Origin of the sequence: Metabacillus crassostreae, assembly GCF_016908395.1 — a bacterium.
Classification (GTDB): domain Bacteria; phylum Bacillota; class Bacilli; order Bacillales; family Bacillaceae; genus Metabacillus; species Metabacillus crassostreae.
Map to the genome: position 1 here is coordinate 346,029 of NZ_JAFBDU010000001.1, position 115,343 is coordinate 461,371.

The following is a 115,343-nucleotide window of genomic DNA, read 5'->3' on the forward strand; positions in this document are numbered from 1 at the left end:
AAAGAATGGTGTTGGCAAATCAACGTTATTAAACATGATAGTAAGTGGTCATGAGGGAATTTCTATTGCCAAACCAGTTGCAATAGGATATTTTCATCAACAGTTAGAAAATCTAGATGAACATAAATCGATACTAGAAAATGTTAAAGAAGCCAGTCAATATACGGAACAATTTATTCGAACAGTATTATCTAGATTACAATTCAAACGAGAAGATGTTCATAAAAAGGTGGCTATGTTAAGTGGAGGAGAAAGAGTTAAAACAGCTTTAATAAAAGTATTGTTAGGAAACTACAATGTTTTATTACTTGATGAACCAACAAATTATTTAGACATCCATACTAAAGAAGCTCTTCAAATGGTATTAAATGATTATCCTGGGACAATTATTTTTGTTAGTCATGACAGATATTTTGTTAAAGCAATGGCGTCTCATATTATTTCTATTGAAAACAAAATGGCTTCTTTTAGAGAAATTGACAACTCAAATGATGCAAGTGAAATTGAGATGAAACATGAAAGAGAAGTAAATTTGATTGCCGTTGATATGGACTTAACAGAGATTATAAGTAAATTGTCTATTACAAGTAATATAGTAGAAAAGAACCTTTTAGAAGAAAAATACTTAGAATTGCTTAGAATAAAGAATGAGTTAAGCAAAAAGAAATAAATGTAACAAAGCAGGAAATTCGGATATTGGTATATAATACTAATTTGATGATAGAAAAAATTGAAACTGGAGTGGTTTTATGGAAATAAAGGTAGATGATTTATCTGGAAATGAAATTGCGTCTTTAATTAGCGAACACCTTCATGGTATGACAGAGCATTCTCCACCAGAAAGTATACATGCATTAGATTTATCCCAATTAAAAAAACCAGACATCACATTCTGGAGTGCTTGGGAAGGTGAGACATTATTAGGTTGTGGAGCTCTTAAAGAACTTGATCTTAAACATGCAGAAATCAAATCAATGCGCACTGCTTCATCACATTTGAGAAAAGGAGTAGCAAAAAGAATTCTTCAACACATTATTGAAGAAGCCAAAGAACGAGGCTATAAAAGGTTAAGCTTAGAAACGGGATCAATGGATGCATTCGAGCCTGCTAAGAGATTATACAAAAATTTTGGATTTGTTTATTGCGAGCCTTTTTCAGATTATGTTGAGGACCCAAACAGTGTGTTCATGAAGTTAGAATTATGATTTTTTTGTAATGTCAGATAACATACTCTTTGGATACGATTAAGCAGGTAATGACAGAAAGCTAGCTTATAAATAAAGTTTGTTTGAAAATTATTCCAAAAACACTCGCTAATTCCAATTGGAGGCGAGTGTTTTGGTTATAAATTAATCTATCTCAATAAAATATGGACCACATTGAGTTTATTCGTCATAATAAATGTCCTCTATTCAAATCCATTACATACATGTCACTATAGCGTATCTGATCTTCGATATATGGTCATTCATTGATTGATAGTTTATTTGTTTCTCAAAAAGGTAAGCATCGTCAATAAATTGATAAAAAATTGTACATCTTTGCTTTATGTGATTAAGAAATGCGGTTATCGCTGCATCTTTCTCAAGGCATTTTACCTTTTCTCGGGCTACATAAATGCCACAGAAAATCTTCCATGCTAATCTTTTTTGCTCCTCTATTGAAAGATGACTCGCAAAACATTCACGCCATTTTTTCTCGTAAATAGTTTTCCAATAAAAATTCATTCTCCATCTATGGTGCTATCCTTAAATATAACTAGGGTTAACTCTTGATTTTTTTTATGTAAAGGCTATTAAGATAGTATTTTGTTTTTTATAGTGCTTGGGTTTGTGGTGTAAAGAATATAAGTTTTTATCTTTGCTTTGATCACAACTCTATCAGTCGTTCCGTAGGGTGTACCAATTCGGATAGCCTCTTTTTCTTCACCACCATATGTATCATCTAAACATACATTAAGGATATCAGCTACAGGAATTTCCACTTTTGATAGCTGCCATTTAATTATAACGGTATCATTTGATTTTTTTACACTTATCCCTAACATAATTTTAGCTCCTAACATTCAAAAGTACTATTATTATTTAACTAATACGAAAGTACAATGAAAAAGTTTCATCTATTTGGAATTATTATTGTCCAATTTCATTATTATTTTGAATTTTTATATAATCGATGCTGGTACATTAAAAAAACACGTTGTTTGGTGAGATTGATAGCATTTTAAGCTTTGTATTTAGGAACATAAAAAAATTCATCTTCTATTTTTTTGAAATTATCAACGATTTTTTAAAAATCGACAAATTAGTCCTTTACTAGACTGAGGGACAGACCCCACGCATGGCAAGAGTTATGCAGAAATAATTTTAGGGCTTGGAAATTTATAGTTGGTATGGTAATATTACCCTTGTAGTTTTGGGGAATACTGTGAGGTAAAACTAGTAATCTACTAGTTTGATATTTGACCAATATTGTACATAGTGGAAATGAAAAAAGTTACGATAAGAAAGAGATAAATAAGTGAAGATGGAATAAAAGCAATTAAATAAACTAGAGGTAGGTATGTATTTATGTCTGAAGCTGTTTTAAAAGTACAATCCTTAACTAAAAAAATAGGGAAAACTGTCGTTGTAAATAATGTGGATTTTACGATTAAAAAAAATGAGATTTTTGGTCTTCTTGGTCCAAATGGAGCTGGGAAAACGACGATTATTCGGATGATTACTGGTCTAATTAATCGGACAGGTGGATCAGTCATGATTAATGGGTTTGATCTTGATAAAGATTTTGAGAAAGCAATGAGTCAATTAGGGGCAATTGTCGAAAATCCTGAATTCTATAAATATATGACAGGTAGAAAAAACCTTCTTCACTATGCTCGGATGTCATCAAGTAAGATTTCCCCTGAACGAATAGATGAAGTGGTGAAATTAGTCAAATTAGATCATGCCATTGATAAAAAAGTAAAAACTTACTCATTAGGTATGCGTCAAAGGCTTGGTGTGGCGCAAGCAATATTACATAAACCAGCTTTATTAATTTTTGATGAACCAACAAATGGACTAGATCCACAAGGAATTCGTGAATTTAGAGATCATTTAAAATTATTAGCTAGTGAAGGAGTAGGAATTTTAATTTCTTCCCATCTTTTATCAGAGATGCAATTAATGTGTGATCGATTTGCCATTATTGAAAAAGGAAATCTTATTTATGATGAGGAAAATACGAAAGCAGAAGAAGTAGTCGACGCAATCAATGAAGTTGTTTTTACCGTCAATGATGTTGAGACAGCAGGGAACATTCTTAAAGAAGAATTCACTACGTCTCCAATTTTGAAACAAGAGCAGCATACGATTACTTTATCAGCAACACGTGAAGAAACAGCAGCTATAAACAGTTCATTCACAAAAAATAATATAGCTGTTTACGAAATAAACGTTACGAAAAAGTCACTCGAAGATAAATTCTTTGAAATAACTGAGCAAGAAATGAGGAAGTCAGTATGATCTCTTTACTAAAAAATGAATGGATGAAAATATTCCAAAAGGTTTCTACCTATTTATTCATCGTCTTTATATTAATCGCAGTAATCGGAACAGCATTTATTGAAATGAAGATAAATGGTGAAAATTCAAATGAAAACTGGAAAGAAGAATTAACGACAAATATACAAGAAAATGAGAAAACATTAAAAGATGAAAATATTGATGAAGAAGAAAGATCAATGCTTATGGAGGATATTGCCTACAATACACAATTTTTAGATGCTAATATGAATCCTAACTTAAGTACAAACTGGACATATATGGCAGATTGGACAACTCTTTTAACATCGTTTATTACATTATTCGTTGTAATTGTATGCAGTTCCTCGGTATCGTCTGAGTTTGCAGACGGAACAATTAAACAATTGCTTATTAGACCTTATAAGCGATGGAAAATATTATTATCTAAATATATTGTTTCCGTCATATATGCAGGGTTATTAATTCTTATATTACTAGCATCAAGTTACTTAATAGGTACCTTGCTCTTTGGAAATGGTGCTTATACTGATAAAATTATTGATCCAGCATCCTTAGAATTTACACCTATTATCGTAGGAGATTATGTAGTTAATATGTTTGTTTATTGGATCCCAGGATTCTTGGTTATTACAACATTAGCATTTATGTTAAGCACTTTATTTAAAAATCAATCAATTGCAGTTGGTGTATCTATATTTATCTTATTTGCATCATCTACTTTAAATTTACTTATCCAATCATTTGTTGAAAAAAACCAATGGTTGAAATTTATATTATTTCCGCATCTTGATCTTAGAGGCTATATTTCTGAATCCATGCCGATGTTTGAAGGAGCAACACTTGGGTTTTCACTAACAATATTATCTGTTTACTTTTTCATTTTCTTAGCAGTAACATTTTACTTTTTTCAAAAGAAAGATGTTTCTTATTAAAGACCATAAAATATTATGTAAAATCACACTCTCCTAAAAGAAAATCCCTTTGGATGGTCAACACCAATCTAAAGGGATTGTTTTTTGTGTAAATCTTAGACTAAAGATTTAGTAGATTATGTTAAAATTAGGCATGAGTTTTAAGTTGGGGTACATTAACGATGCAAATTAATGTCTATATCTATATTTTTATGATTGTAAAAAATTTAGAATGGAGCTTTTAAATGAACTGGTTGAAATTTAGTGGTTATCAACTTATATTATTTTTTGCAATTTTGCTTCTTAACTATTTTGCAGATTCCTACATGGGTAGTCCATTTACTTTTGTTGATTTATTGGTCATTTGTATATCTATTCCATTTGTACTTTTAATTGCAAGGATAATAGGGAATTTATATAAAAATTTCAAAACAAGACTGAGTGTAAAGTTATTTCTATCGACCTCAGCTTTTGTATTAGCAGTTATCATTTTGGTTTCTATAGAGAATATTTGGTACGAAATCTTTGGGAAGCTGTTATTTAACTAAATCAATTCTTTTTTTACTAGATAAGTATAATGTTTAAGTAGAAATAAAATTGTGTGGAGGATTGTCATGTACAAAACAATTGCTTTGTCGAATAGGAGTAGTGATGATGATGTCAGGTATATATTTATCAACTCATTGGATTGTTATCGGTACATTATTAAGTATTCTTGGAGGATTTATAATGGGAAGTAGTAGTTATTTTTTAACAAAAAATCAATATAAATAACTGATTTAGAATGCCTAAAATATGACAATAACAAAGAAAAAAGGTGAGTTGATAGTGAAAAAACGAACGCTTTATTGTTTTATACTATTTTCATTATTATTACTTATACTAACAGGTTGTCCAGGAATCTCAGATTACAGTGTTGACCTCACTGATGAATTTTCTGTTGTAAGAACATCAGCTGATCAAGTTTTTATAGCACCTAAAGAAAATGAAGACATGTGGGGAAGCTATGTTATTCCACCTAAAGTAACTGAAGTGGCTTGGGATGATCATTATATACTAGCAAAGCAGTTTCAATTAAAGAATGACCCGGAAGATGAAAATGATATACAAATTGTTAACAAAAGTGAAAGTTATTATTGGATTTTAAAATGTGATACTAGAGAAGTGTACGGTCCTTATAATAAAGCAATGTTTATCGAAAAAAAGCAAGAGTTAGGTATTTCTGAAGAATTAGTTTTGAGGAAAATTGAAGAGATAAGGTAATTGGTTTTGAAGTTTCTAGAAGATTGTTTCTATTTTAACCTTATACTTTCTACAGTGCTATTTTCTTCATATGTCTAGATGTAACAAAGTTTACAATACCAGCTTTGGTAAAAACCTTATATTTTTATGAAGTTAGGAGTAATCTTGATGAATATTAAAACAGTTTGTTCTTGGAATGATGAAATCTGGCATGATGTTAGTCCGATTTATTTCGAGGCATTTGGAGATAAGGGTGCAAAGCCAATTAAAGTAATAAAAAATATGCTAAATCAAAGTCTCGCTGAGCTTCATGTTGGGTACAAACATTCTAAAGTTGTAGGTGTCGCACTTACAGGTAAACTATCATCTAATCGTGTTATGATCATTGATTATTTAGCGATATCAAATGACAAACGTGGTCAAGGTCTTGGCAAACAATTTGTTCAATATCTTAGAGATAGAGCTAGTGCTGAGGGGTTTCATAAATTAATTGTTGAAACTGAGGCAGCAGAAACAGAAGCAAATAAAAAACGTATCCATTTTTGGAGCTCGTGTGACTTCTTGTTAACAAAGTATATTCATCATTACATTTGGGTACCAGAAACCTACTGTGCTATGTATATACCTCTTATTGCAAAATCGAAAAAAGTTACTGGTGAGGAGTTATTTGTGTATTTTAATACGTTTCACAGGCTATCATTTCGTGAAGCAAGAAAATAGAAGTATAGCATACTTTAAAATGAAATTTATGATTGAGGTGAAATTATGCTTGAGCTACTATTACTATTTGTTTTGTTACTATTTACAGCATTAGCTCGTTACCTTGTATATGGTGCATTTGAGCCATTATCGTTTGCTATGATTTTTTTACTCCCAATTACTGCACTAGTTCTTTTTCTTATTAGTAAAAAATTTGCGAATAAAGAACATTCCTATATTCCGAAAGATATTGCTGGCTGGTCTTTTTATACTATACAAAAATCCTTGCTCATTAAAAAACCACTTTATGAGGGAACAGTTAAAAGAGGGTACATCAAAAGATATTTTCCACACAAATGGCAATATGTTTTTGGTAATATATTCGGTGATAATTGGTATTTATGTTTAGATATTGAAATTGATCAAAATAAATATGATGTTCTATGGTATCGTAAAAAATGGCTATCTAATCAAGATCAGTGGAAGATTTATAAAAATGGAGAACAAATTGGGAAAGCAGCTACACAAATTAATCTTAATAACGCAACAAAATTAAAAGAAGCCATTACATATATATTTAACGAATCAGAATACACCTCATCAGCAACAACTCTTACTTCTCGGATTTCTTTAACTAATAACGAAGAATTATATGCAACTTTAAAACAAAACAATATGATGAGTAACGTTAAAGTAATCGATAGTAAACAATCAAATCAAGAACATATTGTCGCTTTAATTCTACATTCTTATTATTTTAAAACTAAATAGAATGATAGTTGAATAGTCGAAAGGAGTGTGAAAATAACAAAGGTTTTTTTGAACTTTATTGCAATTTAAAAAGTTTAGTGAGGATTGATCTGCGCTACAGGAATCTTGAAACGTAGATTTCAAGACTGCTCGCTTTCCGCGGGAAAAATATTAAAAAGCCAAACTACGGGCTTTTTCAATGAACGATTTTTCCTTGGGACGTGCGGTGAGCTTCCTCGGCGCAAGCGCATGTAGGATCACACCTGTCCCGCTTCTCCCGCAGGAGTCGCACCTTTCGCTACAATCAACCTAAAAGTTTAGTACGTAAAAATTATAAAAAAAAAATCTTTTAGATATAATCCAATATTCAAATTTGTAATTAGGAGGTAGACCAAAATGAAAATTTATAACTTGAAATACTCTTTCTATATAATAGCCTTACTCTTCATAACCTTTCTAATATTTATCCCGCTGATATCAGATTTGACAATTGTTAATCCAATTCTTTCAAAGACCTTAGTGATCATCCCGTTTTTATTAGTGATTCTTGGTAAACTGATAACAATAAGGGAGAGGATTAATAGCAATAATAAAGTCACAAAGGATGTAGGGATTAGTATTGGTCTAACAATCGCATTAGTGTTATTTCTTATTTCATAAGTCTTAGCCAGTTCTTCAACTATTCTAACTCTTAATTGTTACATTAAAAATTTTGGGTTCTGCAGTTTTTTAAGTTTCAGGTGATATTTTAAGAAGCTGATATCAGGTATTTTTCATACCTGGTCTTTTTTTATTTCCAAATACATACAACAGAACGTATATTCGTGTTATAATTTTTCTATCAATTGAAATAAGGGGGGAGAAAATGAACATTAAAAACATCAATATTGAGTCTCGAATGAAACATTATCATGTTAACGGCCTAAGTATCGCTACAATTGAAAACAGTCAAATCACAGGTGCAGAAAACTATGGATTATTAGAGGTGGAAGGTGATCAAAAAGTCACTGAACATTCCATTTTTAGTGCATGCTCCATTAGCAAATTTTTAACTGGAATAGTAGTAATTAAGTTAGTTGAGGAACAACTTCTCAATTTAGATGAAAATGTAAATGATAAACTGGTAGCCTGGAAAGTGTTTGATAATGAATATACAAAACATAAAAAAGTTACGTTAAGAAATTTACTTAGTCATCAATCTGGAATTTTGGACCCTGAAGGAAGTTTTTCTAAAACAAATTCATATGACGATATACCATCAATGGTTGAATTATTATCGGGCAACACTCCTTATTGTAAGGTAAGAATTGACGTAGGGTATGAGCCAGAAAGTGATTTTCATTACTCTGATGCTGGTTTTTGTATTATTCAGCAACTAATTGAAGATGTGACAAAGAAACCTTTTTATCAAGTAGTGAATGAGCTAGTTTTTATTCCATTAAATATGAATATTAGCTATTTAAACATAACAAAAATAGCAGAAATAAATAAAAAGAACTTCTCTTGTGGTCATAACAAAAAGGGTGAAGTGGTAGATGGAAAATATCCTATTTATCCTTATCCAGCAGCTTCGGGATTATGGACCACTTCTTTAGATTTAGCAAAGCTAGTACTCGAACTTATGAATGCTTTAAAAGGGAAAAGTGAAATTGGTATATCACCAACTCTAGCAAAAGAGTTAATCACATCTCAAAATAATAAAAGCTGGACTGGACTAGGTGTGTTTCTAGAAGGATCAGATGAAAATTTAGAAATTTCTTCTTTGGGTTGGGGAGAAGGGTTCCAATGTATGATGTTTTCTACTCCATATTTAAGTAGAGGTGCCGTTATTATGACAAATTCAGAATTAGGAGTTCATCAAATGGAGGGGATTATAGGAGAGATATATAGGTCACTTATTTCATAAATAGTGTCTAATTCGAAATAAAAGGGGGGGTTTTTCCTTGGATACATCAATCTTAAATGTTTTCACTTCATTTTTGTTACCATTAATTATCATTGTAGCATCTGTATATTGGACGATGAAAATTTCATATTCAAAAAAGTTTCTACCAATTATCATACTAATTACTTTGGCTATTTTAGTTTTTATCGTACCATTACTTCTTGCTTTCTTTAATGTGATTGATGGCGGTTTCAGTGTCGGAATTATAAGTGTATATTTCTCTTTTTCACTGATATTTGGTTGCTTGATTAACGTTATTGTTATATTAGCTATTAAGAAAAAATAAGCCTGTTTAATTAACATTACTTAAAACTACGTAATCGTTATAAGTGTGAGAGGTAAAGTGCTTCTATATTAGTTTATTACGGATAGAGTTTTAAAGTAATTAAATATATTATAAACCTTTAAAAGCAATTAACGGTTTTGCAATACCAATAACTGTCTGGATAGTTTTATGATGTTTGTATATTTGAAGAATTTCTGACAGCTTAAGAAACAAGTTAAAAACTATTTAACTTTTTCCTAATAAAAGTTATTAAAACCAATAACAGTGGCAAGAACACACCAATAGTTAAGTCATAAAAAGGCCATATTGAACTCATCTCGTTTATGTATACGATGTTTGGTGAAATACTAATCGACAGGACAACCATAATCATTCCGAGCGGATATACAAATGGTCGGTAATCTTTAAGATTTAATATTTGAGCTAAACCAAGACAGGTAAAATAAAAATAAATCGTAATTCTAAGGAATATCGTAATAAACCAAATACCTGCAAGGATCACTTCTACTCTTGAAAAAAAAGCGCCAACATTAATTTTCTTCGCTAATGAATAACCAGGATACATATATCTTGATGTCTGTTCATATCCGAGAACAAGTATTGTTAAGGTTGTAAAGAGAACTAAAATAAGACCTCCAATTAGAGCTCCCCCAAAAAAGTACTTCTTTATTCTAGCTTTTTCATTGATGTAGGGTAAAAACATCATAAATATAACAAGTTCAACAAAAGGGTAGGTAATGAATGTTAACGAAGCACGAGCAACGGGTTTAAAGCCATCTTCTAAAACTGGCTGAACATTTTCGAAATTGATTTGAGGAATTAAAGATATTACAAGAATGAAGAATAGCAGAAATACATATGGATATAAAATTTCTAAACATCGTGCAATATTTTCCAAACCAAGTCGAGTGGCCATTATTACAATTAGTGCAAATAAAATATGTATAGCTTCAATAGGTGTATCGGGTAATATTTCAGTTGTTAAAAAATCTCCAACTTCTCTTAAAGCAACCGCTGCATATAAAAAAGAATAAGATAAATACAATAATGAAATCAAACTTCCAAAAACCTTTCCCATCACCTTTTTATTGTATTCAATTATGGTTAAATTAGGATAATGTTTACTTACACCATATATGAAATAAACAATAATCATTCCAATAAATAAACTAAAAATAGCCGCTATCCATGCATCTTTTTTTGCTTCTGCTGCTATGATAGATGGTAAGATTAAAATGGCATCTCCGACAATATAAATAATAAGTAATACAGTAAATTGATGAATACTAATTTGTTGTCTTCTATAATCCATGACTTTCTCCTTAACGATATTTTCCATACCATCTATTGCTGAAACTATGAATAAATTTATCATTACCCCAAACGTATACTTTAATTCTTAATAAGGTCTGAGCATGTATTAATTTCTTGAAATTCCATTTAAATGTAGTTAGTAAGAATAATCTTGTTATTAAAACAAATAATAAAATTACATATAGCAAATATTGGTCTTTTAGATGAAAGAGTAAGGTGAGAGTTGATGCAACTTTTTAAAAGTTTTTTTAAAAAGGCAGAAAAAGATTATAAATCATTGGTTACAGATAATAAGGAAGAAACCATAAAAAATTCACTGTATTCTTCTTTAGAGCAAAATATAGAGTTAATTAATGAAGCGCTAGGTGAAAGTGATGATGTGATCATCAGAAAGGTAAAAGTAGGGCAAGAAGGAAATATATCATCTGGAATAATATATATTGATGGTCTTGTTGATACCCAACAAATAAATGAATTTATAATAGAAACTTTAATGTTTGATTTTCACAATGATGCACTCCATACATCTAAGAGTGATCTGTTAGGTTCTATTAAAGATTCAGCTGTTGCAGTAGGGAGTATTAAAGATCTAGAGGATTATGAGAACTTGTATTCGTCTTTATTTTCCGGACATGTTATTATCCTGATCGATGGAGTTACCAAGGGGCTCACTATAGGGATAAGTGGTGGGAATGATAGAAGCGTCACAGAACCTACTCAAGAATCTGTCGTAAGAGGACCTAAGGAAGGTTTTACGGAAACATTACGAACGAATACCGCATTGATTCGTCGTAAAATCAATAGTCCAGATCTTTGGATAGAAACCAAAAAAATTGGAAGAGTTACACAAACACCTGTATCAATCATGTATATTAATGGGATTGTTAATGAAAAGGTCTTAAAAGAAGTAAGAGAACGCCTTAGTCAAATAAAAATTGATGGGATCTTGGAAAGTAATTATATTGAAGAGTCTATTCAAGATAAAACATTTTCTCCATTTCCTACGATGTATAATACCGAACGACCTGATGTTGTTTCAGCAGGACTTTTGGAAGGTCGTGTTGCGATTTTAGTAAATGGAACACCTTTTGTCCTTTTAGTTCCTTCACTATTTATTGAGTTCTTTCATGCTGCTGAAGACCATTACGAACGGTGGGATTTTAGTACACTTATACGATTTCTCCGAATCATATGCTTTTTCATTGCTTTATTAGCTCCATCTTTTTTTGTCGCGATCACTACTTACCATCAAGAAATGATACCAACTCCACTTCTTATTAGTTTAGCTTCACAGAGGGAAGGTGTTCCTTTTCCTGCTTTTGTGGAAGCGATCTTAATGGAAGTAACCTTTGAGATTTTGAGAGAAGGTGGCATAAGAATGCCTAAGTCAGTTGGTCAAGCGATTTCAATTGTAGGTACGTTAGTTATTGGAACTGCAGCTGTTGAAGCAGGTTTTATATCTGCTGCAATGATTATAGTTGTGGCGATAACAGCCATTGCTAGTTTTGTTATCCCAGCTCACAATATGAGTATTTCTATAAGAATGCTCCGATTTTTATTTATGGGACTTGCTGCATCCTTTGGATTATTTGGGATTACAGCAGCTTTTATTGCACTAATTTTACATTTATGTAGTTTGCGGTCATTTGGGATTCCATATATGAGTCCTTTCGGGCCATTTTTTCTTCAAGATCAAAAGGATTCTCTATTGCGTTTTCCACATTGGGGCTTAAAAACACGCCCGGGCTTAATTAGTGAACAAAACGTAAAGCGGAATCAAAGTCCTTCTCCAAAACCGCCAGATAAATAAAAAAAGGTGGAGTTTGCTATATGACTAGAAAATCGATAACACTCGTTATAATAAGTATCTTAGTTTTGTTTAGTTCAGGCTGCTGGAATCGTCGTGAATTAAACGAACTTGCAATAAGTGTTGGGGAGGGAATAGACAGGGATAATGAAGGGAAATATCAGATTTCTACACAAATTGTCATACCTGGTGAAATCGCTTCAAAGACAAGCGGTGCTGCCTCGGGTTTACCGGTAAGAATATTTACTGCAACTGAAGATACAGTTTTTGAAGCAATGCGCGAGTTAACAACAAAAAGTCCAAGACCAATATACCATTCTCATCTACGTGTTCTCGTAATAGGAGAATCTCTAGCTAAAGAAGGTATAGGTGAAGTGTTAGATATGTTTTCAAGAGATCATGAATATCGAAGTGATTTTTATATTGTTATCGCGAAAGATACTAGCGCTGAAAATATTTTATCCATATTAACATCAATTGAGAAAATACCAGCAAATAATATGGTATCCTCTCTTGAAACTTCTGAAAAGACATGGGCACCTACCGCTGCTATTACGTTAGATAAATTAATACAGGATTTGGTAACTGAAGGGGAAAATCCTGTATTAACAGGTATAGAGGTTATAGGCGATCCTGCCGCTGGTCAAACAAAAAAAAACTTAGAAACAATTAAGCCGACAGCTTACTTAAAATATTCAGGATTGGCTGTTTTTAAGAGTGATAAAATGTTGGGTTGGCTAGATCAAGATGAAAGTAAAGGATATAACTTTATTATGAATAACATAAAAAATACAGTAACAGATGTTAATTGTCCAAAAGAAGGAAAATTTAATTACGAGATTGTAAAGTCAAAAACCGAAGTGACGGCAAAGGTCGAAAATAGTACACCCAAGATCGAAATCCATATAAAGTCAGAAGGAAATGTTGGGGAAGTAAAATGTGACATTGATTTAACAAAACAAAAAACAATTGAAGAATTAGAGAAATCAGTAGAAAAAGATTTGATTAATCTTGTGGAAAAGACTATTAATAATGTAAAAGAAGATTTTAGTACAGATGTATTTGGGTTCGGTGATGCTATTCATAGAGCTAATGCAGAAGCTTGGGAAAAACTAAAAAGTGACTGGAATGATAAACATTTTACTGACCTTGAAATCAATGTGAAAGCAGATATAAAGATTCGTCGCTTAGGAAAGATCGGGAATTCTATTACATCTGAAATAAAGGAGTAAGGCTTTGTGTGGATGATGATAGGCATTATTTCGGTAGGATTAGTAATAGTAATGGCTGAAGTACCTAGTCTTATTAGAAAGCAAGAGAAAAAACAACTATGGGTGTTCGCTATCCTATTGATTTTGGGAGTAGGTTTAAGTATAGCTAAAACCTTAAACGTACATATACCTAACCCTATAGACGCACTGATATTCTTTTATCAGCCAATAAGCGATGTCGTCATGACTTGGTTAAGTTAGGTAGCATATTTTTTGTGAAATGAAATTTTTTTAAAAACGAAGTGAAGAAGGGATGTTACATAAATACGTATAAAATAAGCTCAAATCAGTTGTTTATACTAATTTTCCTTTTTGAAATTGGTAGTTCTATTGTTGTAGGTTTAGGATTTAGTGCAAAGCAAGATGCTTGGTTAGCAATCTTATTAGCATTAATAGGAGGAATCATTCTTTTTATTATCTATTTCTTATTATATAAACAAAATGCAAATAAAACACTATCCGAATACTTAGAAGATATATTAGGTAAGTACATCGGGAAAATTGTTGCCGTTTTTTATAGTTTGTATTTCCTTTATATCGCAGGAAGGGTATTACGTGATTTCGGTGACTTAATCATCACTACTGCACTTGATAACACGCCTTTAGTAATCGTCAATTTAGTTATTGTTTTACTAGTGATGTACAGCTATTACCTGGGATTAGAAGTCATTGCAAGAGCAGGGAGTATATTTTCTATTATCTTACTATTATTGGCGTTATTCTTCTTTATATCTGCTTTTATCGACCAACTACCGAAAGTTGAAAATCTCCTTCCTGTTCTAGAAAAAGGGTGGGAACCTGTTTTAAAAGCAGCCTTTCCATTAACATTAACATTTCCCTTTGGAGAAATCATCGTTTTTACTATGATATTTCCATTTTTAAATCGTCAGGATCAGGTTTTTAAAGTAGGTTTAGCTTCTTTAATATTCAGTGGCACGCTTTTAATGCTAACGATGACAGTTATTCTAAGTATATTAGGACCTACAGTAGGAGACACAGCACACTTCCCTTTAATGGACGCAATAGAAAAAGTGAATATAGCTAATTTTATCCAACGGTTAGACCCCATTGCTCTAGGCATTCTTATAATCGGTATCTATTTTAAGACCACCATTTTTTATTTTGGTGCATTGTACGGTCTTGAAAAGATATTTAAAATAAAAAAACAAAAACGAAAATATTTATTAGTCATTACAGGTGCAGGGCTTCTTGCGAGTTCAATTTTTATGGCTGAAGGGCTAACAGAACATCTACGTATAGGGCTAGAAATTGTTCCTTTATATTTACATATACCACTTCAAGTTTGTATTCCCGTAATTCTTATTGTTCTAAGTACTTTTAAATACAAGATGAAACTCAAAAGTACATAATTAATAGGTTTTATTTCTTAGGTAACAATAATAACATATAAAGAATTAACTATTTCATTTCAACTAAGGAACAGGTACTTATTATTATATAGTCTAGAACAAAGTTTAACATTTTTGTTAAAAAAGAAAGTAATAGTGTTTAAGTGTTATTAGCATCATATGCCTTATATTAGCATTAACGATTTTAAAAGGCCTTCACAATTTTAATATTGAGGTATCTTTAAAAAACTTCACATTTTGGTGTGAAGTTTTAAAATGATGGCGAAAACATTTTTGGACTGTGAATATTCGTAGGATTAATTAAGTTATAGGAGGATTCAAAAACATATTTTTTGATTAGACAATAAATATCGCATAATCAAATGTAGAGCTCTTTTATCTATTTAACTATTCCTAAGGTTTAATCTAATTTAGTATATTCGTTTTTTGAAAAAGGAAAGAAAATTAAAAAGACTCCCAAGCCTCATCTGAAGAAGGGAGCCTTGGATTAAAGCTCTCTAAAATCTCTTTACTCATATGAGACATCATTTCCATCTTTTTATATTCTTCTTTTAGAGTATTCTCAATACCTCCAACTTCGAGCAATAACTACAATCATGATCCAAAAAATCTTGATTGTAGTTATTCCTAGCAATTGGATTCATTGGTTCTTGTATATAAACCCCTATAAGTAATCCTGGATATTTATCTTCAACCTTCTTTGCTAGTAACTCTGCTATCTTCTTATTTTCTTCAAATCTTTTATTGTTTTTAGAAACAATAAGTTTTATTCTACTAACATCTTGTCCGTTAATATTTATTGTTGTATCTCTTCTGTTTTTTTTTGAATCTCTGGTATATAAATAGCAATTTTTAAACTTTCATGTTTATAAAGCATATCCTCAAGAATGTTCCCCGAAATTTTATACTATTTTGAAAAACTGATTTCTTTTTCTTTTAATATCCCTACAACATCAGTGTCATCGTGCAATGCTAATTTGGAATGAACTTATAACTTAGCATTTTAAAAATTGCAGAAAAATCCCTATTTCTGCCAAAAGTGATTTTTACAGAATGCTAAAAGGTGCAAAAAAATAACCTCAAATAGAGAGGCTATTTATAATGGTCATTTTTCAATTCATTTAAGTGGTATTAATAGATTAGATGATGCTATACCAATAAGGCTTAATACTATTCCAATTGGTAAAAGAATATATTCCAATATTAGAGGCATCTCGATTGATGGTGTTAATAAAAATAACGGAACACCAATTAGTAATGTTAATATGATAAACATATTTAATCGCTGAGTATTCATTTTGATAACCTCCTAACATAATAATATTACTTAAATCTAATCCAGTAACCATATTTTAACAATTTTTATGTAACAGCTTTAAATTGTAATTTTTTGTAATAAAAAGGAGATACAATTAATGGTAATATTAATTAATATTAGCACATTTAAATGACCGCAGAAACGAAGCAGATCAATTGAAGAAAAATTGTAATATTTATAAAAGAGAATTTGAGCCTTAGAAGGATTTTCAATTGGAAGGACGAGAAGTGTTGAATTTTACTGGAATAAAAACCCTACAATTTGATGAGCGGTGGATAAAGGAATTTGAGTCAACAAAACAAGTAATTAGCAACTCTTTACGTAACTTGATTATTACTATAGAACATGTAAGAAGCACTTCAGTTCATGGGTAAAAATAAAAGTTATGCATTAATTATCAATAAGTTACTTTAACTTATAGCACTCGGTTCATATTTGTTATCAATACCTATAAAGGAGGCATTTTAATGAATCAACATTTATTATTTATATCAATAATCTTATTAGTATTAGCATATTTGGTAGGTGTAAAAAAGAAAGTCTGGTTATTGTCTGGTTATAACCAAAGACGTGTGAAGGACAAAGATAAACTAGCTAATTTAGTGGGTAATTATAATTTAATTATGGGGATTGTTATGTTAGGTGCTGCTTTCATTGATCATCCAGATACCATAGTGTTAATTCCAATTCTGGTAATAGGATATGTGGTTCTAATTGGGTATGTAAATACAAAAATGGTTGAATAACATGGACGTAAAAAGATTAGTGGAGGATGTCTTGTGGAGAAATTAACTGTTGTAGAATGGTTACAAAAGAAAAATGTCACTGAAAATGAAATTGACTTTATAGTTACCTTTATCCCAACAATAACATATCTTCAAAAGAAACCAGAGAAAACAACTGAAGCGATGGATATGTTTAAAAAGCAATTCCCGACGTTTTGTGTTGAATTAGAAGTGAATAATTGGGAATATGAAATTGTTCATAAAACAATTCAAAAAAATATCCAGAATAAGATTTCAACGAAAGAGCTATTGAAGCGTATGTCAAAACAGGGCTTGTGTAAATCATTTTGTGATTCTTTACTAGGGATGTCTTAAATTTAGAACTTAATAATATTTGTTTGTTTATATATAACAGGTCCTATTTTACGACGAAAAAGATAGCATTAAGTTTAATAAAGGTTGTTTTTATATATAACCGATAAAATCAGCACAGTATTAAGTTTTGTGGCCTCTTTTCTTCCTCAAATGGTATCCTTATATGCTAAAACACACAGTTTCTACTTTTGGTTATATAGCAACAATCTTTCAGAAAAGAGACTTAATAAAAAAGGATGTTATTCCATGGATTTTGGTAGAGAAGGAACTTGGAGTCATTGGAAGGATCAAATTAGAGAAATTGCTGGTGAAATAAATAACGATAGTGATTTTTCAATTATAGATCGTTATATAAAGAATAATCGAATACTTTTACTTGGTGAGAGCTCACACGGTATAGGAGACTTTTACACCACTAAAATTGATTTAATTCGTTATTTACATGAGCAACATGGATTTAATGTTGTTGTATTGGAAAGTAGCTTTATCGAAGCAACGCTATGTAAAAGGTTTTTAAAAGACCAGCCAACTAAATTGCAGATCCAAAATTGCTTTTTAGATATTTTTCATAATGAAGAAATGATACCTCTATTTAATGAAAATTGGGCGAGATCAATTAAGCTTAGTGGAATGGATCCTCAACCCACTTATCCTTTGATATCTGACTATATAATAGATTGGATAAGGCATTATACAAATAACGAGTTATATAGAAAAATAAAAGAAGCTGAGAAGGCATTTTTTGAGTTAGATAAACAGATAATGTTCAAGATAACAAAATCCTTAAAAGTAAAAATGAAATCACTCATAAAAGAATATCAAATTCTATTAGATTTAATAAATAAAAAAAGACAAATATGCACGAAACAAGAAGAGAGAAAGATAATCGGAATCATACAACAAGGAATGCAAAATAGAATGGATTGGCTTCGATTGAACCTAAAAGAATATCTATCATCAGGCATTAAAAGAGATTTATATATGTTTGAAAATGTAGAGTGGTTGATGAATCATTATTTTAAGAACGAAAAGTTAATTATATGGGCTCATAATTTTCATATTAGAAGAAAACAAACACTTAGTTCAAGGATTTTAGGTATAAAAACTGTTGGGAATTTGTTATATGAAAAGTATCCAGAAGAAGTTTATTCCATAGGAATGTATGCTGGTAAAGGCAAATTTTCTACTCAGCTGCGAGTTGAACTAGAAATCGATTCATCGAGGAAAAATCACTTAGAGTCATTACTATCCGAGGCTTCTACAACAAATTTATTTCTTCCATTGGATGTTGAAAATCAACCTGTTTATAAAAAGATGTGGTATAGAAGAAGATGGTGACTATTAGAATCAGGTTTTATGGGACTATCTCCGAAGGTCATTTATCCCCAAGAGCTTTATGATGCGATCCTTTTTATCAGAAATGTTAGTTCTCCTCGTTATTTAACAAGATCTTCTAGTGAATAAGTTAAAGTTAAAGGATTTCTAACAAAAGATCACTTAAATTCAATAATGATAGGGAGCATATCGTTGAATAATGTAACTAAAGCTCAAATAGACGATTTAGATAAGTTAGTAAATATAGACAAAGCGGTTATTGGAGATGATAGAAGACGAGATTATATTAAAGACGCTATCGAAGCAGAAACATGTATAGCTGTAAAAGAAGAGGATCATATAGTTGGATTTTTATTATATGACACTAGCTTCTTTGGATGTTCTTTTATTTCGTTAATCATAGTAATGCCAAATAAAAGACGGAAGGGATATGCTAGCTCAATGATTGAATATATGGTAACCCATTCACCAACAAAGAAAGTATTTTCTTCTACCAATCAATCAAATGTTAAAATGCAAAATGTATTTATAAAAAATGGGTTTATTCAAAGTGGCATAATTGAAAATTTAGATGAGGGAGACCCAGAGATCATTTATTATAAAATTTCTTAAAATAAATGATTACTAGATGTCATGTAATACAGCTTAATTAATGAGTTTTAAGTACAAGATAATAACATTATGGTAAAATAAGGGTAATAAATATACAAGAAAAAGAAGGTTACTTAGTGGAGTTTTTAACTGAAAAATTATTATTTATAGGATTATTTATTTTTATCATTCATTCGATCGAAACACTTGCCTATGCGGTGAGGCTATCAGGTGCGAGAGTGAAAATGATTGCGTCCGCTTTATCTTTATTTAATATAATGGTGATCGTGTCAAGGCTAGCTAATATGATGCAGCAGCCTTTTACTGGTAGCTTAATTGATACTGCGCCATCAGAAAATGCCTTGGAGTTTGTAGAAACACAATATCGAATTCTTATTGGTGCATCAACAGTTGGAACAGTATTTGGTATCATTTTGTTTCCTACCTTTATCGCTCTATTTTCTCGGGCAATTATTCATTTATCTGAGGAAAAAGGCTCTGTTCCTTCCTTAATGAAAAGGATATTTTCTTTACAATACATAAAACGAAGTATTACCCATTTTAACTTACCTAAGTTTTCATATTTGCGTGATATAAGGGCTAAGGATATTCCAATTCGTCTATTTTGTATAAATATGGTTATAACCGCAATCTATACAATCGGTGTATTATCAGCACTATATGCTTCATTATTAGCACCTGAAAGAGCATCTACGGCCATTATGGCATCAGGCTTAATAAATGGCATAGCCACAATACTTTTGGTAGTCTTTATTGATCCGAAAATATCTGTTATAGCAGATGATGTTGTAAACGAAAGAGGAAGTTACAATAAGCTAAAAAGTATGTCTATCATGATGGTCACTTCGAGGTTGTTAGGAACATTACTTGCTCAATTGTTGTTTTTATGGGGAGCAAGATATATAGCGTGGTTCACAAAGTTCATGGTTTAATCGTTATTCTGTAAAAAGAAAGTGATTGGGAACCGTAGACTAAGGTGAGGATCTTATAAATAATTACTCGATACAGTTAGTAAATCTGATAGACCTATATTGAGCTTTAAAATATATAGAATTCTACATCTTGTTTTTGTGGAAAGGGATGCATCCAATTGGAATTAATAATTGAATCATCAGATTTAAACGATTATATGAAAGAATCTAATGTAGTCAATTTTTCTCATCCTTTAATTGAGGAAACAATTACTGATTTGTTCAATGACAAACAAAAAGAAATAGAAAAGGTTGAGACAGCATATAAATTTGTTCGTGACAATATATCTCACACATGGGATATTCAAGGTACAATAGTTACCTGTAAAGCATCAGAGGTTCTGCAATACAAAGAAGGTATTTGCTATGCTAAATCCAATTTGTTAGCTGCTTTATTAAGATCACAGGGTATTCCAACTGGCTTTTGCTATCAACGACTAATGATCTTTAATACACCCGATAAGGGATATTCACTTCATGCATTAAATGGAGTCTACATTAGGGATTTAAATAAATGGATCCGTTTAGATGCTCGAGGAAACAAGACAGGTGTAAAAGCTGAATTTTCGACTAATGAAGAAATTTTGGCGTTTAATATACAGGAACAATTCGATGAGAAAGATTATCCAACTATCTATACTGACCCTAATTGGAAAACAATTGTTACTTTAGAAGCAAGTACAAATGCTGTGGAAATGTATAAATACCAATTACCAGACAGTCTCTAAAAATATTACTAAGTTCTTTTAAAGTAGTTGTGTTCTCTTAAACCATTGAATGAAGATTTACATATTAATAGTAATATATTTAGATTAATGGAACTAAATAGGGATTTTAACGTATAACATATCATTATGTTTTGTGGGAGGATATTATGGCTCATTCCTTTAAGGTAGCAATAATTGGTGGGACAGGGAAGGTAGGTCGTCATATTGCAACTAGGGCGTTAGAGAAAGGCTATCAAGTCCGCATGTTAGTTAGGAATCCTGAAAATTCATCATTTAATGATGAAAGAATAGAGATTGTAAAAGGAAATGCCCAAAATATAGAGGATATTCAAAAACTACTAAAAGGCTGCCATGTAGTAATAAATACTTTTGGACAGCCAATTAAAGAGACTCCTATTTATAGCAAAGTAACGGGAAATATACTAGAGGTCATGACTGATGTTAAAATTGATCGATATATTACTGTTTCTGGTGGATCTTTAACTATTAAGGGAGATAAAAAGAGCTTTCTTAATCGATTAGGTGCAAAGATATTTGAAAGGCTCTATTCTAATTTGATGAAAGATAAGAAAGAAGAATGGGAAATTCTTAATCGCAATCATTACATAAAGTGGACTTTAATTAGACTTCCATTTATAGCTGAAGGTCCTGGGAAAGCAATTATTAAAGAAGATCTTACAGATATGCCAGGTACAAAAATAATGAATCAAGATATCGCAACATTTATTATTAACCAAATTGAAAATCTGCAGTATGTAAAAAAAGCACCCTTTATCGCAAATTAATAATAGTCATGTTAGTTTAACTTTTAAAAGTGAATGAATGTTAGCTTGGGAATTTAATTGAAAAATGGGGGCTTATATTTCATGAAAAAATTACTAGCAAAAAAGGAAGTAATCTTCTTAGTAGCTATAGCTGCAATATTTATAATTCTCCATTCAACACCAAGTATGGCATTACGAACACAAGTGTTATTTATGGGATATCCTAAATCAGCTTTGACTACTAAGATTGTTGATGATAAATACCATAATGAAATGGATCACATTAAATTTGCTGAGTTAAATGCCAAAGCATACACCTTAACAAAACCACCGATTGAGAAAGCTACACAAGGTGAGTTAAGAAACTTCCTTGTTAGAAAATATGGATTTATATACTTAGCAGAATACTATGGAGAAACTTAAAGTATTAGTAGTAGATCAGTGTTATATTTGTATAAAAATTTCATTTGAAAGCACTATTCATTAAAAACATGGATAGTGCTTTTCCTCTTTTAAAGAAAAGATAGAAAAATATTCCATAAAGTAACCAAGAATGTTACCATTAAATCATGAAAATAATGGGGGCGTAAAATTGTTATATGAAATTAATTGGGGAAATATAATCATTCATTTTGTCTTTTTATGGCTAATTACACTATTTACCGCATATATCAAAAAAACATCTCTAGATCCAAAAACAAAATATTACTTTAACATTGCTGCTATTGTATTAGTTTTTCTTACTGTTCTACATTTTATAGGTTATGAATTTTATATCATCTTTAGTTTGATAGAATGGGCGACAAAATTTATCTTGCCATGGGTAGCTTTGTATTGGGTAGTTCGACTAATAAAGGTATTTGAAGCAAAAAGCTAATACACGTGTCTTATTTAGTGCAGTTCAGGCTCTAAGACAAAAGGCATCTTGTTCAATAAGAATAATTGTATAATAGAAGTTGGAGTTGATTTAATGTGGTAAAAGAGACTATTCCAAGTGCTTGGGAAACAAAGCGTCTCACAATAAAAGACTTAGTTGAAGATGAAATTCAACCTGTTCAACAGTTATATGAACAAGGTAGTTTTATACATAAATGGGATGGACGAAGTCTAGATAAAGAGTTTGTTCATCGCTGTTTTACTGTTGGTGACTTACCACCTAATGGAACAAAAGATCGATTTAAAATCCAGGTTATAAGATTGAAAAGTAACGAAATTATGACGGGCTTACTTATAACATATCATGGATTTCCCCAACCTAAAATATTTTACATAAACTATTTATATATTGATAAAGAATATCAGAATGAAGGACTGGGGCATGAGTTAGTTACCGAATTGTTAAGGATATTGCAACATGCAAAGTATAATGAAGTTCGAGCTAATGTTGCAATGAAAAATTGGCCAGCAGTTAGGTTTTGGACTAAACTGGGCCTTAATACGATTAATGGGTTTTTTGGAGATAAAGAACACGGTGAGAACCAATACGCTGATATAGAATTAATTAAGACGTTTTAAGGAATGAAAGCAAATGGAACACAGAAAAGGTACTTAACAAATTGCATCACAAACAAACTTTAACAACGAAAGTTCATAGTTATTATGAAGATCATTGAACTTAATTTTTTCATTTATTTATGATATTTAATACAATTCTGATCAAGTGTTAATAATCTGATTATCAAATGGGTTCTAGATTCAACATTAGTATAAAGAAGGAAATGGCAAATAAAAGGGAGTTTTTTTATGAAAAAAATAGGATTTATGTTGTTGCCAATATTATTACTTGTAATAGGATGTAGTGGAGGCACAAGCTTAACTGAATTTGATAATACTAAATTAAAGGAAGAATTAAATGACCAAGCATTTCAGCCAAAACTTCCTACTAAACTTCCTTTTGAGGTTGAAGAAGCAGCTTTCACAACTCCACCTCAGGAACAACAACCAAGTAATATTCTTTCATTTGATTTCTTTGGTTCAGGAGATGAAAATGGTAAAGGAAACCACTTAAGTTTAATGGCTGTTAATGGTGGAAAAGTTGAGTCAAATATAGAATATGAAGATGTTAAAATAGGAGATTTAAATGGAAGTTATGAAGTAAACGATGAAGAAGAAATGATTTTAAATTGGTCAGAAAATGATATTCATTACAGACTAACATTTTACGTACAACAATCTGATAATGAATTAACAAAAGAAGAACTAATAGAAACGGCAAAGTCATTTGAGTAAAAAGTATAATATCATGCTTTTAAATTTAAGGTAAAGAATGGAAATATACAATTGGGAATAGGAAGATTACTTTTAATAGCCATACTGGCAGGTTTATACTCAGGGGTTTTAGACGAATTTCAATATCATTACGGAATTAATGCAATACTTAGTAATGTTATCTTAGCACTCTTACTATTTGTTACAGCTTACTTTTTAACGAAATGGGGAAGAGAAAGTAAGCCTAATTAAATTTTGTTTGTACAGAGTATTAAGGGTAATCGAAGATGAATATACCGCTTTGACAGCGTTAGATTCTATGTGAATGATTGTACTAAAATAGAAAGAGTGCGATATTTTAATTAAAAGAATAGCTAATTCTTATTAAAATAAAATAGTTGATTTGTTAATTGACTTTTTTTTATATGAAATGTAATATATATCTTACATACGTTAGATATATATTACAAACTGTAGGTGAATAAATGAAGAATAACGTGAAAATAACACGGGTAAAATTGTCGATGCCTCAACAACAGTTAGCTCAAAGAGTGGGAGTTACTCGACAAACGATTGGGCTAATTGAGAAAGGCGAATATAACCCTAGCCTTCAACTTTGTGTTGCCATAGCAAAAGAACTAAACAAAACGTTAGATGAGTTATTTTGGGAGGTTGAATAATGATGAAATCTTGGATATCGTTTTTACTACCTAATGACGAATATAAAGAAAAAAGAGTGTTGTATTTCTTTGCAGAAGGAGCTTTAATTCTTTTCATTTCTCAAATTATCATGTTAATTTGCACTAAGTTTTTTAATATAAGTGCTGAACTTGCACTTTTGGTATCTGTTGCTATTTTTCTTTTTTATGTTACAGCAAGGTATATTATATCCGGGATTGAATATACAGATATTACAACAGAACGTTCTTATAAGAGAGAAATAAAAAATATATGTATTAAAACTTGTGGCTTTGTTGTTATCTATATTGTTTTATATTTAATTATTGTTGATATACCAAGTAATCTAATAGGGTGGATGGAGATTATTGGTTTATTAGTAAGTATCGGTATCGTGTGGTTTTTCACTAACTACATTTCTTTAAATCGTTCTTATAAGAAAAACAAGGAATTAATTTAAAAGTATCTTCAGCAGTAGAGCGCATTTCTAGAAACTTGGAAATGCGCTAATTTCAATTTAAGAATCACTAAAAAAGTGGTTAGTTTTAATGAAAATCTTAAATGATCATGAAATCCGTATGGTAAAATGAGGGAGTTACTAGCTAATGAAAGGAAGCTTAATATGACCAAATATAAAGTAATTTTATTTGATTTAGATGGAACGATTTCAGATCCCAAAACAGGTATAACTAAATCTGTTCAATATGCGTTACAGAAAATGAACATTAATGAATTGAATCTTGATAAATTAGAATGTTTTATTGGGCCACCACTTCATGTTTCATTTGCTGAATTCTACGGATTCGATGAAGTAAATACACAGAGAGCAATTGATTTTTATAGAGAAAGGTTCAAGAATAAAGGGATGTTTGAGAATAAACTATATTCGGCTATTCCTTTACTTTTAGATTGCTTAAGAAAACAGCAATATACTTTAGTTGTTGCAACTTCAAAGCCTACTGTATTTTCTGAACAAATCCTAAATTATTTTGATATTGACAAGTATTTTGACCTTGTTGTGGGAAGTAATTTAGATGGAACAAGATCTTCAAAAACTGAAATTATTCAATACATCATCCAAAAGTACAATGAAAATAGTTTAGATGATTTTGTCATGATTGGTGACAGAAAACACGATATTATTGGTGCAAACAATGCTGGTATTGACTCAATCGGAGTAACTTATGGATATGGTTCGTTAAAAGAACTAAATGACTCTAATCCTACACATATTGTTAATCGAGTTGACGGGATAAAAGATATTTTAGGAGTTCTGTAGATTCTTCTAACAATAGAAGAACACTTTAATAAGTTTTATGATGAGAGCTTTAATTTAGTATTTAATTAACGAAATTCAAAATTATACAACAAAAGCTTGGAATCTCAATCTGAAAATCTCTTACAGTATCTTCACATATGATAATGTCACCATAATTTGATCTGCTTATCGTAAAAACAATAAAAAATCCGAATGCATACAATATATACAAAAATGAATAAAGGGTAGGAGTTATGATATTATGCAACTCACATATAAACCTAATAGTAAATTTTCATCAGTATTAAATCATGTTCAGAACACTTTTAATCAAGTACTTTGTTCAGGTGCATCGGTTTTTATTATTCATAATGACACTATTGTTTTAGAAGATTATATAGGAAAGCAATCTAATAATAGTGGTGCTAGAAATGTTAACGAAGAAACTCAATTTCATGTAGCCTCAGTAAGGAAAAGCTATATAGGTTTTGCTGTGGCTTACGCTTTATATAACAATTACATAGAACACATAGATGATCTTGTGTTGAAATATTTACCAAAGCTTGACGAAACTACTTGGAAGGAAACGACCATCAGGCATTTATTAACTCATACACATGGATTAAATCAAAAGGAGGAGACTATTTTTCGTGAGCATCCTGCTGGTCAAAGCTGGACATATCGACAAGTTGGTATAGATGCTTTAACTAAAATTGTGAAGAAGACGACCAAAAAATCAGTATCAGAGATTATTCATGAGCATGTATTTAGTCCTTTAGGTTTTAGTGAATCAAATTGGTATGCACATAAACACGATAAGCTTGCGGATGTAATATTACCTGAAGCTGGAGATGAAAATTGGCAAACAAGTGAAAGCACAGAAGGTGACAAGGCGAATATGTATGTGTCGACCCGTGAGTTATCATATTGGGGGTATCTTCATCTTAAACAAGGAAAGATAGATGAAAAGCAAATTGTTCCAAGAGAAATAATACAAATTACTACATCACTTCAAAGTCCTGTAATAAAAGATCAAGATTTACCGCAAAATGGTTTCTTATGGTTTGTAAAAGATTACCCAGCTAAGAAAACAGAAATAGGTGCATCAATTCCTAAAGGCTCATATCAGATACTAGGTTATACGGGTGTTACATTGTTGGTCATTGCTGATGAAAATCTAGTCGCAGTTCGCATGTTTAATAGTTTTGGTTCACCTGAAGGGTATGATTATCTATCTGATGTTAGGTCTTTTGGAGACACTGTGATGAATTGTCTGCAATATGGATAAGGTACTGCTATGATGATTTTATGAGAGAATTTAAAGTAATTAGTAGAATGTTATCATATAATTACAATATTAAACAAAAAAGGTCTGATCTTACATAACATATTTAACCTTTAAAATACCGATTCTTAAAAAGATGTTCACTATTAAAAGAGAAAGTAAATGATTAATAGAGGAGAAATAGTAATGAAAAATATAACATTTGATAATATTTATAACCTTGGAAAAGTAGTGGCTGAAAATGACCAATATAAACACTTTCATTATCCTGAGATGCTGACTAGTTATAGTAGTAACTTTATTGAATTTAAACATCTACCTTCTTTATCTGAATTTTTAGATGCTGAACAATACTTAAGGGAATATCATTTGAAACGGGGCCAGAATCATGTGAAGTTTACTTATCCTGATAATGAAAAACCTACATCTGAACTTATATCTTTCTTTAATGATAATGGATATGAAATAGGTTTTATGGAATTATATGCTATTAAGCCACAGCAATTTCCTACGTCAGCAAACAACCCTGATATAGAAGTTACTTTAGTGACAGATGAAAATATAGAAATATTTTGTAATCTTCAGTATCAACATAATTTGGAGTATGGAAGTGAGTTTGCAAATCAAAAACATGAACTCATAAAACGTCAGTTTAAAAATCAAGATATTCTTCAGATCTTGGCGTTTTACAAAGGAAATCCAGCTGGGTATGTTGTTGTCATAGTTTCTGAAGAAACCGCAGAAATAGACAACCTAACTGTTGATGAGAAGTTCCAAAACAAAGGAATCGGTAGAAAATTACAACAATATGTAATGGAAGCATTTCCTGAAAAAATTATCATTTTAATAGCTGATGGACAAGATACTCCGAAAGAAATGTATAAAAAACAAAATTATCAATATCTTGGATTTAAATATGAGGCTCAAAAGGTATATAAATAGTAATTTTTATTAGGTGGAAACCATCTAAAACAATTTATCTTATGATATTGAATCTACTAGTTTAAGAGGGGGAAAAGGAAGTTCTTGAATGAGAAAAATTAACTTTTGGTCATTTATCATGTCTATAGTTAGTAAAGTATTATTTTTAATAATTACTCTTTCAAGTGCTATAAATTATTCATTTTTGGGTACAGGTTTTATCAATCTCATCCTGTATATGACATTAATTAATTTTGTTTTAGCAGTAGTAGGCTTTGGTGGTATTCAAGATTGGAAAGGTTTAGCTAGAAGTGTAGCTACGATAATTCTTACAGTAGGCTTAACGGCATTTTTGTTCTTCATTATATTTATTGGGAATTTATTTAGTTAATAGGAGGCTTTGAAGCATGGAGTTTGAAGAAATCTTCACTGTACATGTTCAAATTAACAATACGATCAAATTAACTAATCATGAAGGCGATTCAGTTATCATGATTTCTTTTAAGGGTCATGTTTCAGGTGAATATTTCACAGGAGAGATCCTTGATGGAGGAGTTGATACGCAAATTATTGGAAGATTTGGTGATCGACATACCTTATCAGCTAGATATATGCTACAAGGGAAGGATTATACAGGGGAACAGTGCAGCATTTATATTGAAAATAACGGTCATGTAAACAATAAATTGAAACATCCTTTATTTAGATCTTATCCAAAAGTTATTACAAATAGTAAGTCTTTAGCTTTTTTAAATGATGACATATTAATTGCAGAAGGACTACCAACGGAATCTGGTTTAGATATAAAAATATATAGACTTATGAATTAGTACATAGCTTAGATTATCTTAAGTAAAAGTTAGTAACTAGATATTTTTTGATGTGGAGGTATTTAAATGATTAGTTATAAAAAAGAAATTGTGAAGATTAAACATCATGGTAGGGAAATCCATAGCGTCTATTACAGACCTAACAGTAAGAAGAAGTGCCCTATCGTAATCTTCAGTCATGGTTTTAATGGAACAAATTTAGATTTTGCGATGAATAGTGACTATTTAGCGAAAAATGCCATAGCTACTTTATGTATCGATTTTTGTGGAGGCTCTGTTAATTCGAAGAGTGACCTTAATACCGATGAAATGTCTATATTTACAGAAAAAGAAGATCTATGTGCGGTCATTGAACATGTAAAGAATTGGGAGGATGTTGATCCTACTAATATCTTTTTGTTTGGAGGAAGTCAGGGAGGATTAGTATCAGCACTAGTAGCGGATGAAAATGTTGAAGTAATTAAAGGACTTCTTTTGCTATTTCCAGCGTTTTGTATTGCAGATGATTGGAATAATAGATTTCCAACACTTGAGAGCATTCCTGAAACACACGAGTTATGGGGAGTTCAGCTAGGGCGAATTTATTTTGAGTCAATTCATAATTATAATGTGTTCGATCATATCGGAAAGTTCAATAAAAACGTACTAATTTTTCATGGTGATCAAGATGAAATTGTGGCACTTGACTATGGGAAAAGAGCAGCACTTTTTTACCCAAATGCTAGAATTGAAATTTTCCCTGGAGAAGGTCATGGTTTCTCAGAAGCAGGTAATAAAAAAGTAAGTGAAACGACATACGAGTTTGTAAAAGCTAATAGTTAACTAGAAAAAAAGTTATTTATGCTTATTTAATCATATTTTAAGTTACAAATATTTGAATTTAAGTTAAAATATGAATAAGATAATAGATAAGGGATAGTACTTATAGCAAAATTATAACTGAATAAAGGGAGTAACTGATCTTGAGTAAAGAATTTCACAAAAATAATTTAAATGAGTTTATAAAATACAGCCTTTATGTAATAGTAGGTTTTTTACTTATTCTGGTAGGTTATGGGGTAGGTCATTTTATCGGAAAATTTATCTACTAATTGATGTTAATCTCTCATAATTGAAAGCGCCTTTTTAATATAAGAAAAGGTGCTTATTTATGTTTAGGGAAGGAATTTCAGGAAGGGTACTTTTTAGTAAATGTGAAGGAATATACTTAAGTTAAAATGACATTTTTTGGAGTATCTAATAAAAAGAATGTAAGAGGAGCAATGTAATCATGAATTTACATATAACTGAAGAATTAGATCGACATGCTAAAAAATTTGTAGATGATGAGCTTTACAAATTTAATTTAAAGCACTTTCCAGAGGATTTAGGAGGTAGGTACAAAGAAATTGGTATATTCATTAAGGATGACAGCGGTATTGTTCGAGGTGGGCTAATTGGATCAATCTGTTGGAATTGGTTAGAGATACATACTCTATTTGTAGATGAAGAGATAAGAAAGCATGGATATGGCACTAAATTATTAGTACAAGCTGAGAATATAGCTTTAGAAAAGAATTGTGATTTTATTAAGTTAGACACTTTAAGTTTTCAAGCATTAGGTTTTTATGAAAAACATGGTTATACAGTGTTTGGGACATTAGATAATGTAGGTAGAGAGCATAAGCATTACTATTTAAAAAAGGATTTAAAGTAATTTTATTCAGGTTGATAATCTTATGGGCTTATAACAAATTCATAAGATTATCAATTGTAAAGTTTTCAATTATTACTTAAGATCGCCCATTTCTTATTAGGGAAATCAAATATCCAATTTGCTTTTCTTATCGTGTTAAATCCTACTATTAGATCTATCGGCTGTTCCAAATAATCATTAAAATGGCTCAAATCTGTAGCAGCAACCATTTGTTTTGGGAAAAAATGTCCTCCAATTTCAAGAGTATCCATATAATAAATTGAGACTTCCGCATTTAAACCACCAGAGTCTTCGGCTAGACCTTGAATATCTATTTTTTGAAACATATTCGGATATGTAGTAATAAGAGAATGATCAACAATATTCATATTAGCTCCTGTATCCCATAAAGCATGAACTTTAATATCATTAATAGCTCCTTCTATAAAAGGAAGTGAGTCATTAAAATGGAGTTTATGAAAATTAAGATTTTCTTCTTCTTCAAAAGGTGAATCAACAAGAATTTTAGATTGATCTATAAGAAAAGAGCATTTATGTTCCAAAAGAAAATCTATTCCTAATAAATTTGTTGAAGCACCAGTATTATCCTCGATTAAGGTCAACTCAAAATCTTCTTTTCTAATAGGTCCAACCCTTATAACAGAAACACTAATTGATTTTAACTGGTTTTCTGAAAAAGCTCCTAAATAATCATTAGTATCGGTTGTTTTTGCATATGATCCTAGGAAATTATCTTCTAACATGATGGTCTGATTTGCCCCAGTATCCAGATGTAACTGATAATCTTCCCCATCAATAGTAGCTTTTACAACTAGTATCCCTATATCACTAACATCTTTATCTTCTATAACTAATAAATCAATACTACTCAATTAATCTCCTCCTAATTTATATATATTACCATAATTTATCCAGTTATTTCTCGAAAAAATTGTTAAATACTAGTAAACTATATAAAAATGATTAGACAATTGTATAAGTGTTCATTTTAAGAAAGTTTATAAATAAATCTTATAAATTATTTACTAGATCTGAGAAAGTTTTTATTGGATAATTATGTTAAAATATTTAGAAGATATATACTTAAAGACATATTATTTTAAAATAATGTAAAAAGGTTAACCTTAGATCGTTGATAATAATTACGTATAATACATGATTTTTTAAGGAGTACATTTATGAATAACTTGCGGAGAATTGAAGCTGTTTTTTTAGACCGTGACGGAACAATTGGTGGTGATGACACAGTGCATTATCCAAATTCATTTGAATTATATTCTGATTCACAGGAACTAATAAGCAAACTAAAGAAATCTGGGATAAAAGTTTTTTCATTTACAAATCAACCAGGAATATCAGAAGGGAAAGCAACTAAAATTGATTTTATTAATGAACTTACTGAATTTGGCTTTGATGATATCTTCATTTGTCCACATAGTCACAGTGAAGGTTGTAATTGTCGAAAACCTAACATTGGTATGCTTATTGAAGGAGCAGAAAAATATAAATTAGATTTAAAGAATTGTGTTGTTATAGGTGATAGGTGGAGTGATATGGTCGCAGCTTCTCATGCTAATTGTATTAAAATACTTGTAAAAACAGGTGCAGGTCATTCAACATTAAATGAACACTATAAAAATATTAAAGATTTAGATATTGAATTTATTGCTGAGAGTATTAAGGAAGCAATTGATTGGCTCTACTTTCAATATGATGTAAAGAATCCTAATGTTCTTTTAAATAGCTAATTATTTTCATAATTCGAAAAATATTTCTTTAAGAAATAAGACTTTTTTTATTCGAACACTTTATGGAACTTGAAAAAGTCGTCTACTACATAAAAAGAGCAATAATCAAGATTAATAAGAGGAGCCTTGAAAATGGATCTTAAAAAGTTAGTCAGAAATAATGAAAAAACAGTATTACTAATTTCTCAGGTGATTATTATAGGGTTTTTAATTACAAATATATTGGTTTTTATCGATAAAGATTCAATAATAGCAAAATCACTTGCTGCAGCTTCATTTATAGGATTTTTGTTTTTTTTGATTATGACACTTAGAGCTAATTCGAAAACGGAAAAGCATTAAATTCAAACAAGAACTGACCATTTAGTTTGTACCACAAGGATATATATGTTTTTTGAATAACGTTTTTCCTTAATTTCTAGGGGTTTTTAGTATCTCTTCTTCAATAGTAAAGTTAGGACCTATAAAGGAAGTTATAAAAGATGATAGCTAATGGAATTAATTTTTATCAGACATGGTCAAGGGGAACATACTCTAAACATCCCACAAAGTTTACAGATAGAAGATCCAGCGCTAACTAATTCTGGTAAGGAACAAGCTAAAGGCTTAGCAAAGAAATTCCCACTTAATGAAAGTGATAGTTTAATTGTAAGTCCTTTACGAAGAACTCTACAGACAGCAGCTTTATGGAGTGAGAAAATAAAATGCGAAAAAGTTGTAACAGCTCTAGTCTCACCTAGAATGTTCCCACAGATAGCAGAAGCTAAGACTTTAACTTGTGATCTTTTATTGAATAAAAGAAAAATCCAAAAGGAATTTCCTGATTTTTATATTGATGAGACATTGTCAAACAAGTTATGGATTAATGGAATCAATGTGTTACCTGAACAAGAATTTAGGATAGTTGCTAAGAATTTCATTAATTGGTGTAGAAAACAAGATAAAGAAAGAATTTTTGTTATTTCACACGATGGCACAATAACCTCCTATAGAGAATTTATAACAGGGAAAATGCTATCAAGAGCAAATTTCCCGAGTGAAACAGGGTGGTTTAGTATTAGAATTTAAATACATAAATTTTAATAGAGGATGTTACTGCAACCTTATTCAGGCAAATAATCTCTATCTTTAATTATGTTTATGTAATTATGATGTTATTTGTGGGTGGGAGCCAAAATTATTTAAGGTAGCAGAGGTAGGGAAAATAAGTTGTCATCTTTTAAATAATTCGTTAAGGAGTAGATAATGTCACGTACAATTAAAATATCTTATGGGGAACATAGCTCACAATTTGGAGTATTAAGAATTCCGGATAGTAAAGAACCATTACCAATAATAGTTATGATTCACGGAGGTTTTTGGCAGTCTAAATACAATCTTGAAGAAAATAACCCTATTGCAGAAGACCTAACAAGTAGGGGTTATGTTACATGGAATATCGAGTATCGCAGAGTTGGAGAAGAAGGAGGAGGTTGGACAGGTACTTTTAATGATGTAATCGACTCAATTAATTATCTGTCCCATTTAAAGGAAGTATACAATTTAGACTTAACAAAAGTATATCTTATCGGTCATTCAGCAGGTGGTCATTTAGCCCTTTGGGTTGCTTCTAGAATGGACCAAATAAAAGATGCTCAAAGCTTTAATAAATTAATTGTACCTGTTAAGAAAGTGGTAAGTTTAGCAGGAGTGACAGATTTAAATAAAATGTGGAAGTTTCACGAAGAAAAAGGCATTAAAAGTCTTGTTGCTAGTCTTATGGGTGGACCTCCAAATGAGTTTGATGAACGATATAAGGCTGCTTCTCCAATAGAGTTGATTCCAATAAGAATAGATCATGTTTTAGTTCATGGTGAGCTTGATCAACATGTACCAGTAGAATTAAGTAAAGATTACTATTTAAAAGCAATAGAAAAAGGTAGTAATGTAAAACTATTAATTCTACCAAATGTTGAGCATTTTAAAATTATTGATCCTACCTCGACTGCATGGGAATCAATAATAAGTATAATTTTTGAAAAATAGTAACTACGTCATTCTTACTAATCCTCAGTCATTAAACGTAAATGTGTTACATGTGCATTTTTATGTAAAAGAGCAGATTGAGTATTCGGCAACATACAAAAGTGTCACTAAAACAATTAAAACCAGAAGGGAAAGGTGATTTATATTAATTTTGATCTTAAGCAATCTAGCCCTTACTGGAACAATGCGAATATTTTTGGATTTAGAAACTATAACATTAATAAAAGCAACAAGAACTTGTTACTTTAAGAAGTCCCATTTATATCGTTATCCCTTTTCTCAAAACATAGATTTACAGTTCTACTATTAGATCTTGTTCTATGTTGCGTATGTGCCGGTACATTAAAGATTTCTCCAGGTAGTAAATTAAATGTCTTATTATTTTCGAAGTCGATTATGAGTTCTCCTTCTAGTACCATAAATAATTCGTCTGTGTCATGTTGATGCCAATGAAACTCACCATTAATCACAGCAATTCTTAAAACATGATCATTGACTTCTGATACGACAAAATTCTTATATTCAGTTATATCAGTCACTAAATCTAGTAAATTTATTTTTTTCAATAAGCTTCTCAATTATATATCCCCTTATAATACAAGAATTTTGAAACTATGTAAATTATATCATTTAAACAATAGAAATAGACAACATTCAACTATTACCGGGAATTTAATTAAACTGGTTGGTGAAAAGTTCACTTAGATAGTTATTTAAGGGATGAATTCACAGGCATTTATATATATCATACTCCAGGTTGTCTAATTTACTTGTCCAGCTTAAACCAGAAATTTCAAGAGACCTTTCAATTTCAGTGGGAGTATTTGAACTATGAAATCTACCAACATATATTTTTGTGTTGTTAGAATCGTTAATGTTTAACCAATTTTCTTGGGAAATCCTTTTTCCCAACGTCTGATAGTGTGCTTTATCAATATGTAATAGAACGTTAGAGGTGAAAAAGAACATGAAAATAAGAGAAATAAATATAGATGATGCTGAAAAGTTTGCACTGCTAACGAATGAAATTGAAGCAAGCTCGCAATATATGCTTTGGGAAGTGGGGGAAAGATCAGTTGAGACTGATCATCAAGCTGAAAAAATAGAAGCTATCCAAAGAAGTGAAAATTCTACTATATTCGTTGCTGAACAATTCGATAAACTTATAGGGTTCCTGTTAGCTGTCGGTGGTGGTGCGCAAAGAAACAAGCATTCTGTTTATATTGTAGTAGGAATTTCAATTAATTTTAGAGGACAAGGTGTAGGCAAAAGGTTGTTTGAGCAAATGGAGAAATGGGCTAAGGAAAGAGGAATATGTCGTTTAGAGTTAACAGTTGTTACTTTAAATGAAGCAGCTCTCTCATTGTATAAAAGACAGGGATTTGAAATAGAAGGTACAAAAAGAAATTCTTTATTTATTGAAGGAAAATATGTTGATGAATATTACATGTCTAAACTTATATGATATGCATTTAAAGATAAATGGTAATTAATTATGATTCACATAAATCAGAACAGAGGGTTTGTCAGGGAAAGCACACTTCAATGGTCAGTTTGTAAAGCTTAGAAAGGAATAATTTTAATAACTAGAAAAATATTGATTAATAAAGGAGATTAAAATAGGCTGTTATGGAACGATTTAATAAAGACACATACATAGTTTTGGATCTACCTATGGACATTTCGGAAAAAGTAATGAAAATAAGGTCTGATAATGATTATATCATGTCATTGCCAGCTGAAATAACAATTGCAGGATCAAGTGGCTTAGGGATATTACAGCATGAACAACATCCAAGCAATGTCTATGTTACGATAAAAGAAATAGCTTAAAGGACAAAACCAATTAAAGCTAAATTTTTAGAGGTTAGTAGGTTTCCAAATACAAACATCTTCTTTTTTACGTTAAATAATGAAAGTTCTTTCGTAAAATTACACCAACAATTTGCGAATTCGAGTATTAAATTTAAAGACAATCCATTCCCTTATAAGCCACACTGTACATTATCTAACAATGCAACGTTATCAGAATTGGATAAAAAGAATTTATTATCTAAAGAGATTACTGATGAATTTGTTCTTGATACAGTATCTCTTTATACATTAGATAGAGTATCAAGTGCAGAGCTAAATGTTTGCTTACTGGAGAGTTTTCAATTGTCTGGAGTATAAAAGTTCCTTCTTAAACAACTTAGCATGAATGAATTTCGTATATCACTAACGATGTATTAATTGTAAATTTAGGATTTTGTTTTAATATTGGAATTGGAGGTTCTTATGAAAAAAACATGGTTATTACCCATTTTATTTATACTATTGGTTGGTTGCTCATCATTTTCAGATACTGATCCAGTACCATTACATCCTCTTTTCTCAAACGATGAATCTAAGTATTCTTTATTAGTTGTTGATGAGACTGGTGAATTTAAAATGGGAAATGAATGGCAGGAAAAAAATAATATCTTTAATGTTCAAGCTGTTCATGGTAGAAGTTCAATAAAAGAAATAAATAATCAATATAAATTCATAGAATTAGAAAAGTCTCCTGCTTTTGTTGTCTTTAATACAAAGGAAATAGTGTTGAAAACTTACAGTGAAAAGGAATTAATTGATTTTCTTCATAATAATTAATCAACACCTTTTAATAATAGACGCTTTAATGTGATATTCAGTAATCTAGCTCAACAGGGGGATATTGTTATGAAATTTACAGGTTATGTTTCCATGTTATTGGCTATTATATTATTTGGATTTTCTACTATAAATTTCTTCTTCGTTGGAGATAGAAGGGGTTCTTTCATTCAAGAAACCTTTGGTATATATGAACCTGTTGGAACATTACTCTGCCTTTTGTTAGTATTACTATTTTTTAGTCTATCCTTAAATTTAGTGTGGAATTTATCGTATAAGAGCATTTTTAAGCTTTCGATCATCTCCTTAATGTTAATCTTCCTGTTACCAATAATATTAATGGTGTTCTTTGCTGGACAAATATAATAGCAAAGTGAAACCTTAATTAATCTTCAATGGATATTACTTACGAGGCTATTTCTCATCTAATGTCTGCTATATTTATTCTATTTTGGGATTTTTTTATAGTTATTATAGAAACGGGGAATTAATATGAAGTTCAATGCGAGATTAAATACAGTACAAATAATTTTTACATCAGCATTTTTTGCTACAGTAGTTACAATTGCAAATTCTTTTATAGAATGGGATAACCAAAATTATTCGGGTATTTTTGCTGGTATAACAACAATCATTGGAGCAGCATTTGCTAAGGTGATTTTTAAGGAGAAAAACGAATAAAATACTCTCACCTTTAGAAAGAAAGTAGAGGTATGACAATATATTTTCTATATTAGGAAGAATTAAAGAAAGGTTGCATTTTAAGAGCAATAGTAAAGTTAAGGAATGTAAACCATTGTTTCTTAAAATGTTGTTCATTTCAAAATTATAATCTTTTGCATAAAATCCTTTATTTTGTTGCAAATACAATAAAAATAGTTTAAATTAAAAACACAACGTATTTTGTTGCATTTACAACAAAACACTAAGGAGGTTACCATGACGGATATTCTTCGTGAAATTGGTATGATTGCAAGGGCATTAGATTCAATAAGTAATATTGAATTTAAAGAATACGATCTAACAAAAGGGCAATATTTATACCTTGTGAGAATATGTGAAAACAAGGGAATCATTCAAGAAAAACTAGCTGAGATGATAAAAGTAGATCGGACAACAGCAGCTCGTGCGATCAATAAACTAGAAATGAATGGGTTTATCGAAAAGAAAGAAGATAAATATAACAAAAAGATCAAAAAAATCTTTCCAACAGAAAAAGGAGAAAATGTTTATCCTTATATAATAAGAGAAAATGAACACTCGAACAGTGTCGCATTAGAAGGCTTTGACGAAAAAGAAGTAGAAGACATGGTCAATTTTCTTCATAGAGTAAGAAAGAATATAGAAAAAGACTGGGAACTCGTCAAAAAGGGGCACAAGAGAATATATTGATATGAAAAGGGAGTGACATTTTAAGTGGCTGTAAAATTAATAAAATGCAATCAGGATGATTTACATAGACTTCAAGAAATAAGTATAAAAACATTCAACGATACATTTAAAGATCAGAATTCAACAGTAAATATGACAGCCTATATCCAAAAGGCATTTAACTTAAAACAATTAGAAAGAGAATTAGCCAATCCTTCTTCGCAATTCTTTTTTGCGAATTTTACTAATGAAGTGGCCGGATATTTAAAAGTAAATATGAATGATGCTCAATCAGAAGAAATGGGCGAAGAATCCCTAGAAATTGAGAGGATTTATATAAAGAATAAATTTCAAAAATATGGCCTAGGTAAATCTCTGTTGAATAAAGCGATGGAAATTGCGATGGAACATTACAAAAATAAAGTATGGCTGGGCGTGTGGGAGAAAAACGAAAATGCAATAGCTTTTTATGAAAAAATGGGATTTGTTCACACTAGTGTTCACTCATTTTATATGGGTGATGAAAAACAAACTGACTTTATCATGACGAAAACACTTTTATAATTTTGTAAAGGGGGATTATGATGTACATTCCAAAATACTTTAAAATCACTGATGAAGCAATTTGCCACGACATCATGAAAGACCATAGTTTTGCCACTCTTATTTCCAAACATAATGAAATACCATTTGCCACTCATTTACCCTTAATTTTAAATAAGGATCACTCATACTTATATGGACATTTTGCCCGTCCAAATCCTCAGTGGATAGATATTAAAGATCAAACAGTTCTATCCATATTCCAAGGTCCTCATTATTATATCTCTCCATCGTGGTATGAAACAAACAAAGCAGTGCCTACCTGGAATTACGTGACAGTTCACGTTTATGGAGAAGTAGAGTTATTAGAGGACGAAAATGAGTTAAAGTCTTCTTTACATGATATGGTGTTAAAATATGAATCTGAAGAAAGCCCTTATCAGTTACAGAATGTGGATGCTGAATATCTTTCTAGTATGAACAAAGGAATACAGGGTTTTAAAATAAAAATTAATAAAATAGAAGGAAAAGCTAAGTTAAGTCAAAACCATTCAAAAGAGCGACAGAAGTTAGTTATAAGTCAACTCGAAAAAATTTCAAACACAGATGAGCAACAGATTTCCTCTTTAATGAAAGCGAATTTAAAAGAGTAATCGTTTATTGTTTTTCATTTTATTTAAAACGCAAATAAATAACAAGCGCTATTCTTAAAATGAGAGTAAGCGCTTATTTTGATATAGACAGTAGAAGGATATTTCTTTTACGATTTATTTATATTAAGAGTTTAATACTATAAATTTCCTATTAAAAGTGCATTTATTACCCAACCTATAAGTGAAACTACAATTATACTCCAAGCGTGTTTTTTACGCTTAACTAAACCCACTATGCCCATTATGACACCTAAAAGTGGTGAAAATACCAACCCAACAATATATGAGAATAAATTAAATACTTTATAACTGTAGGCTTTGTTTGTTAAATCACCACAATTCTTACAATACTGACTGTTATTTTGTAATTCCTCTCCGCAATTCTCACAATACATCTGCTTTACCTCCTACGCATTCATGTTAATAAAAAAATAGAATAAATGGTATTTTATTCAATTCTAATCTTTTAAAGAGAACCTGTCATTATATTCTTTGACTAAAGGAGTTTTGTTGAAATATAAAGAGTTTTATATTTTTAAATGATAATTTATAATTGGATATATATGTTAGAATGATGAAAACATATATTAAGAAGATATTATAGGGCTTGCATTTTAGTGCTTCATTTCATGCATTAGTGATTCCTAAAAACATATGGAAAACAAGACAAAAAAAGAGGAGTGTAATCATGCCATTAGTAAAGGTTTATCTAAAAAATAGAATAGGTATTGATAAACAAGGTATTGCATTTAGTTTAAGAAACATTATGCAAAAAGTCTTACATGTACCTTTACAAGATGGACCAGTGATGTTTCTAGAAATCGAGGAATCAAATTGGTTTATGCCAGAAGGATGGGATGAAGAGTTTGTTTTTGTCGAGGTGTTAATGTTTCCAGGTCGGAAAAAAGAAACAAAAGAAACATTAATTGTGGAATTTGCAGCTGCTATATCACAATCCTTGAATATCAGTAAAAATTCAATCATAACAACTTTACATGAACCTAACCTTGATCATTGGGGTATAAGAGGCGGAAAGCAGGCATCGAGTGTAGGAATTAATGTTGATTTGGAAGTATAAATTAGTATTCTTTGACTATATGGTTAACGATATAAACAATACATATAGATAAATAGGAACATAGTTTATAAATTTCTAATGTACATTGGTGTTTCATATATATAAAATGGTTTGTTTGGGGAGGAATAATGAATAAGGTACTAGATATTTTTAAGAATATGTTCTTAGATTTATTCTCTATGGGTAGAGGGTTTGTATATGGATTTGTCATGATAGGTTTAGGTATTGTCATTTGTAGTGCATTGATATATGTTTTCTTGTTTGTTAGAAATCTCATACTGTAGGTGAGGTTAACTACCAATCTATTATTTTTTATATTGTATAAATTAGTGATTGAGTTACTTAAGAGTACTAAGAGTTATAAAGAACATGTTTAAGAAAACAAACTTTTTACGAGTATGTATCGTCTAAGAAATTAGTAGTCGGACAGACATATAACTTTAGAAATAAATGAGATGAGAATACAGAAGCAATATGGTGAAATTAGTATGCTTGTTGTTTAGTACAAGCCAAAAAGTTTTGTTTTAACTTTTTATATTTATTGGTGAAAGGTGTTTATTTTGAAGAAAAGAATCCTAATCTTGTTAAGTTTATTTATAATCATTTCTATTTTACTCATAAAATATACAGGGATTTATAATCTAAAAGAAAGTATAGGAAACAATCAACATATTTCTCAAATAGGAGATTTATGGAATACTTATAAAGAGAATGAAGTATTACAAGATAGAATAGACAGTTACGAACAATTAAAGGTTGATAAAGATTTGATCATATCTGATAATAAATTGTTATCTGATATAAAAACAGTTGTAAATAAATATAAAAAATATAACCCGGTAGTTGGAACCGTAATTTCAAGAGATCTAGATCCAAAAAATCAACAACTTTGGTATAACTTTCTTGTTATTAACAAAGGTAAGGTTGATTCAATTAAAGAGAATATGGCTGTATTAGGTCCTGATGGCCTAATCGGTTTAATACATAAGGTAAATGAAAATTCTTCTGAGGTACAGTTATTAACGAGTTCTGGAAGAAAGAATTTAATTCCAGCAACTCTGGAAAAAGATGAGTCTGTTTTTGGTATGATTGAAAACTACGATATGGAGAGTAATCAGCTTAATTTCACAAGATTAGATCCCTCTGTGAAAATTGAAGTAGGCAATATTGTGACAACGTCAAAGCAGAGTAAAACATTTCCGATTCCATTAAAAATTGGTGAAGTAGTTGAAGTTAAACATGATAATTTCGGGCTCACTAATACAGCATTAGTAAAGCCAGCTGCTGATTTTTATAACATAAGCTATGTAGTTATTTTGCAAGAAGAAAATTAATTGAAATTTATATATTGAACTGTTAAACGCCATTCTTGGAAATAAGGATGAGCGATTATTATTTTAGGGATTTTAGTAATCATTAAAAGATGATCGCGTTCTTTGTATGACTACAGATTTTAAACATATATTTATCCTCAGGGACCATAAACAGTAATGGCATTCATTTTATATCATTTTTTATTTTGTTTTCGTAAAGATTTTTCCATTATTTAATTCACACCAATCTTCTAATTCATCATACGTTTCTTTAAGCCCGTATTTACCTAAGAAAGCTTCCTTATTTTCGAATACTTCCATTTCATCATTTTCTAGTAAAGTGATCATTTGAAAGGGGTTCAATTGGAAAACTTTAGAAACAGCTATTAATTCACCTATATGAACAACATGATCGATGTTTTCCATTTTCTCAACTCCTATACCGTTAGAGATTTTTCGATCTACATGAGATTTGAGTCTAACCATTAGAAATAATACTGTCGCTTTGGTATTATTTACAGTATTTTTTATATTATGTGTTACGTCACTAACATTAACGTGAAACCTAAAAGGGAAGGTATCTTTATTTTGAAACTTTATCTTTGTTAATTCGTATGAATAATAAATAAATGATGAGGTGATTACATGTCTCTTATTAATAAGATAATTGCTAGTGTTGGCGTGGGTTCTGCAAAAGTAAATACAAAGCTCAGTAAGAGTTACTATACTCAAGGTGAGATACTTGAAGGTGTGGTTGAAATTGTTGGAGGAGTAACAGATCAAAAGATACAATCAATACAGCTTAATTTAATGACGTTATATGGATATGAGGACAGTGATCGACTGTCATCTGCAGTTGTTTCTACATATATGGTAAACAATCCATTTACCATAAATAGTGGAGAACGAAAAGAGATACCATTTTCATTTAGAATTCCCCTAGATACTCCTATAACAATGCGAGATCCAGAAACAAATCAAAATGTTCCACCTGTTTGGATTGATACAGATGTTAATATTCAACATGCTGTTGATCCTAGTGATAAAGACTATTTATCGATAGAACCTACTGAAGTTCATGAAAACATTGTTGATGCTATAAAAATAATCGGTTTTAAATTTAGACAAATGGAAAGTCAAAAAGTACCTTTTGGAATAAATGTAAAGCGTGCTTTCGTTCAGCAATATGAGTTTGTACCTTCCTTCGGGAAATACTTAAACAAGCTGGATGAATTAGAGGTTTATATTATCCAGGATGATGAGGAAACAACGATTTATTTTGAAGTTGATAAGAAAAGTAAGGGTGCGTTTTCTTCTATAGTAGAGAAATTAAATCTTGATGAACATAGAGGTAGTGTCACCTTTAAAAATGAAGAAATTATAAATAACCGTAGCTTTATAAGTAATAAATTTGAACAAATAATTGAGGATGTTCTAGCATTGTAATTATATTACTAATATTTGAGCATTAACAAGCTGCTGCTAAGCAGTTTTTTTATTTAGTTTTTTTTGGAACTTTACTGTCGGTAACTGCTTACTCCAAACCTGATAAGGGTTTCTCAACCTTGTCAAAATTTTTCAGTGACTATGAAAAGTGTCGAACAGGTTTGTTCAACAACAAAAGAAATTAATGTGGTAAAATTTAGTAGGCGAAAGGGGAGAGGTATTTGAAAAAGTATAGAAAAAGACTAATCGTAATAGGTCTTATGATATCCATCATGCTGAATATATATTTGTTTCAACAATTAAATATAAATAAAGAAGAATCACGAACAGCACATTTTGAAAAAATTCAAAATGGTGTTAATTATTCATATTATTTTGGAGATAGTTTAGTAAGTAAGTACAACGATCTATCCTTAAAGCAAAAAGCAGAATATCTAATTGCTATGTCTCTGAGCTTACAATTATCAGTTCATACACTAGAAATCGTCGAGCCGAATGACGAAAGGTATAGAGAGCTGGCAGAGTTATTTGATGTTTACAGTCATCTTTCTTCCTCAGAGGAGTTTGGGGCTATGATAAGCAAGAAAAATGTTATCGATGAAGAATCATTGCAATTAATGGAGATATTGTTAAAGGATATAAAGTATCTTGATGAAAACCTTGATTATAATCAATTATCCAAGATGAATTACACAGAATTAAGAACACTTTGGGAAAGGTTACTAGCCAATTTGAAATATGATGATGAAATGTTAGATCAATACAAGGAAACATTCTAATTTATAAAGATGAGTGAAAAGAGGATCTATGATGGAATTAATTGAAAGCATTTTATTCAAGAAAGACCCTGAAAAAGATAGTGTGGAGTTACTTGATGCTGATTGGACAGACAACTTTGGATTGATAGTTGCCTTTAGAGAAAATAGTAAACTCATCGTAAAATTTATGGATTCTCAAATTATACTTTCAAACATTAGTATAACTTGTGAGTATCCTTTAGTTAGGTGGATTAATACAGACAGTTTATTAATTGCTGACGCACGGAATGATGGAGAAACAGAGAACCTTTATATTTTTAACAGTGATGGCACATTACGCAATTCCTTTAATTGTGGAGATGGTATTGAGGATATAGTAGTTAGCAACGAAGGGATTTGGATTAGTTATTTCGATGAAGGAGTATTTGGAGAAGGTATTTCAACTGAAGGCCTTGTTTTATTTTCTTATGAAGGAACTCCAATTTTCAGATACCATAGTGATTTATCTGGTAGACCATCTATTGTTGATTGCTACGCTATTTGTAAAGGTCATTCTTCTTCAATTTGGCTTTTTCCTTATACTGACTTCCCATTACTTAACGTCAATCCAATAACAAATACGATTCAATCCTTCAAAACTCCAAAAATTCTACATGGTTCAAATGGTCTCTGTGTGAGAGGGAAGGTCGCATATTTTCATCATCCATATAACACTAATGGAGAACTTTATAGCTGGGAAGTTGGGAGAAGACAAGCTCATCTAATAGGAAATATCAAAGGAACTACAAGGGGGTTAGGTAATAAAGAGAAATCACATCACTTTATATCAATAGATGATCTTTATGTGAAGGCTTATAGAGTGATAAATCATAAGGAGTATGAGTGAAGAAAATCAATTTGAAAGAAATGAAGATTAAAAGGGGTTACATCTTAAGAATCATTAGGATATTTTTAAGTGAATTTTGAGGAGATGGAATGATTGCAGCTTGTGTTTGTACTATTTCTTTTAGCGGGTGGTGTTTTCATCATGTACTACTTACCACTAATATCAAAGGATTTACATAAAATCACTAAACAGAATGAAGAAATAATTAAGCTTTTAGAAAAGAAGATTGATAGAGACGAGGGGAAATAAAATATCGTATTCTAACAACGCGTTTATTAAGTGTGTGTGCAATGAGATCAATTGTCTGTTATAAGGCAGGAATGTTTTAAAAAATTATCTACTAATGATTGAAAAGGTTGTAACAGATATTTATAGGTGCGGTTTTCATCCTAAGAGGCTAAGTTTTTTAATCGGAGGTTTTTAATTTGTTTATAAAGAACCTTAAATTTACTTTCGTGTTTTTTGTAGTCATGACTTCTTTGCAATTAATAATTAACAAAGATATTAGATGGATAGAAAATATAATTGTTTGTTTTATAATGTACTTGATATTATTGTTTATCCATTGGGCAAGAATACCTTACAAATGGAGTAAGGATAAAAATAAGTAACAAGTTGAATACAGGAGTATGTATGTTTAATTTACTGATAGTTTTAATAATAACGTTGATTGGGATCACAGTATATTTATTATTAAGTAAGAAATTTAAAATGACAGAAGGCCCTGTTTCTTTTAAATCAACTTACTATCTGCCTAAGGGTTTGCAAAATATGGTTAAATATTGATAAGGTTAAATTGATAAATTATTTGGTTGTTTGATCCAAGAAATATACAAAAGGAAATTAAATAGATATCCTGAAGCAGCAGTCACTTCAGCATGTAAATATTTTATGTATTCTTACTAGATAAATAGAAATTAAGGAGGATGAGAGCAATGATTTGGCTAATATTTTTGATCCCACTAGGAATTTTATGTACTGTTGCTATTTATTTCAGTAAGAAAACAGGTGCAGTTCCACCAGATGTTAATAAAGGTAATCACAATATAGAAACTGAAACGATAAGAAATCAGTTTAATAATGATGGTGGTGGAGGAGAAGGCGGAGGTTTTTAGTTCTTCTGTAATGATCTTTTGCATTTCTTATAACAAGACGTCTATAAACCATGTTAGTTAAGGTTTTAGACGTTTTTTTCGTGACAATTGTAAATTTGCAAAAGTTTTTTAACTACAACTTGACGCTGCTAATCACTAGGTTTCATTCTTTTAATTGTAGGAACATCTAGGAAAATAAGCTGTTTGACATAGTAGTAGCTTTGTCAAACAGCTTATTTTTTACGGAATTTTTAAAATGATTTTATAGCATGCAACCAATGGGTACTCTCGGATATCTAATATATTGAAAACAAAACAACTAGTAATGGGGGTGTCATATTGAATACAGTGAAAGCTTTGGTTAAAAAGGCGAAAAAAGGAGATGGAGAGGCTTTTGTTTCACTTATAAAGCAATACGAAGATGTATTGTATCGGACTGCAAGTAGATTATTGAACAATGATGAAGATGTAGCTGATGTTATGCAGGATGCGATTATCTCGGCTTATGAAAAATTATATACACTAAAAAACGAAGAGTACTTTAATACTTGGATTTGTAAAATCCTAATAAATAAATGTAACTCTTTGTTAAATAAGCAAAAAAATATTTCAGTGATAAATGACCATAAACTCATTGAAAAAGTAGATGATGAGTTTCAGAATATCGAACTAGAAGATGCGCTTAATAGTTTAAATGAAGTCTATAGGATGGCTCTCATTTTATATTATATTGTTGGATTGAATATTAAAGAAATGAGTGAATTTTTAAAAGAACCTGAAGGAACCATTAAATCCAGACTTTCGAGAGCAAAGTCGATATTGCGAAATAATTATTATAAAAATGAAGGAGTGATCGTCTATGAAATTCGAAAATGAGTTGAATCAGGTGATGAATGAAAAGAAGGATATTCCTGTTAAAGTAAGACAGTCGTTAGATCAAACCTATGATATTATTCGCACCAAATCAAAAAAGAGAAAAAACAATTTCATTTGGAAAAGAGTAGCTACTGCTGCTTGTACATTAATATTAGCAAGTATTGTTCTTACGAATGAACATGTAAGAGCTGGTATGAACGAACTTTTTAATTTTGGAGATCAAGGGATAGAACAAGCTATAAATAATGGATTTATCCAAGAAGATAAAAGTTCAGTAACAGATCAGGGTATTAAGATATTACTAGATAAACATTTTTCAGACGAAAATAAGATAGGATTAAGTTTTCAATTAGTATTTGAAGACCCCTCAATTTTAAATAAAGCTGAAGAAATTTCTATGGATTTCCGATTAAAAAATGGTGATGGTGACTACATCGCAGAAATTATTCCAGATACAAAATCATTAAAGGGAGACAATAGTTATATAGGTGGTTATGAGCCACAAAATCCAGTTTTGGATATAAAAACAGGGGAAATTCAGTATGATGTATTATTGAATTCAAACGAAGGAGTTATACCCATTTTAAAAGACACGATAATAGAAGTGGAAAGTGTTAATGTTTTCAACGAAACAGGAACACCCAAAAAAATTAATGGAGATTGGAAATTGTCGGTAACTAATAGCAATAAAGAAAAATCAGCTTCTACTATTCAATATGTGATGCAGGATCAAACTTCTGTTTTCCGAATTTCTAAAGCTAAGGCTAACCCAACATCATTAAACCTAATATTTTCATTGGACGGAATATATGATGATGAAAATTCGTTTGCGCATCGAATGAAAATCATAAATGAAGATGGTAACGTATATGAAGCAGGTGGGTTTAGTATGAGCACAAAAAATAATGAAACAATGATTTCAACAAACTTCCCAATCACATCCTATAACCATTCCAAAAAGCTAAAACTTATTGTTGAGGAAATTGGTGAAGTTGAATTAGTGCAAAAATAAAAAGTAAAATCCCGAATTATCTTTGTTAACCAAGGATGGTTCGGGTTTTATTTATGTTCTGTTTCTAAATGAGAAAAAAAGTTTTTCCTGAAGCTATCCTATTAGAAGAGCAACCAATTTACTTTTTAATCAGCATTTATGAAAAGTATTTCAAATAAAGTTCTTTCCTAAGCCTTCAATTAATAGACCATAAATATGTGTATTTTCCATTTTTACAGAAAATTTAGGTATATAATAAAATATTAGTAAGGAATTTTTTAATGTTGATGGTATGTATAGTAGAATACTAATACAATAAACTGGAATCATTTTAATTGGTTAATAGGCAATGGTAATTAAATAAATGCAAATATAGATAAGTATTCTGGAGGTTGAGGATGAGAATTCCATATTGGGGATTGGCTTTACAGATAACTTTTATTCTATCAATAACAATTTTTAACTCATTAAGAGTTTATATTATGGAGCATTATTCAGTGTATCCAGTAGCACTTACTGAACTTTTTATAGGAATTATAAGTACTCTATTCGGTGTGTACGGAATCTTAAAAAAGATTAATCCATTGCTTTCTTTATTCATCATTTGTTTTGGGCTTTTGATTTGTTTCTTCTTCATTTTTGTTTATCTTTTACCTGAAGCTGCTACACCACCTCCAATTCCCTGGTTATATTCTGAATAAATAATAGTTGCATTAATGATGGTTACAGGTAATAAAATGGAATAATATTTTTTGTGAAACTTCAATAACTTCAAATGGATTTAAAAAATAAAGGAATACATAAGAGGTACACAATGACTAGAGAACGATTTGTACAAGTAGATGATTCTAGATTTTATGTTAAATTGTTGGGTGAAAATAACAGTAAACTAACAGTTGTAATGGACGCAGGATATGGTGACTTTTCCAAGGCTTGGGATTCAGTCATTGGAGATATTTCATTGTATGCTAAGGTTATGATTTATGATCGAGCAGGACTTGGGAAAAGTGAAAAAAGCTCTAATTCTAGAATAAGCAGTGAGATGGTAAAAGAATTGAAGAACCTTCTAATTGAAGCTAAGGTTAACCCTCCTTACATATTAGTAGGTCATTCTTTTGGTGGAGTGAATATGAGAATGTTTGCTACTGAATATCAACATGAAGTGTGTGGACTCGTACTAATTGACTCTACGCCTGAAGATTATAGAGAAAGATTTCTTCCAACGATGTCAATAGAATTTCAAAAAGCCTACAACGAGCAATTCGTTTATGAAGGTAATTATTATGAATTTATGGAAAGTTTGAGAGAGCTAAAAGAAACAAAACGCAAATTAAATGTACCATTAATTGTTCTTTCAGCAGGTAAGAAAGCTCATTATTCAAAGAAATCACAAGATCTATGGAATGAAATGCAGAAGGATTTGCTCGAAATATCTACAAATGGGGAATTGGTGATTGCCAAAAACAGTGCACATTATATACAAAATGATGAACCGGAAGTTGTCATCAGTGCGATAAGAAAGCTGATTGATTGTTTATAGTTCATTAAAGAGAAAAAATAGGATTGAGGTGTAATCGTGAAATATACTTGTCCTTGTTGTGGTTATAAAACATTAGATGAAAAACCCCCATACACCTATGACATATGTGAAATTTGTTTCTGGGAAGATGATGGCTATCAATATAAATATCCGGATGAAACTGGTGCCAATTATGTTTCTTTTAGACAAGCACAAAAAAATTTTATGAAATTTGGTGCTAAAGGTGAAAGAAGCTTGGAATATGTAAGACCGCCAAATAAGTCTGATAATAAGGATCCTAATTGGAAACCATTGTAGTCCAATAATGAACTTCAACGAACAGGGTACGATTACTTAGAAATGTAGTTCACATTTCAGCACAATTGACTAAAAAATGAATTGTTTGTTCTGTTAATAGCTGTTTAACCTTTCTTTATCAATGGAAGCTGCTATTTTATTATTTAAAATAAACTAAGTTTAGAAGGTGTAAAATGGAAAATATCGTTTCAAAATTTATGGAAGATCATTTTGACAATCTCTCTTTAAGACCACCCTTATTTTACTTATGGAAATATGGAATCCGTTTTGAAATATCTATGCCTGGGGTGGAGCATGAGGATGAAAATAATCTACAGCAAATAAATGAAAGAACAACTACATTATTCAAAAGTGTGTTTAATCAAGTAGATGAAATGTTACTCATTACAGATATAAATTGTGAAAAAAACGATAGCTTTTTACAAAAGAGATCCACAAAAGTTTATCAGAAATATATAAAGAACAAGGAAACAGTTAGAAAACTTCAACATATCGTTTTACCGAATGTTTTTAGTGAAGATGAAGAAGATGGAGAAGATTATACAGAGATGGTCACGCATAGATTTGTTTTACCATGTAAAATGAGCGAAATACGTTATCACTCACTATTGAAAGCAATAAGTTATGAGGATTTTTATCATCCCAATCAAATTTTAAAAGGATTTCCTCGGCATGGTATTGATATATATTTTATAAATCTGACCAGAAAGATGATTTATCACTTATATGATGATCGAGGTTGTGATGTAATTGCTTCTGATAAAGAGGAATTATATTTCCTTTACGAAAGCTTTAATGAGTGGATACTAGATTATGATCGTGATGAAATTGATAAAGTCTTTAAGAGGAATAAGTAATATACTTTTTTAGCCTTATACGCATATAAATAAAGAAGTTTTAAGATAGTAGCTAGAGCTAATTTTTTGTTAATTGGAGGTTAAATCATATACAATGAATTTTGTATAAACTAGTATCAAAATAATCTCTAGTTTTTAATCTATTTAGAAAAGGATGAATTCAACATGATCAATCATGACGCGAAAAAACAGGATATCCTTGCTGCATTCAATTTTCGCCATGCAACAAAGGTGTTTAACCCAACAAAGAAAATTTCCGATGAGGATTTTACATTCATCTTAGAAACAGGACGTTTGTCTCCAAGTTCTGTTGGCTATGAGCCTTGGAAATTTCTTGTTGTACAAAATGAGAAATTTCGTGAAAAGCTAAAAGAGGTTTCTTGGGGTGCACAAGGACAGCTTCCAACTGCAAGTCATTTTGTTGTTATTCTTGCCCGTACAGATGCTAGATATGATTCTGAGTATGTGCAGAATTTACAAAAAACTGTAAAACAAATGCCTGATGATTTGCTTGAGACACTAAAGCCTAGATATAGAAGCTTTCAAGAGAATGATCAGCGTTTGTTCGAAAGCGACCGAGCTTTGTTTGATTGGGCTAGTAAACAAACATATATTGCACTTGGTAATATGATGACAGCTGCAGCACAAATTGGTATCGACTCTTGTCCGATTGAGGGCTTTGATTATGAAAAAGTAAATCAGATGTTGGAGAACGAAGGACTTCTTGAGGATGGTAAGTTCGCCGTATCTGCAATGGTTGCTTTTGGGTATCGCGCAGAAGATCCAGTTCGTCCGAAAACTCGCCGAGCTAGTGAAGATGTAGTTCAGTGGATTGACTAACATCTAAAGGTAAAAAAGTGGATGTTGCTTGTAGTTTAACGTCTCTCAATGTCAATTTGCATTGTTTTAACTGAATAAAGAAACTTTCTTATAAACACCTTTTTGGCATAGGGCGTATTCATTGGATTTAAGAGTCCAGGATACGTGAATGACACCCCTAGCCGAAATAGGTGTTTTATTTTTTTATTTTCATTATTAAAATTGAGAAGGGTGGAAGCTAATAAGAAATTTTCACTACATAATTATGTAAAAGTTTAAAAGGTTTTTAAAGTAAAATATAGGTAAATATGTTAAATTGTTTAAGGGGTAGGAGTTTTTGTTTTTTTATTGTTAGTACTATATATGAAATAGATAGGTTATGTAAAAGATTTATAATCTATAATTGGAGGTCATGAAAATTAATTATCAAAATAAATCAGAAAATCCAATAACTAATGGAAAAGCTATTGCTGCTTTCATTTTAGGTGTTTTATCAATTCTTGCAATTGCTTTCTCAGAACTTGGTCTCTTCTTAGGTGTTACTGGGTTAATACTAGGTATCATTGGATTAAATGAAATTAAACGATTCGGACAAGAAGGAAGAAAAATGGCTATCGCAGGAATTGTTTGTAGCTGTTTAAGTATCTTAATAACATTATTTTTAATAGTAGCATCTGTATTGCTTTTTTTGTCAATTTAGTTGATTGTGTAGTAGTTACATAAATAGCAAAGAATGGTTTCTCAGTAAGAACATAAGAATGTATCTATAAGAGGAGAGTTGAATTATGAAAAAAAATAGAGGAATTTTAATAATAGTTTCTACTTTAATATGTATTGTTGTATTGTCTGCTTGTGGAAGCTCAACTGAAAATTCAAGTACTACGTTGGAAAATCAGTCACAAAATAACAGCTCCAATCAAACAACAAATGAAGAATCTTCAGAGAATGCTCCAGATCCTGAAAGCAGTAATCATGACAAAAAGGAAATAGACAATAATGATACAAATGAAAAAGAAGATACCTCAAGCGAGAATACAATAAATGATGAAGAGTCATCTTCTAATAATACTGATGAGAACATGAAAGAAAAGTTTGTAAAGAAGATTAATGAAACTAAAATTGAAGCAGAAAAATTGGAAGCTACAGATTCTTCGACATACGCTTTGAAAAAAGTAGAAGACGATAGATGGGAAATGTGGGATAAATTACTGAATGAAATATATGGAGCTTTAAAGGAGCAATTGTCTGCAGAGGAAATGGAGCAATTAAAAGAAGAACAGCGGAATTGGATAAAAAACAGAGATAAACGTGCATTAGAAGCATCACACAAATTTAAAGGCGGTACACAGGAGCACTTAGAATATTCGGCTGTCTCAGCAAATATTACAGAAGAAAGATGCTATGAATTGGTCGAGGATTATATGAAATAAACAGATTAGTTAATTATCAAGAGATTAAACTAGGAGCAAATATAATGGATATTTGGATTGTAGAAGAAAAAGTGACAAACAAGTTTATAGGAAATTTAGGTCATTATTTAAGGGTAGATGGAGAAGTGGAAAATGCCTACAATTTATATGCTATTGGAGACGATTACGTAGAAAATAATAAAGATTTTTTACTAGAGTTTTTATTGCATGAAAAAAGGTATCCTTTGTTTGTTACTTTTATTGTCTATGACGATCAAACTGACGAATATACTACCTTTTTAAAAAAGAACAAAATAGAGTTTGTGTTAAATAATCTTGACGAAAAAAGAACGTATTATGATTTTCGCGGTAAGCACCAATATCATCCTCCATGCTTTACTGCAAGAATTGAAGATGATGATTCCTTGGCACTGTTACTGAATGAAACATATTGGTTACCAGCTCAAAATGAGTTTTATTCTATTTCTTTTTCTGATAATTTAACATTTGAATCAGAGGAGGTTATTGAGTGGAGAAGAAAAAGAAAAAGGTCGATTGCAAGCTTCAAGATTGATGGAAATACAAGCTTCATTTTAATTGAACACGACGGTGCAGGATTTTACTTATTGTCAAATGAGGAGAAGTATTTTCCACTTACAAATTTTATGTCAAGCTTACCTAAAGGTACAGTCGTAACACAAATAAATGATACAGTCAAAAGATAAATATCTTTTGATTTAGTAATTTGAGTTACTAAACAATTTTGGTGCACAGTAAATATTGTGTTTCTAAGTGTGAAAAATTGAATTGTAGAAGTCTAATAAAAGAATAAAATTACTTTTATACAATTTTTCAGATCCAGCAAGTAAAAGGAAAAGTGATTTGTTTATGAAATATCAACAAAGGGATTTTAATACTGTACTAAAAGAAAAGATAATAAATAATGAAATGGTTTTAAAAGATTATATAGAGAAATTGTTACGGAAGCATAAATCTGCTTTTGCTAAGAGAAATTTACTTTTGGATGCTGGGTTTGTTAAAGAAGGCAAAAACCATTTTAAGCCTGAATACAGTTCTTCTATATCAATTGGCATTGCAAATGATAATGGAGAAATTATTGATTTACGTATCATAAGAATATGGAAATGCGAACGTTATATCTTAGGATTGCCAACTTCTTTTACTATTCCTGTTAGCAAAATTATTGGCGAATTACTCGATCAAACAATAGAAGAAATTAAGGAAGAATTGAATGAATATATTGATGAACTGATAGGTACAGATTCTCCGAAATTAAGAGAGATATTTCTTGATGAAGAAATTGATAAACAGGGGTTTGTAAGTATTGTCAATAATATTTACAAGCAAGACTGTTTTATTTATGCAATTATTCCGAAATATGAGAAAGAGCTACTAACTGAACTTTCAAATGACTTTATTAGTGTTAATAGCTTTCCATTACCATATATTTTCCCTAAGGAAATAGGTTATCTTGGATATGTAAAAGACAGTTATAAGCAATATGTATATGAATTTTATTTACACTCACCTATGATAAATCATCTTGTTTTTTCCAATATTGATGCTTCTGAGCATTTGAGGGAAATTACTAAAAAGAATCTAGATATCTCACAATTATTTGAATTAAATAAAATACCTCATATGACCATTGGTCCTGATGGTCAATGGCTAAAGATAGTTGACTATTAATTTTAGTATTTTGTATCAAAGGAGAATGTGGAGTGTTAATAGAAGTCCAATTTTGCTTTGAAAGTCAATTTATCCGTTGTTCAACAAAAATAGGAAGAAGAGTTCGTATGCTACAAAGAGATTTTGGTAAATGGTTGTATAACAAAAATAACCTTCATGCTTATTGGGTAGTTGCTCATGTAGATGAGGAAGATAAAGAGAATATATGGTGTTTGTTTTGATGCAGAGGCTTTCGTTTACTGGCTGAACAACATAAGGTTTAAAAAGAGTAAAAAAGTTGCTACGTTAATAGAATGTCCAGATAAACCTCCAAAGAAGAAAATTAATTTTTAACAGCATAGGGCTTAAGGTGATTGTGGTAATGAAACATAAGTAATCGAAAATAAAGAAAATGAGGAAATTAAAAGAATAGCAGGAAGTGATGATAATGTCTGTCTTTATTCAATACAGTCATATAAGTATAGTGAATTCAGTTCCGGTAAATCTAAAAAATGAAAATTTTACAATAATGGATATTGGATTAATGCTAAGAGATGAAGATGATTTTACATATAAATTCATAGCAAATAGTTTTAGTTATCCAATATTCTTTGTTTTACATACTTTGATGTTAGACGATGAGGAAATGAATAAGATCAAACATCTTCAAATTGATTATCTAACTAGCAATGAAAACAAAAATTGGATAGTAGTAAAAATAATAAATAGATTTCAACTAAAACTAGTATCAGAATATTGTGAGTGGTTTGCTTGCCTAGGTTTAGGTTCTTTATTGCTGCAAGGTGACAACCTTCAATTTGAACATTTATTGCCCATTTTTTCATTGAGTGATTCAGGCAGATTACCTAATTTTGACTGGATGAATGTAAAAACCATAATAGAAATCGATGAAGTGGGATTTACGGTAATTACAAAGGATGAAAGAATTAATAGTACAACAAAATTGATACAGTATATCCCAAAAGAGTACGCTATTGACTTGGGAAATAGCGATTTTTAAAGTTTATCGTTCTATAATTGAATTCGATATATTTGATGTGAAACGTGAAACAATTGAGCGTCTTCCTGTAACAAAAAAATGGCTTAATTTAATTTTCAACTAATATGACCTTAATAAGGTTATTTAATTTTTATTCTTACTAGTTAGGGGGTAAAAATGGAAATTATAAATCAAGTAAAAGCTATAGTCATGGACCTCGACGGAACTTTATTGAATAATAAAAAAGAGGTATCTGAAAGAAGTAAGGGTGCTATCTTGTCAGCTTATGAAAAGGGAATCACGATTATCTTCGCTACTGCAAGACCTCCTAGATCAGTTGATATCTTTTTGACAAAAGAACTTCAAGAGATATCATCTATTATTTATTATAACGGAGCTTTTATTGTTGATAATCTTAGCGGAACACGAAAACATTTCCCTATTCAACAAACTATTATGATTGAAATAGTATATTACCTTCTTAGTACACAACCAGAAACAAATATATCTATAGAGTCAGAAGATAATTGGTACAGTTACAAAGCATTGAATTACATCCAAACCCTGAGAGTGCTCGCTAATCCAATTGTATTACCTTTAGAAGAATTTAAGAAAGTAAACTCTTCGAAAATATTAATTTCTCATTGTAATGAGTATAAGTCCATAATCGATCAATTCGGCGATAAGGTAAATATCATACAAACAGATTCTGGAAGCTTAATTCAAATCATGGACAAAAATGTCTCAAAAGAAAATGCAGTAATGGATTTATGTATGCAAAAAGGAATAGAAATGGATTATGTAATGTCTTTTGGTGATGACTGGAATGATTTTAATTTATTTAAAGAAAGTGGCTTTTCTGTAGCGATGGGAAATGCCATTCCTGAGTTGAAACAAGTCGCCTCTTTTGTTACCAAGAGCAATGATGAGGAAGGTGTAGCTATTGTCATAGAAGAAGTAGTTTCACAATCCGGCTAAGTGTTGTTTATTTACATTGACGTTTCGTAGACAAGAGATAGAAAATGTATTGAGCTTTAATTTTTAGGGGAGAGTTTTGCTTGAAATTTATTGAATTCGGAATAGGTAACACTTGGTTGGTTAGGACAGAAACAGAGCTAGAGGATGGTACAGAATATGAGCAAAAAGGAATTGTTGGGCCTTTAAAATTTCACTCTTTATACATAAGAATATGGATTGATAAAACGGTTTTTATATTTGATTCAAAAGAATGTTTTAAAAGAATGAAGAAAAAACGCAGGAAATTTAAGTTAATTATCGGTATGACAAGCAGATAAATTTCTTGGTTAGGCTCAGTTGTTTTAGGAAGTTGCAAGCTTGGGATTATTCTTAGTGAGAAGAGGTGTGAATTTTTATGAAGGATGATAAAGCCATATTATTTGATTTGGATGATACCTTACTTAATAGGGATAAAGCAGTAAATGAAATGTTATTGATTATATTAGAAAAGTGTTATGAAAATGTGGAAGAAACGATCAAAAACCAAATGCTGCAATCATTCAAGGGTTATGACAAAGCAGCCTATGGCTGTAATGATAAAACAAAGGTTTTTGAATCATTGTTTGATGAATTTCCACCAAAATATAGATTACCAAGTCATGATATTCAAGACTTCTGGAATAATCATTTTCCTTATTGTTTTTCTATTCACGAAAATACGATAAATCTCGTAAACTCGATAAAAAAGTATGTTAAAGTTGCGATTATCACAAACGGCTCAACAGAGAGACAAAAAGCAAAAATAGTAAACACAGGTTTAAATAATTATTTTGATATTATTATAATATCTGAAGAAGTGGGATTAAGTAAACCTGACAAACGAATATTCGAATTAGCATTAAGTGAACTTAATGTGAAATCAGAAGACGCATTGTTGGTTGGAGACGACTTAGAAAAAGATATTAGCGGCTGTCAAAATGCGAATGTAAGGGGTGTTTGGTACAACCCTCATAATAAAAAGAATGAAACGGACATAAAGCCATTTGCTGAGATCAGTTCTTTGGATGAAATATTGAGTTATATTACATATTAGGCAGTTTCAGAATTCTTAACTATAAATGCTTTAACCTTTAATTTTTTGAGTAAACCTCCAAATTTCATATTTACATAATATGTTAAAGTATGTAATATAGAATAAATATCAAAAACGTTTGAAGAGAAGAGTAGATAAATTGATTTCTTTCTAGAGAGCTCCGTTGGTGGGAAGGAGTAAGGATGATTTATTGAATCAAGCCTCTGAGTATCATATCGGAACCTTTTAGGGGATGGTATGACGGGAGCTCCCGTTATAGAGCTAAAGTATAGTATTTTTGTACTTGATAAGATTAATATGGTGACATATTAATAAACTGGGGTGGTACCACGATTATAAAATCTCGTCCCCAAGACATGATGTCTTGGGGGTGGGATTTTTTTGTTGTTTCTGGTGTTTCTTTACCTGTTATGAAAGGAGGGTGTTAAGAGTGACTTTAAGTAAAAGATGTGTTTCATGGAAATATCCCTCCATTTTATTATTTGGAATAGGAGTTTCAAATGTGGGTGAGTGGATATATTTCATCGCTCTTAATTTAATCGTTTTAGAAATGACTAGTTCTCCACTTGCAGTATCTGGACTTTATATCATTAAACCTTTGGCTACTTTATTGACTAATTTTTGGGCTGGGAGCATTATTGATCGATTTAATAAAAGAAACTTAATGGTTTTTCTTGATATTTTCCGAGCTGTATTTATCGCTTTATTACCCATTATGTCATCTCTTTCACTCATTTATTTCGTTGTTTTTATCATAAATATGGCAAGTTCTATTTTTGGTCCATCATCAATGACATATATAACAAAATTAATACCTCATGAACAACGAAAACAATTCAATTCCCTTCATAGCCTAATTACATCAGGTGCATTTTTGATAGGACCAGCAATTGCAGGGTTTTTATTTATGATCGGTACTCCGATTTTTGCTATCTATATAAATGCACTAGCATTATTGATCTCAGGAATGATTACGTTACTAATGCCTGATATAGAAAAGCAAAAAATTGTTTCCCCAATAAATAGTGAGCTATCTATTAAAATAATAAGAAATGATTTGCTTGCGGTAATTAAATTTAGTCGCAAATCACAATATATAATGATGATTTATATGTTGTTTAGCTGTGTTATGGTCATTATGGCAAGTGCTGTAGATTCGCTTGAAGCAGCTTTTGCCAAAGAGGTACTATTTTTGTCAGAAAGTCAGTATGGTTTTTTGGTTACTATTGCTGGGGCAGGTATTGTAGCTGGCGCTATAATAAACTCTATATTTGTTAAAAATCTAAAAACATCGTTAACAATTGGTTTGGGTTCAGTTTTAGTCTCAGTTGGTTATGTGATTTATGCTTTTTCAAGCTCGTTCATCATTGCGGGAATTGGCTTTTTTATTTTAGCGTTTTTTATTTCTTATGCGAATACAGGCTTTTTAACATTCTATCAAAATAATATACCAGTAGAAATGATGGGGCGCATTGGCAGTGCCTACAGCTTAATTCAAGCAGTTTTCGTTATAGCTACAACGAGCATTATGGGCATTGCAGCAAATAGTACTTCGATTCAGGTAGTTGTGGTTATAGGTGTACTTGTAATGATGATTTTATCCATAATATTGTGTATATGTAGCTTATTACCTTCAAAAAAACAATTTTATGAAGTGAAAGCCTATGGTAATGAAACTATTAGTCTTTAAGAAGAGAAGCGGTATAAGATAATCTAAATATATTGCTAAAACAATAAGAGATAAAAAATAAAGAAGTAGAAGCTATGGTAAAATATTCTATATATATTAATGTATTTTGGAAAAGTAAATTCACAAAGCACTATCAAAGGTTTTTTGCTACATTCATGTTTTTCAAGCCATATGATTCTGTGAGGAGAAAATTATATGAGTAACCAAAGTGAAACACCAGAAAGAAGAAGAGAAAGAATGAGACAGGAAGAATTAAAAAGAAATCCTCCTGGTAGTATTCATGGTGGAGGGTTGACCGATTTAGTTGGAGCTCTAGGTTGGAAGGGGCTTGGCATATTTATCTTACTATTAATTTCAGCTTTTATTATTTATTCAGTTTTCTTTCGATAATGGAGACATCTATTTAAACATGATCATACAAAAATATGTAGTGATTGTTAGTAGATAAAGCTGTAGGATAGCTTCTTCAGGATGATAGATATTCTTAAGAAAATAAAACTGAGGTGTGACTTATTGAAGAAAATTAGAAAAGCAACAAAAGAAGATATGAAAAGTATTTATATGATGGGCTTTGACGTTTGGGGAGATAATATGTCTTCCGAAAAATATATAGCAATTTGTCAAGAATCAAGTAAGTATCAAAAGGGAACCTGGTACACTCTTGAAGATCTACACACAAAGGAACTACTAAGTTCTCTTATTGTTTATGAGCTAAGTCCCTCAAAAGATATCATCGTAAAAGGGCTTGGTTCAATTGCGACTCCTTTGCAATTTAGAAAAAAAGGGCATGCTTCTTTATTAGTAAAAGAAGTAATTAATGAACTTGAACAAAAAGAAAGCTGCAACCATTTTTTTCTTTATAGTGATATTGGAGCAGATTTTTATAGCAAATTAGGTTTTATGGAAATTCCTTATGAAAAGCAAAAATACAAAGAGAGTGTTTGTATGTATTATTCACAATCTTATGATGTTGATTCAATTTCATTTGAGATTCCTAATTATTTCTAAAAGGTGCTTATATCAATCAAGATGATTGTAGAATAATAAGATAGGAGATTATGCTAATATTAGGGAAAGCTTGTGGTAAAGGTGATGAGTACTATGCAACATTGCAAAAATTGTGAAATACAATTTAGTTGGAAAAAAGTTTATCGGTCTTTTTGGGGCTGGGGGTACAAATCTATTATATGTGAAAAATGTGGTACTAAGCATCGTATAACTTTTTCCGGAAGGTTAATAGCAACGTTTCTAATTGTTCTACCAATGTCATTTTTTATTAACTTTCTATCTCCTTTTGAAAACTTAATTATAACAATTTTTATTGGAATCTTTTTAGCGTTTATTGGTTCAATACTAACTCCATTTTTAGTTAGATTTAAAAGCGATTAGAAGATTTGAGGATTTGCTAGCAGTTGTTCAGATAGAAGCATGAAAACCTCTTATAGGAGTGGAAATATTGAGAAAAGTAAAAGGAATGTTATCATCTTTATTCGTATTATTTCTTTTAAATGGATGTAACACCAATAACGTAGATATCTTTCAATATAAGAACTCTTATGTTGGTGATAACAGTGCGGTTTCAGATATTTTAAATTTTTTACCAAGTAAAAATCAGTTAGAAGGATTTGAACTTGAAACTAAAGAAAAACCTTATGGAATAATCATACATTATCATTTAGAAATAGAAGAAGGTTACGAACAAACTGTTTTATACAACAGTACATATTTATTTTCATTAATTCAAAATGCTGAACTGATAAAGTTTGATTTCGAAGGTATGGAATATGAAATGACGAAGGAAAAACTAGAGAAATGGTATGGAAGAGATTTGAATGAATTTAATAACAAAGAAGAATTGGACGATTTCATTCAGGATCAATTGAAAGATCAAGATAAGGTAAAGCAACTCTTCAACTAAAACCGGTTTGACTAACAGTATTAGCATTCAAGTGTCTCAACGGAATAGAAATAATGTTTGTGATGTTTCCATTAGGATGGTTCTAGTAAGCTTAAGAAGATGAGGTGAAATAGTGCAAACTTCAGTACTAATTGTTTTATTAATCATATTATTGTTAATCTCAAAAAAGAGAAAAAGAGACAGTATGAAAACCACTTTTAAGAAGTTGGCATTTGGTTTAATTATAACAATAATTACTATAAATATAGTGTTCGAAATTATAATGTAAGTGTTAAAGAATTATTTTAGTAAAGGGTAAGAATTTAAAAGAAATTTAGATATCAAGCGGAAATAAGTTAAAATATGCCATAGAAACTTTTTAAGCTAATTATGGTAAGAATGGTTTATCAATCATTCTTATCTTACAATTAATTAATATTGATACCTAGAAGGGACGAATAAAACCAATGGATTTCGAAACAGTTATGCAAGAGCTTGAGGCATTAGGTAAGGAACGAACGAAAAAAATATACATATCCAATGGAGCACATGACCCTCTTTTTGGTGTAGCAACAGGTGCTATGAAACCAATCGCAAAGAAAATAAAAATAAATCAACCTTTAGCCGAAGAGCTTTATGCTACAGGTAACTATGATGCGATGTATTTTGCAGGTATAATTGCAGACCCAAAAGCAATGACTGAGTCGGATTTTGAACGTTGGATTGAAGCAGCATATTTTTATATGCTATCTGATTATGTGGTAGCTGTAACATTAGCTGAGTCAGAGCTTGCACAAAGCATTTCCGATGATTGGATTGCAAGTGGTCAGGAGTTGAAAATGTCAGCGGGGTGGAGTTGTTACTGTTGGTTATTAGGAAATCGACCAGACAATGAATTTTCTGAAAGCAAGATTTCCCAAATGCTCGATACTGTTAAAAATGAAATTCATAATTCTCCAGAACGAACGAAATCAGCTATGAATAATTTTTTATATACTGTAGGGATTTCCTATTTACCACTAAATGAAAAAGCGATTGAGACTGCAAAAGAAGTAGGTACAGTAGAGATAAAGCGGGTAAATAAAAAAAGCAGCTTACTAAATGCTTACGAAAGTATTCAAAAAGACATGGATAAAGGAAGACTAGGTTTCAAACGGAAGTATGTTAGATGCTAAAATTTCAGCTGTAAATAAAAGTATTGATCTAAGGAAGTTTTACGCTTATTTTGTTAAAGACATTGAACTAAGCGAGGAACAAGAGATTTTAAAGAAGAGCATCATTATATAAATGAATTGCTCTTTTTTTTCTCTAAACATTTGTTCTTTTTATATTTTACGTATTAAACAGTTTAGGGTTGATTGGAGCGAAAGGTGCGAGACTCCTGCGGGAGGAGTGGACAGGTGAGATCCCACAGGCGCTTTGCGCCGAGGAAGCTCACCGTCCACCCCGCGGAAAGCGAGCTACCTGTAGCGCAAATCAACCTTCCCTAAAACTTTTTTTACAGTATTAAAGTTTATGAAAACAGCTTATCAACTAGAATAATGTTGTCTAATCACATTTATTTATGGAGGATTATCAATGGATATAAGAGAAGCTTCAATAAACGATGTTGCTGGATTAGTTACATTAATGGCTGAACTTGGTTATCCAACTTCAGTCGATTCATTTCGAACCAGATTCAATGCTATTTTAACAAATCAGAACTACTATACATTAGTCGCTGAATTAGATGGAAAACTTGTTGGTATGGCAGGCTTATGTATAGGCTTGTTTTATGAATATGATGGGTCTTATGTTCGTATTGTAGCTTTTGTTGTGGAAACTACTTACAGAAGAAAAGGGATAGGTAAAAGATTAATTCATGAAGCGGAAATTTGGGCGAGGAAGCAAGGAGCTATTGCAATTGGTTTAAATAGCGGTAATCGTGAAGAGAGGAAGAGTGCTCATCAATTCTACCTTAATATGGGATATAAAGATAACAGTATTGGGTTCTCAAAGAGTCTAGTTTAAAAGAATAACAGTAAAAGATTATTATTGAGTAATGAAGTGCAATCTTGATACGATGATAAGCCTTCATTCTTTATTAAGGTTAAGTTAATTCTATATGAAAATATTAAACAAAACAGAAGGAATGACTTCAATTGATATATCAGTTATTTTATAGAATGACAGTTGTTTTAATTTTGTTTACTATTGTTTATCAAACTACTGTTTATGCTAATTCTTCGTGGAATTGGCTTACTGATAGCCCTAAAAAATTTTTACCTTATGCTATATTGTTAACTCTTGTCATTGAAATAGTAGCAATAGTGTTTCTTGGTAGACTAAAAAGCAGTTTCTCCTTAAAAATAAAGGGAACTTTAATTATTATTATTGCTAACATTGCATCGTTTCTACTTCCTTATATTTATAGAACAATAGAAATTGAAAGCTTTTATTCAGAAGGATGGAATGTAGCATGGCATCTAGCTTTCACAAGTGGTCCTTATTATATTGTTTTATTAGGATTTCTTTTTCTAACTATTTCAATTGAAGTTCCAATAATTTATTTATACCTTAAGAAACATACTGAACGTTTTCGTGTGCTCTTATCAGTAATTATCATCGTTAACATAGTAACAACACTTATTGTTGCTGTAATGGAAAGAATGATGTTTTATGGTCAGTGGTAGATAATTTAAAAAAGAGTAAATGTTTTGAAACTAATATGCTTTTAGTATTGAAAAGCTATAGGAGTGAGAATGATGAATAAAAAATCTCAAAGAAAACGACTTATTACATGGGGACTTATCATCATGTTGTTAATAGCACCAATTTTATCTTGGCTAATTGGAATTATTTACGGTGTAAGTGTTGGAAGTGGTTTTGCTGCTGGAGGGTTAATGGTTATACTGTTTCCAATTATTTTTGTTGTAGGATTAGTAATGTTGATCAAAGGTTTTATGAAGCCAAAACATTAAAATGACTTCAGGTAAAAGATGCGCTTGCACAATAAAGAAGATAACAGTTCTTTTACTTTAGCAGAATTTACATATGATGAAAATTAGTAGAAGTGAGGAGTATGATGAAACAAATTACAGTTTTTTTATGTTCTTTACTCATTATAGTAGGCTGTAATCAAAGTAGTGGTGTTCAACAAAATACTGAATTAGAGAAATCAATTTATCAAATAGTAGAGGACAAAAATAATAGTGAAATTAGAATAGATTCTTTGACAAGCTTTAACTGGGATAAAGCAATAGTCTTTCCACCTTATACTTCACAAGAAACGATGAATGAAAAGTTAGGTGGGGATTATAAAGACCCAAGTGGTATAGGTAGTAGAGATGATATCTATTTATTGGTTTTCCTTTATGAAGATAACGTTGTTCAATACGCAGAAATACAACGTCAACGATCTGACTTTTCTGTAAAAGAACTTTCTCCTTCTAATGATTTAATAAAGATTATAAGGTATGAAAAATAATTTCTATTTCCGAAGTTTAGAAGTTGTCAGTTAAGTGTTTAACCATTTCTTAAAACTTGAAGTTTTCTTTTGTTGCACGATCAATGGAGGTGTATGATGGATAAATCTATAAATGGAATACTTGCAGGCTATGTTGTTTTAACAAGTATTGATAAAAAGAACAAATTACAGGAAGATATATAAGAATGATTTATTAGCTTTTCCTGTTACTATTGTTCTCTAAATCTCTAATTCTAGCACCTACCAGAGGGTTTGTTGAAGAAATTGAAAGAAAATGTACAACTTATAAGCATTGAGATATGGGGGAACGAATGTAAGTGAGGAAGAAAACCAAAGAAGAGAATCCAACAGTAACGATAATCTTTAGTATTGTGGGGATATTATTAGGGTTAAGCGGTGTTTATTACATAATTAATGATCAAGGATTATATGATATTTTAATGGGAACCGCGCTTGTCATCACGGGTTTTATAGGTGGGATTTTAGGTTTTTTACAATATTCGCAAAATAAAAAAAGTAGCAAGAATTAAATTTTCACCTGAAGTCTTCAACTTCACTATTTAAACTACATAACCAATAATTATTTTTAGATAAACGACTATTAGTAGGAGGAGATTTTAACATGACAGAAAATGATAAAAATTTAGCTAACAACGAATTGTCACTACAGCAGCGTGAAGAATTACTTGTGGCATTGAAAGCACGCTTTGAGAAAAATATGCACCGACATAAAGAAATTGAATGGACTAAAATTCAATCGAAATTAGAAGCAAATACTGACAAACTGTGGTCGTTAAATGAAATGGAAAGCACAGGCGGTGAGCCAGATGTTGTTGGTTATGACAAAAAAATGGATGAATACATTTTTTATGATTGTTCAGCGGAGAGTCCTAAAGGTCGCAGAAGCGTTTGTTATGACCGCAAAGCATTAGACGCAAGGAAGAAACATAAACCAGAAAATAGTGCTATGGATATGGCAGCTGCCATGGGAATTGAACTGTTAAACGAAGGTCAATATCGAGAGTTACAGAAACTTGAAGCTTTCGACTTGAAAACGTCTAGCTGGGTGCAAACACCGCCGGATATCAGAGAACGTGGTGGTGCACTTTTTTGTGATTGTCGTTATGGACATGTATTTGTTTATCATAATGGTGCTGACTCCTATTATGGAGCTAGAGGATTTCGAGGGTCGCTAAAGGTCTAATCTTTTGAACTAAACTCTAATGATACTAAGGGGAATTGACATGGATCAAAGAATATTGCTAGTGGAAGATGAAGAGGATATATCCAATCTATTAAAAATCTATCTATATGATGGGGGATACATAGTGGATTTCTTTCATAATGGGCAGGATGCCTTGAATCATATTGAAACACATAAGCAAGAATATGATTTAGCGATTCTGGATGTTATGGTACCTGGGATAAACGGTTTTGATTTATGCAGGAAAATTCGAGAGAAGTATTTTTATCCTATCATTATGTTAACCGCTAAAATAGAGGATATTGATAAAATAACAGGGTTAACACTTGGCGCAGATGACTATATAACAAAGCCGTTCAATCCTCTTGAAGTAATGGCAAGAGTGAAGACACAATTGCGCAGATATAAACGCTATAACGAACATTCAGTTAAAGAAAAAGTGAATGAGTATGATTTTAGGGGTCTTAAAATCAATAAAGCTACTCACACCTGCTCCTTATTCGGTGAGACAGTCGACTTAACACCAATCGAATTCTCAATTTTATGGTATTTATCAGAAAATCAAGGAAGAGTGATACCTTCTGAAGAGCTTTTTGAAAATGTATGGGGAGAAAAATTTATAGAAAACAATAATACTGTTATGGCTCATATTGCAAGATTACGTGAGAAACTAAAGGAACCTTTCAAAAAGCCAAAGTTTATTAAAACAGTGTGGGGAGTAGGGTATAAGCTTGAATAAAAAAGCGAAGCAAAAACAAATTGCTAAATATATGATCGCAAGGTTCATTATATATACTCTTTCTTCCTTTACTCTTATCTCTATTTTGTCTTTTATTATCATAATGTTAACAGATAACCAAATTTTTACAGGTGATTTTGGAAATGGTATAAAATGGATTAGTGATCGAATATTTGTTATTGCTCTATTTATGTTTGTTGTTAGTATCTTTCTAATTTTTATTTTTCAATACAGTCAGATGATCAGGTATACTGCTACTTTATCAGCTACCATTGAAACAATAAATTTAGAGAAAAAGCATGATTTACAGCTACCTGCGATATTTAAGAGCGTTGAAGAAGGTATTCAAAGATTACAAACAGAGCTTATGGAAAAAGAACGAATAGCAAGAGAAGCAGAGCAACGGAAGAATGATTTAATTGTTTATTTAGCACATGATTTGAAAACACCTATTTCATCGATTATTGGATATTTGATCCTGCTTCGAGATGAGAAAAATATTTCAGAAGAGATGTATCAAAAATTTACTAATGTTGCGATAACAAATGCAGAGCGCTTAGATGATTTAATAGATGAATTTTTTGAGATTACTCGCTTTAATTTATCTAATGTTTCATTAAATTACAGCAAAGTAAATATTAGCTTCATGCTTGAACAATTGTGTTTTGAGTTTCAGCCAACACTTCAAACTAAAAACATAACGTATCAATTACAAGGAAATAAGAACGTAGAGATCGTTTGCGATGCCAATAAAATTCAACGAGTATTTGATAATCTGATTAGTAATGCTGTTCACTATAGCTTTGAAAATAGCCAAATGGCTATTTCTATCAAAGAAGATGCTGATACTGTGGTGGTTCAATTTAGTAATGAATGTTACCCAGTTGATCAAGAAAAGCTAAGTCGTATTTTCGAACAATTTTATCGGTTAGATACATCTAGATCTACTAGAGATGGGGGTACTGGCTTAGGTTTAGCCATTGCAAAGCAAATTGTTGAGCAGCATAAAGGTACTATTACAGCTGCAAGTGTGAACCAAAAAATCACATTTACAGTGAGCCTTCCACGATCGTAAGGTTTTCGTAAGAATTTTAGAAGAAAAAGAGAAGATTATTGTTATATAGCGCAAATAAACAACACCTTTGTTTTCAGTATGATAAATGTACTGGAACAAAGGTGTTTTTATTTTATTGGAGGGCTAAAGATGGAAATTTTAAACGTTCAGAATGTGACAAAGGTATATAAACCAAGGTTAGGTGCTAAGGTTGAGGCATTGGTAGATATAAATTTCACCGTCAAAAAAGGTGAATATATTGCGATTATGGGAGAATCAGGCTCTGGCAAGACTACTTTGCTAAATATTTTAGCGTCCTTGGATGATGTCACAGAAGGAGAAGTGATGCTAGAGGGAGTGAATTATCAATCTATAAAAAATGAAGAACTGGCTGCATTTCGTCGAAAACATTTAGGATTTGTTTTTCAGGATTTTAATTTGCTGGATCAATTTAACTTAAAGGATAATATTTTTCTTCCATTAGTACTGGCTAATAAATCAGTAAAAGAAATGAATGAAAAGGTAATACAAATAGCAGAAACGTTAGGAATAGATCATGTCTTGGATAAATATCCTTACGAGGTTTCGGGAGGACAGCAGCAAAGGGCTGCAGTTGCACGCGCTTTAATTACTTCACCGAGCTTGATTTTAGCAGATGAACCTACTGGTGCACTAGATTCTCGTTCAGCAAACGAGCTATTAGATTTATTATCGAAATTTCATGAAAGTGGGCAAACAATCATTATGGTAACACATAGTGTGTATGCAGCAAGTAAAGCGAGTCGTGTGCTTTTCATTAAAGACGGAAAAATAATCAGTGAAATTCGTAAATCATATGTAGGAGAAGATTTAACACAGCAAATTTTCAACATGCAATCGTCTGCAGTTGCGAAAAGGAGTCACAATGAATAACAAACTATACTTTAAATTAGCTGCTACAAACATAAAAAATAATCGACTAATGTTTCTTCCTTATATCGTAACCTGCATTGTCATTGTTGCTTTATTTTATACGATTAACAACTTAGTAAATGCAGAAGCGCTAAAATCAATATCTGGTGGAAACTTCACAATCGACGTGATGAAATTTGGAAGCATATTGTTTACTGTTCTTTCCCTGCTTTTCTTAATATACACAAATAGCTTTATTTTTAAAAGACGGAAGAAGGAAATTGGTCTTTATAATTTATTAGGCTTAGAGAAAAAGCATATTAAAAAAATATTGCTGATTGAAAACTGGATGCTTGCATTCATCACGATTTTTATCGGTATTTTAATGGGTACAATGTTCAATCAAATTGTCGGTAAAGCTATGTCAAGCTTGATGAATGTGTCGTTAACAGTAAACGCAATTTCGTTATCTGCAATGATCAAAACAATTGCAACCTATATGATTTTCTTTTTCATTATTCATTTAAGTAACATAAAGCAAATTCATTCTATTCGAGTTATTGAATTAATGAAGGGTGCTCAAGTAGGAGAAGTCGAGCCAAAAGCAAAGTTTGTTTGGGCGTTGCTTGGTGGCATTAGTCTAATAACTGGATATATTTTATCTTTTAAAGTAAATAATCCAAAAGATGATTTTAATGTGATGTTTATGGCCATAATCTTTGTCATTGTTGCATCATATCTACTTTTTATTGCAATCAGTATCGTCGTCTTAAAAATTCTTCGTAAAAATGATGGCTTTTACTATAACAAAAAGTATTTCACATTGATTTCAACGCTGCTTTACCGCATGAAACTCAATGCAGTTGGTTTAGCAAATATTGCTGTTTTAAGTACGGCTACCTTGATTGTCATGACAACGACAGTTTCATTATATTTTGGTGTTGATAAAGAGCTTAACAATGCATTTCAATATGATGTATCTATTCAAAATACAGTAGAAAATCAAGCGAATCAAAAAGAGCTTCAAGATTTTATTGATAGTAATAAGGAGCGTTTTGGTATCGAAATTAAATCCGCGACATCCTATCGTGGCGGAAAGTATGCTGCAGATTTGACAGGAGATGAAAAGGAAGAATTTTTTCTACTTTTACCTCTTGAGGATTTTAATAAGCTAACAAAAAGAAATCTATCTTTAGCTGCAAACGAAGTGCTACTCCTAGAAGATGAAGTAACAGCAAAATTAAAAAGTATCACAGTAGAGGATACTTCATTTGATGTAAAAGATACAGTAAAAGATCTTCCAATCGATAGTTCATTAGCGGATAGTGTAGATGCTAATTGGATGTTTGTGATCGCACCGTTAACTGGAGATTTGGCTCATAAAGTTGGCTTAGAAAATCCCATTGTTTTTACTATGTTCCAAGATTTTAATATACAGGGCAGTACAAATGCAGTAAATGAATTTTCTCATGAGATTGCAAAAAAAGCTGAATCTATAGGAAATGTAGATGTTTCATCAAAATCAATTTACAGAGAAACCTTATTAGTGCGTTATGGTAGCTTATTGTTTTTAGGTATGTTAATCAGCACAATATTATTTGCTGAAACAGCGCTAATGATTTTTTATAAGCAGATTACAGAAGGCTATGATGATCGTAAGCGATTTTCGATAATGAAAAAAGTAGGTATGAGTGAAAAGGAAATAAGTCAAACAATTAGAAAACAAACGCTTATTATGTTTTTTGCACCGCTTGCAGTTGCGCTTATACATTTAACAGTTGGGCTACAGCTTGTGACGAATATCATTGGTATTGCTATTGAAGATATGGGGCTAATTGTACTAGGTAGTGCTGTTTGTGCAGCTATCATTTATACCATCATATATGGTGTAACATTTATATTTACAGAAAAAAGCTATAAAAAAATTGTGGAGCAATAGAGGAGAATAACAATGAAAAAACTAAATCCTGTAATGATTGTGGTTGCGACCGTTATCTTACTTATACTAGGTACAATATGGAGCAATAATTCTGTAGTAGTTGATAATGTGACAATTGACCATGATCGTTTACCAGCCCAATTCGACAATTATAAAATTTTACAGATTTCTGATTTACACGGAAGAGAGTTTGGTAGAAATCAAGAAAAGCTAGTAGATTTGATTACTAAACAAAAATATGAATTGGTTGTTTTCACTGGAGATTATGCTTCTGATGACGAAGAAGATTTACAGCCTTTAGAAAACTTATTGAAGGGTATGCCGAAAAATAAAGAAATGTATTTTATTTTAGGTGATAAAGACGCTGATAACAGTACAGCTGCACTTAAGGAAGGAAATCGCTTTTATGATCTGTTTATTAAATATGATGTTAAGCCATTATACCCAGGTCAAGAAATTAAGAAAGGGGAGCAATCTATCTGGCTAAAAACGAATCCATATGTTGTCATAAATGAAGTGGGTGCAAACGAAACTCCAGAGAGATTAATCGAGGCAAGTGAACAGTTTAATGCTCGATATAAGCAGCAGCAGAATCCATTTACAATTGAAATAGCACATCGTCCCACAGAAATTGACAAAGAAGATTCTTCAATACGCGAATATCGAACATCAGAGTTAAATGATAAAGGAGAAGAATGGAGACATTGGGATGTTAGTCTAAACGGTCATACACGTGGAGGACAATTTCAATTACCAATAATCGGTCCATTATATGCACCAAATCATGGCTTTTTACCAGGTAAAGTAAATGTTACAGGTGTTCATACTGTTGATAATCATACACAGTATGTCAACAACGGCTTAGGTGTAAGTGGCCCTTGGTTCGCTCAATTTAGATTGTTTAATAGACCAAGTATTGGGTTAATTACTTTAAGAGCGAAATAGATTCTTAAGGTAGAATAAAAGGTGAAGAATTGATAATGAACTATTTTAGAGAAAATACTATAAGGTGTATATATTTACTCCACGAATAACATTATCAATAGAAGAAAAATATCACTATCTCATAAATAGATGTAAGGTGTTCAGGAGGCTGGGACATAAATAAAGAAATCATACAATAAGACCAATAAATTTAACTTCAGTTAAGTTGTAACAAACAAGTTCGTTCCATTGCGCTGCAGACACTCGCTTTCCACGGGGAGGAAGCTGAGCCTCCTCGCTACGCTGCGGGGTCTCAGCCTTTCCTCTATTCCCGTAGGAGTCAAGTGTCTTCCGCTCCATTCCACTAAGGTCTTAAAAATAGTAAGCAAAATCAAACAATCTATTGAATATTACTTGAAATATCACCTAATAATTCGGGTTTGTCATTAGCTTAAATACTTATGTCCTAGCTTCTTTTTTGTAGTATTATGAATAGAAATATTAACTAGGTGGCTAGATGTATGACAATCAAATGGGTTGAAGTAACTAATGAAAATCTATCTTACTTTGAAGCTGTAATGAAATTATACGATCAAGCTTTTCCAATAGAAGTGAGAGAACACCATAGTATTTTTCATAGAAGTTTAACGTATGCAAAAATGATCAATCAAAATAATTTTCATTTCCTGGTTGGTCTTATTGGAGATGATCTTGTATCATTTGCGACTGCTCATTATTTTGCAGAGATAAATTCTGGATTTATTGTCTATATTGTCACGAATCCACAACAGCAAAATAATGGAGTGGGTACAAAAACTTTAGCTAAAATAGAGGATTTGTTAAAAGCTGATGCGATTCATGCAGGAAACTCATCAATTAGAGCCATATTTTTAGAAACTGAAACAGAAGAAATGGCTCACACTGAAGAAGAAAAGAAAGAGTGTATAAATCGAAACAGATTTTTTTCTAGAAATCACTATGAAAATTACGAACAAATAACTTATCTACAACCACCCTTGCATGAAGGGATGGAAGATTTTAACTTAAATCTTTTTATTAAAAATCTATCTAGTACTAAAAATAGTAAAGAAGATATAAAAAAAGCGATAAAAACAATTTACAAAGAAAAGTACCTTTTAGTGAATGAAATTGATAAAGAGATTTTAAATAAAGCACTTAAAAAAATGGGGATAGAAGATGAACTACTTTAAGTGTTTAATTTAAGGAATATTCTTTTTTAAAGCTTGAAGAACAAGAAGCTACAAATATTCTAAGCGACTTGTTCTTATTAGTTTTAACTATTACTGTTCAACAGGAACACATATTTCGCAATAAGGGCTGCTATCAATATCACCAATATATTTTTCCATGATTGGTTTATTTTCTATTTTATAACCACTAGTTTGGAGGAATTGAAGGATATCAAAATATGCCTTACTAATATCATCTGCAGTATGTTTTACCTCAAAAACAAGATACTTCCCACCAATAATTTCTCCTTCAAGAACATAATCAATAACCGGGTAATTCTCTGGAAGTACTATGCAAGCATCAAATCTACAATGATCATGATGTGTTTTTTCCGGATTATCTAATGGAATTGCAAATAAAATCGAATCTTTAAGTAAATTCTCCTCACTTGCCCATTTTTTTAACTTTTCCATTACTTCGATATTTGCTGGACCATATGGACCAACTTGTCGTAAATAAGCAATCCGGTAGGTTGGTAATGTTTCGATTTTGTATTTCATTATTCCTCCTGCCTTTCAAAACATATTTTTTGTTTGTTACAGTACGAATGTAGCATGCTTAAAAAAAAGATACATGTTAATTTTTAAAATTTAATGAAATGAAATAGAGTGTGAGAGACGCTGTGACAGCATATAGGTAGTTAGACAGTTTTATTGAAGGGTGTTTTCGTAATAAAGTGCCTTATTAAAAATGTCCTTGGTTAAAAAACTTTATGTTAAAATTAGGTAAACTCATTAAAAGAGGATTTTTAAGTAAAGGGATGATTTTATGAAAGCTTTAATTTCAACTTTTATCATCATGATTATATTGATTGGTTGTTCAAAGGATGATGTGGAACCTACTGATACTGAAAATCTATCTTTAGAAGAAGAAATCCTGAGGACTATGGCAGAAAATAAGTTGGAAGAAAAAGAAATAATTGATTATGATATTAAAGGTAACTTTATTTATGTAATTTTTAAAAATAACCATATCAATAGTAATAATCATAATCCAGATCTTGTTATCTTAAAAAATCATGATAGAAAATTAGAATGGGTTGCTGGACCTGATGATCTTACGTTATCACTGTTAGATCAAGAGGTAAATGGAATGATATTTGGAAGAAGTGATGGTCCATCTGTAACTCTACTTTTATCAGATAAACAACCACAGAATTCGAATGTGAAAGGTGTTAAAGTACTTGGAGAGATGGCAAAAGCAGTAACATATGAAGAAGAATACACAGAAGATTTTTCTATGCAATATATGTATTGGATTGCCTATACTGAAGAAAACCCTACAGCTGAAGATATAGATATTATCTTAAAATAATTTATGGTGGTGTTAAAATAATCAGAAGATTTGTTTTAGTACTTTCCAAAAGGAATTGTGTTTTTTTGAATTAAAGTAAATACGTTCGATATGTGAAGTGAACTTAGTTCAAATTTCAGAGCGAAATAATTTTCAGAAAATCCTAGTCCTAATTATTGATCTGACAAGAGATCCTTAACATGTTATTGCAAAGAAAAAAATTTTTTGGTATTATCGTTTCGTAGCTAACGATTATGAAAATTCAAACGGAGGTGATTATTATTCATGCTTTTGATGATGATGGGGAATTGTTATCTGATGAGAAAGATACAATAAATCTCTTAGCGAAGCTACCTTTAGATTCACTTGATTTAGATGCTATCTCTGTTGTAACGAATATTTATAGAGTTGCTCAAGGGCTAAGAAACAAAATGGAACGAGAAGTGCTATCTGAGTTTGGGTTATCATGGACTTCATTTTCTCTGCTTTATGATTTGTGGATATGGAAATCAGTGGAAACGAAAAAATTAGCACAATCGGCTGGTGTTTCAAAAGCAACAATAAGCAATATTACAAAAACTTTGGAACGAAAAGAGCTGTGTTATCGAAAGGTAGATAACAGAGATAGACGAATCACTTACGTTACGATAACCGAAAAAGGTAAAGACGTTATGGAAAAGATATATCCAACCTTTCATAAAGGTGAAGTAGAGATTGTTTCAAGTTTAGCTACCGATGAGAAAAAAGATATCTCTAAGCTACTTAGAAGGGTAATACGAGAAAATAACTTTTAATATACAATTAAATATTTTAAAGTGATGACAGGTTATTCAGTAGTCATTATCTCCCTGCTTACAGAGAGTCGATGGGTGGTGAAAATCGACGCAAAGATAATGATGAATTACAGACCTTGAGCATTCTTTGTGAAAAAGATAGTAGCAAAGAACGGACGAGCCGTTAATCGTAAAGTGGGAGGAGAAGTTCCTTCAATTAGGGTGGTACCGCGTGCAGAAGTTAACCACGTCCCTTTTCTTGGGGATGTGGTTTTTTATATTGATTTTTTTAGGAGGAACAATAATGAGTAATTTCATAGAAGAGTTAAAAGAGGAACAATTAAAAGAAGTAAAAAGGCAAATGATCATTTACAGTCAAGGAGTTCAAGATATTATTCCAACAGAAGAGTTAGAAAAGAAAATTGCAAAATCAATACTTGAAAATAAACCACTGAAAATCAAATTAGGGTTAGATCCTTCAGCTCCAGATGTACACCTTGGACATACTGTGGTTCTTAACAAGATGAAGCAGTTTCAAGATAATGGTCACAACATTCAACTTATTATTGGTGATTTCACTGGAAAAATTGGTGATTCAACAGGAAAGTCAGTGGCAAGAAAGCAATTAACAGAGGATGAAGTGAAGCATAATGCGAAAACATATTTCGAACAATTTGCAAAGGTAATCGATATGGAAAAGGTTGAGCTCCATTATAATTCAAAGTGGTTATCTGATCTAAACTTTGAGGATGTAATACAGCTTGCTGGCAAGATTACGGTAGCAAGACTTTTAGAAAGAGATGATTTTGAGGAACGTATTGCTTTAGGAAAGCCAATATCTCTACACGAATTTTTCTACCCATTGATGCAGGGGTACGATTCTGTTGTTTTAGAATCTGATATTGAGCTTGGTGGAACTGATCAGCATTTTAATATTTTAATGGGACGACATTTTCAAGAAAAGTTTGGCAAGGAAAAGCAAGTCGCTTTACTAATGCCATTATTGGAAGGACTTGATGGTGTTGAGAAAATGTCTAAATCTAAGAAAAACTACATCGGTATTGATGAGAGCCCTCAGGAAATGTACGGAAAAGCCATGTCCATTCCTGATGAGTTAATGGTTAAATACTTTGAGTTGGTGACAGCTTTTACACCTGAACAAGTTGAGATCATTAAGAATCAGTTACATTCTGATGAACTTCATCCAAGAGATGCGAAAATGCTATTAGGCAAAACCATTGTTGAAATGTACCATGGTTTGGAAGAAGCGAACAGTGCAGAGCAGCATTTTGTCTCAGTTTTCCAAAAAGGGTCAATTCCTGATGAAATGCCTGAGGTCAAATGGAGCGGAAATGATCAAATTTTAATTCTTGATTTACTAGTTGATTTACAATTATTAAGCTCAAAAAGTGAAGCTCGAAGAATGATTGAAAATAAAGGAGTAAAAATAAATGGAGAAAGAATTGAAGATACACAATTAAAAATAGCTGTTACCGATGGATTAATACTACAAGTTGGTAAACGGAAGTTTATAAAGATCAAAAGGTGATGAGCGGTTTTATTACTTAAACCAAGAACTAGAAGCTTTGGCTTAATGAAGCAACAATAACTATATTCCCCAATCGAGTAGCATTTCTATTTAATCAGGAATGCTGCTTTTCTACTAAACTAGCGTCAGTGTGACAACAACAATGATCATCTTCCAATTTATGTTAAAATAATATAACACTTTAACTTTGGAGGATTAATAATGAAACGTTTACCATTTGAACCACCAACAAAGCATTATGATGAAAGAATTGAAGATGTAGATGAAAAAATATGTGAGCTAATTAGACAACGAAAAGATCTTTCGTCTAATAATCCTGGTTTTCCAACAAAGAAACTTATTAGTAGTTGGTCGAAAAAATATGGTTTTTATGAAGATTTTCTAAATGGGGTATTTGCAGAACTTCTAAGTGAAGAGATGTATAAACCTATAGTTGTGCCAAAAGGCTTTGTTAGAAATATTCCAATCTTAAGGTTTTTTGAAAAAGATGAGTTATTTTATTCAGTAACTTTTATCCGCCAATATAAAAATGCTAGTATTGTTCATTTCAGCATTGATAGAGAAGATACTGATGAAATTAATTGGGATTTTCGAGAACGTGAACACACTTGGTTTGGTCTAGTAGTAGATGACGGCAAAGGAACTGAATACGACTGTCAAAACGAGGGAGGGGGAGGCTCCGGAGGTCATACATCATATACTTTTATTGTAACACCATCTGTACCAGATGATTCTTCAGAAATAAAATTTATCTTTAAAGAATATAAAGCACCATTTAAAGAAGCTACAGGCTTTGAATTTATCATATAAAGAGAGATAAGCAAATACCTTAATACACATAATTAGCACAAGGACTTCATGATCAGAAGTCCTCTTTATTTTTATCCATTCTTTTTAAATCTTTTTTTTGTATTTGTGTATATTAACGCAAATATGATGATAGAGATTAGTAAAATAAGAGCAATCAAAAATAAAGCCTGGTTTTCCACTATATCGCTGAATGCAAATAATAGGATGCAAAAGCTAACACCATACATAATTTTCCCCATAAATTTGCATAATGCTACTTCATCATATTGAGCCTTTTCACTTTCAGACATTGTATTATAACCTGCAAGCAGGAATGCTCCTTTACCTTTTGATAGGATTATAGCGAAAATTAAAAACGGAATAAGAATAATGAAATTTACAAGTGCTCCGATCACACTAATTACCACCTTTTTGAGAATTGCTTTGTTAAAATTAATGATCATACCTTTGATATTTATACGTTTGAAGTAATTCATAGGTTTCAAAAAGTGTTAAGCGATCACAAAATGTATCGAATATTTATACTTCTATGATAATTACTTGGTTAACATATTTAAGAATAGTATGACTAGTTAAAGAATTTACTAAGAGAATTAACAGAAAGTATTTACAAAAATTTCCGATTGGATTATTCTTATACCAAAATGATTGATTAATCAATCATTTTGGTATTGTTTATAGAATGTGGAGTGAATATTAATGAAAAATAGTGAAAATAAAAGAACATTAGAAATGAAAAAAAGAGATGTACTTCATGCAGCAACTGAATTGTTTAGTATGAAAAGTTATGAAGCAACAACTATGTCTGATATATCCCAAAAAGCTAATGTGAGTTTTGGAAGTGTTGCTTCATATTATGGAAGTAAAGAGTCATTATTTGCTATTTGTATTGAACAACCTTTAGAAGAGTTTGTAGATAGCTTTTTGAATTTTAATAAACATCCAACTTCAATTATTGATGAATTAGAGGAAATGATTAAGCAACACTTCATATTATTCTCTAACATGAAGGTTTACCTGAGATTAATCGTTCAAGTTATCGCCCAGCATGAACGTTTTCCAAATGAATTTAAAATGATTACTCAACACACAGAACTAATTCAAAATGATATAAAAATATTTATTATGTACGGTCAGGCGGTAGGACAGCTTATAGATGGAGATGCAGATAGGTTATCGGTAGCTTATATTAATTTTCTTTTCGGAACAGTCCTTTCATATGCCAATAATCCAAGTGAAGAGGAGCAGAACGAATTCATTTCAATTGCAATTAGAATGTTCGGACCAATTTTATAAAATGCTGAGTAAATTTGGTTTTCTTAAAGACTATCATTCATTTAGTAAAATGATTAAGTTAAGAATTGTACTTTTGTTAATATCTGTCTTCTTTAACGCAACGGTTATGCCTTATGTTGTCGTATATTTTGTTGATCACGTTGGAATTAACAAAGCTTCATTGATGGTTTTAGGTGTAGGGATAGCTGGAATAATAGGAGGGTTACTAGGAGGAAAGCTAGGAGACAAATATGGAAGGAAGAAAATGATTATATTGGGGGAAATAGGAATTGGAATTGGTTTTTTTCTAGCCTGTTTCTCAAGTGTTTTTACTGAAATGCTTATCGCTATTATATTTATTAGTTTTCTCTTGATTTACTTTTTTTCTGGCTTATCAGGTCCAGCTTATAGTGCTTTTATCATTGATGAAACAACAAATAAAAATCGTAAATCTGTCTATGTTGTACTTCTATGGGTGTCAAATTTGTCTTTTGCACTTGGGAGTATATTAGGAGGTTTTCTATTTAAGCAGTATTCTTCTTTATTATTTTTCTTAGTTGGTTGTAGTTCTATTTTATCATGTATCTGTATAGCAATTTTTATCCAGGATCATTTTATTAAGCGAAAAGTGGAAACAAATAATATCCGTGTAAAAAATCAATTAAAACCTAATAGTAATAAACTTAGAGTTTATCAGCATATGCTAAAAGCTCCTATTTTTCGATTCTTAGTTTTGCTAACTTTAATTCTTTCATTGATGAATAATCAATTACCATATTATTTAAGTGTACATTATGTAAATATATTTGAAACAGAGGGATATACAATTTTAGGATTTTTAAGAAGTGAAAATACACTTATCATTTTCTTTTTAACTTTTGCTATCACTAATCTATTGAAGAAAGTCTATGAAATTAAATCTCTAATATTTGGTGTATTGTTGTTTTTTATAGGATATATAGCTCTTAGTATGGGTGAAATACCATCAATTTTATATATGGCTATGGCTATAATGTCAATTGGTCAAATCATATATTCTCCAGTAATACAAACAATCTCAGCTGATGTAATTCCAGATGAACATAGAAGTACATACTTAAGTATTCTAGATGTAATTGGACATATAGGTGGTTTATGTGCATTTCTATTTGTACCACTTATGCAATATATACAGCCTTTTAAAATATCAATAATTTATGGTGTATTTGGTTTTATATCATTAATTATTATTTATCGAATAAAACAGAATCGCAAAGAAGAAAAGATTTCTATTACTAATGTAAGCTAATTGATCGTAACTAGAAGTATATATTTGTATGTTAACTAATAGCAAACGTGCTTATTTGATCAGCAGGGACAAATGCTTATATATCCAAAATTAATTAGTCACTACTATAGAAAATCTAAGCTACATAATTATTTCAACAATTCCACTATAATTCTGTAAAAATATGTTAATATTTAATTTGAGTTTAGCTATTCTATCAATGGTTGCTAGGATTTCGGATACTTAATTGTTTTTACAGCTTTATATTAGTTAATAAATAGATTTTTAACATTGAGGTGCTTTTATGAAAACGTATATATATATGGTTAGACATTGTGATTCGCCTAAAGAAGGAGAGGAAAGGACGAGAGGTTTAACCGAATTAGGAAGAAAGGGAGTTCGGAGTGTTACAGAGATTCTAAAGAAAGAGAAAATTGACCTCGTCGTTTCAAGCCCATACCTTCGTGCAACATTGACGGTGCAGCAGCTAGCGGAAGAATTAGGGCAAGAAGTTATGGTATATGAAGATTTTAGAGAAAGAGTTTTTACAGTAAAAGAGACTAGAATGTCTGACTCAGAGCTAATGCCTTTAGTAGAGAAATCCTTTGATGATGATAGCTTTTCATTAACTGGTGCAGAGTCAAATTCGGAATGCAGAAAGCGTGCAATAGAAATCTTACAGAAATTACTAATAACGCACAAAGGACGCAAGGTCGTTATTAGTACTCATGCAGTCATCATGACGCTAATGATGGGCTATTATGACAAAAAATATGATTTGGATTTTCTATTAAATACAACTAAGCCAGATATATATAGAATGGAATTTGAGAATCAAGAATTGTTGCAGGTTGAAAGATTAGTTAATGGTTAATAGATTATCTGTTTGTTCTAATCTAGTTTTAGTTTTTGCACGAATATAAGGCACAGAAGGAGAACAGTCATGAAAATATTACTATCTAAATCTGCTATATGGATTTATAGCTTGATCTTTTTCTCTGTGATAGGAGTCGTTTTAGATATTGCTACGATAGGGGCAGAAGAATTTGCTTTATTTGAAGGTAATACGACAACAAGTAATGATGCAAAATTTCTACGAGCTATAAATAATTTATATTTTCCAGTCATCCTAATTATTCATTTATTTGTACTAATCATATTTATAGTGAAACGAATGAAGAAAACCTAAGAAGTAAGGTATAGCTGAATTTAGTAGAATTAAAAGTAAAAAAGCGGAATCATATTATTGATCACCGCTTCCTTTTATATAAGTTATTCAAACTAATTAACTTGCTGATTGCGATCCTTTTGCATTTATAACTAAGATTGTAAGTAAGCATAAACAGATTACAAACACAGGTAAAATAAAATTAGTTATGTAAGGATTATTTACAAGGGAACTTAACATAAGTAAAGCTCCAAGAATGGAATAAAAGGCTATCGCAATCTTTGGTTTCTGTTTAAATCCTGCTGGAGCTACTAGCCATTTATACTTTTCTTTATTTACCGTTATTAAAAGAGCACAAATAATACTCAAAAAACCTAAAAATGATAAACTCATCTTTTACCTCCTTTACAAATGGAATATTTAGTAAATAAATTTTATCACATACTACAGCATTTAAATACAATAACTGTAAAGAAATTAGAAAGGCGTGAATTTCATTTTTGTTCTAATTTTAAAAATATTGCTTACATGTGGAATAATTATTGGATTTCTTTTTGCTTTAAAAAAAGATATGAAAAAGCTAAAAAACGAACAACAAATACACCCTTTACATATCATGTTTGAATTGTCTTTTTTTATAGGAAGTTTACTTTATGCGATTAGTCTCTTACTATTTGATTTCTTACTTCTGGGGAAGATTGCATTGGGTATCATAACTGTTGGTCTAATTTATAACTGTATAATAAATTGGAGTTTAAATACACTATTCAAATCTATTTTAGCAATATCTGGATTAATAGGATCTCTATATTTGTATATTCAGCTTTATCACTAAATATAAACTTGTTTTTTATTTAATTTACTCTTTGGTTTTGAATTATAAGTCAAGGAACTCAAAGAAAAGTTTTCATATTACGTTAATTTGTAGATTAACATATTTGATAGTAGTAATATTTTTCAGCTGTATTTTAGTGTTTGTTTGAATTATAAGAGGTGGACAACAGTGAAGAAAAACGTTGAAAAGAAATTATTTAGTTTAATGTCTGGTGAATTTTTTGCATTAGTCATGTTTGCATTTCTTTGGGTACTATATATTAATATTTTGGATACATTCGACGCTCATCTTACTTCTTTAGAAAACATCTATGCCTTTCTTTTGCTCGAATTTATTCTTTTACAGGGCAGTATCTATTGGTATTTAAAATGGAGTAAAGTCAAACATAACAAAAGCTATCATTTATCACAAAGACAATTACATGTATTCCGTTGGTTTAGAAGAATTAACGTGCTCTTATTATGTATAGGTCTTTTTATCTATCTGAAAAATATTGGATACTCTCCAATTACTTTCAATGGATTTTATTTATTTTTGTACTGCTTTGCTTTAATAGAATACATAAACTATTATCATCTTCGCCTATCTTATCTAACTTCACAAGAGTTAAAAGAATTGCTTCACCAAAAGGGGTTTAGGCGCTCTATTTTAGCAAGAGAGCTTCGTAATATGAATAATTAAATCCAGCTTTTTTAGGTTATAAGAAAAAGAGGCTGGGACATAATTAAAGAAATCATATAAAAAGAGGAATAAATCTAAATCAGTTAAGTTAAAAAAATAAGTTCGTTTCATTATGCTGCAGACACTCGCTTTCCACGGGGAGGAAGCTAAGCCTCCTCGGCACAAGCGCCTGTGGGGTCTTAGCCTTTCCTCTATTCCCGTAGGAGTCGAGTGTCTTCCGCTCCATTCCACTAGTTCTTAAAAATCGTATACAAAATCAAAAAATCTATTGAAAATGGCAAGTAAAAACCCGAACTATTAGGCGAATGATTAATTAAAATATCACCTTATAATTCGGGTTTATCACTAGCTTAAAATACCTATGTCCCAGCCTCTTTTAAGGTTTAACCGTTTCCTAACTTTTCTTGAAAGTAACTCCAAGCTGCCATTGACCAAGCAGATACAATATTTCCAACAAAAGATAATACACTAGTAAGAAGATCCATTATTATCACTCCTTTTAGGTATTATCCTATATTCTTACTTGTAATTACCATATTTTTCTGTTGATATCCAATGGGGGGGAAAGATATTTATAAAGAGAAAGAGAACCCTATATAAGAGTTCTCTTAATTACTAATATTCTCTATGTATTGACGATTCCTGTTATGTTAATGAAGAAGCAATATTGTTTAAGCCTTCAAGAATCGTTGGTTTATTTCCACCACAATAAAATGATGTAACTAATTGATAGCATGTATCTTGATTAATTAAAAAGCATTTGTGTGTTCCCATTTCATAGACAAAGTAATTTTGCTCTTCACCTTTTAACGCATCAAACACTTTATATTTTTCAAGTTCAAATAATTCTCTTGCCCCATTTTGAGCTAGATCAAGAAACTCTTCTCTCGATACTTCTCTTAGTGCCACTAAATCCACTTTTTCGTTCATGTTATAACCTCCAGTAATTATCTATAATTTGTTACCTGAAAACGTAACTTCTATATAAAGAGATGTTTGTCAGGCTGTTATTAAAAAGAATTTTTTTTGTGAACATAATTCATGCTTTGTTTTATTATTTGCTCGTAAATTCTATCATAATTTTATTTTTAAGTGGTAACCATCTGTTTCAAATATGTAGATATTATTAATAGTTCCCGAATATGTCATATTAAAACATTGTTGTTAATGTTTTAAAGGAGGGGTAATCCATTTTAATGAGGATTACACCCTTTAAATTATCTATTCGGTCGGGATATTTGCTATGTTGTCTATTATATTTGCTCTTTTTTGATTATATTTGCTTCTTTTCTATATTTATTTGCTAGTTTGAACGTTTTATTTGAACTAATTCAAGATATATTAGTTTTTCGACAACAAACGACAAATCACATTGCAAAACCAACTATTTAATCATCTAAACTTTTACATACCTAGAAGTAACTATCTATAAAAGCTTTTTGCTTGTTTATGTATATCTAACCTTTTTCGTTTAGTGGTTGAAAAATGGGGAGAAGGAACCTGGACTATTGATCAACAAACAGATGTACATGAGGCAAAAATGTTAAGCCTAGATATTAGTAAAGCTAAACATCAGTTAAATTGGACTCCTAGGTGGGGGATCAATGAAACAGTTAAAAAAAGTCGCATGGTATAAATCCTAAAAAAATTGTGATATATACAATTTATGTAAAAGGCAGATAGAAGATTACTGCACTAGTAAGTAATTTAAAGAGCCCCTTTAATTGGAGGGGCTTTTTAAATAAATCTTAGAGATCTTAACTAATTATTACCTACTAGCAATTGGATGTTGTTTTACGCGAATAAATAACTCACACAATTATTTCACTATTATGTTAGAATCTTCTCGAAATAATCCCTACCATTTTCTTTCTTTTTCTCAAAACCCATTTTTCGTAAATACTCGATATGTTCTTCATGAGTTGTATAGCTAATTAGTCTGTTATAGCCTTTATTTAAAAAGTGGTCTTTGCTGTTTTCATAAATAAAGCTACCGATTTTAAAATCTCTATATTCTGGAATAACAAAATCAAGTTCAACCTTTAACGTATTTTCATCGTGCTTAGACCCTAAAAATACACCTGCTGGTACCATGTTTCGTAAAATATAAAAGCTCACTTCGTAATGATTTGCTATGAGCTTAGCGGGATCTGTGAATTTCTTAAGTCCTTCTTTATAAAATTCTAGGAAGTGGTTAAAATACTCTGAATCCTTCTCAATAGGGAGGAGCTTAAAGTATTCTTGCTTAGCGCTAGCACTATATATTTTCACAAGATAGTAAATATTAATAATTACGATCCCTAAGTTCATAAAGCCTACAGGTAAAGCACCAATTAAAAATCCATTAAGTGAAAACAAGCTAGATCCGATTAAATTAACCCATCTAAGCTTGATTATTGAACTCATTAATAAAGAAATAAGCACAATAAGAGAAGCTAAGTATCCTAACCATTCAAACCAATTAATTTCCATACCTCATGAAAACCCCTTTCGTAAATAAACAAGATAATTTTAAATAATAAAAATAGGTACATTTTCTAATCATGACAAGATATTGCTTGCATTCAGTCGATTATTATAGTTTTGACAATTAATAAATTTACTAACAAGTGTACTCCTTTTCTATTAGGGAGTATGCTAAATAAGGTGTATCTAAATGGTTTATTAGTATAAACGTTTAATACTTTTTCAATATTATTCTTTGGAATATCGGTCTATTTATACCATATTTAACAATGTTCCTTTTCTTTTGGAAAAATAAATGGATATTTTAACTTTTTTTCAATAGTGTAAGCTTATTAGCAAATGAATGATGAGATGTCATTTTTGTTATTATCTTTCGTATATTCTTTCAAATTGTTCTTAGTAACCAGTAAAGATTTTAGTTGATTAGGTTGATTTGAAAATTTAAGTTCTTGTATTCGAGAGTGTTTTCGGTTTAGACGGAAACTAGCACATTTTTTGATAGTAATTACATTTGCCCTTCCTTCTTAATATGTTAAACGTATAATACATTAAGAATTAATAAGGGGGTGTAATTTAATGGGAAACTATAGAAGAAATAATAACAATGTAGCAGGTGTTTCTGATGAAAAATTAGAGCGTTTAGCTGATATTTTCGATGAAGACTTTAAAGTTCCTGTACGTGCATCAATTGATGGAGAAGATTTTTGTGATGCTGTTCGTCGTTGCTTAATTAATGACCTTGTTAATGGTCTGTTAGATGAAGAAGATCGCCCGAAAAAACGTCATAGATACTAACAAAAAGTAGTAATAGATTCCGATTGAACATCAATCGGAATTTATTATCGAAACCAACTTTCTGTTTCAAGATCTACTTCAAAAGTTTACTATCATTCACCAAAACGTATCTCAGTTAAACCTCTAGTTTAACCTAGATGATAAAAAGGCTGATTAATCTAGGAAAATCGTTACATTCTTTTTTAATTTTTATATCGGAAGGAGGATTTACAATGATAAGAAGAGAATACGACAGAAATGGTAACCAAACCTATTATAAACGATCAGTTTTAGATTCAGATAAAGTAGAAAATCTAGCAGGAGTTTTCGATGAAGACTTTAAAGTCAAAGTCAATGCTTTTATTGAGGGTGAAGTTTTTTGTAATGCAGTCCGTCGTTGTCTACTCAATGACCTCATTGCAGGAGCTATGGATGAAGATGACAATAATAGACAAAAGAAACACTACTAGTTTTGAAAAAAATAAAACATGAGGCTAGGATCTATTCTTTTCCTAGCCTATATTTTACAGATTTATGGAGAAAGTCACGTATATGTAATCTGTTGTATAAAATAGCTCTTCATTCGAGGGGTTTTAATGAAATATTTTAAATAGAGAAGAGCTCTAAATTTACATAAAAATAAATGGTACATCATCTGAGTCATTCCACAATTGAGAGAAGAAAAGAAAATGAGTGGAGAGATAAATGTAGTGAGGATAAAAAGAGTTGTTTTATTATTTTTAACTGATTGGATCAACTAGTTTTATATTTCTCCCACCAATAGTTTTGCATTTAAAGGGAGGGAGATAATCGCATAAAACGGTTTGCTTGATTTACGTGATATGAACTTTAATGAACATAAATATGTAGAAATGAGCGGAGAATGGGGGATTTATTGGGATAAACTTGTAGGACCTGAACAATGTCTGAACATCCGACAGTTTTTGTATCCTTTCCGCATATGTGGATGGGTACTGAACTGAATAATGAGACATTATCAGGTGTGGGATATGCCACATATGAATTGAATATTAAAGTAAATGAAGATAGCCTTACAACGCAAAAAGCACTTTATTTACCACTTATTTCTAATATGTCGAAGCTATGGATTAACGGGTTGTTAGTTAGCATATAGGGGAAGTAGGTATAAACCCTAAAAATGAATATCCAGCACTGTTTTAATGATTGATATAGATTTCTTTAAGTTATTTAATGATACATACGGACATCAAAAGGGTGATGAAATTTTAAAATTAGTTGCTCAATCTTTGAAAAATAGAGTAGATATGTCCGAGGGTTTCTTTGCAAGGTACGGGGGAGAAGAATTCTTTGTTTTATTAAATGGGAAAACGGTTGAAGAAGTTGTTGATATTGCTAAAGATTTGAATAAGGTTATTCATAAATTAAAAATCAAACATCAAACCTCAACAGTTACTAACAGCGTAACCATTAGTATTGGTATTGCTCATTCTACTTCAACGTATCCTATAGAAAAAGATCAACTCATCCAGAAAGCTGATGAAGTTCTGTACCATTCTAAAGAAATAGGTAGGAATTCTGTATCATTGTATTACCAAAATAAGGTGATTCAATACTAATAAATATCATAAAATAACCTTTAAAGTGAATGGATGTAACGGAAATTAACAACTTGTAAAAGCGAAAAAATAGCGCTAATGTTGGTTTAGTAAGGTACAACCAACATTAGCGCTATAGCTATTCTTTTTAGTTTATATACATTATAAATTTGTTTTCTTTATTTGGTATACGTATAATGTGGTGATTCATATTGTGGACCGGATTTTTCATACGTAAACCAGTATTCAATTTTATCACCAGGTTTTAAACCAGAGATAACTTGTTCCCATACTCCATTTTTGTTTGTCATTCTAAGATTATGTTGATTTGTATTGTTAGTTAAAAAATGGATGTCAACATATTTTGCTGGAGTTGTTGGTGTAAATTGAATCGTTACCTGATCTTCAGACTGGCTAATTGCATTTACGGTAAAGTCATCCGTTTTGTGCTCATTAGTAGAAATTGGTTCGATTGAAAACCAATTGATATTAAACTCAAATCCAGATGCAAAAAGTCTGATCGTTTGTTCACCTTCAGTTAAATTAACTGTTGTTGAGATGGTTTCCCAATTTTGCCAGCCACCAGTATTAGGAATATCTGTTGTTGCTAAAGTGTTTGTATCTGATTTAAATTGAAGCTGACCATTTGATGTTTGGCTAGCTATACGATATTCAACCTTATAAGCGCCTGCTTTTGGGACATTGATCGCATAATCTAAATAATCTCCAGTATCAATGTAGCCAATATTTTCTCCGCCACCACTATCTGTTGTTGCTTCATGGGTAACTCCACTCATATTTGTATAATTTTCAGCTTCAATTTTGGCAGGGATGGTTATTGTGTCTGGAACTGGATCCGGATCTGGATCTGGATTAGGATTTTCGTTGCCACTTCCATTTCCAGTATTAAAGCTATTCGGCTCTACTGTTACAGTATGGCCGTCTGAGAAACGAACTGTTTTTGTTTCATATGTCATATTATATACGACATATGTTTTCTTACCATTTTTATTGAAGACAGCATAAATTGGATAATCAGCAGTGATCGTCGGATCCGCATTTCCGATTGCATCCAAATTATAAATCCAATGGTACATATTTGCCTTAGAATTTCCTGCCTCAGGAGTCATACTTGAAATTCTTGAATTAAATGATGATTTGGCATCATTTACATCTGAAATCGCACGATACATGTAGATTAGATCTTCCCACACGTTAAAATTTGTGCCACCGTTTTCTGAAACTAGAGTGTTATAATTTTTAGCTGTATAATCTGGATAATGTGTTAAATATAAGGAAGCACCTGTAATTGGTAACCAGTTAATTCCATGTACTTCTTCAGGATTGTTTGTCCACCAAACTGCATCTCCAACTGTTTTGCCACCCCAAATCATACTAGCAGTAGAACGAGTGAAGTCTGGATGATGTATATTATCATTTACATCAAACCAATATTCATTTATTGCATTCATTTCTGTCGTATATAGGTAGATACCTAGATCACGAATTGTTTTATCACCAGTTGCTTCTCCCCATAGAATTAAGCCTGCCCAAGCGTTCATCGCTTCTGAAGAGGATTCATTATTATTGCCATCCCCAAACCTTGAATGACCTGATGCCCATGAATGTCCTGCATAAGGATCAAAGTTTCTTAGGAAAGGAAAGTCTTGATCATTTCGATCAGGATTGGCTATATCACGAATTAATAAGTCGACCATTTTTCCCCATTTAGAGTCACTTGCCCAAGCCTGATCTACTCGCGCGATTTCAGCAGCAGCTTTTATAAAATAACCATAGTGGAAGTGGTGGTCATTTAATTCTGCTGCACTACCAAAACTAGCCGGATATCCAATAACTGTTCCCCAAGTCTTATTGTAGTAAAATAATTCAGATAAATTTAAACTTCCTGCTTCATCACTAGCAGTAAACCAGTCTTCTAATCTATTTTTAATTTCAGATCTAAATTGAGTGGCCGCATTATCATCACCAACTTGCTCTGCAATAGGTGCAAGTGTAGCCAATTTTCCTAAACGTTTTCCAACCCAATAAGTATCTGGAGTATTTGAATAGTCCTCAGACTCTGCTTCATCTACATATTGAGCTAGTTGATTTTTATCATAAGATCCTTTATCAGGTAGAGAAGGTAACACCCCGGTAAAATCCATTGTTGTTTTGAATGAATTTCCTTCTGCTGTTTTCATTAAACCACGAACTGATTGATAAGTATAAGGTAGTAATGATTTATTCGTATTTTTCCATTGATGTGGGTACAATGCAAAAATGGTACCAGACTTTGAACCTTCTTTTACATCTGTTGTAGTAGTAAATGTTGTTGTAATCTTACTAGTGTTTTCATCATAAGACCAATCAACTTTTGTGTCTGAAACATGTGAGTAGGCATATTCTTTAAATTTAGCTAAAGTCTCTGGTGATTTGTCTGGGAGGGCAACTATTGAAAAGTAGTTTTTTCCATTTAAGTTGTTGGTAAGGGTTTTACCACCTATTCCATTCCATGTACTACCAGAAGGTCCAAACAGTCCATAATGACTTCCTTCAATTGTTATACCTAAAACGGAGCTTGACGAGTTTCCTGACCAAACAGTAGGTGCTGTATAAAAGGATAATTGTGGATTTCCACCAGTAAAAGTAAAGTAAACATAAGGTGATCCATGACCATATGTGACTTCCATAGAGTTGTTGTTATTCTTGTATAAAGCGCTTACAAACCAATCGTTAGATGAATTAACCTTAGTGTCAGGAAAGGTAGTAGCATTCGAATGCCCAACAGTAAAGTCGTGAATATCATTTATCCATCCACATACACAGGAGGAATTTGCTGTAATTCTTGAACTAGGGTTATAGATTCGAAATCCATCCTCTTGGTTTTTTACTGCTAGAGGATGTGGGTACTGAGCTTCTGAATATTTATCCCATGCTAGATTACTCCACCAATCATTTGTAGGCATTTTTCCTTGAAATTGATCTGTTTTATAAATTTGATTTTGTACATCAGTCGCACCAGGTGGGAGAACAGTAGAATATGATCCTGCACCAAGTGTTTCTTCACCAGAAAAAGCAGATAATTGAGTAGGCATTAACATCAATGACATCGTGAAAAGTAGAATATAAATGTAAGCTTTTTGCATCAGAACCCTCCTAATTTTTGTTAGTGAAAGCGTATAGTTAAAACCTTTTATCCCTCCTTTAAATTAGAAACCGCTTTCTTGAACAATTTTTCACAAAATTGGAATAAATGTCAATATAAAATGAGAAAATTGAGAATATTTTCATATAAAATTACTTTTTTACCATCTAGAAATAGGTATATTTTATTAAGCCTTAATTTTAATAAGTAATAGGCCTTAAATATTTTCTCGAGACATAATCTATAAAAATAATTAGTTTAATGGACTGCAATAAACCTTGACAAAAAAATAAATCTTTTTTTATAATAAAATAGAAAGCGCTTTCTTTAGTTGAGGGATCGATTTTCCTCTATTATTTTTTTCTATTTAAAGAAACCGATTTCCTTCATTTTTGCAAGGAGGTGATGATTTTAAATACTGACCAGATAGTTAATAAATATTCAGGAGGTAATACGAATTGAAACGTAGGTCCAAACACCAAAAATATTTAGCTATGTTATCTATTATTGTCCTATTGTTATCTACTATTCTACCTGTTACTTCAGTATTTGCTGAAGATGAAGGCACTGTTTCAGTAGGTGCTGGTAACTACCGAACATCGATTGATGGATTAAATTATGGAAGCCCTCAAAGTGAAATATTTAAAACAATTAACCTTGAAGGTGCAATTCCAACAAACGAATGGTGGAGTTCTGCCATATGGAAGGATTTTTCAAGTGCAATATATCCTCATCCTTTAGCTGTAAAAGCTTATGATCAGGGTTTAGGAATTGATTACCCAGAAGTAACCGTTGAACCTAACACACGCGAAGACGGTAAAGATTTTGTAAATGCATTATATGAAGATAAAGATAAAGATCTTGTATTAGGTGGGGAAGGACTCACCGCTGAAGCTGCATTAGTAGATGGATACAGTGATTGGGCTGTTGATTTATTATTTGAAAATGCGAACAAGTCTAAGAAATTAAAAACAACAATCTCTCATGGTAGTCCATATATATTTGCAACATACTCTAATACAAACCCACAAATTCATGTAAATGGACAAGCAACGGTTTGGAGTGGAAATCAAGATAGCTCTGTATTAGGAGTAACAATTAATGGAAACCACTACGGTGTTTTTGCCCCAACAGGAACCACTTGGACTGGATTAGATACAAATACATTTACAGCAAAGCTACCATCTGGAACTGACTACATATCGATTGCTGTATTACCAGATTCAAGCACTGAAACTTTGGCTTTTTATGAGCAACATGCTTATTCGTTTATTACCGATTCTAAGGTAGATTATTCTTATGATGAACAAACGAGTAAAGTTACAACTAACCTTTCTGTTACAACAGAATTAAAAGAAGCAGGAAAAGACAAAAGCACAATTATGGCTCTTTATCCTCATCAATGGAGAAACACAACGAATGAATTACTAGATTACGAGTATCGCTCCCCAAGAGGGACAATGAAGACAATTGCAGGAAACTCTGTTACAACAGTTCTTACTTACCACGGTATGCTACCTTATATGCCAACATTAGGAGCAGATAAAACTAGACTTCAACAGCTCGTTGATCAAGTGGAAGCAGAAGAACAATTGGTACGTCCAGGGCTTGAGGGTGATGGGCCATACTGGGTTGGTAAAAACTTAAATCGGTTATCTCAGCTTTTACCAATTGCAAACCAATTAGGTGACAATGAAGCTGCAACAAAATTTAAAGTAGCGATGGAAAATGAGCTAGCTGATTGGTTTACAGCTCCGGCTGATCGAGATAAAAAATTCTTTTATTATGATAATAACTGGGGTACTTTACTTGGTTACCCAAATGGATTCGGTGCTGAAACATCAATAAATGATCACCATTTCCACTGGGGCTACTGGGTATATGCTGCAGCATTACTTGAGCAAAATGACAATTGGGCAACTACCAATGATTTTGATGAAATGGTAGAGCTTTTAATAAAAGATATGGCCAACTGGGACCGAACAGATACATCAATGTTCCCATACCTAAGAAATTTTGATCCTTATGCAGGACATGCTTGGGCATCTGGAAATGGAACAGATCTTTATGGTGGTGATGGGTCTGTTACAGCTGAACCAGGAAACAACCAAGAATCCTCCTCTGAATCCATTAACGCATGGGCAGGAATGATTATGTGGGGTGAAGCAACAGGAAACGATGAGATTCGTGATGCTGGTATTTACATGTACACGACTGAAGTAGACGCCATTAATAATTATTGGTTTGATATTGATAATATGAATCTACCAGAAGAATATAAGTATGAATATGCGCCAATGGTATTTTCTTCAGGTAGTGAGTACCGAGTATGGTGGACAAAAAACAGTGAAGAAGTGCATGGAATCAACATGCTTCCAATTACTGCTTCATCCTTCTACCTTGGTTTTGATCCTGAGTATATGAAAGCCAATTACAACACAATGGTAGAAGAAAATGGTGGTGTTGAACAGGAATGGGCAGAGGTTTTCTGGATGTATCAAGCCATGTACGATCCTGCAACTGCATTAGAAAAGTTCAACACAACAGATTATGCTGCAGAGTATGGTGAATCAAAAGCACACACATATCAATGGATAACAAACTTTGCTGAATTAGGAAATGTCGACCGTTCTGTAACAGCGGATACATCCATGTATGCTGTTTTTGATAAAGATGGTGTAAAAACATACATGGCTTTTAATCCTGATAATCAAGATAAAACGGTTACCTTCACAAGTATTGATTCTTCTAGTCCAGCAGTTGAACTGATCGTTCCTGCAAATTCAGTAGGATCAACAGTACGAAACACGAACTTAAGTGATACTAGTAAACCAGATTTAGTTGTAACGGATATTATAACAGACCCATCCGTACCTGCAACTGGTGATACAATTACGTTTAAGGTGAAAGTTCAGAACCAAGGATACACAGAAGCGAAAAACTCAGATAGTGCTGTAGGTATGATCATAAATGTTAACGATGAGCTGCTAGGCTGGGGTGGTAGCAGTGATCCAATCACACCAGGTGAAACAGTTGAGTTAGCGTTACGAGCTGATTGGTCTTCACCAGCAACAAGCTGGACAGCAACAAAGGGTACTCAAACCATTACAGCTCATGTAAATAACCCTGATAATGGTTCAAGAGGCTTTGAAGAAGTTAATGTAGAAAATAATGTGTTAAGTAAAGAGATACTAGTAGAAGATCCACCAAAAACAAATGAACTATTTTTACGTTCACTAGGTTCACTTCCTGTTCGTACTTTATTAAAAGAACAAGGTGGCACAGAAGTAAACGATCGCTTATCAGCTGATCATAATTCTGTTATGTATGAGGTGAAGGATGTTCTTGGTGATTACCAAGGATCAGGATCATCTGTTTATGAATTAGAAGTAGACGCTGCAACAAATACCGATGCAGCTATACAAGTAAAGCTATCTTATGATTTTAACAATGATGGAACAATCGATCGCACAGAGCTTTTTGCTCCTCATAAATTAGATCATTCAGAAGGCTTTGAAACGATTACTAGTGATAACACTAGTGCGGAAATTACTGGAGCTTATAACAACTTTTCTTATGGTAGAGTTCAGGTAGAGCTTATTAACCTAACTCCTGAATCAGCAATTGATGTAAAAGTAAACAGCAAATCTGCTGCGAAAGTTCAGCTACCTTACAATGCAATTAACATAACTCGTAAAGCTGAGCTTGTGCTAAAAGACTTTACTTGGGAACCAGCTGAACCAAAAGCAGGAGATACTGTTACCTTCCAGGTTGTAGTTGAAAATCAAGGAAATGCAACAGCGAAAGATGGAAATGGTGCAGTAGGTTTTGATATGCAAGTAAATGGTGAGGTCCTTGGTTGGGGTGGAGTAAGTACACCAATCGGAGCTGGTGAAACTGTAACAATGAGCTTAAGAAGTGATTGGAGTTCTCCTGGATCATGGACTGCCAAAGCAGGAACAAATAAAATAAAGGTAAATGTAAATAACCAAAAAAATATTGTAGAATCAAGCTTTGATAATAATATATTAGAAAAAAATATTACTGTTGAGGGTGAAGGCAATCCTCCTGATCAAACTGAAAAAGAGTGGGTAGAGGTTGGAGAAAACCTTGTGATCGATGGTGAGTTTAAATCCACAACAGAATTTGGAAATGGTGACAATCCGATTGAAGGCTGGAACATTCATAACCAAGGTGATTTTGAGACAGGTGCTGGACTTGCAGAATTCTCTGTTGTTGATGAAGCATTAAACGCTAAAATCCAACAAGTTGGTTGGGACTGGTGGCAAATCCAGTTGTTCCAAAACGTGAATTTATCAGCAGGTACCTACAAAGTTGCTTTTGATGCAAAATCTGATTTAGAACGTCCTTTATATGTTGAGCTTCAAGGTACAGATCGCCAATCATTTACAATAAATGATACGATGAAATCCTATGAAACAATTCTAGAGGTTAGCAATGATGGGACGGCAAAGCTATTAATAGGATTAGGAAAAGCAGCTGCTGACACTGAGCTTACAGTACCATATAATGTAGTTATTGATAATGTAAGAATTGTGGAGGTTGAAGAGCAATTATCTCAACCTGAACCAGATCCTGTGAAAGATTGGGTTGAAATTGGCGAAAACCTTGTTATTGATGGTGGATTTGATACGACTACTAACTTTGGTAAAGCTCCAGATGAACTAGTTGAAGGCTGGAACATCTTTAATATGGGAGAGCATGACCCAAATGGAGGAAAAGCGATATTCTCGGTTAATAATAAAGAGCTAAATGTCACTGTTGAACAACCAGGTTGGGAGTTATGGCATATTCAATTATTACAAAACCTTGATATACCAGCTGGAACTTATAAGCTTGCCTTTGATGCAAAGTCAGAGATAGAGCGACCTGTGTATGCTGAGGTACAAGGAAGCGGTATGCAAACCTTAACAGTGACAGATACAATGCAAACACATGAGAAAATTATTGAAGTTGGGGCAGATGGAGTAAAGCAATTACTGATTGGTTTAGGTAAAACTGCTGCTGATCCTACTTTAACAACACCATATAATATCGTTATCGATAATGTCAGATTGATTGAAGTTGCTGAAGATCCAGGCACAGAAGATCCAGGCACAGAAGATCCAGGTACAGAAGATCCAGGCACAGAAGATCCGGGCACAGAAGATCCAGGTACAGAGGATCCGGGAACTGAAGACCCAGGCACAGAAGATCCAGGTACAGAAGACCCGGGTACAGAGGATCCAGGTACAGAGGATCCAGTAACAAAGCCAATTGTGCAAGTAAAGCCTAAGTTTAATGCATCGACTAATAAAGCTACTATTAATTTAGATGCTATCAAGGAACTAACGACCAATGGCACTCTAGAGTTAAATCTTGAGGAACTGAAAAATCAAACAAAAGTTATAGTAGAACTTGACTCAAACCAAGTGAAAGCATTAAAAGAAAAAAATGCTGTTATTCATCTGAAGAAAGGTGAAGTTGATCTACTAATCTCAGCGAGTAATTTAACAGGAGAAGGAACTGTTCAAATCGCTATGACAAAATTTAAGGACAATAAGGATGCTTTAGCTCCTGTTTATGACTTTACTATCACTCAAGGTAAAAAAATAATTGATACATTTGATACTCCAGTAACCCTTAAGTTCAAAGTAGATAAATTTAAAGATGCTAATAAAGTAAAAATTTATTATTATGATGAAAAGAAAAGTGAATGGATATCAATTGGGGGAACAGTAAAAGATGGTTATGTAACGGCAGAAACTGATCACTTTACAATCTTTACTGTTTTTGAAAATTCTATAGGCAATCAGCCACCGACTGAAGAACCTAAAGATAATGATGAATCTAATGATAAAGAACAAAAAACAGATAAACCTGAACAAAGTATATCAAAAGATGAAAATGGCAAGAAACTACCTGACACAGCGACGAATACACATAATACCCTTTTACTTGGTGGATTATTAACCATAATTGGTCTCTTGTATATTGGAAGAAATCGGCTTTTATTAAGAAAGTGATAGTTTATTAGGAGAATGCTAGTATAAGTGCTCTAGTAATTTATCAACCAAGGAGACTATGAAGGTTCAAATTTAAAACAAGTGAATCAGAAGAGAAAGCGCATTGAGATTCAAATATGAAGCTCAATGCGTTTTTTATTAATTTTATCAATGTTTCATAATCACCATATAGTAAGAATAAGAAGAAATTTACCAAGAGATACGTAGGGGAAATAGGTTGTTAATACCAGTATAATCGATTCATTTTTTATCAATAACTGTTTTTTTAAACAAAAATAACTGTTTTTTATATATTAAATATAGAAGAGAAGAAGATATTATACATTCGTAAGCGGTTTCAATTTTGTTGTGGAGGTGATTGTTTATTAGTTGGTCATATAGTTATAAAATTATAAAATAATGTATCTATGAAGATTGTAATGAAAGTAAAACTGCTGTGGACATTTTAGCCATTAATTAGAGCTAGCTGACATGTTAAAGATGTGTGTTCTAAAAACTACCAAAGATAATTCAAGTTTTATCAGCATTGAATTTAACGATGATTGATAGGAAAACAACTAGAACTTATGGTAAAGAGTGGATTGTCAAGCTATGCATCTAAGAATCAGCATATTAAATTTTAAAATTAGGAGCTGATTGTAAAATGGCAAAGGACCGTCCTTATCTCAAAATAGCAAAAGTAATGGTAATTGGTTCAATTGTTTTTTCTTCCGTTATTTTACCCAAAATTCCATTTTTAGAAACTGACCTCAATAAGGTACATGCTGTAACCTCTCGACAAATGGAATCGTTAAACCGAGGCTTAACAGCGGTAAAAACATCCGATGGTGTATTTGTTAGCTGGCGACTATTAGCTACTGAATCAAGTAGTGTTTCTTATAACCTCTATAGAAATAATCAAAAAATTAATTCTTCACCGATTACTTCAAGTACGAATTTTTTAGATACAAACGGGACATCAAGTTCAACTTATTATGTGAAAGCTGTTCTTAATAATACTGAGCAAGCTGCATCTGAAACTGCTAAAGTGTGGGGAGAGAAATATATAAATGTTCCTATCAAAAAGCCTAATGGTGGTGTGACACCAGATGGAGTCAGTTACACTTATAGTGCAAATGATGCAAGTGTTGGTGATTTGGATGGAGACGGTGATTATGAAATTGTAGTAAAGTGGGATCCGTCAAACTCTAAGGATAGCTCAAAGGATGGTTATACAGGGAATGTTTATGTTGACGCATATGACCAAGATGGAAGCCAACTTTGGCGAATAAATCTAGGCAAGAATGTACGTGCAGGAGCTCACTATACCCAATTCGTTGTTTATGACTTAGATGGAAATGGAAGAGCAGAAGTTGCGATGAAAACTGCGGACGGTACAATTGATGGACAGGGTTCTGTGATAGGAAATGCAACTGCTGATTATCGGGATGCTAAGGGAAGAGTTTTAGCAGGATCAGAATATTTAACGATTTTTAGCGGAGGATCCGGACGGGCATTGGAGAATATCCGCTTTAAACCGGAAAGAGGTAACGTATGTGATTGGGGAGATTGTTATGGCAATCGAGTGGATCGATTTCTTGCCGGTGTTGCCTACCTCGATGGACAAAGACCAAGTTTAATTATTTCACGTGGCTATTATGAGAAAACAATGATCACTGCCTATAATTATAGAAACGGTGATTTTACCGAATTGTGGACATTTGACAGTGACGATACTGGCAATCAAAGCTATGCAGGACAAGGTAACCATAGTCTTGCAGCTGCTGATCTAGATGGAGACGGTAGAGATGAAATTGTTTACGGTGCAATGGCGGTTGATGATAATGGTCGAGGTCTTCATACGACAGGGTGGGGACATGGAGATGCTCACCACGTAGGTGATTTAAACCCTAACTATCCAGGAATTGAAATTTTTCAGGTTCATGAAAATTCTGGTTCTCCTATAGGAATGGGTGTTCGTGATGGTGATTCTGGTCAACTTCTATGGGGACTTCGAACAGGTCAAGATACTGGTCGTGGAGTAGCAGCCGATATCGATCCACGCTATACAGGTACAGAACTATGGGCATCAGGTCAATCGTTATATTCTATTACTGGAACAAAGATCAGTAGTACAGCACCTTCCTCTATGAATTTTGCAATATGGTGGGATGGAGATGTCACGCGTGAGCTTCTTGACCACCATTGGAATGGATCCACTGGTGTTGGTAAGATTTATAAATGGAATTATCAACAAAACAAGCTGGATACCCTTTTAACTGCATCTGGAACTTTTTCAAATAACTGGACGAAAGGTAACCCAAGTCTACAAGCAGATTTGTTTGGAGACTGGAGAGAAGAAGTGATATGGAGGACAGAAGATAGTAATGCGTTACGTATTTATACAACGACTAATGTAACAAATCAGCGAATCTTCACTCTTATGCACGATTCTCTATACCGTACAAGTGTTGCATCGCAAAATGCTGGGTACAATCAACCACCACATACAAGTTTCTACTTAGGCAGTGGCATGAAAACACCTGCTATACCAAATATTTATACTCCTTAAAATCTGTTAAAATTGATCTGTTTGGTGTAATTAATTAATTAATTTCTATTAAGATTTTCCTTTATAATTGAAACGTCTCATTTCTTGAAAATTAAAAGAGTATGAGGCGTTTTTGTTATTCTTTTTAATAGGGATAAGGACAAGAGAATTTGGTACAGTTTATTAAGCAAACTGTTAGATTTTTGAATGATAGGCAACAAGATTATGTTAAAATTAGGAAGAAAACATTAATTTATTCTTTATTTCACCTTATTTTAATTTTCTATAAAAGGGATTTACGTACTTGTCATATGGAAGTTAAATAGATTTGAAGGGGAAAATTTAGTTGAATTTACATGAGGAAGATATTGAAAGGGAAATTAAAAACATTAAGAGGAATTCAAAAATAGGCTGCCTTATTTGGACAGTTATTTTAGCGATACTAATAGTTCTGCCAATCGTTTGGTTAGCTGGCAATTTTATTTATGATGTGGAATATAGAGAGTATCCTCTCATTGTCAGTCATTCCCCAAATAACTCCAATACCATTGAGATTGTAGAGGTAGGTGGTCCGTGGTTTTTTGGCCCTTCAACAGTTAGGATCAAATACGAATCAATACATATAAACAGATATTTATACAATGACGGTGCTTCAATCTCAAATGAAAATGTTATGGTTGATTGGAAGAGTGACTATGAGGCAACGTTAGCTCTTTACGGAGATGAGCAAAAACCTGACACAGTAGAATTTACTTTCAGAGATAACAATAATAAAGATAAACCATTTTTTCGAGTTAGTGATACGGATTAGAAGTTGTATCGTAATAAAAAATAGTAATAATGGAATAGTTAAATCCCTGATGCTATCAATGATATTTTAAAGAAAATTGATTGATTGGTATTAATCATATATATAAAGAAATTGACATTACATAGGAGTGATTAAATGTTGTTGGAACAACCGAGATGTACAATCTGTGATAAAGAAATTAAGGAAGATGAAGATGTATTTGTGAAAATTCGTTATCCAAAGCAAAAGGGATTTACAGAAATTAAAGCTTACTTAAGAAACGAAGGGAAGTTCATTTGTGAGGATTGTATTGAAAGTAAATCTAACTAGATTTTTTTTTGCATAAATAATTTTAGATGAATAGAATGCTCTTGGAGAATATGAAAAGAATAGGTAGAATTAATAGAATGATTAATATGTCAAAGTTTTCACAAAAGTAAATAGGTTTGGGAGCAGTTTACTACTATAGGGAGTTGAAGTGTGAATGATTAGTAAAGTCGGTCAAGTTATGTTGTATGTTGAGAATCAAGATGAAGCGGTGTCGTTTTGGACTGAAAAAGTAGGGTTTAGTGTTATTTCTGAAGAAGATAACAAACAAGGAATGAGATGGATCGAGGTTGCTCCGAGTAAAGATGCAGACACAAGCATTGTTTTACAAAATAAAGAATTTATCGCGAAAATGTCTCCAGAACTAAATCTTGGAACACCTTCTTTATTGTTTTTTTCATCAGAATTGGATACGTTATATAGCCATTTATCAAATAATCATGTAACAGTTGGCGAAATTGTAGAATTACCTTTTGATGGTGGAAGAGTATTTAACTTTTCAGATTATGAGGGAAATTACTTTGCTGTAAAGGAAATAAAATAAAAGGCTATGAATAAGCTGCCACTTAAGGCAGCTTTCTTAAATGTCAATATATAAGAGTTCTAAAGATAAATATCGTAGTAAATATCATTTGAATCCTAATCTTATTACTCAAATCGACTATTTTGATCTATCACGATCGTTAAAAAACCATTTAAAATAAATTCTCGTTAAAAAATAGGTGCACCAATTGGTGATAAAACTCAAATGCCAGGACCATTTTTTGTAGTTAATTAAGTTAGTATACTTTTCAGCGATCACTTCGAATACTGTGATAGTTGAGGTATGAAAACAATAATAAAGAATTTTAAAGAAATTATTCTTTTTTTCTGGAAAGTATAAATTGAAAAGTGAGCATAATGCTGGGTAAACAAAGTATTCAAACGTAAAACTTGCTTTATTAGCTTTTTTGAAAAAAAGTCGATATGGATATGAGATTAGCTTCTTTTCTGCCACAATTAACCCAAATAGCCATGTCATAACTTGTTTAAATAAAAATGAAACTTGAGCCTCCTTCATTCTGTTAGGAGGTACAAATTTAACTAATAAAACAGAAGTTACAATCCATGAAGAAAGCTCAATCACTTTTTCTAGTCAATTTTTCATTATTCGTTCCACCTTAAGAGCATATATAGCTAGAAATTTACCTTTTTCTATTAAGAGAATAAGTATAGGTGCCTATTAACATGATACAGATAATAGTCAAACCAATTGTTATTAAAGGCATTGGGATATAGTGCGAATAAAATATACCAAGACAACCAATTAAAGCAGAAAAGAAAAACCAAAACGGTGTGGAAGTGTTATTCATAGAATTCATATTAGAATCTGAATTTATTACAGAATCATAAGTACAAAGGGCATAGAACCCTGGATAGAATAGTGCGAAGTCATAATTTATTAGTTGTAATGCCTCGGAATGTTGTCCGCTAAATGAAAGCATAAGTGAATCATTTATATTTGAAAGCTTGTTTAAGATATGTTCAAGAATGAGTAAAATAATCCCTTTTGTAAACTGTCGGTTATGGACTTGCCCGAGACCAGGCATGACAAATGAAAGAAGTGCTGCATAAAAATGTCTCATCAAGTGCTTACACCTTCCAATTGTTTTTTGTAATAGTCTAAACATCGAAGGTTTTTTTATACGTATTAATCCATATCACGAATGGACTCGGTATTTAAATTGGGTGAAGGTTAGTAGAAAAACTAGCGATGATAACTGTACAACTTTTAAAAAGATGATGAAAAATCTCTGGTTATGAAGATAGTTAGGAGGAATGAGAATGTTATTTATCGCTAAAAATGCGAAAATTATTTATTTGCTTGCGGTTTTATTTTTAATCGTAAAAACAGTAACACCAAACGAACAGGCATCTAATATAGTTTGGAGTATACTTTTTGTAGCGATCGTCACTCCAGTCCTTTTTATTGAGTTTCAAGTAAAAAGGAATAAAAAGGATAGGTAGTTTGATGGAAAATGATTTTTATAGACCAGTTAACAATATAATCTTTTAACCTAGAAGCATAACCCGTTAAATTGTGGGAGGCTTTTTATTTTTGGTTTAGGGTTAAAGTTACTTCTATAAACAATAAAATTTAAATAAATTTCAATATTATTTTATTGTAAAACGATAAATAATGTGTTAAATTCAAATAGATAAAAAATAAATGAGGTGTATAAGATGAAACCAAGTTCAACACTTTTTCTAAAGATAGCTGTTATATTTATCGGAATTCCAGTACTTGCAATATGTTTATTTTTGTTACCACAGATTGCATCAGAAGCAAATGAAGCAGCAGAAAAGGGATCAGATCTGGCCTATGCGGTATATGCAATTTTAATGATTATGTATGTTTCAGCGGTTCCTTTTTACTTCGCTTTGTACCAAGCTTTTAATCTTTTAACGTATATTGATAAAAACCAGGCTTTCTCGGAACTATCTGTAAAAGCATTAAAGAAGATCAAAAATTCTGCCCTAATTATCAGTGGCTTATATGTTGTAGGATTACCATTTATCTATATTTTAGCAGAGGTAGATGACGCACCAGGCATTATCATTATTGGAATGGTAATGATTTTTGCTCCGATGGTTGTTGCTGTCTTTGCAGCTGTTCTTCAAAGACTATTAAAAGAAGCCATTGATATAAAAACAGAAAACGACCTAATAATCTGAGGTGATAAACATGGCAATTATAATTAATATTGATGTAATGCTGGCTAAAAGAAAAATGAGCGTAACAGAACTATCGGAAAAGGTTGGTATCACAATGGCAAATCTATCTATTTTGAAAAATGGAAAAGCAAAAGCAGTACGACTATCCACCCTAGAAGCCATATGTAAGGCATTAGACTGTCAACCAGGAGATCTTTTAGAGTACAAAAATGATGAAGATATCCAAGAATAGGAGCAAAAAAAGCGTGAAACTTTTATTAAAAGTTTCGCGTTTTTTACTTTCATCAAAAATAACCTTTCTTAAATAGAATAAATAGATAGTTCAGGACACAAAAGTTACTTTTTTACGAAAGTTACAGGTTTTATGCAGGTTATACAGGAGAAATTAGCTGAAACTGGTGAACAAAAAACATCAGCAATTACGTAATTATTCAACTTTACCTATTATTCGTTCAACTTTGGGCAATAATCGTTCAACTTTTCATGATAATCATTCAACTATTATAAATAATCGTTCATTCGACATTAATTGACAAGATATTTGTTGATGGATATTACAGACTAATTTTTACATAGTGAAGAATATACTTGTTATACTAGTAGTCATATAGCATGGGATATAGCGGGTTATGACATAGAAAAGAAAAACTTATTATCTAGATTTGATAAGAAAACTGCTAACTTTCTTAAAAAACACTCTTTTCACGATGGAATGGTTAAGAAAATTAGTTTAGTAAATAAAGAGAATGGAAATAAAAAAGATCCCACAACAATCAAAATGGTTATCAAGCAATACAATAATGGAAGTCTGTATCAAATAAAATGGACTAAAGTGCGAAAATTCACTATGGATTTTGATATAACACGTAATGTTTACGAAAATAAGCCTCATAAAATTGTGTTTAGAGGTAAAAGAGGTCTTGATGAGTGGGGGTATGATGAAATACTTCCCTTGAATCAAAATCAATTACAGCATGAGATATTTCTATTTTCTCAAACAACAATCATTATTCACTGTTCATCTATTAAAATTAGAAAGATAGAGAAATAAATGATTTTTTTGAACTTCTTCAAGATTATCTATTGAAAATGAAAGGTTTTTTTGTATAAAAAGGGGGATAAGTTGTGTCTGAAATTACATTTTTAGCATCAACTAAGTCTTTTATCATTCCTGATGAAATTCAAGAGTATAATAATCGTACTGTTTTTGAACGAATAGAAGATGTAATGGGTTTATGGGTTGTAGAAGTGAAAGCGAATGGATGGGGGGAGTCGGTGGAAGGACTTTTTACTTTGCTTTATATTTATGAAATTTCTGGTGCAGATAATCAATTATTTTTATTGTATCTCGAAAAGTATATGGAAGTGGGAGATGTTTTGGAGCTTTTACATATTCCTAATCAACATAACTTTGAGTATTATGAAAGCAGATTACTAGAACACCCAGATTCAATTTTCATTAATGTAGGAAGCTTAACATATCAAAATAAATATGGCACATATCAGTTAAATTCTAAAAATTGGGTAGAAGAGCTAAGTCATAAGAACTATTTAACAGAATACGGAGTTACTAGAATTGTTAAATATTAATCATTAACATGTCTGTAGTTTTAAAAGTAGATAAATTTGTCCAACTTCTACTATTATTCTGATCAATCAGTCGATGCTAAACGACAAATAATGAATAAAAATTAGTAATGCCTCTGACGGGATTCGAACCCGCACTCCTTTCGTAAGCATAGGCTAGGGGGAGAACACGCTTCCCTACGGAATTTCACCGACAGGAATTCCACCTGTCTCAGCTTATTTGCTTTTCGGTGCTTCTGAAACCCTTGCCTTGCGACCCGTCGGCTACAATGTTTTACGGCGCTCTTCCCTTCTAGAGCTACAGAGGCGTATTTTATATTTATTATACAATGCTAGAATATTTAACTACAGTATTAATTTTATTTGATAAACTTTGTGCTGTTGAAGTAACAGCTCCACATCCTACTTACTATTTATTAACCCTCAAAAGCCAACAATCAACTTAAACAACTAAAGTAATTTGCAATAATTATTAACTAAGATAGCTAATAATTCAAGGAGTGCATTTATGAAACGTGGAATTAGTTTTGAGCTACCAAATAGATATGGAACACTTCTTTCTAATGTTTTAAAGCCAATTGACATTGCTACTTATAGTTGGAAAATCGGCAGTGGAGAGTCTTATAAGATAAAGAATAATGAATTGAATAATGATCTTTTCCTTGATAATAAAAAGGTGATAGAAGGAATTGATTTCAAAAGATTAATAGAAAATAATAGATATTATCTTATTTTTGTTGAACTTCAGGCACACCCAAAAGGCAGAATTGTAGAGATTAACAATTATGATGAATTTTTGCGAAGTGATTGTGAGCTTGTTTTGCTGGTTGTGGATAGTTGCTATGTAAGTATCTACTGTAGAGATAAAAGTAAATTAGAAACTTTATACAATAATGTACAGAATTATGGTTTTAAAGGTGTTGAATATATTACAAATGAAAATGATACAAGAACTACACTGTCCGTTTGGTAGAAGTTCTTGTTAAGATATCATTAGCGATAATAAAAAGTTTATTATTTCAAAATAAGGAGTTATTTATATGAAACATCAATTCCGTATCGGAGAAGTGGCCAAACTGTTCCAAATTTCTACCTCGACACTTCGTTATTATGATGAGATTGGCATTTTCCAACCTAAATATACTGATCAGCAAAGTAGTTATCGTTATTATACAATCGAGCAATTTATCTCACTTGATACAATTATTTTTCTAAAGAAAAATGGATTTTCGATAAAAGATATTCAACAGCAGTTAGAAAAGAGAACACCTGAAAATACGAAAGAACTTTTGGAACGAAAGCTTAAAGAAGTTAAAGATGAAATGGAAAGATTGAAAAGAGTTTCTGAGAAAATAGAAAGTAAAATTGCTACCATTGATGAGGGTCTTTCACTTCGCACCAATCCAACGTTGGAATATCGCTGGTTTCCAAAACGTGCAATTTCTTATATATACAATGATGTACCAATTGACTTGATGAAAGAATCTGAAGCATTGTATTTAAAAGACCTAGAAAACCTATCATTAGCTGGTGTTGATTATGATGGTTTTTTCACTGGTGATTTTGGAGCTATTGTCGAGATCGATAGTCTTAATCAAGAAGGACCTGTGAAATATAGAGGTGTCTTTGAATTATTACATAATAATAACAAAAAGCAAGGATTGAAAATATCTTATTTGGATGAAGGTATATTTGCTTGTTTCCCACATTATGGACCTTATAAAACAATTAAATCTAGCTATTCTTCTGTACTAGATCATTTGAAAAAATCAGGCTATCATGTGATTGGAGCTCCTTTAGAAATAGCCATACTTGATGAATCTGTTATTCAGGATGAAGCAGCATATATCACCTTACTTCAAATTCCGGTAGAAAAAGATTGACCTTAAAGTAACTTGAAGGTTTATACTTTCTCTTGTAAGAAGTACAGGAGGAATAACAAATGAGCGGAACTGCACATGAAAGCTTGAAACATCAATCAGTAAAAAAGGTATTTTATCAATATTTTTTCCCATCATTATTAGGAATGATGTTAATGTCAGTAAACATTCTAATTGATGGAGTATTTGTTGGTAATGGTGTTGGCGCTGAGGCGCTTGCAGGAGTTAACCTTGCCATGCCAGTGTTTTCTTTAATTTTTTCGATTTCACTTTGGATCGGTATCGGTGGAGGAACGTTATATTCAATTTATAGTGGAGAGGAAAATGTCGTTAAAGCGCGAAGTGTATTTTCATTGGGGCTTGCCAGTGCTTTGGTGCCTTTATTAGTTATCGGAGTGTTCGGATATATAAACGTAGAGGCAATTGCGAATTTGCTTGGAGCAAATTCTGATACTCTTTTTCATACAGTTGAATATTTGAGGGTCCTTTTTTTGTTTGGTTGGCTAATGGCATTACAGCAACTTCTCAGTATCTTTGTTAGAAACGATGGTAGTCCTACCTTGTCAATGGTAGCTCTTGGTGTAACGGCTATCGTTAATATATGTCTGAACTATTATATGATTTTTATATTGGAGTTAGGTGTATATGGAGCAGCCCTTGCCACTGTGCTTGCAAGTATTGGGGGCTTACTTGTTCTTATGCTTCACTTTTTAAAGAAGCATTCAAATTTACGGAAGCTTTCCTTTCAGTGGTCCTGGAATATGCTCAGAGGTATTTTCTCAATTGGATTTCCTAGCTTTCTTGCAGAAGCGGGTACCCTTGTCTTTGTTGTAGGGTATAACTTGGCAATTGTCGGTTTACTAGGTACAGAAGGAGTAGCGGCTTTTTCAGTCGTTAATTATTTACACGGCTTTATGTTTCTAACGTTTTTTGGCATTGAGTCAGCATTACAACCAATGATCAGCTATTATCATGGTGCAAAAGAAAAAGGCCGTATCAAGGAAAGTGTACTAATTGGTGAAAAAGCAGCATTTATTCTTGGCGCAATTCTCCTTCTCATCGGTCTGGCTGCTGCACCTTTGCTTGTATCACTCTTTGGATTAGAATCAAATGATGTTCGTAATTTAGCTGTTGATGGAATTCGGTTATTTTTCATTGGCTACCTTTTCCTAGGTTTTAATTTTGTTTATATGACTTATTTTCAATCCATCATGAATATTCGTCCTTCCATTATTATTATTCTATTAAGAAGCTTTGTTTTTATCTTATTCTTTTTATGGTTGTTGCCAAAATTTATTGGTATCGCAGGTGTTTGGCTTGCATTACCACTTGCAGAAATGCTTGTTGCTTTGCTGCTCGTTCTTTTCACTAGAAAACATGTACTTGAGCTAAAGCAGGTAAGAGGGTCTTAATAAATAGCTATTTAAGCTTAATAATTGTTGTCAAAATGGATCATCGGTTGAAATAGCCAAGGTTATTGTATGTAAATGATGCAATAAACCTTGGCTATTTATTATGATTTTATTTTCTTGATATCTAATCGACTAACAAAAACAAATATTTTTAGTTACGTCTACTTCACATGAAGAAACTATTTGTGCTGTGAAACAAGAAAATTCGGGAAGTGACTGTCACCAATGGAAGCGATTGACAATTATTTAATTCAAGCTTATAAATATTTTAAGTGCTAAATATTAATATTTTTACAAGCTAGTGTTTTAAACCAAGATTTAGATAAAGGCCCTTAGAGAAAGTAACGCACTATTTGGAAGTAGTAAGAAAACTTCATTATGTTTCTATCGAAAAAAACAAAGAGAATGGAGCAAGAAAATGAATTCACCTGAATTAGTTATAGGCTATCAAAATGATGATAAGCTTCGTTTTAGCTTAAATGAGTTAGCTACTAGTATTTTTGGCATTCAGTTTGAGGATTGGTACCAAATGGGATATTGGGATCACCGATATGTTCCTCATTCCTATGTGGTAGATAACAAAGTGGTTGCTAATGTTTCAGTAAATCTTATTGATGTTATTGTTGAAGGAATAGAGAGGAAAGCTATTCAGCTAGGCACAGTGATGACTCATCCAGATTTTCGAAATAAAGGACTTTCAGCAAAAATCATGAGTGAGGTGCTATCTAGATATGAAGGAAAGTACGATTTTATGTACTTGTTTGCAAACAACACAGTTTTAGACTTTTATCCGAAATTTGGATTTGAAAGGTGCTATGAATCTATTTTTACTACGAAAGCAAAATCTAGAAACAGAAGCTATTCCATTACAAAATTAGATGGAAGTCTGAAGCAGGATAGAGAGTTTGTTCATACATATGCAAAGCAGAAAAAAACCTTGTCTAATCGATTTGCTACATTCAATGCTGATTCATTGTTCATGTTTTATTGTATAAATGTTTTTACTAATGATCTTTATTATATTAAAGAATTGGATGTAATTATTGCTGCAAAGTTCGAAGATAAGCAGCTTCATATTTTTGATTGTCTTAGCAAAGAGGAATGTTCTCTTATTGAAGTAGGAGAAGCTATGCTTGAAACAGAAGAGGGTACCATTATTTTTCACTTTACCCCAGAGCTTAATGAAGCCGATTATAGGATTGATGCTTATGAAGATGATGATGTATTGTTCGTCCTATCTAAAACGGAGAATTCACTACCTTTACAATTTAAGCATCCTATCACTTCAAAAGCTTAGGAGGAAATGATCCTAAAATTGTTGCGAAGCTACCAGCATGAAAATTTAAGGATATCAGCAAAAATCATGTTTCTTTTTACACATTTCTATCAGTTTTATTGTTGTAAGGTTGATTTAAGTATTTACGTGGCCATTGATACTCTCTTAGTACGTAGTAAAACTCTGAAACTACCTTGAATCAATCAACTTTTACAATTATTCGATCAACTTTAGTATATAATCAATCAACTAAAAAGATGAAGGAGAAAATGATGATGTTTCCTAGATTAAAGACTGAAAGATTAATACTTAGAGAGATCTCTAAATCTGATGCTAAAGCTATATATGCTTGCTTTTCAAATGAACATGTAACTCGGTTTTACGGCCAAGAAACCTTCAATCATGTTGATGAAGCAATAAAATTAGTAGACCACTTCACAAAAAATTATCAGGAAAAAAGGGGAATTCGCTGGGGAATTGAAATACAAGGAAATGAAGAAATAATTGGTACAATAGGGTTTAATGCTTGGTCACCTAAACATAAGCGAGCAGAAGTAGGTTATGAAATTCATCCGAATTATTGGAGAAAAGGTTATACATTAGAAGCTGTATTAAAAGTGATTCAATATGGGTTTAATGAATTAGAGCTTACTCGTATCGGAGCAGTTGTTTTTAAAGAAAATGAAGCATCCAATAAATTACTTCTTAAAGCTGGATTTCAAAACGAAGGAATTCTAAGAAATTACATGTATCAAAATGGCATAGCACATGACACATTAGTTTATTCAATTCTTAATAGCAATCAATAAACTTTTCTATTGAACCAGCAATATATGTGTATGTAAGCTGATATAATTATTTAACTAATATTTCCTGAATACAAGGAGGTAAAATCCATTATACATTGAATATTATGTATATAAAATGCATAGGAGGATTCGATATGAAATCAATTTCTAGTAAAATTGGTGGTGTTTTTGTTCCTGTTAGTTCTATTGAACATGCCCGTGACTGGTATTGTGATATTTTAGGATTATCAACAGAGGGTGAAATTTATTTTGACCATATTTATGTTCTTCCATTAAATGGTCCGAATATTGTACTAGATAGCAAAATTTATGCACCAGAAAACGTCTATAAAGTACCTGCTTTTCAATTTTATACTGAAGATATTGAGGAAGCATATGAATTTCTGAAAAAAAAAATGTAGAACTTCTAACAAATATAGAAAATGGTCATTGGTTTAATTTTAAGGATCCAGATGGAAATGTATTGATGATGTGCAAATAAAGAAGTAGGATGAAGAGTCCTTATTTAGATAAAGGGCTCTGTTTTTATCTTGAAGAATTATCATTTGCAATTCGTAATGATTACGGTTATTATTAACAAGAAAAATAAATTTAGAGGTGATCACATGAAAAGGGGTATACATCCTGACTTTCGAAAAGTAGTATTTATGGATACAAATAGCGGATTTAAGTTTTTAACAGGATCAACAAAAATGACGAATGAAACGATTGAGTGGGAAGATGGAAATTCCTATCCATTAATTAAAGTGGAAATAAGCTCTGACACGCATCCATTTTATACAGGAGTTCAGAAGTTTACAGATAAAGGTGGAAGAGTAGATCGTTTTCTACAAAAATATAAAATGAAGGAAAATAATTAATTAGTTGGTTTGCTTTTTTATGTAAATTAATACACTTTAAATCGTAATAATTACGTTTAAAGAAAAGGAGTTCTCTTATATGGCAAAGAAATCAAAGGTTGTAAAGGAATTAAAGAGACAAAAGATGGTTGAGAAATATGCAGAAATTAGAAGTGAGTTAAAGGAAAAGGGAGATTACACAGCATTGAGTAAGCTGCCAAGGGATTCAGCACCTTCAAGACTTCATAACAGGTGTCAAGTAACAGGTCGACCAAGAGGCTATTTAAGAAAATTCGCCATGTCCCGAATTGCGTTTCGTGAATTGGCACATAAAGGTCAAATTCCAGGTGTGAAAAAATCGAGCTGGTAAAGTACCAAATGAGGACGTGAAGTGACCATATTGCTTCACGTTTCTTCTTTTGCATAAGGAAAAAAGGGGCAATTGAGTGTATGAATGATAAACAAATGGAAATCTTTGCAAGAAGAATTATTAATTCTCTTTCTATTGAAAAAAGAAAGCTATATCAATTCATCGAGAATTTGGAAGATGAGTTAGCTCAACAATCAAGTACGAAAGAGCAGTTTTTAACACTGCTTAAAGAGCAATCTCCCCATCATCAGGCTGCAGAGCACTTTAACATGACTATTGAAGAAACAGTAAATTTTATGCATAGTATAGAAGACGAAATAAATAATGAGTTAGATAAACAATTGGCAAGATACAAAATGATTGATTATACAAAAAGAGTACAAGAGATAAAGGGAGAACTAGCTAACAGGAAGCAGTATTTTCTTGTTATAATGTAATATATTATTTATAATTTTTTACTCCTCTGTTTTACTTCCTTTCTTTACCGCTCCCATTGGATTTTATTAGTTGTCTGTTTCACCAAAGATATGAAACGAATATAGCTTTATTTCGTCTATTAAGAGAAGGAGGTATAGTTATGAGTAAGATATCTTCATCCTTATTAATGATCATTTTCTTTTCTTTCATAATGGTGGGCTGTTCTATGAATGACAACCGTCAAAATCACAATGATACAAATAGCTATATTAAAGTTAAGGAAGTCGCTTGGCATTTTGTTAAGTACAATGGTTGGGATGACATGGCAAAAGGAAATTGGCAAAGTGCAAAAGTAACAAAAGTCATTGCAAACAGTAACTATGAATTATTAGATAAAACTTTTGAAGGAAAAGATGGATTAGCTGTTTCTTTTGAAGATAAAGAAAATACCGTTGTAGGTACTCCAGTTATACTTATTGATAGTATGACGAAAAAAGTTATTGGCTATATGCCACATAACTAGGGTTGTTTTAAAACATATTTAGCTAAGAAATGAGAGAAAAAGAATGAGAGAGAAAAAAGTCCGGGGAATTAAACGTAAAATCAATAAACTGATAGAGCTTATTGAAGAAAACACAGTAGAATTTCCAAAATATTATGACAATGAATATAGAAATTTTCTATTACCTGTTTCACAAGAATTTATAAATTCGAATAAAACACCAACGAAAGTTAAACGACAATGTATACAAACCTTGATAGATAGAGCTAAACATCTGAGTTACATAAAACCAATAGAGGAAGAAAAATATCGAGTAGTGGTTGCTATTTATTTACCTGATTTATGGAGATCAGAAATTATTGTATTTAAAGGGAAATCCTATTATCAAGATTTTTTTAATAGGAATGATAAACAAACATGGCTTCCACTTTCTAAAACGAGAAATATTGAAAAAGAATGGAGATTATCAGTTCCAGCTGATATGTCAATAGTAGGATATAGAGAAGAAATTACTGATGAAGATTACCATTACAAGGGAGAAATCTGGTTTATTGGAGAATTAAACTAATTGATAAGGATATATTTTTAAATTGAAGTTTTCTCCCCCTAAAATTAATAAAATTACTCATACTTACTCCTTCAATTGAGAAGCCTAAAGAAAAGGTCTAGAGATTGGAGGAGTTTTTAGTTGAACTTAGATGATGTGCTAGCTGCTAGGGAAAAGTTTAAAGGAATTGTTCATACAACTCCACTCGATTATTCACATACATTTAGTACAATTTCTCAAAATGAAGTGTATTTAAAGCTAGAAAATCTTCAAAAAACAGGCTCCTTTAAGGTTAGAGGATCTTATAATAAGCTAAGCTCCTTGAGCAAAGAAGAATTAAATAAGGGAGTTGTTGCAGCATCAGCAGGAAATCATGCTCAAGGTGTTGCTTATTCTAGTAAAATGCTGGGAATCCCTTGTACGATTGTTATGCCAAAGGGAGCACCACTAAGTAAGGTGCTAGCAACAAAGCAGTATGGTGCTGAAGTTATTTTAGAAGGAACTGTTTTTGATGAAGCTTTAGCTTTTGCATTAGAATATTGTGATCGGGTTGATGGTACATTTATTCATGCCTTTGATGATCATGATGTGATTGTAGGACAAGGAACCGTAGGGGTCGAAATTGTCGAACAGTTACCAGATATCGATGCTATTGTTTGTCCTGTAGGTGGTGGGGGACTAATTGCTGGAGTAGCGATGGCAGTCAAACAAGTGAATCCGAACATAGCAGTTTATGGAGTTCAAGCATCAGCATGTCCAAGTATGAAGCAATCTTTGCTGGAAAGAAAACCAGTGATGATTGAAGCAACCCCAACAATGGCAGATGGTATAGCTGTTAAAAAGCCAGGACAAAAAAACTTTGACATCATAAAAGAGTATGTTGACGATATTGTATGTGTGGATGAAATGGAAATTGCCAGAACGATGCTAATGATATTAGAGAGAAGTAAGCTTTTAGTAGAAGGATCAGGAGCTAGCTCACTAGCAGCACTTCTATACAAAAAACTAAATTTGACTGGAAAGAAAGTAACAGCTATTTTAAGCGGTGGAAATGTGGATGTTCACTTTATTTCAAGAATTATTGAAAGAGGTTTGGTTGAAGCTGGAAGGTTTGCTCACTTTTCGATGACATTAAAAGATAAACCAGGTGAGCTTGAAAAAGTATTAAGCTCTGTTACGAATCTTGATGCTAATATTCAGGATGTAAATCTTCAGCATGTTGGTAGACATATCTACCCTGGATTTGCTCAGCTTGAGATTTCAGTTGAAACAAGGAACAATGAACATATTGAAGAGCTACATAAAGTATTGAAAAACAAAGGATATAATATTCAACTGGTTGAGCGACTTTATGAACAATAGGCAATTTAGATGTAAGAAAATGAAATAACAAAACACAAAATGATATGCTTTAAGAATTACCTAAAACGTCAGCAAATATAAGCTGGCGTTTTTTTGCACAAATCTGTTTACTTAGATAACATAACAGCATATTCATGGTGCAAAATTCCATAAGCATTTGTTCTTTTTTATAGTACAATGAAAGATACAATATACATTGTTTGAAAATACTAAGACTTAAAACAGTTGAAAAAATGTTCATGATTTTAGGATACTTGAATATATATCCTTGTTAAAAGAGGAAACTGTTTAAAAAGTACTATACATCGTTAGGCGTGGTTACACATGTGGAAACAAAAAAAGATTATGTTAATTGCTAGCTTGATTGTCGCTTGCTTTGTGGGGTACCTTTTCTTTCAAAACACAGATTCATCAAAAATTATAAATGTTGAAACATCAATTAAAAATGAAACATTAGATAAATCTACTAATGAAGAGAAGGATAGCCCTGAAGAAACAACGAGTATCACTAGTTCTGTAGAAGAAGTTGTTGAAAATACAGATCTTGAGAAAAAAAAACAAGTTGAGGTTGTTTCTGTTCAAGTTGTAGATGAAGAAGAGAAGAAAGCTGTAGAAGCTGGTACTGTTTCAGAAGGTATCAAGGAAAAAGTGAAGGGCGTAGTTGAAGGGGTCTTCAAATTATTCGAAAAGGATTTACAGGTTGTGGCAATTGGGGACTCACTTACTCAAGGTGTTGGAGATGAAACGAAAAATGATGGTTATGTTGGGATCATACATAACACATTTGAAGTTAATAACATTAAGGTCGCTATAGAGAATTATGGTAAAAGAGGAAATCGCACAGATCAATTAGTAAAGCGTCTAGATAAAAAGAAAATTAAAGCATCAGTTGAAGAAGCAGATATTGTTTTAGTAACAATAGGTGCTAATGACATTATGAAAATTGTTAAAAGTAATATTATGAACCTTCAAATGAAACCTTTTAGTGATGCTAAAATAGACTATATTGAAAGATTAGACGTGATCTTTACTAAGATTCATAGCTTAAATCCAAATGCAAAGATTTATTTAATTGGTTTTTACAATCCCTTCGATCGATATTTTGGTGATATCGAGGAAATGCAAATGATAATTGACGATTGGAATAGCTCAGGACAAATTCTTACACAGCAATATGATTATGTAAATTACATTCCAATCGCAGATCTATTCGTAGATTCAGACATTGAACTATTATCTGAAGATCATTTTCATCCAAATTCAAGTGGGTATAACCTTATGGCCAAGCGGATTTTAGAAAATATAGAAGAAATTAGTGTGGTACGAGAAGAAATTAACGAAGATATTGAATAACGTATATCAATTATAAAAATAGAAAACCACTCC

General features: G+C 31.6%; 142 protein-coding genes, 2 pseudogenes and 2 other annotated features (1 of these 146 only partly in view). Of the genes and pseudogenes, 127 read left to right on the forward strand and 17 right to left on the reverse strand.

Annotated elements, in window-relative coordinates:
- Together abc-f and JOC75_RS01775 are read left to right on the forward strand one after the other, a co-directional pair.
- Positions 1-670, forward strand: the 3' portion of a protein-coding gene (gene abc-f / locus JOC75_RS01770; protein WP_204952412.1) for a ribosomal protection-like ABC-F family protein. The gene continues 962 nt to the left of window position 1, outside the view; 670 of the gene's 1,632 nt are visible here — the last part of the coding sequence; the start codon falls outside the window, past its left edge; its stop codon occupies positions 668-670.
- A gap of 79 nt (positions 671-749) precedes the next feature.
- Positions 750-1,205: a GNAT family N-acetyltransferase gene (locus JOC75_RS01775; RefSeq protein WP_204952413.1), complete on the forward strand. Its 456-nt coding sequence runs from the start codon at positions 750-752 to the stop codon at positions 1,203-1,205.
- Between the two features lie 216 nt (positions 1,206-1,421).
- Here JOC75_RS01775 and JOC75_RS24410 read toward each other — a convergent pair whose 3' ends face one another.
- Both JOC75_RS24410 and JOC75_RS01785 read right to left on the reverse strand, forming a co-directional pair.
- Positions 1,422-1,727, reverse strand: a complete 306-nt coding sequence (locus JOC75_RS24410; protein WP_204952414.1) for a DUF4275 family protein — start codon at positions 1,725-1,727, stop codon at positions 1,422-1,424.
- 68 nt (positions 1,728-1,795) lie between these two features.
- On the reverse strand, positions 1,796-2,047 hold the full coding sequence (locus tag JOC75_RS01785) for a SunI/YnzG family protein (protein ID WP_204952415.1): 252 nt from the start codon (positions 2,045-2,047) through the stop codon (positions 1,796-1,798).
- 523 nt (positions 2,048-2,570) lie between these two features.
- Between JOC75_RS01785 and JOC75_RS01790 the strand changes: the two genes are divergently transcribed.
- The 9 genes from JOC75_RS01790 to JOC75_RS01830 all read left to right on the forward strand — a co-directional run bounded on the left by JOC75_RS01790 (position 2,571) and on the right by JOC75_RS01830 (position 9,360).
- Positions 2,571-3,506: an ABC transporter ATP-binding protein gene (locus JOC75_RS01790; RefSeq protein ID WP_204952416.1), complete on the forward strand. Its 936-nt coding sequence runs from the start codon at positions 2,571-2,573 to the stop codon at positions 3,504-3,506.
- Positions 3,503-4,459: an ABC transporter permease gene (locus JOC75_RS01795; RefSeq protein ID WP_204952417.1), complete on the forward strand. Its 957-nt coding sequence runs from the start codon at positions 3,503-3,505 to the stop codon at positions 4,457-4,459. The genes JOC75_RS01790 and JOC75_RS01795 overlap by 4 nt, the downstream gene beginning before the upstream one ends.
- Positions 4,460-4,683: 224 nt before the next feature.
- Positions 4,684-4,986, forward strand: a complete 303-nt coding sequence (locus tag JOC75_RS01800; RefSeq protein ID WP_204952418.1) for a hypothetical protein — start codon at positions 4,684-4,686, stop codon at positions 4,984-4,986.
- 280 nt (positions 4,987-5,266) lie between these two features.
- Entirely contained in the window at positions 5,267-5,701 is a 435-nt protein-coding gene (locus JOC75_RS01805; RefSeq protein WP_204952419.1) for a DUF3997 domain-containing protein, read from the forward strand.
- Positions 5,702-5,848: 147 nt separating this feature from the next.
- Entirely contained in the window at positions 5,849-6,400 is a 552-nt protein-coding gene (locus tag JOC75_RS01810; protein ID WP_204952420.1) for a GNAT family N-acetyltransferase, read from the forward strand.
- 45 nt (positions 6,401-6,445) lie between these two features.
- Complete coding sequence (locus JOC75_RS01815) at positions 6,446-7,150, forward strand: hypothetical protein (protein WP_204952421.1); 705 nt, start codon at positions 6,446-6,448, stop codon at positions 7,148-7,150.
- 375 nt (positions 7,151-7,525) lie between these two features.
- A complete protein-coding gene (locus JOC75_RS01820) occupies positions 7,526-7,789 on the forward strand; it encodes a hypothetical protein (RefSeq protein WP_204952422.1) in 264 nt (87 codons plus the stop codon).
- 205 nt (positions 7,790-7,994) lie between these two features.
- Entirely contained in the window at positions 7,995-9,035 is a 1,041-nt protein-coding gene (locus JOC75_RS01825) for a serine hydrolase domain-containing protein (RefSeq protein ID WP_204952423.1), read from the forward strand.
- A 37-nt stretch (positions 9,036-9,072) separates the two neighbouring features.
- Positions 9,073-9,360, forward strand: a complete 288-nt coding sequence (locus JOC75_RS01830) for a hypothetical protein (RefSeq protein ID WP_204952424.1) — start codon at positions 9,073-9,075, stop codon at positions 9,358-9,360.
- 214 nt (positions 9,361-9,574) lie between these two features.
- On the opposite strand, the gene JOC75_RS01835 is transcribed toward JOC75_RS01830, so the two are convergent.
- Positions 9,575-10,735 carry a GerAB/ArcD/ProY family transporter gene (locus JOC75_RS01835; protein WP_239589240.1) on the reverse strand — a complete coding sequence of 387 codons (1,161 nt, stop codon included), beginning with the start codon at positions 10,733-10,735 and terminating at the stop codon, positions 9,575-9,577.
- Between the two features lie 165 nt (positions 10,736-10,900).
- Here JOC75_RS01835 and JOC75_RS01840 point away from each other — a divergent pair, with 165 nt between their 5' ends.
- The 3 genes from JOC75_RS01840 (at position 10,901) to JOC75_RS01850 (ending at position 15,122) form a co-directional block, all read left to right on the forward strand.
- The gene (locus JOC75_RS01840) at positions 10,901-12,484 is read left to right on the forward strand and encodes a spore germination protein (RefSeq protein ID WP_204952425.1); all 1,584 of its coding nucleotides are present in this window, start codon (positions 10,901-10,903) and stop codon (positions 12,482-12,484) included.
- 20 nt (positions 12,485-12,504) lie between these two features.
- A complete protein-coding gene (locus JOC75_RS01845) occupies positions 12,505-13,713 on the forward strand; it encodes a Ger(x)C family spore germination protein (protein ID WP_204952426.1) in 1,209 nt (402 codons plus the stop codon).
- 281 nt (positions 13,714-13,994) lie between these two features.
- A complete protein-coding gene (locus tag JOC75_RS01850; RefSeq protein WP_338036538.1) occupies positions 13,995-15,122 on the forward strand; it encodes a GerAB/ArcD/ProY family transporter in 1,128 nt (375 codons plus the stop codon).
- Between the two features lie 551 nt (positions 15,123-15,673).
- On the opposite strand, the pseudogene JOC75_RS24415 reads toward JOC75_RS01850, so the two are convergent.
- A pseudogene (locus JOC75_RS24415) lies at positions 15,674-15,943 on the reverse strand (stage II sporulation protein P); the annotation flags it as partial.
- A 296-nt stretch (positions 15,944-16,239) separates the two neighbouring features.
- Positions 16,240-16,419: a hypothetical protein gene (locus JOC75_RS01860; protein ID WP_204952428.1), complete on the reverse strand. Its 180-nt coding sequence runs from the start codon at positions 16,417-16,419 to the stop codon at positions 16,240-16,242.
- A gap of 233 nt (positions 16,420-16,652) precedes the next feature.
- On the opposite strand from JOC75_RS01860, the gene JOC75_RS01865 reads away from it, so the two are divergent.
- The 22 genes from JOC75_RS01865 to JOC75_RS01970 all read left to right on the forward strand — a co-directional run bounded on the left by JOC75_RS01865 (position 16,653) and on the right by JOC75_RS01970 (position 30,826).
- A complete protein-coding gene (locus JOC75_RS01865) occupies positions 16,653-16,814 on the forward strand; it encodes a GrpB family protein (protein ID WP_204952429.1) in 162 nt (53 codons plus the stop codon).
- 93 nt (positions 16,815-16,907) lie between these two features.
- Positions 16,908-17,186: a DUF3784 domain-containing protein gene (locus JOC75_RS01870; RefSeq protein ID WP_239589241.1), complete on the forward strand. Its 279-nt coding sequence runs from the start codon at positions 16,908-16,910 to the stop codon at positions 17,184-17,186.
- Between the two features lie 33 nt (positions 17,187-17,219).
- A complete protein-coding gene (locus JOC75_RS01875) occupies positions 17,220-17,540 on the forward strand; it encodes a hypothetical protein (protein ID WP_204952430.1) in 321 nt (106 codons plus the stop codon).
- 246 nt (positions 17,541-17,786) lie between these two features.
- Complete coding sequence (locus JOC75_RS01880) at positions 17,787-18,878, forward strand: erythromycin esterase family protein (RefSeq protein WP_204952431.1); 1,092 nt, start codon at positions 17,787-17,789, stop codon at positions 18,876-18,878.
- 189 nt (positions 18,879-19,067) lie between these two features.
- On the forward strand, positions 19,068-19,487 hold the full coding sequence (locus tag JOC75_RS01885) for a GNAT family N-acetyltransferase (RefSeq protein ID WP_204952432.1): 420 nt from the start codon (positions 19,068-19,070) through the stop codon (positions 19,485-19,487).
- A gap of 116 nt (positions 19,488-19,603) precedes the next feature.
- Complete coding sequence (locus tag JOC75_RS01890; RefSeq protein ID WP_204952433.1) at positions 19,604-20,419, forward strand: lipid II flippase family protein; 816 nt, start codon at positions 19,604-19,606, stop codon at positions 20,417-20,419.
- Between the two features lie 158 nt (positions 20,420-20,577).
- Positions 20,578-21,186 carry a transglutaminase-like domain-containing protein gene (locus JOC75_RS01895; RefSeq protein WP_204952434.1) on the forward strand — a complete coding sequence of 203 codons (609 nt, stop codon included), beginning with the start codon at positions 20,578-20,580 and terminating at the stop codon, positions 21,184-21,186.
- A 146-nt stretch (positions 21,187-21,332) separates the two neighbouring features.
- Positions 21,333-21,971 carry an NAD(P)-dependent oxidoreductase gene (locus JOC75_RS01900; RefSeq protein ID WP_204952435.1) on the forward strand — a complete coding sequence of 213 codons (639 nt, stop codon included), beginning with the start codon at positions 21,333-21,335 and terminating at the stop codon, positions 21,969-21,971.
- 81 nt (positions 21,972-22,052) lie between these two features.
- Positions 22,053-22,373 (forward strand): hypothetical protein, encoded by a 321-nt coding sequence (locus JOC75_RS01905; RefSeq protein WP_204952436.1) that lies wholly within the window; start codon positions 22,053-22,055, stop codon positions 22,371-22,373.
- A 169-nt stretch (positions 22,374-22,542) separates the two neighbouring features.
- A complete protein-coding gene (locus tag JOC75_RS01910; RefSeq protein ID WP_204952437.1) occupies positions 22,543-22,827 on the forward strand; it encodes a hypothetical protein in 285 nt (94 codons plus the stop codon).
- Positions 22,828-22,922: 95 nt separating this feature from the next.
- On the forward strand, positions 22,923-23,465 hold the full coding sequence (locus tag JOC75_RS01915; protein ID WP_204952438.1) for a GNAT family N-acetyltransferase: 543 nt from the start codon (positions 22,923-22,925) through the stop codon (positions 23,463-23,465).
- 228 nt (positions 23,466-23,693) lie between these two features.
- Positions 23,694-24,179 carry a DUF4367 domain-containing protein gene (locus JOC75_RS01920; protein ID WP_146945756.1) on the forward strand — a complete coding sequence of 162 codons (486 nt, stop codon included), beginning with the start codon at positions 23,694-23,696 and terminating at the stop codon, positions 24,177-24,179.
- Positions 24,180-24,230: 51 nt separating this feature from the next.
- Positions 24,231-24,410 carry a hypothetical protein gene (locus tag JOC75_RS01925; RefSeq protein ID WP_146945755.1) on the forward strand — a complete coding sequence of 60 codons (180 nt, stop codon included), beginning with the start codon at positions 24,231-24,233 and terminating at the stop codon, positions 24,408-24,410.
- A 233-nt stretch (positions 24,411-24,643) separates the two neighbouring features.
- Positions 24,644-24,838: a helix-turn-helix transcriptional regulator gene (locus JOC75_RS01930; RefSeq protein ID WP_204952439.1), complete on the forward strand. Its 195-nt coding sequence runs from the start codon at positions 24,644-24,646 to the stop codon at positions 24,836-24,838.
- Positions 24,838-25,296, forward strand: a complete 459-nt coding sequence (locus JOC75_RS01935; RefSeq protein WP_204952440.1) for a DUF3278 domain-containing protein — start codon at positions 24,838-24,840, stop codon at positions 25,294-25,296. Before JOC75_RS01930 ends, JOC75_RS01935 begins: the two co-directional genes overlap by 1 nt.
- A 162-nt stretch (positions 25,297-25,458) precedes the next feature.
- Positions 25,459-26,115: an HAD family hydrolase gene (locus JOC75_RS01940; RefSeq protein WP_204952441.1), complete on the forward strand. Its 657-nt coding sequence runs from the start codon at positions 25,459-25,461 to the stop codon at positions 26,113-26,115.
- Between the two features lie 241 nt (positions 26,116-26,356).
- Positions 26,357-27,382, forward strand: coding sequence for a serine hydrolase domain-containing protein (locus tag JOC75_RS01945; protein ID WP_204952442.1), 1,026 nt, complete (start codon positions 26,357-26,359; stop codon positions 27,380-27,382).
- Between the two features lie 183 nt (positions 27,383-27,565).
- Positions 27,566-28,321, forward strand: coding sequence for a GNAT family N-acetyltransferase (locus JOC75_RS01950; protein ID WP_204952443.1), 756 nt, complete (start codon positions 27,566-27,568; stop codon positions 28,319-28,321).
- An 88-nt stretch (positions 28,322-28,409) separates the two neighbouring features.
- Positions 28,410-28,691, forward strand: coding sequence for a hypothetical protein (locus tag JOC75_RS01955; RefSeq protein ID WP_204952444.1), 282 nt, complete (start codon positions 28,410-28,412; stop codon positions 28,689-28,691).
- 16 nt (positions 28,692-28,707) lie between these two features.
- Entirely contained in the window at positions 28,708-29,130 is a 423-nt protein-coding gene (locus JOC75_RS01960) for a DUF3237 family protein (RefSeq protein ID WP_204952445.1), read from the forward strand.
- A 66-nt stretch (positions 29,131-29,196) separates the two neighbouring features.
- On the forward strand, positions 29,197-29,952 hold the full coding sequence (locus JOC75_RS01965; protein WP_204952446.1) for an alpha/beta hydrolase family protein: 756 nt from the start codon (positions 29,197-29,199) through the stop codon (positions 29,950-29,952).
- 448 nt (positions 29,953-30,400) lie between these two features.
- Positions 30,401-30,826 carry a GNAT family N-acetyltransferase gene (locus JOC75_RS01970; RefSeq protein ID WP_204952447.1) on the forward strand — a complete coding sequence of 142 codons (426 nt, stop codon included), beginning with the start codon at positions 30,401-30,403 and terminating at the stop codon, positions 30,824-30,826.
- A gap of 65 nt (positions 30,827-30,891) precedes the next feature.
- Here JOC75_RS01970 and JOC75_RS01975 read toward each other — a convergent pair whose 3' ends face one another.
- Positions 30,892-31,698 carry a retroviral-like aspartic protease family protein gene (locus JOC75_RS01975; protein WP_204952448.1) on the reverse strand — a complete coding sequence of 269 codons (807 nt, stop codon included), beginning with the start codon at positions 31,696-31,698 and terminating at the stop codon, positions 30,892-30,894.
- A 315-nt stretch (positions 31,699-32,013) separates the two neighbouring features.
- Between JOC75_RS01975 and JOC75_RS01980 the strand changes: the two genes are divergently transcribed.
- From JOC75_RS01980 to JOC75_RS01995, 4 genes are all read left to right on the forward strand, one after another.
- Positions 32,014-32,574 carry an HAD-IIIA family hydrolase gene (locus tag JOC75_RS01980; RefSeq protein WP_204953475.1) on the forward strand — a complete coding sequence of 187 codons (561 nt, stop codon included), beginning with the start codon at positions 32,014-32,016 and terminating at the stop codon, positions 32,572-32,574.
- Between the two features lie 132 nt (positions 32,575-32,706).
- Positions 32,707-32,916, forward strand: a complete 210-nt coding sequence (locus JOC75_RS01985; RefSeq protein WP_204952449.1) for a hypothetical protein — start codon at positions 32,707-32,709, stop codon at positions 32,914-32,916.
- Between the two features lie 150 nt (positions 32,917-33,066).
- Positions 33,067-33,642 (forward strand): histidine phosphatase family protein, encoded by a 576-nt coding sequence (locus tag JOC75_RS01990; protein ID WP_204952450.1) that lies wholly within the window; start codon positions 33,067-33,069, stop codon positions 33,640-33,642.
- A gap of 177 nt (positions 33,643-33,819) precedes the next feature.
- On the forward strand, positions 33,820-34,599 hold the full coding sequence (locus JOC75_RS01995) for an alpha/beta hydrolase family protein (protein WP_204952451.1): 780 nt from the start codon (positions 33,820-33,822) through the stop codon (positions 34,597-34,599).
- A 245-nt stretch (positions 34,600-34,844) separates the two neighbouring features.
- Here the strand turns inward: JOC75_RS01995 and JOC75_RS02000 are convergent, their stop codons facing one another.
- The gene (locus tag JOC75_RS02000; protein WP_204953476.1) at positions 34,845-35,165 is read right to left on the reverse strand and encodes a cupin domain-containing protein; all 321 of its coding nucleotides are present in this window, start codon (positions 35,163-35,165) and stop codon (positions 34,845-34,847) included.
- Positions 35,166-35,566: 401 nt separating this feature from the next.
- On the opposite strand from JOC75_RS02000, the gene JOC75_RS02005 reads away from it, so the two are divergent.
- The 9 genes from JOC75_RS02005 (at position 35,567) to JOC75_RS02040 (ending at position 39,797) form a co-directional block, all read left to right on the forward strand.
- Positions 35,567-36,064, forward strand: a complete 498-nt coding sequence (locus tag JOC75_RS02005; RefSeq protein ID WP_204952452.1) for a GNAT family N-acetyltransferase — start codon at positions 35,567-35,569, stop codon at positions 36,062-36,064.
- A 164-nt stretch (positions 36,065-36,228) separates the two neighbouring features.
- A complete protein-coding gene (locus JOC75_RS02010; protein WP_204952453.1) occupies positions 36,229-36,432 on the forward strand; it encodes a hypothetical protein in 204 nt (67 codons plus the stop codon).
- 12 nt (positions 36,433-36,444) lie between these two features.
- Positions 36,445-36,771 (forward strand): 2'-5' RNA ligase family protein, encoded by a 327-nt coding sequence (locus JOC75_RS24420; protein WP_420828006.1) that lies wholly within the window; start codon positions 36,445-36,447, stop codon positions 36,769-36,771.
- 105 nt (positions 36,772-36,876) lie between these two features.
- Positions 36,877-37,230, forward strand: a complete 354-nt coding sequence (locus JOC75_RS02015) for a hypothetical protein (protein WP_204952454.1) — start codon at positions 36,877-36,879, stop codon at positions 37,228-37,230.
- Positions 37,231-37,299: 69 nt separating this feature from the next.
- A complete protein-coding gene (locus tag JOC75_RS02020) occupies positions 37,300-37,596 on the forward strand; it encodes a hypothetical protein (RefSeq protein WP_204952455.1) in 297 nt (98 codons plus the stop codon).
- Positions 37,597-37,722: 126 nt separating this feature from the next.
- Positions 37,723-37,911 carry a hypothetical protein gene (locus JOC75_RS02025; protein ID WP_204952456.1) on the forward strand — a complete coding sequence of 63 codons (189 nt, stop codon included), beginning with the start codon at positions 37,723-37,725 and terminating at the stop codon, positions 37,909-37,911.
- 258 nt (positions 37,912-38,169) lie between these two features.
- Positions 38,170-38,622 (forward strand): MarR family winged helix-turn-helix transcriptional regulator, encoded by a 453-nt coding sequence (locus JOC75_RS02030; RefSeq protein ID WP_204952457.1) that lies wholly within the window; start codon positions 38,170-38,172, stop codon positions 38,620-38,622.
- A gap of 24 nt (positions 38,623-38,646) precedes the next feature.
- Positions 38,647-39,165 (forward strand): spermidine/spermine N(1)-acetyltransferase, encoded by a 519-nt coding sequence (paiA, locus tag JOC75_RS02035; protein WP_204952458.1) that lies wholly within the window; start codon positions 38,647-38,649, stop codon positions 39,163-39,165.
- Between the two features lie 20 nt (positions 39,166-39,185).
- Positions 39,186-39,797: an FMN-binding negative transcriptional regulator gene (locus tag JOC75_RS02040; protein ID WP_204952459.1), complete on the forward strand. Its 612-nt coding sequence runs from the start codon at positions 39,186-39,188 to the stop codon at positions 39,795-39,797.
- Between the two features lie 137 nt (positions 39,798-39,934).
- Here the strand turns inward: JOC75_RS02040 and JOC75_RS02045 are convergent, their stop codons facing one another.
- Entirely contained in the window at positions 39,935-40,192 is a 258-nt protein-coding gene (locus tag JOC75_RS02045) for a zinc ribbon domain-containing protein (RefSeq protein WP_204952460.1), read from the reverse strand.
- A 293-nt stretch (positions 40,193-40,485) separates the two neighbouring features.
- Here JOC75_RS02045 and JOC75_RS02050 point away from each other — a divergent pair, with 293 nt between their 5' ends.
- The 3 genes from JOC75_RS02050 (at position 40,486) to mreC (ending at position 42,209) form a co-directional block, all read left to right on the forward strand.
- Positions 40,486-40,875 carry a tautomerase family protein gene (locus JOC75_RS02050; protein WP_204952461.1) on the forward strand — a complete coding sequence of 130 codons (390 nt, stop codon included), beginning with the start codon at positions 40,486-40,488 and terminating at the stop codon, positions 40,873-40,875.
- 128 nt (positions 40,876-41,003) lie between these two features.
- Positions 41,004-41,159 (forward strand): hypothetical protein, encoded by a 156-nt coding sequence (locus JOC75_RS02055; RefSeq protein WP_204952462.1) that lies wholly within the window; start codon positions 41,004-41,006, stop codon positions 41,157-41,159.
- Between the two features lie 276 nt (positions 41,160-41,435).
- Complete coding sequence (gene mreC, locus JOC75_RS02060; protein ID WP_204952463.1) at positions 41,436-42,209, forward strand: rod shape-determining protein MreC; 774 nt, start codon at positions 41,436-41,438, stop codon at positions 42,207-42,209.
- A 180-nt stretch (positions 42,210-42,389) separates the two neighbouring features.
- Here the strand turns inward: mreC and JOC75_RS02065 are convergent, their stop codons facing one another.
- A complete protein-coding gene (locus JOC75_RS02065; protein ID WP_204952464.1) occupies positions 42,390-42,614 on the reverse strand; it encodes a hypothetical protein in 225 nt (74 codons plus the stop codon).
- Positions 42,615-42,833: 219 nt separating this feature from the next.
- On the opposite strand from JOC75_RS02065, the gene JOC75_RS02070 reads away from it, so the two are divergent.
- The 39 genes from JOC75_RS02070 (at position 42,834) to JOC75_RS02260 (ending at position 72,915) form a co-directional block, all read left to right on the forward strand.
- Positions 42,834-43,634 (forward strand): sporulation protein, encoded by an 801-nt coding sequence (locus tag JOC75_RS02070; RefSeq protein ID WP_204952465.1) that lies wholly within the window; start codon positions 42,834-42,836, stop codon positions 43,632-43,634.
- 221 nt (positions 43,635-43,855) lie between these two features.
- Positions 43,856-44,413: a hypothetical protein gene (locus JOC75_RS02075; RefSeq protein WP_204952466.1), complete on the forward strand. Its 558-nt coding sequence runs from the start codon at positions 43,856-43,858 to the stop codon at positions 44,411-44,413.
- A gap of 31 nt (positions 44,414-44,444) precedes the next feature.
- The gene (locus JOC75_RS02080) at positions 44,445-45,278 is read left to right on the forward strand and encodes a TetR family transcriptional regulator (RefSeq protein WP_204952467.1); all 834 of its coding nucleotides are present in this window, start codon (positions 44,445-44,447) and stop codon (positions 45,276-45,278) included.
- Between the two features lie 93 nt (positions 45,279-45,371).
- Positions 45,372-45,527, forward strand: a complete 156-nt coding sequence (locus JOC75_RS02085; RefSeq protein ID WP_204952468.1) for a hypothetical protein — start codon at positions 45,372-45,374, stop codon at positions 45,525-45,527.
- 686 nt (positions 45,528-46,213) lie between these two features.
- Positions 46,214-46,393, forward strand: coding sequence for a hypothetical protein (locus tag JOC75_RS02090; protein WP_204952469.1), 180 nt, complete (start codon positions 46,214-46,216; stop codon positions 46,391-46,393).
- 327 nt (positions 46,394-46,720) lie between these two features.
- Positions 46,721-47,248: a sigma-70 family RNA polymerase sigma factor gene (locus JOC75_RS02095; RefSeq protein ID WP_338036560.1), complete on the forward strand. Its 528-nt coding sequence runs from the start codon at positions 46,721-46,723 to the stop codon at positions 47,246-47,248.
- A complete protein-coding gene (locus JOC75_RS02100) occupies positions 47,232-48,260 on the forward strand; it encodes a DUF4179 domain-containing protein (RefSeq protein WP_239589242.1) in 1,029 nt (342 codons plus the stop codon). The genes JOC75_RS02095 and JOC75_RS02100 overlap by 17 nt, the downstream gene beginning before the upstream one ends.
- A gap of 377 nt (positions 48,261-48,637) precedes the next feature.
- Positions 48,638-48,940: a hypothetical protein gene (locus JOC75_RS02105; RefSeq protein ID WP_204952471.1), complete on the forward strand. Its 303-nt coding sequence runs from the start codon at positions 48,638-48,640 to the stop codon at positions 48,938-48,940.
- A gap of 113 nt (positions 48,941-49,053) precedes the next feature.
- Positions 49,054-49,779 carry an alpha/beta fold hydrolase gene (locus JOC75_RS02110; RefSeq protein WP_204952472.1) on the forward strand — a complete coding sequence of 242 codons (726 nt, stop codon included), beginning with the start codon at positions 49,054-49,056 and terminating at the stop codon, positions 49,777-49,779.
- A 36-nt stretch (positions 49,780-49,815) separates the two neighbouring features.
- On the forward strand, positions 49,816-50,076 hold the full coding sequence (locus JOC75_RS02115; RefSeq protein ID WP_204952473.1) for a CPCC family cysteine-rich protein: 261 nt from the start codon (positions 49,816-49,818) through the stop codon (positions 50,074-50,076).
- A gap of 173 nt (positions 50,077-50,249) precedes the next feature.
- Complete coding sequence (locus JOC75_RS02120) at positions 50,250-50,933, forward strand: DUF3885 domain-containing protein (protein WP_204952474.1); 684 nt, start codon at positions 50,250-50,252, stop codon at positions 50,931-50,933.
- A 165-nt stretch (positions 50,934-51,098) separates the two neighbouring features.
- Positions 51,099-51,773, forward strand: a complete 675-nt coding sequence (locus tag JOC75_RS02125; RefSeq protein ID WP_204952475.1) for an NAD(P)H-dependent oxidoreductase — start codon at positions 51,099-51,101, stop codon at positions 51,771-51,773.
- Positions 51,774-52,164: 391 nt separating this feature from the next.
- On the forward strand, positions 52,165-52,452 hold the full coding sequence (locus JOC75_RS02130) for a DUF4190 domain-containing protein (RefSeq protein ID WP_204952476.1): 288 nt from the start codon (positions 52,165-52,167) through the stop codon (positions 52,450-52,452).
- An 85-nt stretch (positions 52,453-52,537) separates the two neighbouring features.
- Positions 52,538-53,182 carry a lysozyme inhibitor LprI family protein gene (locus JOC75_RS02135; RefSeq protein ID WP_204952477.1) on the forward strand — a complete coding sequence of 215 codons (645 nt, stop codon included), beginning with the start codon at positions 52,538-52,540 and terminating at the stop codon, positions 53,180-53,182.
- A gap of 44 nt (positions 53,183-53,226) precedes the next feature.
- Positions 53,227-53,886, forward strand: coding sequence for a hypothetical protein (locus JOC75_RS02140; protein WP_204952478.1), 660 nt, complete (start codon positions 53,227-53,229; stop codon positions 53,884-53,886).
- A gap of 163 nt (positions 53,887-54,049) precedes the next feature.
- Complete coding sequence (locus JOC75_RS02145) at positions 54,050-54,871, forward strand: hypothetical protein (RefSeq protein ID WP_204952479.1); 822 nt, start codon at positions 54,050-54,052, stop codon at positions 54,869-54,871.
- Between the two features lie 32 nt (positions 54,872-54,903).
- Positions 54,904-55,092: a hypothetical protein gene (locus JOC75_RS02150; RefSeq protein ID WP_204952480.1), complete on the forward strand. Its 189-nt coding sequence runs from the start codon at positions 54,904-54,906 to the stop codon at positions 55,090-55,092.
- A 206-nt stretch (positions 55,093-55,298) separates the two neighbouring features.
- Positions 55,299-55,871 (forward strand): hypothetical protein, encoded by a 573-nt coding sequence (locus tag JOC75_RS02155; RefSeq protein WP_204952481.1) that lies wholly within the window; start codon positions 55,299-55,301, stop codon positions 55,869-55,871.
- Positions 55,872-56,027: 156 nt separating this feature from the next.
- Positions 56,028-56,828 (forward strand): Cof-type HAD-IIB family hydrolase, encoded by an 801-nt coding sequence (locus JOC75_RS02160; protein ID WP_204952482.1) that lies wholly within the window; start codon positions 56,028-56,030, stop codon positions 56,826-56,828.
- A gap of 80 nt (positions 56,829-56,908) precedes the next feature.
- Positions 56,909-57,145 carry a DUF3977 family protein gene (locus tag JOC75_RS02165; RefSeq protein ID WP_204952483.1) on the forward strand — a complete coding sequence of 79 codons (237 nt, stop codon included), beginning with the start codon at positions 56,909-56,911 and terminating at the stop codon, positions 57,143-57,145.
- 77 nt (positions 57,146-57,222) lie between these two features.
- Positions 57,223-57,900 carry an HAD family hydrolase gene (locus tag JOC75_RS02170; protein WP_204952484.1) on the forward strand — a complete coding sequence of 226 codons (678 nt, stop codon included), beginning with the start codon at positions 57,223-57,225 and terminating at the stop codon, positions 57,898-57,900.
- Between the two features lie 108 nt (positions 57,901-58,008).
- Positions 58,009-58,254, forward strand: a binding site (T-box leader).
- A 76-nt stretch (positions 58,255-58,330) separates the two neighbouring features.
- Positions 58,331-59,590, forward strand: coding sequence for an MFS transporter (locus JOC75_RS02175; RefSeq protein WP_338036539.1), 1,260 nt, complete (start codon positions 58,331-58,333; stop codon positions 59,588-59,590).
- 195 nt (positions 59,591-59,785) lie between these two features.
- On the forward strand, positions 59,786-59,980 hold the full coding sequence (locus JOC75_RS02180; RefSeq protein WP_204952486.1) for a DUF6366 family protein: 195 nt from the start codon (positions 59,786-59,788) through the stop codon (positions 59,978-59,980).
- Positions 59,981-60,103: 123 nt separating this feature from the next.
- A complete protein-coding gene (locus JOC75_RS02185; RefSeq protein ID WP_204952487.1) occupies positions 60,104-60,598 on the forward strand; it encodes an N-acetyltransferase in 495 nt (164 codons plus the stop codon).
- Between the two features lie 93 nt (positions 60,599-60,691).
- Positions 60,692-60,979 carry a TIGR04104 family putative zinc finger protein gene (locus JOC75_RS24425; RefSeq protein ID WP_204952488.1) on the forward strand — a complete coding sequence of 96 codons (288 nt, stop codon included), beginning with the start codon at positions 60,692-60,694 and terminating at the stop codon, positions 60,977-60,979.
- 67 nt (positions 60,980-61,046) lie between these two features.
- Positions 61,047-61,508, forward strand: coding sequence for a DUF4825 domain-containing protein (locus JOC75_RS02195; RefSeq protein ID WP_239589243.1), 462 nt, complete (start codon positions 61,047-61,049; stop codon positions 61,506-61,508).
- Between the two features lie 446 nt (positions 61,509-61,954).
- Positions 61,955-62,662, forward strand: a complete 708-nt coding sequence (locus tag JOC75_RS02200) for a DNA alkylation repair protein (RefSeq protein ID WP_204952489.1) — start codon at positions 61,955-61,957, stop codon at positions 62,660-62,662.
- Between the two features lie 403 nt (positions 62,663-63,065).
- Positions 63,066-63,497 carry a GNAT family N-acetyltransferase gene (locus JOC75_RS02205; RefSeq protein WP_204952490.1) on the forward strand — a complete coding sequence of 144 codons (432 nt, stop codon included), beginning with the start codon at positions 63,066-63,068 and terminating at the stop codon, positions 63,495-63,497.
- Positions 63,498-63,628: 131 nt separating this feature from the next.
- Positions 63,629-64,159, forward strand: coding sequence for a hypothetical protein (locus JOC75_RS02210; RefSeq protein WP_239589244.1), 531 nt, complete (start codon positions 63,629-63,631; stop codon positions 64,157-64,159).
- A 72-nt stretch (positions 64,160-64,231) separates the two neighbouring features.
- Positions 64,232-64,447 (forward strand): hypothetical protein, encoded by a 216-nt coding sequence (locus JOC75_RS02215; RefSeq protein WP_204952491.1) that lies wholly within the window; start codon positions 64,232-64,234, stop codon positions 64,445-64,447.
- A gap of 101 nt (positions 64,448-64,548) precedes the next feature.
- On the forward strand, positions 64,549-64,953 hold the full coding sequence (locus JOC75_RS02220) for a hypothetical protein (RefSeq protein ID WP_239589245.1): 405 nt from the start codon (positions 64,549-64,551) through the stop codon (positions 64,951-64,953).
- Positions 64,954-65,270: 317 nt separating this feature from the next.
- On the forward strand, positions 65,271-65,483 hold the full coding sequence (locus JOC75_RS02225; protein WP_204952492.1) for a hypothetical protein: 213 nt from the start codon (positions 65,271-65,273) through the stop codon (positions 65,481-65,483).
- 92 nt (positions 65,484-65,575) lie between these two features.
- The gene (locus tag JOC75_RS02230; protein WP_204952493.1) at positions 65,576-66,157 is read left to right on the forward strand and encodes a DUF4256 domain-containing protein; all 582 of its coding nucleotides are present in this window, start codon (positions 65,576-65,578) and stop codon (positions 66,155-66,157) included.
- 40 nt (positions 66,158-66,197) lie between these two features.
- Positions 66,198-66,896, forward strand: a complete 699-nt coding sequence (gene vanR, locus JOC75_RS02235; protein WP_204952494.1) for a VanR-ABDEGLN family response regulator transcription factor — start codon at positions 66,198-66,200, stop codon at positions 66,894-66,896.
- The gene (locus tag JOC75_RS02240) at positions 66,889-67,971 is read left to right on the forward strand and encodes a sensor histidine kinase (RefSeq protein WP_204952495.1); all 1,083 of its coding nucleotides are present in this window, start codon (positions 66,889-66,891) and stop codon (positions 67,969-67,971) included. The genes vanR and JOC75_RS02240 overlap by 8 nt, the downstream gene beginning before the upstream one ends.
- Positions 67,972-68,100: 129 nt before the next feature.
- On the forward strand, positions 68,101-68,862 hold the full coding sequence (locus JOC75_RS02245) for an ABC transporter ATP-binding protein (RefSeq protein ID WP_204952496.1): 762 nt from the start codon (positions 68,101-68,103) through the stop codon (positions 68,860-68,862).
- On the forward strand, positions 68,855-70,780 hold the full coding sequence (locus JOC75_RS02250) for an FtsX-like permease family protein (protein ID WP_204952497.1): 1,926 nt from the start codon (positions 68,855-68,857) through the stop codon (positions 70,778-70,780). Before JOC75_RS02245 ends, JOC75_RS02250 begins: the two co-directional genes overlap by 8 nt.
- A gap of 12 nt (positions 70,781-70,792) precedes the next feature.
- Positions 70,793-71,725 carry a metallophosphoesterase gene (locus JOC75_RS02255; protein ID WP_204952498.1) on the forward strand — a complete coding sequence of 311 codons (933 nt, stop codon included), beginning with the start codon at positions 70,793-70,795 and terminating at the stop codon, positions 71,723-71,725.
- Between the two features lie 500 nt (positions 71,726-72,225).
- On the forward strand, positions 72,226-72,915 hold the full coding sequence (locus JOC75_RS02260) for a GNAT family N-acetyltransferase (RefSeq protein WP_204952499.1): 690 nt from the start codon (positions 72,226-72,228) through the stop codon (positions 72,913-72,915).
- Positions 72,916-73,005: 90 nt separating this feature from the next.
- Here the strand turns inward: JOC75_RS02260 and JOC75_RS02265 are convergent, their stop codons facing one another.
- Positions 73,006-73,455 (reverse strand): AraC family transcriptional regulator, encoded by a 450-nt coding sequence (locus JOC75_RS02265; protein WP_204952500.1) that lies wholly within the window; start codon positions 73,453-73,455, stop codon positions 73,006-73,008.
- Positions 73,456-73,723: 268 nt separating this feature from the next.
- Between JOC75_RS02265 and JOC75_RS02270 the strand changes: the two genes are divergently transcribed.
- The 4 genes from JOC75_RS02270 (at position 73,724) to JOC75_RS02285 (ending at position 77,380) form a co-directional block, all read left to right on the forward strand.
- Positions 73,724-74,269, forward strand: coding sequence for a hypothetical protein (locus JOC75_RS02270; RefSeq protein WP_204952501.1), 546 nt, complete (start codon positions 73,724-73,726; stop codon positions 74,267-74,269).
- 233 nt (positions 74,270-74,502) lie between these two features.
- Positions 74,503-75,042 carry a MarR family transcriptional regulator gene (locus JOC75_RS02275; protein ID WP_204952502.1) on the forward strand — a complete coding sequence of 180 codons (540 nt, stop codon included), beginning with the start codon at positions 74,503-74,505 and terminating at the stop codon, positions 75,040-75,042.
- Positions 75,043-75,057: 15 nt separating this feature from the next.
- Positions 75,058-75,279 (forward strand) — a binding site (T-box leader).
- Positions 75,280-75,325: 46 nt separating this feature from the next.
- Positions 75,326-76,570, forward strand: coding sequence for a tyrosine--tRNA ligase (tyrS, locus tag JOC75_RS02280; protein WP_204952503.1), 1,245 nt, complete (start codon positions 75,326-75,328; stop codon positions 76,568-76,570).
- 201 nt (positions 76,571-76,771) lie between these two features.
- Positions 76,772-77,380 carry a hypothetical protein gene (locus JOC75_RS02285; protein ID WP_204952504.1) on the forward strand — a complete coding sequence of 203 codons (609 nt, stop codon included), beginning with the start codon at positions 76,772-76,774 and terminating at the stop codon, positions 77,378-77,380.
- Between the two features lie 71 nt (positions 77,381-77,451).
- Here JOC75_RS02285 and JOC75_RS02290 read toward each other — a convergent pair whose 3' ends face one another.
- The gene (locus JOC75_RS02290) at positions 77,452-77,775 is read right to left on the reverse strand and encodes a DUF3784 domain-containing protein (protein ID WP_338036541.1); all 324 of its coding nucleotides are present in this window, start codon (positions 77,773-77,775) and stop codon (positions 77,452-77,454) included.
- A gap of 304 nt (positions 77,776-78,079) precedes the next feature.
- Here JOC75_RS02290 and JOC75_RS02295 point away from each other — a divergent pair, with 304 nt between their 5' ends.
- The 4 genes from JOC75_RS02295 (at position 78,080) to JOC75_RS02310 (ending at position 81,111) form a co-directional block, all read left to right on the forward strand.
- A complete protein-coding gene (locus JOC75_RS02295) occupies positions 78,080-78,676 on the forward strand; it encodes a TetR/AcrR family transcriptional regulator (RefSeq protein ID WP_204952506.1) in 597 nt (198 codons plus the stop codon).
- Position 78,677: 1 nt separating this feature from the next.
- On the forward strand, positions 78,678-79,943 hold the full coding sequence (locus JOC75_RS02300; RefSeq protein WP_204952507.1) for an MFS transporter: 1,266 nt from the start codon (positions 78,678-78,680) through the stop codon (positions 79,941-79,943).
- 283 nt (positions 79,944-80,226) lie between these two features.
- Entirely contained in the window at positions 80,227-80,796 is a 570-nt protein-coding gene (locus JOC75_RS02305) for a histidine phosphatase family protein (protein WP_204952508.1), read from the forward strand.
- 69 nt (positions 80,797-80,865) lie between these two features.
- Positions 80,866-81,111 carry a hypothetical protein gene (locus JOC75_RS02310; protein ID WP_204952509.1) on the forward strand — a complete coding sequence of 82 codons (246 nt, stop codon included), beginning with the start codon at positions 80,866-80,868 and terminating at the stop codon, positions 81,109-81,111.
- A 96-nt stretch (positions 81,112-81,207) separates the two neighbouring features.
- Here the strand turns inward: JOC75_RS02310 and JOC75_RS02315 are convergent, their stop codons facing one another.
- The gene (locus tag JOC75_RS02315; RefSeq protein WP_204952510.1) at positions 81,208-81,483 is read right to left on the reverse strand and encodes a hypothetical protein; all 276 of its coding nucleotides are present in this window, start codon (positions 81,481-81,483) and stop codon (positions 81,208-81,210) included.
- Between the two features lie 610 nt (positions 81,484-82,093).
- On the opposite strand from JOC75_RS02315, the gene JOC75_RS02320 reads away from it, so the two are divergent.
- Positions 82,094-82,606: a hypothetical protein gene (locus JOC75_RS02320; RefSeq protein WP_204952511.1), complete on the forward strand. Its 513-nt coding sequence runs from the start codon at positions 82,094-82,096 to the stop codon at positions 82,604-82,606.
- A gap of 645 nt (positions 82,607-83,251) precedes the next feature.
- On the opposite strand, the gene JOC75_RS02325 is transcribed toward JOC75_RS02320, so the two are convergent.
- Positions 83,252-83,536, reverse strand: a complete 285-nt coding sequence (locus JOC75_RS02325) for a hypothetical protein (RefSeq protein ID WP_204952512.1) — start codon at positions 83,534-83,536, stop codon at positions 83,252-83,254.
- A gap of 900 nt (positions 83,537-84,436) precedes the next feature.
- On the reverse strand, positions 84,437-85,078 hold the full coding sequence (locus tag JOC75_RS02330; RefSeq protein WP_204952513.1) for a GNAT family N-acetyltransferase: 642 nt from the start codon (positions 85,076-85,078) through the stop codon (positions 84,437-84,439).
- A gap of 570 nt (positions 85,079-85,648) precedes the next feature.
- Here JOC75_RS02330 and JOC75_RS02335 point away from each other — a divergent pair.
- The 4 genes from JOC75_RS02335 to JOC75_RS02350 all read left to right on the forward strand — a co-directional run bounded on the left by JOC75_RS02335 (position 85,649) and on the right by JOC75_RS02350 (position 87,444).
- Complete coding sequence (locus JOC75_RS02335; RefSeq protein WP_204952514.1) at positions 85,649-85,867, forward strand: hypothetical protein; 219 nt, start codon at positions 85,649-85,651, stop codon at positions 85,865-85,867.
- Between the two features lie 212 nt (positions 85,868-86,079).
- Positions 86,080-86,316, forward strand: coding sequence for a hypothetical protein (locus tag JOC75_RS02340; RefSeq protein ID WP_204952515.1), 237 nt, complete (start codon positions 86,080-86,082; stop codon positions 86,314-86,316).
- A 452-nt stretch (positions 86,317-86,768) separates the two neighbouring features.
- Complete coding sequence (locus tag JOC75_RS02345) at positions 86,769-86,981, forward strand: hypothetical protein (protein WP_204952516.1); 213 nt, start codon at positions 86,769-86,771, stop codon at positions 86,979-86,981.
- Between the two features lie 46 nt (positions 86,982-87,027).
- Positions 87,028-87,444, forward strand: a complete 417-nt coding sequence (locus JOC75_RS02350; protein ID WP_204952517.1) for a GGDEF domain-containing protein — start codon at positions 87,028-87,030, stop codon at positions 87,442-87,444.
- Positions 87,445-87,602: 158 nt separating this feature from the next.
- Here the strand turns inward: JOC75_RS02350 and JOC75_RS02355 are convergent, their stop codons facing one another.
- Positions 87,603-90,569: a glycosyl hydrolase gene (locus JOC75_RS02355; protein ID WP_204952518.1), complete on the reverse strand. Its 2,967-nt coding sequence runs from the start codon at positions 90,567-90,569 to the stop codon at positions 87,603-87,605.
- A gap of 457 nt (positions 90,570-91,026) precedes the next feature.
- Between JOC75_RS02355 and JOC75_RS24130 the strand changes: the two genes are divergently transcribed.
- The 5 genes from JOC75_RS24130 to JOC75_RS02380 all read left to right on the forward strand — a co-directional run bounded on the left by JOC75_RS24130 (position 91,027) and on the right by JOC75_RS02380 (position 100,785).
- On the forward strand, positions 91,027-96,594 hold the full coding sequence (locus JOC75_RS24130) for a glycosyl hydrolase (RefSeq protein ID WP_204952519.1): 5,568 nt from the start codon (positions 91,027-91,029) through the stop codon (positions 96,592-96,594).
- Between the two features lie 643 nt (positions 96,595-97,237).
- Positions 97,238-99,145 (forward strand): rhamnogalacturonan lyase, encoded by a 1,908-nt coding sequence (locus JOC75_RS02365; protein WP_420827996.1) that lies wholly within the window; start codon positions 97,238-97,240, stop codon positions 99,143-99,145.
- Between the two features lie 325 nt (positions 99,146-99,470).
- Entirely contained in the window at positions 99,471-99,935 is a 465-nt protein-coding gene (locus JOC75_RS02370; protein ID WP_204952520.1) for a hypothetical protein, read from the forward strand.
- Positions 99,936-100,070: 135 nt separating this feature from the next.
- Entirely contained in the window at positions 100,071-100,244 is a 174-nt protein-coding gene (locus tag JOC75_RS02375) for a Fe3+ hydroxamate ABC transporter substrate-binding protein (RefSeq protein WP_204952521.1), read from the forward strand.
- 154 nt (positions 100,245-100,398) lie between these two features.
- Positions 100,399-100,785 (forward strand): VOC family protein, encoded by a 387-nt coding sequence (locus JOC75_RS02380; RefSeq protein WP_204952522.1) that lies wholly within the window; start codon positions 100,399-100,401, stop codon positions 100,783-100,785.
- Between the two features lie 117 nt (positions 100,786-100,902).
- On the opposite strand, the gene JOC75_RS24320 is transcribed toward JOC75_RS02380, so the two are convergent.
- Both JOC75_RS24320 and JOC75_RS02385 read right to left on the reverse strand, forming a co-directional pair.
- The gene (locus JOC75_RS24320; RefSeq protein ID WP_338036561.1) at positions 100,903-101,301 is read right to left on the reverse strand and encodes a CBO0543 family protein; all 399 of its coding nucleotides are present in this window, start codon (positions 101,299-101,301) and stop codon (positions 100,903-100,905) included.
- 124 nt (positions 101,302-101,425) lie between these two features.
- Entirely contained in the window at positions 101,426-101,866 is a 441-nt protein-coding gene (locus JOC75_RS02385; protein WP_204952523.1) for a hypothetical protein, read from the reverse strand.
- Between the two features lie 199 nt (positions 101,867-102,065).
- On the opposite strand from JOC75_RS02385, the gene JOC75_RS02390 reads away from it, so the two are divergent.
- From JOC75_RS02390 to JOC75_RS02475, 18 genes and pseudogenes are all read left to right on the forward strand, one after another.
- A complete protein-coding gene (locus JOC75_RS02390) occupies positions 102,066-102,248 on the forward strand; it encodes a hypothetical protein (RefSeq protein WP_204952524.1) in 183 nt (60 codons plus the stop codon).
- Between the two features lie 216 nt (positions 102,249-102,464).
- Positions 102,465-102,956: a DUF2975 domain-containing protein gene (locus tag JOC75_RS02395; RefSeq protein ID WP_204952525.1), complete on the forward strand. Its 492-nt coding sequence runs from the start codon at positions 102,465-102,467 to the stop codon at positions 102,954-102,956.
- Between the two features lie 10 nt (positions 102,957-102,966).
- Positions 102,967-103,188 carry a helix-turn-helix domain-containing protein gene (locus JOC75_RS02400; RefSeq protein WP_204952526.1) on the forward strand — a complete coding sequence of 74 codons (222 nt, stop codon included), beginning with the start codon at positions 102,967-102,969 and terminating at the stop codon, positions 103,186-103,188.
- Between the two features lie 480 nt (positions 103,189-103,668).
- On the forward strand, positions 103,669-104,007 hold the full coding sequence (locus JOC75_RS02405; protein WP_239589246.1) for a hypothetical protein: 339 nt from the start codon (positions 103,669-103,671) through the stop codon (positions 104,005-104,007).
- 74 nt (positions 104,008-104,081) lie between these two features.
- The gene (locus JOC75_RS02410; RefSeq protein ID WP_204952527.1) at positions 104,082-104,546 is read left to right on the forward strand and encodes a hypothetical protein; all 465 of its coding nucleotides are present in this window, start codon (positions 104,082-104,084) and stop codon (positions 104,544-104,546) included.
- A 505-nt stretch (positions 104,547-105,051) separates the two neighbouring features.
- Positions 105,052-105,516 (forward strand): DUF2691 family protein, encoded by a 465-nt coding sequence (locus JOC75_RS02415; RefSeq protein ID WP_204952528.1) that lies wholly within the window; start codon positions 105,052-105,054, stop codon positions 105,514-105,516.
- A 67-nt stretch (positions 105,517-105,583) separates the two neighbouring features.
- Positions 105,584-106,426, forward strand: a complete 843-nt coding sequence (locus JOC75_RS02420; RefSeq protein WP_204952529.1) for a MerR family transcriptional regulator — start codon at positions 105,584-105,586, stop codon at positions 106,424-106,426.
- Between the two features lie 59 nt (positions 106,427-106,485).
- On the forward strand, positions 106,486-107,835 hold the full coding sequence (locus JOC75_RS02425) for an MATE family efflux transporter (RefSeq protein WP_204952530.1): 1,350 nt from the start codon (positions 106,486-106,488) through the stop codon (positions 107,833-107,835).
- A gap of 418 nt (positions 107,836-108,253) precedes the next feature.
- Complete coding sequence (locus tag JOC75_RS02430) at positions 108,254-109,132, forward strand: GNAT family N-acetyltransferase (protein WP_204952531.1); 879 nt, start codon at positions 108,254-108,256, stop codon at positions 109,130-109,132.
- Between the two features lie 254 nt (positions 109,133-109,386).
- Complete coding sequence (locus tag JOC75_RS02435; protein ID WP_204952532.1) at positions 109,387-109,920, forward strand: GNAT family N-acetyltransferase; 534 nt, start codon at positions 109,387-109,389, stop codon at positions 109,918-109,920.
- 134 nt (positions 109,921-110,054) lie between these two features.
- Positions 110,055-110,401, forward strand: a pseudogene (locus JOC75_RS02440) (VOC family protein).
- Between the two features lie 124 nt (positions 110,402-110,525).
- Positions 110,526-110,780, forward strand: coding sequence for a type B 50S ribosomal protein L31 (locus JOC75_RS02445; protein WP_204952533.1), 255 nt, complete (start codon positions 110,526-110,528; stop codon positions 110,778-110,780).
- Between the two features lie 79 nt (positions 110,781-110,859).
- A complete protein-coding gene (gene rpsN / locus JOC75_RS02450) occupies positions 110,860-111,129 on the forward strand; it encodes a 30S ribosomal protein S14 (RefSeq protein ID WP_204952534.1) in 270 nt (89 codons plus the stop codon).
- An 80-nt stretch (positions 111,130-111,209) separates the two neighbouring features.
- Positions 111,210-111,566, forward strand: a complete 357-nt coding sequence (locus JOC75_RS02455; protein WP_204952535.1) for a hypothetical protein — start codon at positions 111,210-111,212, stop codon at positions 111,564-111,566.
- Positions 111,567-111,706: 140 nt separating this feature from the next.
- On the forward strand, positions 111,707-112,069 hold the full coding sequence (locus tag JOC75_RS02460; protein ID WP_204952536.1) for a hypothetical protein: 363 nt from the start codon (positions 111,707-111,709) through the stop codon (positions 112,067-112,069).
- 43 nt (positions 112,070-112,112) lie between these two features.
- The gene (locus JOC75_RS02465; RefSeq protein WP_204952537.1) at positions 112,113-112,616 is read left to right on the forward strand and encodes a DUF3916 domain-containing protein; all 504 of its coding nucleotides are present in this window, start codon (positions 112,113-112,115) and stop codon (positions 112,614-112,616) included.
- 120 nt (positions 112,617-112,736) lie between these two features.
- A complete protein-coding gene (ilvA, locus tag JOC75_RS02470; protein WP_204952538.1) occupies positions 112,737-113,957 on the forward strand; it encodes a threonine ammonia-lyase in 1,221 nt (406 codons plus the stop codon).
- A 324-nt stretch (positions 113,958-114,281) separates the two neighbouring features.
- Positions 114,282-115,310 (forward strand): SGNH/GDSL hydrolase family protein, encoded by a 1,029-nt coding sequence (locus JOC75_RS02475; protein ID WP_239589247.1) that lies wholly within the window; start codon positions 114,282-114,284, stop codon positions 115,308-115,310.
- Positions 115,311-115,343: the final 33 nt, after the last annotated feature.

Coding starts and splice junctions, on each gene's coding strand:
- JOC75_RS01775 (WP_204952413.1), top strand. CDS start 750: ATGGAAATAAAGGTAGATGATTTATCTGGAAATGAAATTGCGTCTTTA.
- JOC75_RS24410 (WP_204952414.1), bottom strand. CDS start 1,727: ATGAATTTTTATTGGAAAACTATTTACGAGAAAAAATGGCGTGAATGT.
- JOC75_RS01785 (WP_204952415.1), bottom strand. CDS start 2,047: ATGTTAGGGATAAGTGTAAAAAAATCAAATGATACCGTTATAATTAAA.
- JOC75_RS01790 (WP_204952416.1), top strand. CDS start 2,571: ATGTCTGAAGCTGTTTTAAAAGTACAATCCTTAACTAAAAAAATAGGG.
- JOC75_RS01795 (WP_204952417.1), top strand. CDS start 3,503: ATGATCTCTTTACTAAAAAATGAATGGATGAAAATATTCCAAAAGGTT.
- JOC75_RS01800 (WP_204952418.1), top strand. CDS start 4,684: ATGAACTGGTTGAAATTTAGTGGTTATCAACTTATATTATTTTTTGCA.
- JOC75_RS01810 (WP_204952420.1), top strand. CDS start 5,849: ATGAATATTAAAACAGTTTGTTCTTGGAATGATGAAATCTGGCATGAT.
- JOC75_RS01815 (WP_204952421.1), top strand. CDS start 6,446: ATGCTTGAGCTACTATTACTATTTGTTTTGTTACTATTTACAGCATTA.
- JOC75_RS01820 (WP_204952422.1), top strand. CDS start 7,526: ATGAAAATTTATAACTTGAAATACTCTTTCTATATAATAGCCTTACTC.
- JOC75_RS01825 (WP_204952423.1), top strand. CDS start 7,995: ATGAACATTAAAAACATCAATATTGAGTCTCGAATGAAACATTATCAT.
- JOC75_RS01835 (WP_239589240.1), bottom strand. CDS start 10,735: ATGATAAATTTATTCATAGTTTCAGCAATAGATGGTATGGAAAATATC.
- JOC75_RS01840 (WP_204952425.1), top strand. CDS start 10,901: ATGCAACTTTTTAAAAGTTTTTTTAAAAAGGCAGAAAAAGATTATAAA.
- JOC75_RS01845 (WP_204952426.1), top strand. CDS start 12,505: ATGACTAGAAAATCGATAACACTCGTTATAATAAGTATCTTAGTTTTG.
- JOC75_RS01860 (WP_204952428.1), bottom strand. CDS start 16,419: ATGAATACTCAGCGATTAAATATGTTTATCATATTAACATTACTAATT.
- JOC75_RS01870 (WP_239589241.1), top strand. CDS start 16,908: ATGAATCAACATTTATTATTTATATCAATAATCTTATTAGTATTAGCA.
- JOC75_RS01880 (WP_204952431.1), top strand. CDS start 17,787: ATGGATTTTGGTAGAGAAGGAACTTGGAGTCATTGGAAGGATCAAATT.
- JOC75_RS01900 (WP_204952435.1), top strand. CDS start 21,333: ATGGCTCATTCCTTTAAGGTAGCAATAATTGGTGGGACAGGGAAGGTA.
- JOC75_RS01905 (WP_204952436.1), top strand. CDS start 22,053: ATGAAAAAATTACTAGCAAAAAAGGAAGTAATCTTCTTAGTAGCTATA.
- JOC75_RS01920 (WP_146945756.1), top strand. CDS start 23,694: ATGAAAAAAATAGGATTTATGTTGTTGCCAATATTATTACTTGTAATA.
- JOC75_RS01930 (WP_204952439.1), top strand. CDS start 24,644: ATGAAGAATAACGTGAAAATAACACGGGTAAAATTGTCGATGCCTCAA.
- JOC75_RS01935 (WP_204952440.1), top strand. CDS start 24,838: ATGATGAAATCTTGGATATCGTTTTTACTACCTAATGACGAATATAAA.
- JOC75_RS01940 (WP_204952441.1), top strand. CDS start 25,459: ATGACCAAATATAAAGTAATTTTATTTGATTTAGATGGAACGATTTCA.
- JOC75_RS01945 (WP_204952442.1), top strand. CDS start 26,357: ATGCAACTCACATATAAACCTAATAGTAAATTTTCATCAGTATTAAAT.
- JOC75_RS01950 (WP_204952443.1), top strand. CDS start 27,566: ATGAAAAATATAACATTTGATAATATTTATAACCTTGGAAAAGTAGTG.
- JOC75_RS01955 (WP_204952444.1), top strand. CDS start 28,410: ATGAGAAAAATTAACTTTTGGTCATTTATCATGTCTATAGTTAGTAAA.
- JOC75_RS01960 (WP_204952445.1), top strand. CDS start 28,708: ATGGAGTTTGAAGAAATCTTCACTGTACATGTTCAAATTAACAATACG.
- JOC75_RS01965 (WP_204952446.1), top strand. CDS start 29,197: ATGATTAGTTATAAAAAAGAAATTGTGAAGATTAAACATCATGGTAGG.
- JOC75_RS01970 (WP_204952447.1), top strand. CDS start 30,401: ATGAATTTACATATAACTGAAGAATTAGATCGACATGCTAAAAAATTT.
- JOC75_RS01985 (WP_204952449.1), top strand. CDS start 32,707: ATGGATCTTAAAAAGTTAGTCAGAAATAATGAAAAAACAGTATTACTA.
- JOC75_RS01990 (WP_204952450.1), top strand. CDS start 33,067: ATGGAATTAATTTTTATCAGACATGGTCAAGGGGAACATACTCTAAAC.
- JOC75_RS01995 (WP_204952451.1), top strand. CDS start 33,820: ATGTCACGTACAATTAAAATATCTTATGGGGAACATAGCTCACAATTT.
- JOC75_RS02005 (WP_204952452.1), top strand. CDS start 35,567: ATGAAAATAAGAGAAATAAATATAGATGATGCTGAAAAGTTTGCACTG.
- JOC75_RS02010 (WP_204952453.1), top strand. CDS start 36,229: ATGGAACGATTTAATAAAGACACATACATAGTTTTGGATCTACCTATG.
- JOC75_RS02015 (WP_204952454.1), top strand. CDS start 36,877: ATGAAAAAAACATGGTTATTACCCATTTTATTTATACTATTGGTTGGT.
- JOC75_RS02020 (WP_204952455.1), top strand. CDS start 37,300: ATGAAATTTACAGGTTATGTTTCCATGTTATTGGCTATTATATTATTT.
- JOC75_RS02025 (WP_204952456.1), top strand. CDS start 37,723: ATGAAGTTCAATGCGAGATTAAATACAGTACAAATAATTTTTACATCA.
- JOC75_RS02030 (WP_204952457.1), top strand. CDS start 38,170: ATGACGGATATTCTTCGTGAAATTGGTATGATTGCAAGGGCATTAGAT.
- JOC75_RS02040 (WP_204952459.1), top strand. CDS start 39,186: ATGTACATTCCAAAATACTTTAAAATCACTGATGAAGCAATTTGCCAC.
- JOC75_RS02045 (WP_204952460.1), bottom strand. CDS start 40,192: ATGTATTGTGAGAATTGCGGAGAGGAATTACAAAATAACAGTCAGTAT.
- JOC75_RS02050 (WP_204952461.1), top strand. CDS start 40,486: ATGCCATTAGTAAAGGTTTATCTAAAAAATAGAATAGGTATTGATAAA.
- JOC75_RS02055 (WP_204952462.1), top strand. CDS start 41,004: ATGAATAAGGTACTAGATATTTTTAAGAATATGTTCTTAGATTTATTC.
- JOC75_RS02065 (WP_204952464.1), bottom strand. CDS start 42,614: ATGGAAAACATCGATCATGTTGTTCATATAGGTGAATTAATAGCTGTT.
- JOC75_RS02070 (WP_204952465.1), top strand. CDS start 42,834: ATGTCTCTTATTAATAAGATAATTGCTAGTGTTGGCGTGGGTTCTGCA.
- JOC75_RS02080 (WP_204952467.1), top strand. CDS start 44,445: ATGGAATTAATTGAAAGCATTTTATTCAAGAAAGACCCTGAAAAAGAT.
- JOC75_RS02090 (WP_204952469.1), top strand. CDS start 46,214: ATGATTTGGCTAATATTTTTGATCCCACTAGGAATTTTATGTACTGTT.
- JOC75_RS02100 (WP_239589242.1), top strand. CDS start 47,232: ATGAAATTCGAAAATGAGTTGAATCAGGTGATGAATGAAAAGAAGGAT.
- JOC75_RS02105 (WP_204952471.1), top strand. CDS start 48,638: ATGAGAATTCCATATTGGGGATTGGCTTTACAGATAACTTTTATTCTA.
- JOC75_RS02110 (WP_204952472.1), top strand. CDS start 49,054: ATGACTAGAGAACGATTTGTACAAGTAGATGATTCTAGATTTTATGTT.
- JOC75_RS02120 (WP_204952474.1), top strand. CDS start 50,250: ATGGAAAATATCGTTTCAAAATTTATGGAAGATCATTTTGACAATCTC.
- JOC75_RS02125 (WP_204952475.1), top strand. CDS start 51,099: ATGATCAATCATGACGCGAAAAAACAGGATATCCTTGCTGCATTCAAT.
- JOC75_RS02130 (WP_204952476.1), top strand. CDS start 52,165: ATGAAAATTAATTATCAAAATAAATCAGAAAATCCAATAACTAATGGA.
- JOC75_RS02135 (WP_204952477.1), top strand. CDS start 52,538: ATGAAAAAAAATAGAGGAATTTTAATAATAGTTTCTACTTTAATATGT.
- JOC75_RS02140 (WP_204952478.1), top strand. CDS start 53,227: ATGGATATTTGGATTGTAGAAGAAAAAGTGACAAACAAGTTTATAGGA.
- JOC75_RS02145 (WP_204952479.1), top strand. CDS start 54,050: ATGAAATATCAACAAAGGGATTTTAATACTGTACTAAAAGAAAAGATA.
- JOC75_RS02155 (WP_204952481.1), top strand. CDS start 55,299: ATGTCTGTCTTTATTCAATACAGTCATATAAGTATAGTGAATTCAGTT.
- JOC75_RS02160 (WP_204952482.1), top strand. CDS start 56,028: ATGGAAATTATAAATCAAGTAAAAGCTATAGTCATGGACCTCGACGGA.
- JOC75_RS02170 (WP_204952484.1), top strand. CDS start 57,223: ATGAAGGATGATAAAGCCATATTATTTGATTTGGATGATACCTTACTT.
- JOC75_RS02180 (WP_204952486.1), top strand. CDS start 59,786: ATGAGTAACCAAAGTGAAACACCAGAAAGAAGAAGAGAAAGAATGAGA.
- JOC75_RS24425 (WP_204952488.1), top strand. CDS start 60,692: ATGCAACATTGCAAAAATTGTGAAATACAATTTAGTTGGAAAAAAGTT.
- JOC75_RS02200 (WP_204952489.1), top strand. CDS start 61,955: ATGGATTTCGAAACAGTTATGCAAGAGCTTGAGGCATTAGGTAAGGAA.
- JOC75_RS02205 (WP_204952490.1), top strand. CDS start 63,066: ATGGATATAAGAGAAGCTTCAATAAACGATGTTGCTGGATTAGTTACA.
- JOC75_RS02215 (WP_204952491.1), top strand. CDS start 64,232: ATGAATAAAAAATCTCAAAGAAAACGACTTATTACATGGGGACTTATC.
- JOC75_RS02220 (WP_239589245.1), top strand. CDS start 64,549: ATGATGAAACAAATTACAGTTTTTTTATGTTCTTTACTCATTATAGTA.
- JOC75_RS02230 (WP_204952493.1), top strand. CDS start 65,576: ATGACAGAAAATGATAAAAATTTAGCTAACAACGAATTGTCACTACAG.
- vanR (WP_204952494.1), top strand. CDS start 66,198: ATGGATCAAAGAATATTGCTAGTGGAAGATGAAGAGGATATATCCAAT.
- JOC75_RS02245 (WP_204952496.1), top strand. CDS start 68,101: ATGGAAATTTTAAACGTTCAGAATGTGACAAAGGTATATAAACCAAGG.
- JOC75_RS02250 (WP_204952497.1), top strand. CDS start 68,855: ATGAATAACAAACTATACTTTAAATTAGCTGCTACAAACATAAAAAAT.
- JOC75_RS02255 (WP_204952498.1), top strand. CDS start 70,793: ATGAAAAAACTAAATCCTGTAATGATTGTGGTTGCGACCGTTATCTTA.
- JOC75_RS02260 (WP_204952499.1), top strand. CDS start 72,226: ATGACAATCAAATGGGTTGAAGTAACTAATGAAAATCTATCTTACTTT.
- JOC75_RS02265 (WP_204952500.1), bottom strand. CDS start 73,455: ATGAAATACAAAATCGAAACATTACCAACCTACCGGATTGCTTATTTA.
- JOC75_RS02270 (WP_204952501.1), top strand. CDS start 73,724: ATGAAAGCTTTAATTTCAACTTTTATCATCATGATTATATTGATTGGT.
- JOC75_RS02275 (WP_204952502.1), top strand. CDS start 74,503: ATGAAAATTCAAACGGAGGTGATTATTATTCATGCTTTTGATGATGAT.
- tyrS (WP_204952503.1), top strand. CDS start 75,326: ATGAGTAATTTCATAGAAGAGTTAAAAGAGGAACAATTAAAAGAAGTA.
- JOC75_RS02285 (WP_204952504.1), top strand. CDS start 76,772: ATGAAACGTTTACCATTTGAACCACCAACAAAGCATTATGATGAAAGA.
- JOC75_RS02295 (WP_204952506.1), top strand. CDS start 78,080: ATGAAAAATAGTGAAAATAAAAGAACATTAGAAATGAAAAAAAGAGAT.
- JOC75_RS02300 (WP_204952507.1), top strand. CDS start 78,678: ATGCTGAGTAAATTTGGTTTTCTTAAAGACTATCATTCATTTAGTAAA.
- JOC75_RS02305 (WP_204952508.1), top strand. CDS start 80,227: ATGAAAACGTATATATATATGGTTAGACATTGTGATTCGCCTAAAGAA.
- JOC75_RS02310 (WP_204952509.1), top strand. CDS start 80,866: ATGAAAATATTACTATCTAAATCTGCTATATGGATTTATAGCTTGATC.
- JOC75_RS02315 (WP_204952510.1), bottom strand. CDS start 81,483: ATGAGTTTATCATTTTTAGGTTTTTTGAGTATTATTTGTGCTCTTTTA.
- JOC75_RS02325 (WP_204952512.1), bottom strand. CDS start 83,536: ATGAACGAAAAAGTGGATTTAGTGGCACTAAGAGAAGTATCGAGAGAA.
- JOC75_RS02330 (WP_204952513.1), bottom strand. CDS start 85,078: ATGGAAATTAATTGGTTTGAATGGTTAGGATACTTAGCTTCTCTTATT.
- JOC75_RS02335 (WP_204952514.1), top strand. CDS start 85,649: ATGGGAAACTATAGAAGAAATAATAACAATGTAGCAGGTGTTTCTGAT.
- JOC75_RS02340 (WP_204952515.1), top strand. CDS start 86,080: ATGATAAGAAGAGAATACGACAGAAATGGTAACCAAACCTATTATAAA.
- JOC75_RS02345 (WP_204952516.1), top strand. CDS start 86,769: ATGTCTGAACATCCGACAGTTTTTGTATCCTTTCCGCATATGTGGATG.
- JOC75_RS02350 (WP_204952517.1), top strand. CDS start 87,028: ATGATTGATATAGATTTCTTTAAGTTATTTAATGATACATACGGACAT.
- JOC75_RS02355 (WP_204952518.1), bottom strand. CDS start 90,569: ATGCAAAAAGCTTACATTTATATTCTACTTTTCACGATGTCATTGATG.
- JOC75_RS02365 (WP_420827996.1), top strand. CDS start 97,238: ATGGCAAAGGACCGTCCTTATCTCAAAATAGCAAAAGTAATGGTAATT.
- JOC75_RS02375 (WP_204952521.1), top strand. CDS start 100,071: ATGTTGTTGGAACAACCGAGATGTACAATCTGTGATAAAGAAATTAAG.
- JOC75_RS02380 (WP_204952522.1), top strand. CDS start 100,399: ATGATTAGTAAAGTCGGTCAAGTTATGTTGTATGTTGAGAATCAAGAT.
- JOC75_RS24320 (WP_338036561.1), bottom strand. CDS start 101,301: ATGAAGGAGGCTCAAGTTTCATTTTTATTTAAACAAGTTATGACATGG.
- JOC75_RS02385 (WP_204952523.1), bottom strand. CDS start 101,866: ATGAGACATTTTTATGCAGCACTTCTTTCATTTGTCATGCCTGGTCTC.
- JOC75_RS02390 (WP_204952524.1), top strand. CDS start 102,066: ATGTTATTTATCGCTAAAAATGCGAAAATTATTTATTTGCTTGCGGTT.
- JOC75_RS02395 (WP_204952525.1), top strand. CDS start 102,465: ATGAAACCAAGTTCAACACTTTTTCTAAAGATAGCTGTTATATTTATC.
- JOC75_RS02400 (WP_204952526.1), top strand. CDS start 102,967: ATGGCAATTATAATTAATATTGATGTAATGCTGGCTAAAAGAAAAATG.
- JOC75_RS02405 (WP_239589246.1), top strand. CDS start 103,669: ATGGTTAAGAAAATTAGTTTAGTAAATAAAGAGAATGGAAATAAAAAA.
- JOC75_RS02415 (WP_204952528.1), top strand. CDS start 105,052: ATGAAACGTGGAATTAGTTTTGAGCTACCAAATAGATATGGAACACTT.
- JOC75_RS02420 (WP_204952529.1), top strand. CDS start 105,584: ATGAAACATCAATTCCGTATCGGAGAAGTGGCCAAACTGTTCCAAATT.
- JOC75_RS02425 (WP_204952530.1), top strand. CDS start 106,486: ATGAGCGGAACTGCACATGAAAGCTTGAAACATCAATCAGTAAAAAAG.
- JOC75_RS02430 (WP_204952531.1), top strand. CDS start 108,254: ATGAATTCACCTGAATTAGTTATAGGCTATCAAAATGATGATAAGCTT.
- JOC75_RS02435 (WP_204952532.1), top strand. CDS start 109,387: ATGTTTCCTAGATTAAAGACTGAAAGATTAATACTTAGAGAGATCTCT.
- JOC75_RS02445 (WP_204952533.1), top strand. CDS start 110,526: ATGAAAAGGGGTATACATCCTGACTTTCGAAAAGTAGTATTTATGGAT.
- rpsN (WP_204952534.1), top strand. CDS start 110,860: ATGGCAAAGAAATCAAAGGTTGTAAAGGAATTAAAGAGACAAAAGATG.
- JOC75_RS02455 (WP_204952535.1), top strand. CDS start 111,210: ATGAATGATAAACAAATGGAAATCTTTGCAAGAAGAATTATTAATTCT.
- JOC75_RS02460 (WP_204952536.1), top strand. CDS start 111,707: ATGAGTAAGATATCTTCATCCTTATTAATGATCATTTTCTTTTCTTTC.
- JOC75_RS02465 (WP_204952537.1), top strand. CDS start 112,113: ATGAGAGAGAAAAAAGTCCGGGGAATTAAACGTAAAATCAATAAACTG.
- JOC75_RS02475 (WP_239589247.1), top strand. CDS start 114,282: ATGTGGAAACAAAAAAAGATTATGTTAATTGCTAGCTTGATTGTCGCT.